Below are 115,343 nucleotides of genomic sequence, written 5' to 3'. Positions count from 1 at the left end.
CGCGCAGCGGGCGCCCGGCCATCGCCTCGGAGATCACCAGCGCCGCCGCGACCGGCGTGCCGAACAGCGCCCCGATGGTGCCGGCCTCCGCCAGCACCGGCCAGAGCGAGTCCGGCGCCCGGGGCACCAGCTTCTGCCCGAGCCACATGGCGAGACCGACGTTGACCGCGATGATCGGGTTCTCCGGGCCGAGGCTCGGCCCGCCCGCCAGCATCAGCCCCACCGCGAGCACCAGCCCCGGCAGCACCCTCGGCGGCAGCACCGGCGCGTCCAGGCCGAGGGTGGCCGGGTCGGGCCCGGCGTGCCCGGGGACCTTCCACACCACCAGGCCGACCGCGACACCGGTGGCGAAGAGCATCACGAACATCCACAGCACCGAGTACCGGCCCACCCCCAGCGCGTCCGGGAGCGGTCCCCACAGCACGTGCTGGAGTTTCTCGGCCGCCGTGCTCACCCCGACGAAGACGAGGCTGGCCACGATCCCCACCGTCACGGAGGGCAGGATCAGCGGCAGCAGCGCACGCGCCGGGGCGGTGGGAGCGGTCGGAGGCGGCTGCCGCGCGGTGTCCTGGGCCACGGGCTCACCATAAGTGGACACAACCGACACAACATCCCGGACGGAATTCCCCTTGCACCTCACCCGGCGTGAGGAAGCAGCGTGTTACCGGGCGGCGCACCGGGCGCCGCCGACGACAAGGAGCGAGGAACGTTGAGCTTCTCCGTGGGACAGGTCGCGGGGTTCGCCGGGATCACGGTGCGCACCCTGCACCACTACGACGAGATCGGGCTGCTCGTGCCCAGCGAGCGCACGTACGCCGGGCACCGGCGCTACGCCGACGCCGACCTCGACCGGCTCCAGCAGATCCTGTTCTACCGCGAGCTCGGCTTCCCGCTCTACGAGGTCGCCGCCCTCCTCGACGATCCCGGCGCGGACCCCCGCGCCCACCTGCGCCGGCAGCACGAGCTGCTGACCGCCCGGATCGAGAGGCTGAGCCGGATGGCGGCGGCCGTGGAACACGCCATGGAGGCACGCACGATGGGCATCGACCTCACCCCCGAGGAACGCTTCGAGGTCTTCGGGGACCACGACCCCGACCAGTACGCCGAGGAGACCGAGCGCCGCTGGGGCAACACCGAGGCGTACGCCGAGTCCCGCCGCCGCACCGCCCGCTACACCAAGGCCGACTGGCAGCGGATGCGCGCCGAGTCCGACGACTGGAACGCCCGTTACGCCACCCTGGTGGCCGACGGCGTCCCGCCGGCCGACCCGGCGGCGATGGACCTCGCCGAGGAGCACCGCCGCCACATCGGCCGGTGGTTCTACGAATGTGCCTACCCGATGCACCGCTGTCTGGGTGAGATGTACGTCGCCGACGACCGCTTCACCGCGTACTACGACGCGCTCGGCCCCGGTGTCGCCGCCCACCTGAACGCGGCCATCGCCGCCAACGCCGACCGGCACGACGCGTAGGCACACCGGTCCTGGCTCACTCGCGGGCCAGGACCACCGCCGTGCCGTAGGCGCAGACCTCGGTGCCCAGGTCGGCCGCCTCGGTGACGTCGAAGCGGAAGGCGACCACGGCGTTGGCGCCACGCGCGCGTGCCTGTTCCACCAGGCGCTCCATGGCCTGGTTGCGGGTCTGCACCAGGGTCTTGGTGAGCCCCTTCAGCTCGCCGCCGACCATCGACTTCAGCCCGGCGCCGATCTGGCTGCCGAGGTGCCGCGACCGCACGGTGAGGCCGAAGACCTCGCCGAGCACCCGCTCCACCCGGCGTCCGGGCACGTCGTTCGCCGTCACCACCAGTACGTCCGGCTCGGGCCCCTGGCCGCCGCCGTAGTCGTCGAGTCCCATGACCCACAGCTTTGCCCCGCCCGCCGCACAGTGCATTCTGGGACGGCCGGTGGAACCTGGGCCGGCCGCGACGCGTTGATAGCTTTGGGCGGCCACACATGGACATCGCAGCCGCCGTAGCCGCCCTCTTCCCCCCTCAGGAGCCCGGACCCGTGATGACACTCGCCCTCGGCCCGAGCTGGCTCGATCCCGACCATCTGCTGAACACCTACAGCATCTGGGGTCTGCTGCTCATCGTCTTCGCCGAGTCCGGCCTGCTCATCGGCTTCTTCCTGCCGGGCGACTCGCTGCTGTTCACCGCCGGTCTGCTGATCACCTCCGGCGAGCTCGACTTCCCGCTGTGGGGCGCCATCGCGCTGATCTGCCTCGCCGCGATCCTGGGCGACCAGGCGGGCTACATGTTCGGCAAGAAGGTCGGCCCGTCCCTGTTCAACCGGCCCGACTCGCGCCTGTTCAAGCAGGAGAACGTCACCAAGGCGCACGAGTTCTTCGAGAAGTACGGCCCCAAGTCCCTGGTCCTGGCCCGCTTCGTGCCCATCGTGCGCACCTTCACGCCGATCATCGCGGGCGTCAGCGGCATGCGGTACCGCTCGTTCCTGACCTTCAACGTCATCGGCGGTGTGCTGTGGGGCGCCGGGGTGACGCTCCTCGGCTCCTGGCTCGGCAACATCGGCATCGTCAAGAACAACATCGAGGCGATGCTCATCCTCATCGTCCTCATCTCGGTGATCCCGATCGCCATCGAGTTCCTGCGGGCCCGCGGCAAGAACAAGCGCGCCGAGCGGCAGGCTCCCGAGCAGCCGCAGTACGAGCAGCCGCAGGCCCCGGTCATGGACGACTCCACGACCCAGCTCCGCCGCATCGAGCCCGACCAGCCCTACGAGGACCCCTACGGGCGCCGGTACGAGCAGCAGGCGGCCCCGCAGCAGCAGCCCCACTCCCCGCAGCACTGGCAGCAGGGCTACGGCAACCAGCCCCAGGGCGGCCAGGGATACCCCGGTCAGGGCCAGGGCCAGGGCGGCTACGGGCAGCAGCAGGACCCGTACTACGGACAGCAGCCCCAGCAGCAGCCGCAGTACGACGGCTACGGACGCCCCCAGCAGCCGCAGCAGCCGAACCAGCCCCAGCAGCCCTACCCCTACGGGTACGACCAGGGCGGCCACCGCCCCCAGTAGGGGCGGGACCCTAGAAGCCCCTGGTCCGCTTGGCCGCCCGGCGCTTGCCGGCGGAGCCGATCCGCAGGGTGAGCCGGGAGATCTCGGCACCCAGGTTCACCCCGATGGCGATGGCCATGGCCAGTGACACGGCCTTGGCCAGCGACACCAGCCCCTTGTCGACCTCGCTCTGCGCGATGGACAGCAGACCGAAGTACGTGGCCGAACCGGGCAGCAGCGGGCCGATAGCGGCCGTGGTGAACGGCAGTGCGGAGGCGAACTGATAGCGCGCCAGCAACTGCCCGAAGAGGCCCACCAGTCCGGCCGCCACCGCCGTGGACGCCACCGGCGAGATGTCCGCGGTGTAGCGCAGCGCGCCGTACACCGACCAGGCGACACCGCCGTTGAGCGTCACCCACAGCACGGTGGAGCGCTCCTGCTGGAGCAGCACCGCGAAGGTCAGCGACAGCACCATGGAAGCCAGGATCTGGATCACCGGGCGGGACGAGATGTTCAGCGCCGCGTCCGGGTTCAGCTCGCCGCCGACCTGCACCCCGAAGTACAGGACCGTCAGCACGCCGATCACGATGGCGACGAAGAAGTACATGACCTCCAGCAGCCGCGCGGCGGCGGTGATGTAGAAGCCCGTCAGCCCGTCCTGCACGCCCGCCACCAGCGCCCGGCCGGGCAGCAGCGCGAAGAGTCCACCGGTGATGACCGCGGACGCCTTCACGTCCACGTCCGCCAGCGCGAACGCCACGCCGATCGCGGCGGGCGGCATCGCGGCCACCGTGAACTGGTAGAACTCCGGCAGCCCGCGTCCGGCCAGCAGCCAGGCCAGCCGGTCGCCGAGCATCGCGCCCAGCGCCGCCGCGATGAACACGATCACGTCACCGCCGACCAGCACCGAGGCCGCGCCGGCCAGCCCTCCGCTGGCCAGGGTCAGCGCCCAGCCGGGGTAGGGGTGCCGGTTGCGCCGCATCTCCGCCAGCCGGCCGTACGCCTCCTCCAGGGAGAGGTGCGTCTCGGCGTCCGTGAGGTCGTCCACCAGCCGGAAGACCGCCGCCAGCCGGGTGTAGTCGGTGCCGCGCCTGCGGACCGTCCGGGACGCCGTCACCGGGTCCTCCACCAGGGAGGGCTGATAGGTGATCGACAGCAGCGTGAAGGTCACCGTCGGCTCGCAGCGGTCCAGCCCGTAGGACCGGCACACCGCGAACATCGCGGCCTCCACGTCCTCGGCGCCCTCGCCGCCCGCGAGCAGCAACTCGCCGATACGCAGGGTCAGGTCGAGCACGCGCGGGACCGCCGGGCCCTCGTCCTCGGAGCGCACCACCGGCTCCAGCGCCGGCCGCTCGGCCACCGGCATGCGCAGCATCGTGCGCATCCGGTCCTGCCAGGGCGCGTCCGTGATCAGCGTGATCATCGGGACGCCCGTCGCGGGGGTGAACGCGGCCGGCGCGTCCTTGACGCTGTACGTACGCGGCGTGTTGAACGCCGAGCCCTCCGGCTCGGCCTCCGCCTGCGCCGACTCCAGCCCCTTGGGCATGGCGAACTCGGACGTCGTCTCCGATTCGCCGCTCACCCTGGCGACCGCGAGTCCCTCCGGAATGGCGAACTCGGACGTGATCTCCGGGTCGAACGTGGCCCGCGCCTCGTCCGACCGGGGCTTGCGGTCCTCCGCCTCCGACACCTCGCACCGCTCCCTGAACGACACCTTCCGATTACGCCTCAGTATGCGCGTGAAAGCGCGAGCGGGCCGCACCGCCCCCACCGGGGCGGTACGGCCCGCTCGTCGCGGAACGGCAGGTCAGTGCCCGCCCTGCTCCTTCAGGCGCTTGTAAGAACGCTCGATCTCCGCCTCGGCCTCCTGGCGGCCCACCCAGTTGGCGCCCTCGACCGACTTGCCCGGCTCCAGGTCCTTGTAGACCTCGAAGAAGTGCTGGATCTCCAGGCGGTCGAACTCCGACACGTGGTGGATGTCGCGCAGGTGCTCCACGCGCGGGTCCGTCGACGGGACGCACAGCAGCTTGTCGTCGCCGCCGGCCTCGTCGGTCATGCGGAACATGCCGATCGCGCGGCAGCGGATCAGGCAGCCCGGGAACGTGGGCTCGTCAAGGATGACGAGCGCGTCCAGCGGGTCGCCGTCCTCGCCGAGCGTGTTCTCGACGAATCCGTAGTCGGTCGGGTAGGCGGTCGAGGTGAAGAGGCGACGGTCCAGGCGGATCCGACCGGTCTCGTGGTCCACCTCGTACTTGTTCCGCGAACCCTTCGGGATCTCGATCGTGACGTCGAACTCCACCGGTGGCTCCTCCATGATCAGCGCATAGTTCTGGTGATTAAGTGTCCCTCACGCAGGAGTGTGATCGCGAAAGGGGCTGGTGGTCGTGCCGGAGCTGGGACCTTTGCGGTCCGCGAGACCGCATGTGAAGCGGCTCACGGACGCCCTACGACCGAGTCTGGCGCACACGGCGTCCGTCGTGAAACCGCGTCTCGCCCGGTTGACGTCCGCCCTGCGTCCCGGACCCGGCCGGTCCGGTCCCAGGCCCGCTCGGACCTGGTACTTCACCGCCTCGGCGGCCACCGCCGGACTGGCACTGGCCGCCGGCGCAGTGGCCGTGGCCGGCCCCTTCGACGGCGCGGGTCAGCGTACGGCCGAGCGGGACCGCGCGGTCGCCCTCACGCTCGCACGTGGTGCAGATCACGACGGCGGCGGCACCGAGGCGGGCGGTCCCGACGCCGTACCGAGCGCCCCGCCCGTGCTGCGCGGGCTCGGCGGCGCCGCGGAGCCCGCGAAGTCCGGGAAGGTCCCGCCGAGCGGTATCGCGGGCGTCCTGGGCCCCCTGCTCGCCGACCCCGCCCTCGGTGAGGGCCAGGCCGCGGCCGTGGTGGACGTGGCCACCGGGAGTCGCCTGTACGGGACCCACTCCGACCAGGCGTTCACGCCCGCCTCCACCACGAAGATCGCCACCGCGGTGGCCGCGCTGTCCGCGCTCGGCCCCGACCACCGGCTCACCACCCGCACCGCGCTCGACCCCGACACCGGCGAACTGGTGCTGGTCGGCGGCGGCGACCCCACCCTCACCGCGCACAAGGCGAGCGGCGGCTGGGCGAGCCTGCGCACCCTGGCCGCCGGCACCGCCGCCGCGCTGAAGAAGCGGGGCGTCGAGAAGGTCACGCTGTCCTACGACACGACCCTGTACTCCGGCCCCTCGCAGCACCCCATCGGCGCCAACGACAACCTCGCCGAGGTCACCGCCCTCACCGCCGACGAGGGCCGCACCGACAACTCCAGCAGCGGGCCGGTGACCCGCGTGGCCGACCCGGCCGCCGAGGCCGCCCGCACCTTCGCGGGCCTGCTGAAGGAGGCGGGCATCACCGCCACCCCGCCCGGCCCCTCCAAGGCCACCGGGCGCGCGACGACCCTCGCGACCGTCTCCTCGCCCCCGCTGTCCGACGTGGTCGAGCGGATGCTGACCAACAGCGACAACGACATCGCCGAGGCGCTGGCCCGGCAGACCGCCCTGGCCTCCGGGCAGCCCGGCAGCTTCGCGGGCGGCGCCAAGGCGGTCGCCGCCCGGCTGACCAAGCTGGGGCTGCCGATGCGCGGCGCCTCCTTCCACGACGGCAGCGGGCTCGACCGGGACGACCGGCTCACCGCCGACCTCCTGACTTCCCTGCTCGCCACCGCCGCCGACCCCACCCGGCCCGGCCTGCGCCCCGTCCTCACCGGCCTGCCCGTCGGCGGGTTCACCGGCACCCTCGCCGAGCGCTACGCCGACGGCGGCGCGGCCGGTCTCATCCGCGCCAAGACCGGCACCCTGACCGGCGTCAACTCCCTGGCCGGCACGGTCGTCACCAAGGACGGCCGCCTCCTCACCTTCGCCTTCCTCACCTCAGGCACCACCGACCCCCAGTCCGCCCAGTCCGCCCTCGACCACACGGCCACCACCCTGGCCGACTGCGGCTGCGGCTAGCCGACCCCGCCAGCCCGGCTGCGTCTGCCTGCCCCGCCCGACGGACTGCCCCGACGGCGGGTGCTCACGTACGGTTGACGCATGACGAGCTTCGGTGGCACCGCTTCTCAGGGGATGGTCGACTGGAACCTCGCGGTGGCGACCGCGACGCGGCTCGTGCGGCCGGGGCCGGAGATCAGCCGGGACGAGGCCAGGGCGGTGGTGGCCGAGCTGCGCAGGCACGCCAAGGTCTCCGAGGAACACGTTCGCGCCTTCACCCGCATGGGGACCGAGGACGTCCACGACACCCCCGTACTGGTCGTCGACCGGCCCGGCTGGGTACGGGCCAACGTCGCCGGGTTCCGGGAGCTGCTGCGTCCCCTGCTCGACAAGATGCAGGAGCGGCGCGGCCCCGGCGCGGGCAACGCCGTCCTCGGTGCCGTCGGCGGCAAGGTGACCGGCGTGGAACTCGGCATGCTGCTGTCGTTCCTGTCCTCCCGTGTCCTCGGCCAGTACGAGACCTTCGCCCCCGCCGCCCCCGACCTGCCCGCGGGCAACGCGCCCGGTGGAGGCGGCCGGCTGCTGCTCGTCGCGCCGAACATCGTCCACGTGGAGCGCGAACTCGACGTGGACCCCCACGACTTCCGGCTCTGGGTGTGCCTGCACGAGGAGACCCACCGCACCCAGTTCACCGCCGTGCCCTGGCTCCGCGACCACCTGGAGGGCGAGATCCAGGCGTTCCTCGCGGAGACCGACGTCGACCCGATGACGTTCCTCGAACGCATCCGGGACGCCGCCCAGTCGCTCGCCGGGGGCCGTCCCGAGGGCGAGCAGGAGGACGGTGGACGCTCGCTGGTGGAGCTGGTGCAGAGCCCGGCCCAGCGGGAGATCCTCGGCCGCCTCACCGCCGTCATGTCCCTGCTGGAGGGGCACGCCGACTTCGTCATGGACGGCGTCGGCCCCGAGGTCGTGCCGAGCGTCGCCGAGATCCGCGAGAAGTTCCAGCAGCGCAGGGCCAAGGGCGCCTCCCGGCTCGACCTCGCGCTGCGCAAGCTCCTCGGGCTCGACGCCAAGCTGCGCCAGTACCGCGACGGCGAGCGCTTCGTGCGCGCGGTCGTCGACGAGGTCGGCATGGACGGCTTCAACCGGGTGTGGACCTCGCCCAACACCCTGCCCACCAAGGCCGAGATCTCCGACCCGGCCGGCTGGGTCGCGCGCGTGCACCGCACGACCGGACCCTGAACGCGGGCGGACGGCAGGGAAACGCCCCTCCAATCACCCGTCCGAGGGACCGTCAGCCATGCGTAGGCGTGCAATGCTCGGGGAAGGGCCCGCTTCTGTCACCATCGACGCACTCTGAGTGACCGGACTTCGGGCTCGTCCCCCGAAACTTCATGAAGGGAACCGGACATGGGTCCCCATCCCGCGGTCGCGGCGATACGCCTGGCGGTCCGCCGCGTCCTCCACGACATCGCCACCGGCCAGGCCGCCGAGCACGGCAGCACCGCGCACGGCAGCAGCGGCCACGGTGCCGTCGCCGTCGCCCACCGAACCGGCGGGCCGAGCGCCGCGCAGCGCCACCGGGGCCCCGCCCCCGCCACCGCGCCGCTCGTCCTCGTCGCCTGCTCCGGCGGCGCCGACTCCATGGCGCTCGCCTCCGCCCTCGCCTTCGAGGCCCCCCGCCTCGGCCTGCGCGCCGGCGGCATCACCGTCGACCACGGCCTCCAGCCCGGCTCCGCGCTGCGCGCCGAGGAGGTCGCCCTCAGACTGCGTGAACTCGGCCTCGCCCCCGTCGAGTCCGTCGCCGTCACCGTGGGCCGCGACGGCGGCCCCGAGGCGGCCGCCCGGGACGCCCGGTACGCCGCCCTGGACGCCGCCGCCGAACGCCACGGCGCCGCCGCCGTCCTGCTCGGCCACACCCGCGACGACCAGGCCGAGACCGTCCTGCTCGGCCTCGCCCGCGGCTCCGGCATCCGCTCCCTGTCCGGCATGGCCGCGGTCTCGGGGGCCGACGGCCGTTACCGGCGCCCCTTCCTCCACTTGGACCGGCAGACCGCCCGCAAGGCATGCCTGGTCCAGTCGCTGCCCGTCTGGGACGACCCGCACAACACCGACCCGGCCTACACCCGCTCCCGGCTGCGCCACGAGGGCCTGCCCGCGCTGGAGAAGGCGCTCGGCAAGGGCGTCGTGGAGGCGCTCGCCCGCACCGCGCAGCTCTCCCGGGACGACGCCGACGCCCTGGACGCCTGGGCCGGCCAGGCCGAGTCCTCCGTACGCGACGCCGAGGGCATGCTGGAGTGCGCCAAGCTCTACGCGCTGCCGCCCGCCGTGCGCCGCCGGGTGCTGCGCCGGGCCGCCATCGAGGCGGGCGCTCCGGCCGGTTCGCTCTTCGCCCGGCACATCGAGGAGATGGACCGCCTGATCACCGGCTGGCGCGGCCAGGGAGCCATCAATCTGCCGGGCAAGGTCGTCGCCCAGCGGCAGGGTGGCAGACTGGTGATTCGGCAAGGCTGAAATCCCGACCCCCGGAGCCCGACTCCGACGGGCCGGGCCTGCCGGTGGCCGCCGGCGCGGCCATACATGCGGGACGACCGAAAGTGATGCGGGTGGACGCGAAAGACATGGGTGCCGACCTCCAGCGGGTGCTCATCACCAAGGAAGAGATCGACGCGAAGCTGGCCGACCTGGCCGCGAAGATCGACGCGGAGTACGCGGGCAAGGACCTGCTGATCGTCGGTGTCCTCAAGGGCGCCGTCATGGTCATGGCGGACCTGGCGCGTGCGCTGTCCACCCCCGTCACCATGGACTGGATGGCCGTGTCCTCCTACGGCGCGGGCACCCAGTCCTCCGGTGTCGTCCGCATCCTCAAGGACCTCGACACCGACATCAAGGGCCGGCACGTCCTGATCGTCGAGGACATCATCGACTCCGGGCTGACCCTGTCCTGGCTGATCAACAACCTCGGCTCGCGTGAACCCGCCTCCCTGAAGGTGTGCACGCTGCTGCGCAAGCCGGACGCCGCCAAGGTCTCCATCGAAGTGGAGTGGGTCGGCTTCGACATCCCGAACGAGTTCGTGGTCGGCTACGGCCTGGACTACGCCGAGAAGTACCGGAACCTCCCGTTCGTCGGTACGCTCGCGCCCCACGTCTACGGCGGCTGACCCGAGCGGCGCACACCGCCGGGGAAGATCGGGAACCCCGGCGGGCTCCGTGACGTTGGAGCATTGGAAGACGGGCCGTGGTCCGTCCGGGCCGCCGAGTGCGGCTGCGGACGACGAGGCTGGGGTACCGTCAGAAGAACTGTCTTATCAAACTCACTATGGCAGGAGGGACGGGGCGTCACCGCTCCGTGTGGATGGACGTGAAGCGATACTTCCGTGGGCCGGTCATGTGGATCGTGCTGGCCGTCCTTGCCGTGGTCGTGTTGATGCAGGTCGTCGGCAATTCCGGCGGCTACAAGACGGTGGACACCGGCCAGGTCGTGGCGGCGATCAACGACAACAAGATCAAGTCGGCCAAGCTGACCACCGGTGACGAGCAGACCATCAAGGTCACGCTCAAGGACGGCGTCAAGGTCAAGGACAGCTCGAAGATCCAGGCGAGCTACATCGGCGACCAGGGCGTGGCACTGGCGCAGACCCTGCAGAACAAGTACCAGGACAAGCAGATCACCGAGGGATACACCGTCTCTCCCTCGAAGCAGAGCCCGTTCGTCGGCGTGCTGCTCACCCTGCTGCCCTTCGTCCTGATCGTGGTCGTGTTCCTGTTCCTGATGAACCAGATGCAGGGCGGTGGTTCGCGGGTCATGAACTTCGGCAAGTCCAAGGCGAAGCTCATCACCAAGGACACGCCGAAGACCACCTTCTCCGACGTCGCCGGCTGTGACGAGGCCGTCGAGGAGCTCCACGAGATCAAGGAGTTCCTCCAGGAGCCGGCCAAGTTCCAGGCCGTCGGCGCCAAGATCCCCAAGGGCGTGCTGCTGTACGGCCGCCCCGGTACCGGCAAGACCCTGCTCGCGCGTGCTGTCGCGGGCGAGGCCGGGGTGCCGTTCTACTCGATCTCCGGTTCCGACTTCGTCGAGATGTTCGTCGGTGTCGGTGCATCCCGCGTGCGTGACCTGTTCGAGCAGGCCAAGGCGAACGCCCCGGCGATCGTCTTCGTCGACGAGATCGACGCGGTCGGCCGGCACCGTGGTGCCGGGCTCGGCGGCGGTCACGACGAGCGCGAGCAGACCCTGAACCAGCTCCTGGTCGAGATGGACGGCTTCGACGTGAAGGGCGGCGTCATCCTGATCGCCGCCACGAACCGGCCCGACATCCTGGACCCGGCCCTGCTGCGTCCCGGTCGTTTCGACCGGCAGATCGCGGTCGACCCGCCGGACCTCCAGGGCCGCCTGGAGATCCTCAAGGTCCACCAGAAGGGCAAGCCGGTCGCGCCCGACGTCGACCTGGCCGCCGTCGCCCGCCGGACCCCCGGCATGACCGGCGCCGACCTGGCCAACGTGCTCAACGAGGCGGCGCTGCTCACCGCGCGCGGCGATCAGAAGCTGATCGACAACCACGCGCTGGACGAGGCGATCGACCGTGTGGTCGCGGGCCCGCAGAAGCGGACCCGGATCATGTCGGACAAGGAGAAGAAGATCACCGCGTACCACGAGGGCGGACACGCCCTGGTCGCGGCGGCCTCGCCGAACTCCGACCCCGTCCACAAGATCACCATCCTGTCGCGGGGCCGTGCCCTGGGCTACACGATGGTGCTCCCGGACGAGGACAAGTACTCGACCACGCGCAACGAGATGCTCGACCAGCTCGCCTACATGCTGGGCGGACGCGCCGCCGAGGAACTGGTCTTCCACGACCCGACCACCGGCGCCGCGAACGACATCGAGAAGGCCACCAACGTGGCCCGCGCGATGGTCACCCAGTACGGCATGACCGAGCGGCTCGGCGCCATCAAGTTCGGCGGCGACAACAGCGAGCCCTTCCTCGGCCGTGAGATGTCGCACCAGCGCGACTACTCGGAAGAGGTCGCCGGGCTGGTCGACGAAGAGGTCAAGAAGCTCATCGAGACCGCGCACAACGAGGCGTGGGAGATCCTGGTCGAGAACCGGGACGTGCTCGACAACCTGGTCCTGGCGCTCCTGGAGAAGGAGACCCTGGGCAAGGAGGAGATCGCCGAGATCTTCACGTCGATCCACAAGCGCCCGCCGCGTCCGGCCTGGACCGGCTCCTCGCGGCGTACGCCGTCCACCCGCCCGCCGGTGCTCTCCCCCCGGGAGCTGGCACTGACCAACGGTGCGAACGGCGCGACGCCCGCGATCAGCACGGTCAAGTCCACGACGACCGAGCACGGTCCGGTCCCGGAGCCGTCCCCCGAGGACCGCCCCGAGAGCTGACGCTCCCCGGCCACTGGCCGGAATGTATGCCGCGCCCCCCGGGTTCTAGCCTGGGGGGCGCGGCATTTCACCATGCCCGCGCGCTGGACGCACAGGAACGAGGCACCACATGACCGACCCCGTGACGCTGGCCGGAGACGGCACCATCGGCGAGTTCGACGAGAAACGCGCCGAGAACGCCGTCCGCGAGCTCTTGATAGCCGTCGGCGAAGACCCCGACCGCGAGGGCCTCCTGGAAACCCCGGCACGGGTGGCACGGGCGTACCGGGAGATCTTCTCCGGGCTCCGGCAGCGCGCGGAGGACGTGCTCACGACGACGTTCGACCTCGGGCACGACGAGATGGTCCTGGTGAAGGACATCGAGGTGTACAGCACCTGTGAGCACCATCTGGTCCCCTTCCGGGGCGTGGCGCACGTGGGCTACATCCCCTCGGTCTCGGGGAAGATCACGGGCCTGTCGAAGCTCGCCCGGCTGGTGGACGTGTACGCGCGCCGCCCGCAGGTGCAGGAGCGGCTCACCACGCAGATCGCGGACTCGCTGATGGAGATACTCGAGCCGCGCGGCGTGATCGTGGTGATCGAGTGCGAGCACATGTGCATGTCCATGCGTGGCATCCGCAAGCCGGGTGCGAAGACCATCACCTCGGCGGTGCGCGGTCAGCTCCGGGACGCCACGACCCGTAACGAGGCGATGAGCCTCATCATGGCGCGCTGACCGCGTCCCCTCGCCCTTTCCGCACCCCACTCGATCCGGCGGACCGGCGGCCCTCAGGCCGCCGGTTCCGTGCCGGTGGGTGGGGTGTCGTCGTCCTCGGGGAGGCGGCAGATGCGTTCGAGGAGGATGGCGGCCGCTATGACCGCGAAGCCGGCGAGGACGGAGAAGCCGGCGTAGATGGCCTGGTCGCGGCGGGCGGGGATGTCGAGGAGTTCCAGCAGGAGGACGCCGGTGCCGCCGTAGACGCCGCTGACCAGGGCGGCGACGAGCGCGCTGGCGTGGCCGAAGACCACCGCGCGGGCGGCCATCATCGGGTCGACGCCCTTGGCGTCGGGGCGGCGCTCACGCTGGGCCTTGAAGCGGGCGCGCAGGGAGAGCGCCGTGGCGAACAGGACCACGGCGATCAGCGCGAGCACGATGGGCGCGGCCACCGGTACGCCGGGCAGGGTGCCGAGCGAGTTCCAGAGGCGGGCGCCGGCCCAGGACAGGACTCCGGCGACGACGAACACGCCTGCCAGCACCCTGATGCGAAGCTGTTTCACGGTGTCCCTTCAGGTCCCCCCGGACCTGTCGGGCCCGTGGTCGTGTCGACCTTAACGACTACTCGGGCAGTCGGAGTTCCAGATCCGCGCGGGGCGCGACTCCCTCGCGGGTGACGGCGGACAGCAGACCGGCGACCGCGCCCTGGCCGGGCAGCTCGGCGGCGGGGTCCACGTCGTGCCACGGGGCGAGGACGAAGGCCCGCTGGTGGGCGCGCGGGTGGGGAAGGGTGAGCCGGGGGTCGGCGGAGGTGACGTCGGCGTAGGACACGATGTCGACGTCCAGGGTGCGCGGGCCCCACTGCTCGTCGCGGACCCGGTGGAACGCCTCCTCGACGGCCTGCGCCCGCTCCAGCAGGGAGGAGGGCGGCAGGGTGGTCTTCAGGACCACGACCGCGTTGAGGTACGAGGGCTGGCTGCCGGGCTCGACGCCCCACGGCTCGGTCTCGTACACCGGGGAGACGGCCTTGACGCGGACGCCCGGCGTGTCCTCCAGCGCGTCCACGGCGCCCTGGAGGGTCTCCAGGCGGTTGCCGAGGTTGGAGCCGAGGGAGAGGACGGCCCGCTGCGGGTTGTGCAGGGTGGAGTCGGCGTCGTCGACCTGCTGGACGACGGACGCGGGCACCGGCTGGACGGTCGGGTCGCTGTGACCCTTGCTGAAGGGGCGGGTCATGCTCGGCTCCGGAGAATGGTGACGGTCACGTCGTCGAAGGGGACGGTGATCGGGGCGTCCGGCTTGTGGACGCAGACCTCGATCTCCTGCACCCCCTCGTGCTTCAGACAGGTCTGCGCGATCCGCTCGGCGAGGGTCTCGATCAGGTTGACCGGTTCGCCCTCGACCACGGCCACGGCCTCCTCGGCCACGATGCCGTAGTGCACGGTCTTGGTGAGGTCGTCGTCGGCCGCGGCCGGGCGGGTGTCCAGACCCAGGACCAGGTCCACGATGAAGGTCTGGCCCTCCTCGCGTTCCTTGGGGAACACCCCGTGGTGCCCACGGGCCTTCAGGCCCCGCAGCGCGACACGATCCACGCGAATCACTCCTGCAATCGTCGGGAACGGCCGGTCGCTGCCGCGCTCGGGCGGCACACCGGCCCTGGACGAATCTACCTGCGCGCACGGACCCGGCCGGGCCACGGGGGTGTGGCCCGGCGCCGGTACCGGAAGGGTTCACCCGGTGTTCGCCCAGGTGTCTGCCCAGGGGGACCGGTCGTGCCGTCGGCTGGTAGCCGCACTTACCCCGGCGAAGGTGATTCCAACCACGTTCCGGAACCGTCCGGGCCGGGGCCCGGCTCAGGCGAGCGTGCCGTCGTCCGGGCCGACGCCCTCGTCGCCGTCCACCCCGCCCTCATCGTCTTCCTCGTCCTCCTCGGACGTCGCCAGGACCGGGGAGGCGTGGTGGGACCACAGCTTCCAGCCCTCGGGAGTGCGCCGGAACACATTGGTGGCGACGACGAGCTGCCCGACCAGCGGCCCCAGCTCCTCGCCCTCCTCGGGTGCGGGCCCGCCGCTGAGGATGTTCTCGGTGCAGCTCACGATCGCGGTGTTCCCGGTGACGGAGACATGCACGTCGGTGAGGAAGAACTGGATGTAGTCGGTGTTCGCCATGATCAGCGCGTACGACCTGAGCACCTCGCCCCGCCCGGTGAGCACCGGCCAGCCGGGGTGGACGCAGGAGACGACCCCGGTGTCGGCGGGGTCGTGGTACTCCTCGTCGACGCCCAGGTCGGAGGGGGCCAGCCAGAGCCCGGCCACCTCCTCGAAGTCGCCGCGCTCCATCGCCTCGTAGAAGGAGGTGTTGGCGGCGGACACCTCTTCGACATCGACGTCCGCGGCGCTCACCGGGCGCCCTCCACCGCGCGGGCCACGCGGACCGCGTCGGCCGTGGCACGGACCTCGTGGACGCGGACGGCCCAGGCACCGGCCTGGGCGGCGAGGGCGGAGACGGCGGCGGTGGCGGCGTCGCGTTCGCGGGCCGGCGGGGTGGTGCCCCCGGGGCCGGCCAGGACATGGCCGAGGAAGCGTTTGCGGGAGGCGGCGACCAGCAGGGGATGGCCCAGCGCGCGCAGCCGGTCGAGGTGGGCGAGGAGGGCGAGGTCGTGCTCCGCCTCCTTGGAGAAGCCGAGGCCGGGGTCGATGACGACGCGCTCCGGGGCGACGCCCGCCGCGAGGACGGCCTCCACGCGCGCGTGCAGCTCCTCGCAGACCTCGGTGACGACGTCCTCGTAGACGCCCCGGACATTGCCTCCCTCCAGGAGGCCGCGCCAGTGCATGACCACGAAGGGGGCGCCGGTCCGTGCGACCACGGGCAGCATCGCGGGGTCGGCGAGGCCGCCGCTGACGTCGTTGACGAGGACGGCGCCCGCCGCGAGCGCCTGCTCGGCGACGGCCGCGCGCATGGTGTCCACGGAGACCAGCACGCCCTCGGCGGCCAGTCCGCGCACGACGGGGACCACGCGGCGCAGCTCCTCGGCCTCGTCGACGCGGGTCGCGCCGGGCCGGGTGGACTCGCCGCCGACGTCGACCAGATCGGCGCCCTCGGCCGCGAGGTCGAGCCCGTGCTTGACGGCGGCCGTGGTGTCGAACCAGCGGCCGCCGTCGGAGAAGGAGTCGGGGGTGACGTTGACGACGCCCATGACCGCGCAGCGGTCCCACGTCGGAAGACCCGCCACTTCGCCGCGCCCGATGAGGTTCTTCATACGTTCAGCGTAGGCCCCGAGGTGCACGGCGAAGGTGCGCGGGTCGGTACGGAACGGCCCCTTCCGGACCGCCTCGGCAAGGCGGTCCGGGGCCTACGGGCCGGTCCGCGCGAGCTGCGCGGGATTGGTCCGGCCGGGTCAGGCGGCCCGTACGCCGTGCTCGTGCGAGCGGTGTGCGCAGGGCCGCGCGGCGGCGTTCCGGCGGCGCCGCAGGAAGCGGGGCAGCGGCAGCGCGAGGTCCACGAAGCCCTCCGCCTGCATCGCGGCGAAGCCGATGCGGGGCAGGTCGCCCGAGGCCCGGTAGACGACGAAGCGGGGCTCCCAGCGGGGCTGGAACTTGGCGTTGAACTTGTACAGCGACTCGATCTGGAACCAGCGGGAGAGGAACACCAGCAGCCCCCGCCAGGCCCGCAGCACCGGCCCGGCGCCGATCTTCTCGCCGCGCGCGAGGGCGGAGCGGAACATGGCGAAGTTGAGCGAGACCCGGGTGATGCCGAGCTTCGGCGCGGCCTGGAGGGCGGCGACGATGAGCAGCTCGTTCATGCCGGGGTCGGCCAGCCGGTCACGGCGCATCAGGTCCAGCGAGACGCCGTCCTCGCCCCACGGCACGAAGTGCAGGATCGCCTTCAGATCGCCGTACGGGCCGGGTGTGTCGTCCTGCTTGTGGGCGGTGGCGATCAGGCAGGCGCCGTCGGCGGGGTCGCCGATGCGGCCGAGGGCCATGGAGAAGCCGCGCTCGTTGTCGGTGCCCCGCCAGTCCTCGGCGGCCAGCCGCACGCGCTCCAGCTCGCCGTCGGAGAGGTCACGGACGCGCCGTACGCGGGTCTCGTAGCCGGCCCGCTCGATGCGCTTGACCATCTGGCGCACATTGCGCATCGCGCGTCCGGCGAGGGAGAAATCCGCCACGTCGACCACCGCCTCGTCGCCCAGCTCCAGGGCGTCCAGGCCGGTCTCACGGGTCCACACCTCGCCGCCCGTCTCCGAGCAGCCCATGACGGCGGGGGTCCAGGAGTGGGCCTTGGCCTCGTCCATGAAGCGCTCGATGGCGCCGGGCCACGCCTCCACGTCCCCGATGGGGTCGCCGCTGGCGAGCATCACACCGGAGACGACGCGGTAGGTGACGGCGGCCTTGCCGCTGGGGGAGAAGACGACGGCCTTGTCCCGGCGCAGCGCGAAGTGGCCGAGGGAGTCGCGGCGGCCGTGCCGGTCCAGCAGATCCCTGAGGCGCGCCTCGTCCTCCTCGGTGAGGCGGGCGGCGGGGTGTTCGGGCCGGAAGGCGAGGTAGCTGGTGGTGACGGCGGTGAGCCAGCCGAGGGCGCCGAGGGAGAAGGCGACCGTCCAGGAGGTGCTGCCCTGGTAGTCGACGGGGCCCTCGAAGCCGAACAGGCCGTAGACGACGTGGGTCAGCCGATCGGCCAGGCTCGGGTCGCCGAGGGTGCGCCCGGGGTGGACGCTGACGATGACCAGTCCGAGGACGAGGGAACCGGCGCTCATGAGGACGAAGTTGGCCAGGGCCCGCCAGCGGCTGCGCGGGTCGGGCAGCGCGCCGAACTCGGCGCGGTGGCGCAGCAGCGGCACCAGGAGCGCGAGGGAGATGAACACGCCGAGCAGCGAGTGCCGGTACAGGAACTCGGCGACCGCGCCGGCCGGCAGCAGCACGACGGCGGCCCGCCAGGCGCGCCGCTTGCGGCGTTTGAGCCCGTGCGCGAGCAGGAGCAGCAGCACGCCCGCACTGAGCGAGAGGGCCGCGGCGAACGGTCCGAAGGAGCCGGGCAGCGCCTCCGCGAGCGCGTGCATACGGCTGTGACGGAAGCGCGGGAACACGCCCGCGGCGATGTCGAGCAGGCCGACGAGGGCGCACGCCCGGCCGATCAGGGTGGGAACGGCCTCCGCACGCGGGCCGCGCAGTATGCGCCGCGCCCGGTTCGAACCCCGCGGAACCCCGCCTGACAATTCCCCATCTATCCTGACAGACATCGCATCCCGTAGCTCTGCGAGAGACCTTGAAACCCGGTGCCGATCGGGCATCCGGTGACATTGCGCCCTCTAGGACGGTGTCTTGGGGAGACAGGTTCCTCCCGCTCCGGAAAGTCGGGTCAAAGGTCAAGGAAAGCCTGGGGCAAGTCCGTGCTGCGACACGGGTGTCCGAGGCGGAAAGCGCAGGCAGGAACAGCCATGGGTCTCACGAGCAACTCACTTCTGGTGCTGGCGGTGGCGGTCGCCGTGGTGCTGTTCGGGGCCACGCTGTGGCTGTGGCCGCGCCTGGCCCGGCGGAGCTGGCCGGCCCTCGGCGGCCGGATCGGCCTGCTGCTCGCCACCCAGTTGGCGCTCATCTGCTCCCTCGGGGTGGCCGCCAACCAGAGCTTCGGTTTCTACGCGGGCTGGGACGACCTGCTCGGCCGGGAGACCGAACAGGGCGTCCTGGTCGACCAGTCGGCCACCACCACCGGCGCGGGCGGTCCGCTCCAGGTGGTCAGCATCAAGTCCCCGCCGGGCGACGACGGTTCGCGGGCCTCGGCGGTGGGCCAGGTCCAGAAGGTCGACATCGTCGGCCGGGTCTCCCGCATCGCCACCCCGGCCTACGTCTATCTGCCGCCGGAGTACTTCCAGCCCCGGTTCCGCACGCGGACGTTCCCGGTCTCGGTGGTGCTGACCGGCTACCCCGGCACCGCGCAGGCCCTCGTCACCAAGCTCAAGTACCCGGCCGTCGCCCGGGGTCTGGCCAAGGACGGGCGGGCACAGCCGATGATCCTGGTGATGATGCGGCCCACCGTGGCGCCCCCGCGCGACACCGAGTGCGTGGACATCCCGCAGGGCCCGCAGACCGAGACCTTCTTCGCCAAGGACCTCCCCGAGGCCGTCCTCGCCCACTACCGGGCCGGTGCCCGACCCGGAAGCTGGGGCATCATCGGCGACTCCACGGGCGGCTACTGCGCCCTGAAGCTCGCCATGCGCCACCCGGGCGTCTACGCGGCCGGCGCCGGCCTGTCGGCGTACTACACCGCGCCCGTCGACCCCACCACCGGCGACCTCTTCCACGGCGACCGCAGCCTGCGTGATCACGCCGATCTGCACTGGCTGCTCGCGCACGAACCGGCGCCCGACACCTCCCTGCTCGTCACCAGCAGCAAGGTCGGCGAACACAACTACCGGGACACGCTCAGGTTCGTGAAGGAGGTACGCGCCACCGGCCGGACCAGGATCTCCTCCATCATCCTGGAGAGCGGCGGCCACAACTTCAACACCTGGCGGCGCGAGGTCCCGCCCGCCCTCCAGTGGCTCAGCGGGCAGCTCAGCGACCGTTGAGCCAGGGGTGCTGAAACCCCGTGAAGCCCTTGCCGTGGCCGGATTTTTGGGCCTCGGGGGCCCACAGGGCGCCTACGCGCGGTAAGTTTCTGGCCATGCCACGTGGACGCCACCGCCATTCACCGCCTCTGCACCGGCTGTTGCCTCCCTCCGCGATCGCCGGTGTCGCCGTCGTCTGCGCGCTGGCTCCCTGGGTGTTCTCCTCCCTCGGGGTGGTGCGCGCCCTGGCCGGCGTCGCCGCGCTCACGGCGGTCGGCGGCGCGGTCGTGATGCGCCAGTGGGACGCACAGGCGGGCAAGCAGGTCGCCGAGCTGACCCGCGCCCGGGTCAGCGACGAATGGCGGTTCGACGAACGGGTCGCCGAGCTGGAGACCGACCTGGAGGAGTCGCGCGAGCTGCGCGCCAAGCTGGAGCGGCGCCTGCGGGCCAAGCGCGCCGAACTGGCAGGGCTGCGCAACGAACACGCCGCCCTGCTGCGCCGGTACGCCACCGCGGAGACCGAGCGCGCCAGCGCGCTGGAGGGGCGCCGGCTGCTGGAGATCGAGGCGGTCCCGGAATCCGGCACGCTCGCACTGCCGCCCGCGCCCAGCGCGCAGGACACGCCCGTGGCCGAGGCTCCGGCGCCCGCCGCCGTCCAGGGCTCGGAGCTGTACCTGAAGGCCGCGGTCGCGCTGGCGCGGCTGGAGCGGTCGGCGGAGGAGCCCGAGACCGATGCCGAGGCGGAATCCGGGGCGGAGGCCGAGGTGGAGGCCGTCGCCAAAGGAGATCCGGACAGTGCGGGTACCGAGGCCGACGCCGACGACCACGACGAGCACGCCGCCGCCGGCCGAGCCGAAGCGCCCGCCGAGGGTCTGGGACCCGTGGACGCCGAAGGCGAAGTGACCGAGGCGCACACCACCCCCGAGGACACGCCGGAGGAGGCGCAGGCGCACACCGCCGGTACGGCCGTGGTGCCCGCCCAGTCCACCGGGCAGCGTCCCGCCGGGCACTTCACGGTGCCGACCGCCGTCGCCGTCGTACCGGCCGCGCCGTCACGGCGTCCGCTGGTCGAGGGCGGGTTCGACTTCTTCGGCACCCAGAAGGACACCTCGGCGGCGATGGACGTGCGCAACGAGGACCTGGCCGACGTGGTCGGGCAGGAGGCCCTCGCGCTGCACAAGGCGGACGCCGGGGCCGCGTACAAGCCCGCCGGCACCTACGACGTGGGCCAGGTCATCGACCTCACCGCGCACGACGAGACTGAGCACATCGACGTGGAGGGGCTGCGCAGCGCGGCCTCCTGACCGCGCCGCCCGTTTCCGCCGTGCACGCGCGCGTGGGGGAGACTGGGACGCATGACTGCCACGGAGACCACGGTCGGGATCGGCGGTGCCGCCGAGAGCACCGACATGGTGCTCAACATCGGACCGCAGCACCCCTCCACACACGGCGTGCTCCGGCTGCGGCTGGTGCTGGACGGCGAGCGCATCCAGCGCGCCGAGCCGGTGATCGGCTACATGCACCGGGGCGCGGAGAAGCTGTTCGAGGCCCGTGACTACCGGCAGATCATCATGCTCGCCAACCGCCACGACTGGCTGTCGGCGTTCTCCAACGAGCTGGGCGTGGTCATCGCCGTCGAGCGGATGCTCGGCATGGAGGTGCCCGAGCGCGCGGTGTGGACCCGCACCCTGCTCGCCGAGCTGAACCGGGTGCTCAACCACCTGATGTTCCTCGGCTCCTATCCGCTGGAGCTGGGCGGGATCACCCCGGTCTTCTACGCGTTCCGGGAGCGGGAGGTGCTCCAGAACGTGATGGAGGAGGTCTCCGGCGGCCGCATGCACTACATGTTCAACCGGGTCGGCGGCCTCAAGGAGGACCTCACCGACGGCTGGACCGGCCGCGCGCGGGACGCGGTCGCCGCCGTCCGCTCCCGCATGGACGTCTTCGACGACCTGGTCCTCGGCAACGAGATCTTCCGGGGGCGCACCCGGGGCGTGGGGGCGCTCACCCCGCAGGCCGTGCACGCGTACGGCGTGAGCGGCCCCATCGCGCGCGCCTCGGGCGTCGACTTCGACCTGCGCCGCGACGAGCCGTACCTCGCCTACGGGGACCTCCAGGACACCCTGAAGGTCGTCACCCGGACCGAGGGGGACTGCCTGGCCCGCTTCGAGGTGCTGCTGGAGCAGACCCACAACGCGCTCGACCTCGCGGACGCCTGTCTGGACCGGCTCGCCGAACTGCCGCCCGGCCCGGTCAACCAGCGGCTGCCCAAGGTGCTGAAGGCGCCCGAGGGGCACACCTACGCCTGGACCGAGAACCCGCTCGGCATCAACGGCTACTACCTGGTCAGCAAGGGCGAGAAGACGCCGTACCGGCTGAAGCTGCGGTCGGCGTCGTACAACAACATCCAGGTGCTGGGGGAGCTGCTGCCGGGGACGCTGGTCTCCGACATGGTGGCGATCCTGGGGTCGCTGTTCTTCGTGGTGGGAGACATCGACAAGTAGCGCCGAGTAGCGCCGAGTAGCGCCAAGTAGCGCCGAGTAACTCAGAGGGGCGGCTCGGGCAGGCCGGCCGGCTGGAGGAGCCAGCCGAAGTCGCCGAGGCCCCGCGGTGCGGTGAGTTCGGCGGCGGCTCCGGCGCCCGCGAGGGCGCGTACGTAGGCGGCGGGGTCGGTGGTGGCCAGCGTGAGCGGGGGGCGTGCGCCGGTGACGTCCAGCGCGTGCAGGGCCTCGCGCTGGGTGAGCAGGCGCGGGGTGCCGTGGGCGCTTCCGGCCGCCGCGCAGGCGTCCAGGGCGACGTGCGCGGTGATGTCGCAGGTCCCGTCGGGCACCGGGGCCGTCTCCCGGCCCGCCCGGAACCCGGTGAGCGTGCCGTAGGGCGGGCGGGTGCCGAGGGTGTGGGCGTAGTCCACGGCCACCGCGAGCCCCCGCTCCACCCGGCCGACGGCCCGTGCCCAGGCCTGGTCCCTCGGCAGCCCGATCTCCGCCCGCAGTCCCTCCTCGGCGGCCAGCGGCCACCACCGGGCCAGCCATTCCGCCGCCGCGCCCGTCACCGGCTCCCCGAGCCGTTCGGTACCGTCCGGCGCGACCCGCACCAGCCGGGGCGCGCCCTTGCGGTCGATCTCGGCCACGTCCACGGGCACGTTGTCCAGCCACTCGTTGGCGAACAGCAGCCCGGTGACCTCCTCGGGCACCTCGGCCCGCCACTCGATCCGCCCGTCCAGTCCCTCGGGCCGGTCCGCGATCTCCACGGCGTACGCCCGCGTGCGCGCCGCCACCTCGTCGGGCAGCGCGGCCAGCACCCCTTGGGCCAACTCCCCGCGCCCGGCCCCCAGATCGACGAAGTCCAGCACCTCGGGCCGCCCCAGCGCCACGTCCACCCGGCACAGCAGCCGGGCCACGGCGGCGGCGAACAGCGGCGAGGCGTGCACGGAGGTACGGAAGTGCCCGGCGGGGCCCTCGGGGCGCCGGTAGAAGCCCTCGGGGCCGTACAGCGCCCGCTCGGTGGCGTCCCGCCAGCCCTGCTCCGATGTCTCCCGCACCGGGTCAGCCTAGGCGTACAGACGACCGGGGTATCCACCTTGCGGCGTACGTGTGCCGGACACGGATCGCCCCTTCGGCTGACCCGTGCGCGCACCGGGTTTCCCTACGCTGATGACGTGCAGCGCCTCTATGACTTCCTCCGCCGCCACCCCACGGGGGTCGACTGCTTCTGGGCCGTCGTCCTGCTCGGGCTCTCCGGCGTGAGCGTGGTGAACATGGACGGCACCCCGCACCACCACGGCTCCTTCGCCGCGGCCTGGACGATCTCCACCGTGCTGTGCGTCATCCTGGCCCTGCGCCGCCGGCTGCCGGAGCTGATGCTGGTCGCGGTGCTGGCCACCGGGCTGGCGCAGCTCATCCTGGACGTCGAGCCGCTCGTCGCCGACTTCACCATGCTGGTGATCGTCTACACGGTCGCCGCGACCGGCGCCCTGTGGGCCTCCAGGCTGGCGCTCGCCACCAGCCTGGTCGCGGCCTCGCTGGCGCAATTGCGCTGGCCGAACGATCAGGTCAGCGGGCTGGGGCAGATCGCGCTCGCGGTGTTCCAGACGGTGCCGTTCGCGCTGGCCTGGGTGCTCGGCGACTCCATGCGCACCCGCCGCGCCTACTTCGCCCAGCTCGAGGAGCGCGCCGCCCGGCTGGAGAAGGAGCGCGAGGCGCAGGCCAAGGTCGCCGTCGCCGCCGAACGCGCCCGGATCGCCCGCGAGCTGCACGACGTGGTCGCGCACAACGTCTCGGTGATGGTGGTGCAGGCCGACGGCGCCGCCTACGTCCTGGACGCCGCCCCCGACCAGGCCCGCCAGGCGCTGGAGACGATCTCCTCCACCGGCCGCCAGGCGCTGGCCGAGATGCGCCGCCTGCTGGGCGTGCTGCGCACCGGCGAGCACCAGGAGAGCGGGGAGTACGTCCCGCAGCCCGACGTGGAGCAGATCGACGACCTGATCGAGCAGTGCCGCGACTCCGGGCTGCCGGTGGACTTCAAGGTCGAGGGCACCCCGCGCCCGCTGCCCAGCGGGGTGGAGCTGACCGCGTACCGGATCGTGCAGGAGGCGCTCACCAACACCCGCAAGCACGGCGGGCCCGAGGCGGGCGCCAGCGTCCGGCTGGTGTACTTCGACGACGGGCTCGGTCTGCTGGTCGAGGACGACGGCAAGGGCGCACCGCACGAGCTGTACGAGGAGGGCGGCGCGGACGGCCAGGGACACGGCCTGATCGGCATGCGGGAGCGCGTCGGCATGGTCGGCGGCACCCTGGACGCCGGGCCGCGTCCCGGCGGAGGCTTCCGCATCAGCGCACTGCTCCCGCTGAAACCGGCGCACTGACACCTGTCACGAACGCGCCCGCACACCCGAAGAAGGACACGGAAGAGGACCCCGATGGCGATCCGCGTGATGCTCGTCGACGATCAGGTGCTGCTGCGCACCGGCTTCCGGATGGTGCTCGCCGCCCAGCCGGACATGGAGGTCGTCGCGGAGGCGGGCGACGGGGTGGAGGCGCTCCAGGTGCTGCGCACCACCCCCGTAGACGTGGTCCTGATGGACGTGCGCATGCCCAAGCTGGACGGGGTGGAGACCACCCGGCGCATCTGCTCCGAGCCCGAGCCGCCCAAGGTGCTCATCCTGACCACGTTCGACCTGGACGAGTACGCGTTCTCCGGGCTGAAGGCGGGCGCCTCCGGCTTCATGCTCAAGGACGTGCCGCCGGGCGAGCTGCTCAGCGCGATCCGCGCGGTGCACAGCGGGGACGCGGTCGTGGCGCCCTCCACCACGCGCCGGTTGCTCGACCGGTTCGCCCCGATGCTGCCCTCGGCCGTGAAGGAGCCCCGGCACGCGGAGCTGTCCCGGCTCACCGAGCGCGAGCGCGAGGTCATGGTGCTGGTCGCCCAGGGGCTCTCCAACGGGGAGATCGCCGCCCGGCTGGTCCTCTCCGAGGCCACGGTGAAGACCCATGTGGGCCGCATCCTCACCAAGCTGGGGCTGCGCGACCGCGTCCAGGTGGTCGTCCTCGCCTACGAGACCGGGCTGGTCCGAGCGGGCGGGCAGCCCTGAGGTTCAGCGCAGAACGCCCTCGATGAAGTCGCTGCCCAGCCGGGACACGGCGGCCAGGTCCAACTGGTGCTGGACGTACCGGCCCTGGCGGCAACTGGTGATCAGGCCGGCCTTCTTGAGCACGGCCAGGTGACGGGATATCTCGGGCGCGGACATGCCGTGCGCGTCGGCGAGTTCGCTGGTGCTGTGCGGGCTGCGGGCGAGGTGGCGGCACAGGCGCAGGCGCGCGGGGTGGGCGAGGGCCTCCATGCGGAGGGTGAGCTGCTCGACGGTGGGCGCCTGGGGGCGGGTGGCCTTGGCGGGATAGGTGATCACGGGCTGCCAGTTGTACCGGTGCAGCACCATCACATGCGGCCAGCCGAGGCTGGTCGGCACCAGGACGAGGCCGCCGTCACCGGTGGTGCCCCGGCCCACCAGGAGCTTGTCGATCGTGATGAGCCCGGCCTCCTCGTCCAGCGACACCGCCCCGGAGAGCGAGGAGAGGGCCTCGGCGGGGCCCTTGCGGCGCAGCAGCTCGGTCTTGTGCCGGGCGTCGGCGGCGAGCTGGGGCTGGAGCCGGGCCCAGGTGTCGGCGAAGAACGCCTCGTCGCAGTCGAGTACGAGCCGGCGGAACCAGGCGCGGACCGTCGGCGGGTCCTCCAGCAGGCGCCGGGCGAACCGCTCCTGGACGGTACCGCGCGCGGCGGCCAGGTCCAGGGCGCGGCGGCGCAGCTCCGGGTCGCCCAGCGGGCCGAGGCTCTGCCGGGAGTACTGGGAGTGGCAGGTGAACTCCAGCGCCGCGTCGACGAACTGCTCGTCCGTCAGCTTGTCCAGCAGGTCCAGTTCCTCGGCGAGCGTCCCGGCCGGCAGCCCGCGCCGGCCGGGGAGTCCGGCGAAGGGGGCGAACACGTCGGAGAACGTGGTGCGCCACAGGAAGTCCGCCTCGCAGAGCCGGTCGGCCAGGCACGGGTCCAGACGGCTGGACACGGCGGTCACCCAGCCCTGGAGATCCGGATGGTGACCGGGCTCGCTGAGCGCGTGCAGGGCCATCCCGAGCTCGGCCAGCGGTGAGGGCACCACGGAGATCCGCTCCGCGGGGAGCCCCTTGACGTCGATGGTCACGCTCATGTCCCCATGGTGCCCCCGGCCACTGACAACGCCCCCCGGATTGACGGCTGTCGTCAATCCGGGGGGCCTTCGGGGGCCGGTGCCTCAGCCCAGCCGTCCGGCGAAGTCCACGGCCGCGTCCCGTACATCGCGTGCCGTCCACCCCAGTCCTGCCGCGCGTACCCCGGTCTCCGTGAAGGAGAGGCCGGGGCCGCGGGAGTCCCAGGCGCCGGAGAACAGGAGGGTGCCGGTCTCCTCGGCCTGGCGAACCGCCGCCTCCGCGAGGACCTCGGGCTCGAACGGGAGCCAGACCTGGAAGTCGTGGGTGTGGGGCACCTCGGGGTGGACCCGCGCCCAGGGCAGTCCGGCCGCGGCGAACCCCTCGCGCAGCGCGGCGGCGACCACGCGCGCGTGACGGACGTACTCGGGGAGCCTCGGCAGCTCCCGGTCCAGGCCGGCGAGGGCCGACAGCGCGGTGGGGAACTGCTGGAAGACCATGCCCCCGTACCGGTGCCGCCAGGTGCGCGCCTCCTCGACGAGGCTCGCCGGGCCGGCGAGCGCGGCGCCGCCCAGGCCGCCGAGGGACTTGTAGAACGACACGTAGACGCTGTCGGCCAGGGCCGCGATCTCCTCCAGCGGGCGGCCGAAGTGCTCGGTGGCCTCCCAGAGGCGGGCGCCGTCGAAGTGCACCACCGCCTCGCGCTCCCGCGCGGCGTCGACCGCCCCGGTCAGCTCCTCCCAGGAGGGCAGCAGGAAGCCGGCGTCGCGCAGCGGGAGTTCCAGCATGAGCGCGCCGACGGGCTCGTCCAGACCGTGCACGTCGGCCGCCGTCACCGGGCGCGGCTCCTGGCTCACGGTGACCGGGCGCAACCCGCTGACCTGGCTGAACGCATGCCGTTCGTGCACCTCGGGGTGGGACAGGGCGTGCAGGGCGACGGCCGGGTTGCCGGTGCGCGCGGCCCAGCAGCGCAGGGCGACCTGCTGGGCCATGGTGCCGGTCGGGAAGAACACGGCGGCCTCGGTGCCGAGCAGTTCCGCGACCCGGCGCTCCAGGGCGGCGACCACGCCGTCGCCGTAGATGTCGGCGGGTTCGTCCAGGTCGTACACCTCGGGTGCCGCCTCGGTCAGCTCCGTCAGGCGTTCGCGGAGGGTGCCGCGCCAGCCGCCGCGCGACAGCACGCGCGGTGCGGTGCGTATCGCGGTCCGGCGCCGGTCCCGTATCGAAGGTCGCTGTTCGTCCTCGGTCGTGTCGCTCATGCGGGGGATCATGCCGGGCCGGGCCCCGGGCGGGTACCCGTTTTCCGGGTGGGCCGGTGCGGCGGCCCACAGCCTGTGGACAACCGGGGGCCGGTCGCCGGATAGCGTTAACATGACGAGAAATCGTCCGGTACCCAGAGCGGACTGGAACGGGAAGGCCACGGTCGCGTGAGTACACACCCTTCAGACACCCAGGACCGCCCCGCGCGGCTCACCGTCGGCGTCGTCGGCGCCGGACGCGTGGGCCCCGCCCTGGCCGCGTCCCTCCAGCTCGCCGGACACCGCCCGGTGGCCGTCTCCGGCGTCTCCGACGCCTCCCGCAGGCGCGCCGAGAAGATGCTGCCCGGCGTGCCCCTGGTGCCGCCCGCCGAGGTGCTCCAGCGCGCCGACCTGGTGCTGCTCACCGTCCCCGACGACGCCCTGCCGGGCCTGGTCACCGGCCTCGCCGAGACCGGCGCCGTCCGGCCCGGCCAGCTCCTCGTGCACACCTCGGGCCGGTACGGCGTCTCGGTGCTGGAGCCGGCCCTGCGCGCGGGCGCGCTGCCACTCGCGCTGCACCCGGCGATGACCTTCACCGGCAGCCCCGTCGACGTCCAGCGCCTCGCGGGCTGCTCCTTCGGCGTCACCGCGCCCGAGGAACTGCGGCTCGCGGCCGAGGCCCTGGTCATCGAGATGGGCGGCGAGCCGGAGTGGATCAGCGAGGAGAGCCGCCCGCTCTACCACGCGGCCCTCGCCCTGGGCTCCAACCACCTGATCACCCTGGTCGCCCAGTCCATGGAGCTGCTGCGCACGGCCGGGGTCGGCGCCCCCGACCGGATGCTCGGCCCGCTGCTCGGCGCCGCCCTGGACAACGCCCTGCGCTCCGGTGACGCGGCCCTCACCGGCCCCGTCGCGCGCGGGGACGCGGGCACGGTCGCCGCGCACATCGCCGAGCTGCGCGAGCACTCCCCGCAGACCGTCGCCGGCTATGTGGCGATGGCCCGCGCGACCGCCGACCGCGCCCTCGCCCACGGCCTGCTCAAGGCCGAGCTGGCCGAGGACCTGCTCGGCGTGCTCGCCGACCAGGAGACCGGCAGCGGCGGTGCCCCCGGCACCGGCACCGACGCGGACGACGACGAGAACGGCCCCGAGGGGAACGACCGATGACCACCGCCCTGCTGAGCACCGCCGACGAGCTGCACGCACGCGTGCGCCACGGCCGCCGCGCCGTCGTGATGACCATGGGCGCCCTGCACGAGGGCCACGCCACGCTGATCCGCACCGCCCGCGAGATCGCCGGGCCGGACGGCGAGGTCGTCGTCACCGTCTTCGTCAACCCGCTCCAGTTCGGCGCCGGCGAGGACCTCGACCGCTACCCGCGCACCCTGGACGCCGACCTCGCGCTGGCCGGACGCGCGGGCGCCGACGCCGTGTTCGCCCCGTCCGTGGAGGAGGTCTACCCCGGCGGGGAGCCCCAGGTGCGCATCACCGCGGGCCCCATGGGCGGAAGGCTGGAGGGTGCCACCCGCCCCGGCCACTTCGACGGCATGCTCACCGTCGTCGCCAAGCTGCTGCACCTCACCCGCCCCGACGTCGCCCTGTACGGGCAGAAGGACGCCCAGCAGTTGGCGCTCATCCGGCGCATGGTGCGTGACCTCAACTTCGGCGTCGAGATCGTCGGCGTACCCACGGTCCGCGAGGAGGACGGGCTCGCCCTGTCCAGCCGCAACCGCTACCTCGCCCCCGAGGAGCGCGCCACCGCCCTCACCCTGTCCCGCGCCCTGTTCGCCGGCCGCGACCGGCACGCGGCCCAGGAGGCCCTTCGCGCGCGGGCGCTGGAAGTGCCGTCCACGCACGCGCGTGCGGAGGCGCTGAGCGCCATAGGCGAGTCGAGGGCGGCCGCCGACGCGCACGCCGTGGCCACCGCCGCGCCCGGCGGCCCGGCAGCCGTCCGCGCGGCCGCCCGCCAGACCCTGGACGAGGCCGCCCGCTTCGACCCGCCGCTCGACCTGGACTACCTCGCCCTGGTCGACCCGGCCGACTTCACCGAGATCGCCGACGACTTCACCGGCGAGGCGGTCCTCGCCGTCGCCGCACGGGTCGGTTCGACCCGGCTGATCGACAACATCCCGCTCACCTTCGGCAGCCCTGGAGCCGCCCTGTGACCAGCACCGGCATACGACTGCACGCGCCCGCCCCCGGCTGGTCCATCCCGGCCGACGTGGTGGTGGTCGGCTCCGGCGTGGCCGGCCTGACCGCCGCGCTGCGCTGCGAGGCGGCCGGCCTGACGACGGTCGTCGTCACCAAGGCCCGCCTGGACGACGGCTCCACCCGCTGGGCCCAGGGCGGCATCGCGGCCGCCCTGGGCGACGGCGACACCCCCGGCCAGCACCTGGACGACACCCTGGTGGCGGGCGCGGGCGTGTGCGACGAGGACGCCGTGCGCCTCCTGGTCACCGAGGGCCCCGACGCCGTACGGCGGCTGATCGCCACCGGCGCGCGGTTCGACACCGACGACGCGGGCTCGATCCAGCTCACCCGCGAGGGCGGCCACCACCGGCGCCGCATCGCCCACGCGGGCGGGGACGCGACCGGCGCGGAGATCTCGCGCGCGCTGGTCGACGCCGTCCGCGCGCGGGGCCTGCGCACCATCGAGAACGCGCTCGTCCTGGACCTGCTCACCGACGCGGAAGGCCGCACCGCCGGGGTCACCCTGCACGTCATGGGCGAGGGCCAGCACGACGGCGTGGGCGCCGTGCACGCGCCCGCCGTGGTGCTCGCCACCGGCGGCATGGGCCAGGTGTTCTCCGCGACCACCAACCCCTCCGTCTCCACCGGCGACGGCGTGGCGCTGGCGCTGCGCGCGGGCGCCGAGGTCAGCGACCTGGAGTTCGTGCAGTTCCACCCGACCGTGCTCTTCCTCGGCCCCGACGCCGAGGGCCAGCAGCCGCTGGTCTCCGAGGCGGTGCGCGGCGAGGGCGCCCACCTGGTCGACGCCGACGGCACGCGCTTCATGGTCGGGCAGCACGAACTGGCCGAGCTGGCCCCGCGCGACATCGTCGCCAAGGGCATCACGCGGCGGATGCAGGAGCTGGGCGCCGAGCACATGTATCTCGACGGCAGGCACTTCGGCGCCGACATGTGGGAGCACCGCTTCCCGACCATCCTGGCCGCCTGCCGCGCCCACGGTATCGACCCGGTCACCGAGCCCATCCCGGTCGCCCCGGCCGCCCACTACGCCTCCGGCGGCGTCCGCACCGACGACCGGGGCCGTACGACGGTCCCCGGCCTGTACGCGTGCGGCGAGGTCGCCTGCACCGGCGTACACGGCGCCAACCGGCTCGCCTCCAACTCCCTGCTCGAAGGACTCGTCTACGCCGAGCGCCTCGCCGCCGACATCGCGGCCGAGCACACCGCGAACGGCCCGCACACGCGCGTGCCCGCCCCCGTCCCGCACCACGGCACGCCCGCGCACCCCCTGCTGGCCCCCGAGGACCGGCTCGCCGTGCAGCGGATCATGACCGAGGGCGCGGGCGTGCTGCGCTCGGCCGCCTCCCTCGAACGCGCCGCACAGCGCCTCGCGGAACTGCACACCCGCGCCAGCGACACCCTGGACGGCGAGGGCAAGACCGCCGAGCCCGGCGTCGACACCTGGGAGGCCACCAACCTCCTGGACGTGGCCCGCGTCCTGGTCGCCGCCGCCGCGCTGCGCGAGGAGACCCGCGGCTGCCACTGGCGCGAGGACCACGCCGACCGCGACGACCTCCACTGGCGCCGCCATCTGGTGGTGACCCTCCGCGCGGACCGTTCGCTGGCCGTACGCACCACCGAGAGCGCAGACTTCCCCCCTACCCGGTGACATCTCGGTCCACCGGGTGAACCCGCGTCCCCAGGAGCAGTGACGAACGTGAGCACCGACGACCTTCCCCTCGCCCCGACCGGCGGCTGCGGCGACGGCTGCGCCTGTGGCGCGGACGAGGAGGGCGAAGAGCAACTGGAGTGCGGCCTCGACCCCGCGCTGGCCGCGCTGCTGGCCGAGTCCGGGCTCGACCCCGTCGAGATCGAGGACATCGCCAACGTCACCGTCCAGGAGGACCTGGCCGGCGGCGTCGACGTGACCACCGTGGCGACCATCCCCGAGGACGCGGTGGCCACCGCCGACTTCGTCGCCCGCGAGGCCGGCGTGGTCGCGGGCCTGCGCGTCGCCGAGGCCGTGCTCTCCGTGGTCTGCGAGGACGAGTTCGAGGTCGAGCGGCACGTCGAGGACGGCGACCTGATCGAGGCCGGCCAGCGCCTGCTGTCGGTCACCACCCGCACCCGCGACCTGCTCACCGCCGAGCGCAGCGCCCTGAACATCCTGGGCCGCATGTCCGGCATCGCGTCCGCCACGCGCGCGTGGGCCGACGTGCTGGAGGGCAGCCGCACGCGCGTGCGCGACACCCGCAAGACCACCCCCGGCCTGCGCTCGCTGGAGAAGTACGCGGTGCGCTGCGGCGGCGGCGTCAACCACCGCATGTCGCTCTCCGACGCCGCCCTGGTCAAGGACAACCACGTCCTCGCCGCGGGCGGTGTGGCCGAGGCGTTCAAGGCCGTACGGGAGACCTTCCCGGACCTCCCCGTCGAGGTCGAGGTCGACACCCTGCACCAGCTCCACGAGGCCGTCGAGGCGGGCGCCGACCTGATCCTGCTGGACAACTTCACCCCCGGCGAGTGCGCCGAGGCCGTCACCCTCACGGCCGGCCGCGCCGAGCTGGAGGCGTCCGGGCGGCTCACCCTGGAGAACGCCCGCGCCTACGCCGACACCGGCGTGGACTTCCTGGCCGTCGGCGCCCTCACCCACTCCTCGCCGGTGCTCGACATCGGCCTGGACCTGCGCCCGGCGGAGTGACCCGGATGCTGCTCACGATCGACGTCGGCAACACCCACACCGTCCTCGGTCTCTTCGACGGCGAGGACATCGTCGAGCACTGGCGCGTGTCCACCGACCCGCGCCGCACGGCCGACGAGCTGGCGGTGCTGCTCCAGGGCCTGATGGGCACGCACCCGCTGCTCGGCGAGGAACTGGGCGACGGCATCCACGGCATCGCCATCTGCGCCACGGTGCCGTCGGTGCTGCACGAGCTGCGCGAGGTCACCCGCCGCTACTACGGCGACGTGCCCGCGGTGCTGGTCGAGCCCGGCGTCAAGACCGGGGTGCCGGTCCAGTTCGACAACCCCAAGGAGGTCGGCGCCGACCGCATCATCAACACGGTCGCCGCCAACGAGCTGTACGGCGGCCCGGCGATCGTGGTCGACTTCGGCACCGCGACCACCTTCGACGCGATCTCCGCGCGCGGGGAGTACGTCGGCGGGGTCATCGCCCCCGGCATCGAGATCTCGGTGGAGGCGCTCGGCGTCAAGGCCGCGCAGCTCCGCAAGATCGAGGTGGCCCGCCCGCGCAACGTGATCGGCAAGAGCACCGTCGAGGCCATGCAGTCGGGCATCGTCTACGGCTTCGCCGGCCAGGTGGACGGCGTGGTCGGCCGGATGGCACGCGAGCTGGCCGACGACCCCGACGACGTCACCGTGATCGCCACCGGCGGTCTGGCGCCGATGGTGCTGGGCGAGTCCTCGGTGATCGACGAGCACCAGCCCTGGCTCACCCTGATCGGCCTGCGACTGGTCTACGAGCGCAACGTGCCGCGCAGGTAGCCGGGCGCGCGTGGGACTCAGGGCCGGGCGGGGGAACCCTGGGTCCGACACGCGTTACAACACGTCCCATTCTGTAGCTTTTGTCCGATTAGCGGTAGCGTCGCCGCATGCCCACGCCATACGGAACTCGCGGCGGCATGGTGTTCGGCGCGGAGGAGCTGCGTGTGCTCCGCCGCGCCCTCGCCCTCGCCCTCCACCCCGGCACGGCCTGTGCCGAGGACGTGCAGGACTGCTTCCGCCTCGCCGAGTCGGTCGACGAGGCACTGGACGAAGCGGCTCGCCTGCGCGCCTTCCTCCTGGCCGACCTGGGCCGCTACCGAGCCGCCCTGCCCGGCACCGCGGCCGGCTACCTAGCCCTGCTCCAGGAGGCGCTCGGCGCCGGGCACCGGCCCGCCCCGGACGACCTCGCCGCGCTGCGCGCACTGCGCGGCAACCCGCTGGCCGCCGCCCTGCTGGCCCACTGTCAGGGCCTGGTCGGGCAAAGCGTCCGCGCCCGCTTCGCCACGGGCACGCCCACCGTCCCCGCGCCCGCCGCACCGCCCTCCCGCGCCCGTCTGCTGGCCCTCCCGGGCGGCGCGGAGGACTCCGGGCCCACCGGGGCCGACGAGTCCGGGGAAGCCCCTCAGAAGCCCGCGGAGGAGCCCGCCCGGCCCCCGGCCCCGCGCCCCGGCGAGGGCCCCGCCGCACCGGCCGCCCCCAAGCGCCCCGTCCCCACCCCCGGCGAGGTCTTCCCGCGCCGCAAACCGCAGTCGCCGCCCGCCGGCCAGGACCGCGCCCACCACCTCGCCGCGGGCTGACCTGGCCCTATGGGGCGGGGAGGACATAAGGCCCACCCCGCCCCGGCCCGGCCGCCCCGCGTGGCTACTCTGGAGCCATGGACTACGTCTCCGCGCTGGTGCCCCCCTTCGTCATGGCCGCCCTCTTCATCGGGGTGGTCCGGGTGATCGTCAAGACTCAGGGCGGGGCGGCCAAGGGCAAGGAGGACGCGGCCGTCGACGCCGCCCTCGCCCGCGCGGAGAACGCCCGCCAGGCCGCCCACGGCGACGCCTGAGCCACCCCCGCACCCCTTCCGCGCCATCTCAGGGCGCACGGCCTGTAGGCCGTGCGCCCTTTTTGTTCGCCTTCGCGGTGAACGCGCACGTCGGCACCGCTTCGGCGGGATCTCCCACTATTATTTGCTTTGTGCCTCGTCCCCTGGGAGATCTCGAAGACGCCGTCATGTCACGGGTGTGGAAGTGGAACCGCCCGGTGACCGTCCGGGAAGTCCTGGAAGACATCCAGCAGGAACGCTCGATCGCGTACACCACCGTCATGACGGTTTTGGACAATCTCCATCAGAAGGGCTGGGTCCGCCGTGAGGCGGAAGGGCGTGCCTATCGATATGAGGCCGTCTCCACCAGAGCCGCCTACGCGGCCGCGCTCATGAACGACGCCTGGTCGCAGAGCGACAACCCGGCCGCCGCTCTCGTCGCGTTCTTCGGGATGATGAGCGAGGAACAGCGCCAGGCCCTCAGCGACGCCATCCGTATCGTCCAAGGGCCGCAAACGCGCGAGAACCCCGGTTCGGCGGAGGAGACCGGCGGGCGATAGCGTCCGCTCATGTCAGCGAAGAGCCCCGAAGTCTCCGCGAATGCCGTCACCGTCCGGCGTGCCCGGACCAGCGATGTTCCCGCTGTCCGCCGACTCCTCGACGCCTACTCGCGTGACCGCATCCTGCTCGACAAAGCCACGGTCACCCTTTACGAGGACATCCAGGAGTTCTGGGTCGCGGAACGCGACGACAACGCCGAGGTCGTCGGCTGTGGCGCCTTGCACGTCATGTGGGAAGACCTCGCGGAAGTCCGCACTCTCGCGGTGAACCCCGCCCTCAAGGGCGCCGGAGTGGGCCACCGGCTGCTGGGGAAGTTGCTCGACACCGCGCGCCGGCTCGGCGTTCGCCGGGTTTTCTGTCTGACCTTCGAAGTCGACTTCTTCACCAAGCACGGCTTCGTGGAGATCGGTGAGACACCGGTCGACCCCGATGTGTACGCGGAGCTGTTGCGCTCCTATGACGAGGGCGTCGCGGAGTTCCTCGGTCTCGAACGAGTGAAACCCAACACCTTGGGCAACAGCCGGATGCTTCTGCATCTGTGATCGCCAATGCCCCGGTTCCCTATGTCCGAAACGCGCACGTTTCCGGACGCGAGAGGGCGTGGGGCCTCTCCCCGAGGGTTTGTGTTTTTCCGGCAAAAGCGGTTTGCTTTCCGGCGTACTGCTGCACTGCATATAACAGGGGCGGCTAAACGGCGTACGCTGCGGACCTCCCCGCCCTCACGTTTTCGATGAAAGGAAATCCCGTGGCACAGAAGGTTCAGGTCCTTCTTGTCGACGACCTCGACGGCGGCGAGGCTGACGAGACCGTGACGTTCGCGTTGGACGGCAAGACGTACGAGATCGACCTCACGACCGCCAATGCGGACAAGCTGCGCGGCCTTCTCGACGCGTATGTGAAGGGCGGCCGGCGTACCGGTGGCCGTTCCTCCGGTGGCCGCGGCAAGGCCCGCGCCGCTTCCGGTGGCAACCAGGACACCGCGGCCATCCGCGCCTGGGCCAAGGAGAACGGCTACGACGTGAACGACCGCGGCCGCGTTCCCGCGTCCATCCGCGAGGCCTACGAGAAGGCCAACGGCTGATCACGCCCCCGCGAACGGGGCCCGGCGCCCCGCCGCAGCCGGACCCGATGGCACTGCGCCGCCACGGTGTCCACCAGCCGTACGAGGTCGGGGGCACCCTTGACGCCCTCGAAGGACGGCAGCGCGGGCAGCGCCGCCTCCATATCGCGCCCCGGCTCGGGGGGCCGCAGCCATACGGCGGCCCCCTGCAAGGCCCCGACGCCCGGCCGCGGTACCGCCGCGCCCACGGCCCGCACGGGCTGCGCGGGCGCCTCCGTCAGGCCCCCGGCGCCCAGCGCCCGCAGGTCCAGCGCCAGCGCCCCCCACTCCAGCCAGTCGAGCAGCCCCGGCAGCTCCTCCGCGCTGCCCGCGGCCACCAGCAGCCGCATCCGGCCGCCCATGAGGACCACCGGGGACTCCGGCGCCAGATGCCTGAGCGCCACCGCCCCCGCCTCGGCCGGGACGTCCAGCACGTCGAAGCGCACTCCCGTCACCAGCCGCAGCGGCGTCCCCGGCGCCGTCGCCCAGCCCAGCACGCGTTCGTACCAGTGCCGGGCCGCCGCCTCGGGGGGCGGGCCGAGCGGACGCCTCGGGCGCGGGAAGGGCGGCGCGGACGACGCCGGGGAGGATGCCGGGGGAATTGAGCCAGCCATGCCAGGTGCAACCGCCGAAGCACCCCAAGAGTTACGCTGAGCGTCCGGACGGTCACGTTGTGTGCGCCGAGGGGGAGCGCAGGGGCGCACCCGGAGTCGTGAGGTTGTTCGCCCATAGCGGAGGGAAAGGGTGCGCGCGGCATGGACCGCCCGTCACCGCGGGTAAGACATGCCTAGTGGGAGGGGGCGACACGCAGGAAAGGCCGTCTCACGTTCGCCATCGGCGGAACGGCGAGTGGGGTAACTGCCTGGCCTGCGGGAACATCGTCTCGCACCATCGAGTTGGAGCAGATGTCGGCGTTCGGGGTCAGGAGGCCATCGACGGTGTCGGCAGTTGGAATGAGCGGTCCCCGCTTGCGGGACTAAGCTGCGGAAGGACAGGGAGGGGAAGTTCCCCCCACTGCCTGACCGCTCTGAGGAGCGATTAACGATGTTCGAGAGGTTCACCGACCGCGCGCGGCGGGTTGTCGTCCTGGCTCAGGAAGAAGCCCGGATGCTCAACCACAACTACATCGGCACCGAGCACATCCTCCTGGGTCTCATCCACGAGGGTGAAGGTGTCGCCGCTAAGGCCCTGGAGAGCCTCGGCATTTCGCTTGAGGCGGTCCGTCAGCAGGTGGAGGAGATCATCGGTCAGGGCCAGCAGGCCCCGTCCGGCCACATCCCCTTCACCCCCCGTGCCAAGAAGGTCCTGGAGCTTTCGCTCCGCGAGGCCCTTCAGCTCGGCCACAACTACATCGGCACCGAGCACATCCTGCTCGGCCTGATCCGTGAGGGCGAGGGCGTCGCCGCCCAGGTCCTGGTCAAGCTGGGCGCAGACCTCAACCGGGTGCGCCAGCAGGTCATCCAGTTGCTCTCCGGTTACCAGGGCAAGGAGACCGCGGCCGCAGGCGGCCCGGCCGAGGGCACCCCCTCGACCTCCCTCGTCCTGGACCAGTTCGGCCGGAACCTCACCCAGGCCGCTCGTGAAACCAAGCTCGACCCGGTCATCGGGCGCGAGAAGGAGATCGAGCGGGTCATGCAGGTGCTGTCCCGCCGTACGAAGAACAACCCGGTGCTGATCGGTGAGCCCGGCGTCGGCAAGACCGCCGTCGTCGAGGGCCTCGCCCAGGCCATCGTCAAGGGTGAGGTGCCCGAGACCCTCAAGGACAAGCACCTCTACACCCTGGACCTCGGTGCCCTGGTGGCCGGCTCCCGTTACCGCGGTGACTTCGAGGAGCGCCTGAAGAAGGTGCTCAAGGAGATCCGCACCCGCGGCGACATCATCCTGTTCATCGACGAGCTGCACACGCTGGTCGGTGCGGGCGCCGCCGAGGGCGCGATCGACGCCGCCTCCATCCTCAAGCCGATGCTGGCCCGCGGTGAGCTCCAGACCATCGGTGCCACCACGCTGGACGAGTACCGCAAGCACCTGGAGAAGGACGCGGCCCTCGAGCGCCGCTTCCAGCCGATCCAGGTCGCGGAGCCGTCGCTGCCGCACACGATCGAGATCCTCAAGGGCCTGCGCGACCGGTACGAGGCGCACCACCGCGTCTCCATCACCGACGAGGCGCTGGTCCAGGCCGCCACCCTGGCCGACCGGTACATCTCGGACCGCTTCCTGCCGGACAAGGCGATCGACCTGATCGACGAGGCCGGTTCCCGGATGCGCATCCGCCGGATGACCGCGCCGCCGGACCTCCGCGAGTTCGACGAGAAGATCGCCGGTGTCCGCCGGGACAAGGAGTCCGCGATCGACTCGCAGGACTTCGAGAAGGCCGCCTCCCTGCGCGACAAGGAGAAGCAGCTCCTTGCCGCCAAGGCCAAGCGGGAGAAGGAGTGGAAGGCCGGCGACATGGACGTCGTCGCCGAGGTCGACGGCGAGCTGATCGCCGAGGTCCTCGCCACGGCCACGGGCATCCCGGTCTTCAAGCTGACCGAGGAGGAGTCCAGCCGCCTGCTCCGCATGGAGGAGGAGCTGCACAAGCGGGTCATCGGCCAGGTCGACGCCGTCAAGGCGCTGTCCAAGGCGATCCGCCGTACCCGTGCCGGCCTGAAGGACCCGAAGCGTCCCGGTGGCTCGTTCATCTTCGCCGGTCCGTCCGGTGTCGGTAAGACCGAGCTGTCCAAGGCGCTCGCCGAGTTCCTCTTCGGTGACGAGGACGCGCTGATCTCCCTCGACATGTCGGAGTTCAGCGAGAAGCACACGGTCTCGCGGCTCTTCGGCTCGCCCCCCGGTTACGTGGGTTACGAGGAGGGTGGCCAGCTCACCGAGAAGGTGCGCCGCAAGCCGTTCTCCGTCGTCCTCTTCGACGAGGTCGAGAAGGCCCACCCGGACATCTTCAACTCGCTGCTGCAGATCCTGGAGGACGGTCGTCTGACCGACTCCCAGGGCCGGGTCGTGGACTTCAAGAACACGGTCATCATCATGACGACCAACCTCGGCACGCGGGACATCTCCAAGGGCTTCAACCTGGGCTTCGCCGCCTCCGGCGACACGAAGACCAACTACGAGCGCATGAAGAACAAGGTGTCGGACGAGCTGAAGCAGCACTTCCGTCCCGAGTTCCTCAACCGCGTCGACGACGTGGTCGTCTTCCCGCAGCTCACCCAGGCGGACATCCTCCGGATCGTCGACCTGATGGTCGGCAAGGTGGACGAGCGCCTCAAGGACCGGGACATGGGCCTCGAGCTCTCCCAGTCCGCCAAGGAGCTCCTCGCCAAGAAGGGTTACGACCCGGTGCTGGGTGCGCGTCCGCTGCGTCGCACGATCCAGCGCGAGGTCGAGGACACCCTCTCGGAGAAGATCCTCTTCGGCGAGCTGCGTCCCGGTCACATCGTGGTCGTCGACACGGAGGGCGAGGGCGAGAACCAGACCTTCACCTTCCGCGGCGAGGAAAAGGCCGCCCTCCCGGACGCCCCGCCGATCGAGCAGGCGGCGGGCGGCGGTCCGAACCTGAGCAAGGACGCGTAGCCCTCCGGGGGTTCGCGTAGGTCCGAAAGGGACCGGTGCCTTTGGGCGCCGGTCCCTTTCGGTGTTTTTCAGAGGGCGACGTCATGGGGCCGCGAGGTCGTTATCTCTCAAGGTCCGGGAAGTCCTGGTCATACGCACTCGTGTCCAGGACTGCTACCGGTCTCGCAAGGTCGTGAGGCGGTCTGGTCCGGAGACGCCGTCCAGACCGTGCAGATACAACTCGGTGAGCCCCAGATCGACCAGCGGGGAGAGGCCGGCCAACTCCGGACAAGCCGAAAGACTGACTTGATCGCGGGAGCCCTGGGTGGTGAGTGATCGCAGATCCTGAAGCAATGGATTCTTCGACAGACTGATCTTTCGTACCCCTTCCGGAAGCGCTCGGATGATGTCTGCCAGGCGGCGCGGACCCGCGAATGCCAGTCGAGGTCGCGGACCGAGCCGAGGAAGAGCACACAAGGTCTCGGGAGAGGACACCCTGACGAGAAAGTCCTGGGTGTCCATTTGAGCAAGCACTTCGTCGGCATATCCGGCTGGGTCGAAGCGGTCCCAGGCCGGCATCAGGTGGAATCGCACCCGGGACGAAGGATGGTCGACGTACCGCTTCGACAGCGGCACCGCCCGTGCGGATGACGTCGGACCACTGGTCGTCACACGCGTGCTCGGCCAACAAGCCGAAGTCGCCTGCCTCTACGGCGGCTCGCGCGCCCAGGTAGTTCTGGAAGGTGCGGTGGACGAAGTGGAGGGTGTCGGGGGCCGGGGTGAGCAACAGGCCGGTGCGGATGAGGAAATGGCGTAGTACGGCCGCCGCATCCCCCAGCGTCGACGCCGCCGGCACCGACGGCAGGCCCTCCGTGATGATGGATTCCGCGCGGTCCCATCGAGTTCGGTGCGGCCGTTGCGGATCAGCCAGTACGCCAGCCTTTGCAAAGCTGGAGTTGGGGTTCCTCGCTCAACTCCGGGACGGCCATGTCCCGTTCCCGGTCGCGGCGCGTGAGCAGCATGGAGAGGGCCGACTCGTACAACTCCTTGCGGCCGTGCGGGAGATAACCCCGGCGGTCACGGTGCAGCGCGCAGATCAGGCCGCACATCAGGGGGTTGGTGGCAAGGCGCCCCAAGTCCGGCTTCGTGCGGACCGCGTCGAGCAACTGGGCCCGGTACGCGGCCAGTACCCGGTACTCCCACCCGTCCGGCTGAGCCCCGTCGCGCGGGCAGCCGACGGCCGTCAGGAACCGTGCGGGGGACGGCAGTTGCTCTCGAAGTCGCGGTCCCGGGTATCGGGAGCTGCGGGTCCGGACCAGCAACTCCTCGACCCCGGCGACCGTACGGGCCTGCGCGCGGCTCTGTTCGACGACCGTCCGGCCACGAAGGTGGAGCGGCGGCTGAAGAAATCGAGGATCTGGCCGCAGGCCCACTCGGTGACCCGTCCAGGAACAGGCGGGCGTCGGCGGAGAGCCCGTCGGACTCCGGGGCGGCCCGCCCAGGTGCCGCTTCTCCCCGCCGAGGGAGACCCGGCCGCTCAGCCGCACGGGCTTCGGGACCAGCCCGGCGCCGGGGCCGTCCGCCGGGAACACCTTCTTCAGCAGCGAGGCGAGCAGCCCGGAGGCCACCTTGCCGCCGATGGCCGTCGGCTCCATCCGTCACCCCCGTCGTCGGGATGGAGCCTAGCCAGGAAATTCGGGTCAGGTCAGGACAACTGCCCGTCGTAGTCCGGGAGTTTGAACGTCCTCTCCGCGTGCCCGCCGCTCAGGTCCGACGCGCTGTTGCCGATGTTGGCGATGATCGTGTAGCCCTGGCGTTCGATGTCGGCCCGCTGGGCGGTCTTGTAGGCGGCGACGTCCTTGAAGAGGTCGGCGAGACCGCGTACGCGGAGGTCGGTGACGCGGTAGCCGTCGTGTTCGAGGTTGTAGGACGTGGGCCAGTGCAGGATGCCGGGGCGCGCGGTGACGAAGATGAGGGCGACGCCGTGGTCCTGGGCGTACTGGGCGACCTTCAGGACCGGGCGGTTGGCGGGCTGCGGGTACTGGAAGCCGAAGTCGGTCTCCAGGGTGGTGTTGTCCACGTCCAGGACGATGGCCTGCTTCTCGGTGGCGCCGGCGGCCGCGCGGCTTTGGATGTAGGGGAGGGCCTCGTCCATCACCCGCCCGCAGTCCTGCTGCCAGGTGGCGTAGTCGACGGCGGCGGCGGTGGCCGGGGTGGCGGCCTCGGCGGGGGTGGCGAGCGCGGTGAGCGCGGCGGTGGAGACGGCGACGGCGGCGGTCCGGCGCGCCCAGGGGCGTCTGGTCATGAAGGGGGTCCTCTCGCGTCCGTACGGTGCAGTGCATGCTCTGCGGAGCGGGTGGCGCGAGGGGAACCGTAGGGTTACCGGACGGTAGGTTGCTAGAGGCGCGCGTCACATTTATGGAGTCCCGGACTCGGCCCGCCGGTGACATGCCGCACAGGCGAAATGTCCGGTACTAGCCGGGATAGTGGTATTGCAAACCGGTACAAACCCTGACGTACACATCGAAACCCTGAGTGATACCGGCAGGCCGTACCGCCTGGTGGCTCCGGGTTGCCTGGCCTGTCAAGAGATGACCGATTTCGGATACTTCTACTACCTCATGCCGTAGATGGGCCCTTTGAACCCGGATGGGGTGAGGGGTTACCAATGTGGAGTCCCGCCCGGCACACGGTGAAACATCCGTACGCCGGGTGGCTCTCTGTCTCCGAGTTCACGAGGTATCGATGTTCAAGCGTTCCACGTCTGTCCGTACGTCCGCGCTCCGCACTCGCGTGGCCGTCCTGGCCGCCGGTGTCGGCGCCGCGGCCGTGCTGGGTGGCGGGGTTGCCAGCGCCGCCTCCGCCTCCGCGACCTCCTGGGTCGACCCGGTGAAGAAGTACACCCTCTCCGCCAGCTTCGACCAGGGCGGCAGCCACTGGGCGCACAAGCACAGCGGTCAGGACTTCGCGGTGCCCACCGGCACCGAGGTCCTCGCGGCCCACGGCGGCACCGTCGTCAAGGCCGGCCCCAACGGCGCCGGTGACGGCCCCGCGTACGGCAACGCCATCGTCATCAAGCACGGCAACGGTCTGTACTCGCAGTACGCCCACCTGTCCCGTGTCGACGTCAAGATCGGCCAGGTCGTCAAGACCGGCCAGCACATAGCCAAGTCGGGCAGCACCGGTAACTCCACCGGCCCGCACCTGCACTTCGAGATCCGTAACACGCCGAACTACGGCTCGGCCGTCAACCCGGTCACCTTCCTGCGGTCCCACGGCGTCCACGTCTGAGCCCTGGGCCACCGCCCCCCGGCCCTCACGGGCCACCGCCGGTAGTCCGGACCATGGATGTCCGGACTACTGCCTGCCGCGGGCGCCCTCGTGCGCCTGCGTCACCAGATCCACGGCGACTTCGAGAACCGCTTCGCGCTTCTTCTCGGGGTCGCCTTCCAGGTCCGCCATCACGAACATGCCGGCGTGCAGCGTGAAGAGCGCGCTGATCGAGCGGACCTGGTCCACCAGCTCGGCCTCGGGATCGATGATGATGTCCCTGAGGCCCTTCATGCGTTCCTTGAACGTGTCCCCGATGCGCAGTTCCCGCACCGTCGCCTGGTTCTCCTGCATGAACCGGAAGAGCGGCTGCGCCCCGGCCAGCGCCGCGCTGTAGCGCCGTACGATCTCCTGCTTGGTCTGAAGGGTGTGCGGCTGGCTGCGGCCCCACTCGATCAGGTCCTCGATCGGCTGCGTCAGATCCGCGAAGAGACTGACGATGATCTCTTCCTTGGTCTTGAAGTGGTAGTAGAGAGCCGCCTTGGTGACATCGAGGTGCTCCGCGATCTCGCGCAGGGAGGTCTTCTCGTACCCCTGCTCCGCGAAGAGTTCGAGCGCGACGTCCTGGATGCGCTGGCGGGTGTTCCCGCGGCGCTGCTGCTTGGTGCCGTCCATGGTGTCGCCCATCCTCGTACTCCCCCCGCTCCCGCGGAAACTTACTTGACGCCCGGCTAGTAGCAGGCTACCTTCCAGCATAGTGAACTAGCCGGGCGGCAAGTAAGTAGCAGCCGCCAGGGGGAGTGGGAGAAATGGCGGACACGCAGACGGCCAACGCGGGCCAGGCGGAGCCCGAGCAGCAGGAGAAGCAGCCGAAGAGCGTACGAGTGGTCCTGCTCGCGCTCATGATCGCCATGATGCTGGCGATGCTGGACAACATGATCGTGGGCACCGCGATGCCCACCATCGTGGGCGACCTGGGCGGGCTCGAGCACCTGTCCTGGGTCGTGACGGGGTACACCCTCGCCACCGCGGCCTCGACCCCCGTCTGGGGCAAGATCGGTGACATGTACGGGCGCAAGGGCGCCTTCCTCGGCTCGATCGTGATCTTCCTGATCGGCTCCGCGCTGAGCGGCATGGCCCAGGGCATGGGCGAGCTGATCGCGTTCCGGGCCGTCCAGGGTCTGGGCGCCGGTGGTCTGATGGTCGGCGTCATGGCGATCATCGGCGACCTGATCCCGCCGCGTGAGCGGGGCAAGTACCAGGGCATGATGGCCGGCGTCATGGCGCTGGCGATGATCGGCGGCCCGCTGGTCGGTGGCACCATCACCGACAACTGGGGCTGGCGCTGGACCTTCTACATCAACCTGCCGCTCGGCGCGTTCGCGCTGGCGCTGGTCTCGGCCGTGCTGCACCTGCCGAAGAAGCGGGCCAAGGCGGGCATCGACTACCTCGGCGTGGTCCTGCTGACCGTCGGTATCACCGCGATCGTGCTGGTCACCACGTGGGGCGGCACCGAGTACGCCTGGACCTCCGCGCGGATCATGGAGCTGACCGCCCTCGGTGTGGTCTCGCTGGTCGGGTTCGTGTTCTGGCAGACCAAGGCCGCCGAGCCGGTGCTGCCGCTGCACATCTTCAAGAGCCTCAACTTCACCCTGATGTCCCTCATCGGCTTCGTCACCGGCTTCGTGATGTTCGGCGCGACGCTCTTCCTGCCGCTGTACCAGCAGGCCGTGCAGGGCGCCTCCGCCACCAACTCCGGGCTGCTGCTCCTGCCGATGCTCGGCGCGATGCTGGTGACCTCGATGGTCGCGGGCCGGGTCACCACGAACAGCGGACGCTACAAGGTCTTCCCGGTCGTCGGTGGTGTGCTGATGATCATCGGGCTGTACCTGATGTCCACGATGGACACGGACACCACCCGGCTGACCTCCGGGATCTACATGGCCGTGGTCGGCGCGGGCATGGGCTGCCTGATGCAGGTGACCATGCTGGTCGCGCAGAACAGCGTGGAGATGAAGGACATGGGCGTCGCGTCCTCCTCCGCCACCCTGTTCCGTACCCTCGGCTCCTCGTTCGGCGTGGCCGTCATGGGCGCGCTGTTCAACAACCGGGTACAGGACGTGATGACCGAGCGCGCCGGTGCGCTGGGCAAGGGCATCACCGAGAAGTCCGCTCAGCTCGACGCGGCCAGCCTGGCCAAGCTGCCGGTCGCGGCGCGGGAGGCGTACCAGCACGCGGTGTCCGCGGGCACGCACTCCGCGTTCCTCCTCGGCTCCGTCATCGCCGTCGTGGTCCTGGTCGCGGCCGTCTTCGTCAAGGAGGTCCCGCTGCGCGGCGGCCCCCAGAAGCCGTCGACCGAGCCCACGGACGCGATTCCGGCGCCGGCGATCGAAGCGGTCTGACCGACCACTGAAAAGGCCCCCCGACCACCGGTCGGGGGGCCTTTCGGCGTTCAGCTCCGCAGGGTCGGCGGCACCGTGTAGCTGCCCGTCGCCGTCGGGGCGTGTTCCGGGAGCCAGAGGACGGCCACCGCGCCCTCGCCGTGGGGGCGGATGTTGCGGAAGGTGAGGCGGGCGCCGAGGACGCGGGCCTGGCCGGCGGCGATGGTGAGGCCGAGGCCGTGGCCCTGGCCGGCGCGGTCCTCGCTGCCGGTACGGAAACGCAGCGGGCCCTCCGCGAGGAGTGCCTCGGGGAAGCCGGGGCCGTGGTCGCGTATCCGGATCACCCGGCCCTCGACGGTCACCTCGATGGGCGGCTCACCGTGCCGGGCGGCGTTGGTCAGCAGGTTGAGCAGCACCCGCTCCAGCCGGCGCGGGTCGGTGGTGACCTCGGACTCGTGCACCACCCGTACCGCGATGTCCGGGTCCTTCGCCGCCACGCGCCGGGCGACGAACTCGCCCAGCATGATGTCCTGCAGCTCGGCCCGCTCCGAGGCCCCGTCCAGCCGGGCCACCTCCAGCACGTCCTCCACCAGGGTGCGCATGGCCTTGGCCCGGTCCAGCACCAGCTCCGTGGGCCGGCCGGGCGGCAGCAGCTCGGCGGCCGTGAGCAGCCCGGTCACCGGGGTACGCAGCTCGTGCGCGATGTCGGCCGTGACCCGCCGCTCCGCCTCCAGCCGCTGGCGCAGCGCGTCCGCCATGGCGTCCACCGCGCGGGCCAGGTCGTCGGCCTCGTCCCGGACCACCCCGCCGATGGCCTCCCGTACCCGTACGTCGGTCTCGCCGGTCGCCAGCCGGTTCGCGGCGGCCGCGGCCTTGCGCAGGCGCCGGGAGAGCTGGCCGCCGATCACCACGCCGAGCGCGCTGCCGCCGAGGACCACCGCGATGGAGCCGATGAGGAGCGCCTGGTCGAGGTCGGCCAGCACGTCCGCCGACTTGTCCGGGAAGGCGCCGTGCAGCGAGAGCACATGCCCGTTCTTGACCGGCACCGCGGCCCAGATGTCCGGCTCGCCGCTGCCCGTGTCGCTGACATAACTGGCCCGGCGCCCCTCCTCCACCTTGGCCCGCAGCTCGGCCGGGAGGGCAGGATCGTCGATCTTGATGCTGGGGAAGTTGGGCCGCCCGGCGAGTTCGTAGTTGCGCTGGGCGAGCTGGACCCGCTGGTTGGCCAGGTCACGGGCGTTGTCCAGCATGGAGACCCGGGCCGCGTTGTGCACGACCAGGCTCAGCGCGATGGCCACCAGCCCCGCGACCAGCGCGATGGCCGCGCTCAGCTTCCATCGCAGACCGGTGCGCAGGCCGACGCCCGCCACCCGCCGCACCGGACGTCCGAAGAGACTCCGCATGACCGCCATCAGCCCCGCAGCTTGTAGCCGAAGCCGCGGACCGTCTCGATCCGGTCCTGGCCGATCTTCTGCCGCAGCCGCTGCACATGGACGTCGACCACGCGGGTGTCCCCGCCCCAGCCGTAGTCCCAGACCCGCTCCAGCAGCTTGTCGCGGGAGAGCACGGTGCCCGGCGCGCCGGAGAACTCCAGCAGCAGCCGCATCTCGGTCGGGGTGAGCGCCACCGGCTGCCCGGCCCGCCGCACCTCCATGCCCTCGGTGTCCACCTCCAGCTCGCCGAAGGTCAGCACCCCGTCGCTGTCCGCCGGGCCGTCCGCCCCGGCACCGGACGGAAGCCCGGCGTGCCCGAAGCGGCGCAGCACCGCCCGGATGCGGGCGACCAGCACCGCGCCGTCGAACGGCTTGGTCACGTAGTCGTCGGCGCCCGCCTCCAGGCCCAGCACCACGTCGATGGAGTCCGCCCGCGCCGACAGCATGATCACCGGCACCGTCGACTCGTCCCGGATGCGGCGGCACAGGCTGACCCCGTCCAGCCCCGGCACCATCACGTCCAGCAGTGCGATGTCGGGCCGGTCGGCGCGGAACGCCTCCAAACCCGACAGTCCGTCGGGCATGGCGGTGACCGCGAAGCCGTCCCGCTCCAGGGCGAGCTGGGTGGCCTCACGGATGACGTCGTCGTCCTCGACGAACAGGACGTGGGTGTGCTCTGGCATCCGGTGCTCTCAGTCCTCGTGGGTCCTCGTGGTCGGGGCGTGCGTCAGTCGCCGGGCACGGGGCTCGGGTCGTGGCCCACCGCCCCGCTGTAGTCCGTGTGCACGGGCTTGCCCGGCACGAACCGGCCCGCCTTCCACGTATAGGGGACGACGTCCTCGCCGGAGGGGCTGGAGATGGGGTCCCCCCTGCTGTACACCTGCTTGGTCACGGTCAGCGCGCCCTGGTCGATCTCCGCGTAGACCGGCGACTCCTCGGTCTTGAACACGTTCCGGTACGAGCCCCCGCTCTCCCGGTACACATACGCGCCGATCCCCACCGCGTCGGCGCAGGTCAGCACGTTGACCACGACGTCGGAGCGGTCCGAGTCGGTCAGGTCGCCGTAGGAGACGTCGACGGGGTAGTCGTCGCCGCTGCCGCACGGCTTCAGCTCGTGCTTGACGGCCGCCGAGACCGCCGGGTCCCGCTTGAGCATGCTCACCGCGTCCACGCGGTGGTAGCCGGCCGCCGGGCTGGGGGAGGGGGAGGCGGGTGCCGCGCCGGCGACGGCGGAGGCGTGCGCCGGGCCCTCGTCCCGGGCCCCGGTGCCACCGGCGCCGCAGGCGGTCGCGGAAAGTCCGACGGCGGCGATCCCGGCCACCGCCAGGATCACCGCACGTACGCCTCGGACACGTCTGGGCCCCCTGTTCAGGCCGCGCAACGCTCCCGCTCCTCACGCTCCAGCGCGCGTGCATCCAGATCGCGGGCCTCCAGCTCCTCGCGGAGCCGGGCGAGCGCCCGGTGCAGCGTGCTCTTGACCGTGCCCGCGGACATGCCGAGGGCCGCGGCCGTCTCTTCCGTGGACATCTGCTCCCAGTGTCGCAGCACCACGACACTTCGCTGCTTGGGAGCGAGCACCTTCAGGATGTCCATCAGCAGGGCGCGGTCGGCGTACTGCTCGGTGGAGTCCGAGACGGGTCCCTCCGGGAGCTGCTCGGTCGGGACCTCCTCCAGCTTGCGCGCCCGCCACCACTCCGTACGGGTGTTGATCATGACGCGGCGCAGATAGGCGTCGGCCAGCCGCTTGTCGGCGATGCCGTCCCAGCGCCCGTACGTGCGGGCCAGCGCGGTCTGGAGCAGGTCCTGCGCGTCCACCGGGTCCGGCACCAGGCGGCGGGCACTGCGCAGCAGCGCGTCCTGCCGGGTCCGTACGTACTCCTCGAACTCGAGCACCTCGCCCTGCGCCATGACCCGACCGCCTTCCGTGTTCCCCGTCGCCCCGGCTGACGCCGGGGCCTTCTTCCGCAGGCCCGGTGGTCCGCCGGGCACGGAACGAAGCTACGGAGCGGTTGTCACGGGGTTGTCCGAGGAAGCCTGCGGCCGGCACTCGGCTGTCCGTCGGTTGTGTAACAGCCGTGAGCTCGGGGTAAGGAATGCGCCCGTCATGTCCCGTTATGGCCTGGTTCGTTGGCCGGGCCGGGCCGTGGCGGGCGGCCCGGGTGCTGTGGCCTTCCTGTGGGTCAGCCGAGCGGCAGCCGGTACATCCCGCCCGGCAGCGGCTCCACCAGACCGTCCGTGACGAGCCCGTCGAGCGCGCGTGCCCGCTGCACCGGCTCGTGCCACACCCGGTCCAGCGCCGTCTGCGGCACCGGCACGTGCGCGTCGCGCAGTACCGCGAGCAGCTTCCCGCGCACCTGACGGTCGGTGCCCGCGTATGTCTGCCCGCGCCGGGGCGGACCCTCGTGCTCCGGCTTGCCCGCGAGCCGCCAGGCGCACTGCGCGGCGATCGGGCAGCGGTGGCACTCCTCGTTCTTCGCCGTGCACACCAGTGCGCCCAGCTCCATGGACGCCGCCGCCCAGCGCGCGGCCGTGCCGTCCTCCTCGGGGAGCAGCTCACGGGCGAGCCTGCGCTCGGCGGCCGTGGTGGCGTTCGGCGGGTAGCGGACCCCGGTCACCGCACGCGCGAAGACCCGGCGCACATTGGTGTCCAGCACCGGGTGCCGCTGCCCGTAGGCGAAGGAGGCCACGGCGGCGGCGGTGTACTCCCCGATGCCGGGCAGCGCCAGCAGTTGGGCGTGGTCGGTGGGTACGTCCCCGCCGTGCCGCTCCGTTATGGCGACGGCCGCGCCGTGCAGCCGGAGCGCGCGGCGCGGGTAGCCGAGCCGGCCCCAGGCGCGCACCGCCTCGCCCGGCGGCTCCTTGGCCAGATCGGCCGGGCGGGGCCAGCGGGCGAGCCACTGCTCGTAGACCGGCAGTACCCGGCTGACCGGGGTCTGCTGGAGCATGAACTCACTGACCATCACGCCCCACGGCCCCGCTTCCGGGCGGCGCCAGGGGAGGTCGCGGGCGTGGGAGTCGAACCAGTCGATCACGGGGGCGTGAAGCTTCTCTGTCATGGCCTTCCGATCCTGCCACGCCGCACGCGGACCGCGTGGGTCACTGCCCGCGCACGGAGCGTCGCGCTCGGCACAAGATGCCGGTGCGCGAGGGAAGTTACCGGGATGATGATCCGGAAAAGTTGATGAGAGGGCGGCGGGGGACGCGAGTCGAGGGCATGATCTCTCGTACAGTTTCCGCGTGGGATCTCTGCGCAATCCGGTCGGGCCGCTTCCCTCCTCCATCTACTGGCGACGGAGGGTCGTCATCGTGTCCGTGGTCGCCCTGGTGGCGCTCGTGGTCACCTGGATCGTCGTGTCGGGCGGCGGGGGAGGCAAGAACGGCGCGGGCGGCCCCGACGGCAAGAATCCCGCGTCCACGATCACGCCGGGCCCCACGTCCTCCGGTCCCGCGATCAGCCAACACCCCGGCGGACGCGACGAGTCGGGCGGTGGCGGCTCCGGTGACGGCGGTTCGGGAGACGGTGCCTCGGGCGCCGGCTCCGGCTCGGACGGCTCCGGTGACGGCGGCGACTCCGGCTCGGGTACGGGCGGTTCGGGCTCGGCGTCGGGCACGGGCGGCGGCAGCGTCGGCGCGGGCGACGCGCTGGCCGCGTCCTCCCCGCTCCCGGTCTGCGCCCCCGGCAAGGTCACGGTGAGCCTGCGCAGCAAGCACAACTCCTTCTCGCCCGACGAGACCCCCACCTTCGAACTCACCGTCCGCAACAGCTCGTCCGGCGACTGCAAGGTCGACCTCGGCCCCGAGCACACGGTGCTGGCGATCACCCCGGCCGACGGCGACGACCCCTACTGGGCCTCCGACGACTGCCCCGAGGGCGCCAAGAGCCTGATCTTCCGCGTCCCGGCCGACGAGAGCATCACCTACACCGTGAAGTGGGACCGCCACCCGAGCGCCGCCAAGTGCGCCACCCCACCGGCAGGCAAGGCCAAGCCGGGCACCTACCTGCTGGAGGCGAAGGCATCGGGCTTCGCCAAGACCCAGACGTCGTTCGTCCTGTCGGCGGACTAGAGGTAGCGGCGGCGCCAGGCAGGCAGTCGTGCCCTGGGCCGGGGGCGCGGTGGCGTCTGCGCCGGGCACACTGTGTGCTCTCAGGGGCGCGGGGAACTACGCGACCAGCCACAGCCGGCCCGCACCCGAGAACTAGACGTACCGCTCCAGAATCGAGGACTCCGCCAGCCGCGAGAGCCCCTCCCGCACGCTGCGAGCCCGAGCCTCCCCCACGCCGTCGACGGCCTGAAGATCATCCACGCTGGCGGCGAGCAACTTCTGCAGACCACCGAAGTGCTCCACCAGCCGGTCGATGATCGCACCGGGCAACCGGGGAACCTTCGCCAGCAACCGGAACCCGCGGGGGGAGACCGCCGAGTCCAGCGACTCGGGAGACGCGGTGTACCCCATGCCCCGCGCCACCGTGCCCAGTTCGAGCAGTTCCGCATGGCTCAGCGCGTCCAGCTCGAACAGCGCCTCCTCCACCGTGCGCGAGCGCTTCGCCGTCGGCTCGGGCACGTAGTCCCGGACGACCAGCTCACGGTCCGGCTCGACCCCGGCGATCAGCTCCTCCAACTGGAGCGCCAGCAGACGGCCGTCCGTACCCAGCTCGACCACGTACTCCGCGATCTCGGTGGCGATGCGCCGGACCATCTCCAGGCGCTGCGCGACCGCGGAGACGTCCCGGACCGTCACGAGGTCCTCGATCTCCAGCGCGGACAGCGTGCCCGCGACCTCGTCCAGGCGGAGCTTGTACCGCTCCAGCGTGGCCAGCGCCTGGTTGGCGCGGGACAGGATCGCCGCCGAGTCCTCCAGGACCCGGCGCTGCCCGTCGACGTACAGCGCGATCAGCCGCATCGACTGGGACACCGAGACCACGGGGAAGCCGACCTGCTTGGAGACGCGGTCGGCGGTGCGGTGCCGGGTGCCGGTCTCCTCGGTGGGGATCGTGGGGTCCGGGACGAGCTGGACACCGGCGCGCAGGATCTTCGACAGGTCCGAGGAGAGGACGATGCCGCCGTCCAGCTTGCACAGCTCGCGCAGCCGGGTCGCGGTGAACTCCACGTCCAGCACGAAACCGCCGGTGCACATCGCCTCGACCGTCTTGTCCCAGCCCAGCAGGATCAGTCCGCCGGTGTTGCCGCGCAGGACCCGCTCCAGACCGTCGCGCAGGGGCGTGCCCGGGGCAACGGCGCTCAGCGAGGCGCGCATCAGGCCATCGGCACCGGCACTCCCACCGGACTTTCCGGGAGCTGCTGCCCGGTCGTTGGCTGCCACTGCACTCCTCCGGTCGCAGGTTCTGACGCGCTTCCGTCATGGCACGCGTTTCGCACGGACGGGCGAGACCTGCGCAAAGTCTACCGGCGGTCCTCCGTCTCCCGCGGGGCCTCTCGGCGACGGGAGCGGGGCAGCACCCGCAGCGCGTCGCCCATGTCGGCGACCTCGACGACCTTCATCCCGGCCGGGACCTTGCCCGGATCGCCCGGTACGAGCGCGTGCGTGAAGCCCAGCCGGGCCGCCTCGGCGAGCCTGCGCTGCACGCCTGTGACGCGTCTGACCTCGCCCGCGAGACCCACCTCACCGATGGCGACCAGGTTCTTCGGCAACGGGGTGTCGCTGGCCGCCGAGGCGAGCGCCAGCGCGATGGCCAGGTCGGCGGCGGGCTCGGACAGCTTCACCCCGCCGACGGTCGCGGAGTAGATGTCCCGCTTGCCGAGCGCGCTGATCCGGCCGCGCTGTTCCAGCACCGCCAGCATCATCGAGACGCGGGAGGTCTCCAGGCCGGAGGTGGTGCGGCGGGGGGAGGGGATCTGGGACTCCACGGTGAGGGCCTGCACCTCGGCCACCAGCGGGCGGCGCCCCTCCAGGGTCACGGTCAGACAGGTGCCGGGCACCGGCTCGGCGCGCCGGGTCAGGAAGAGGCCGCTGGGGTCGGCGAGGCCGATGATGCCCTCGTCGTGCAGCTCGAAGCAGCCGACCTCGTCCGTCGCCCCGTACCGGTTCTTCACGCCGCGGACCAGGCGGAGGCGCGCGTGCCGGTCGCCCTCGAAGCTCAGGACGACGTCCACCAGGTGCTCCAGCAGGCGGGGGCCCGCGATCGCGCCGTCCTTGGTGACATGGCCCACCAGCAGGGTGGACATGCCGCGCTCCTTGGAGGCGCGGATCAGGGCGCCGGCCACCTCGCGGACCTGGGCCATGCCGCCGGGGGCGCCGTCGATCTCGGGGGAGGCGACCGTCTGCACCGAGTCCAGGATCAGCAGGGAGGGCTTGACCGCGTCCAAGTGGCCCAGAACGGCGGCCAGATCGGTCTCGGCGGCGAGATAGAGGTGGTCGTGCAGGGCGCCGATGCGGTCGGCGCGCATCCGGACCTGGCTCGCCGACTCCTCGCCGGTCACGTAGAGGGTCTTGTGCTCCTCGCTCGCCGACTTGGCCGCCACGTCGAGCAACAGCGTGGACTTGCCGACGCCCGGCTCGCCCGCGAGCAGCACCACCGCGCCGGGCACGAGTCCGCCGCCCAGCACCCGGTCCAGCTCGGTGACGCCGGTGGTGCGGGCGGTGGCCTGGCGGCCGTCGACCTGGCCGATGGGCAGGGCGGAGCTGGTGACGCGGCCCGGCGCCGTCGTACGGACCGCGGGCGCGCCGTACTCCTCGACCGTGCCCCACGCCTGGCACTCGGGGCAGCGGCCGAGCCACTTGGCCGTCTGCCAGCCGCACTCGGTGCAGCGGTAGGACGGACGCTCCTTGGCGGACTTGGTACGGGTGGCCATGCGGAAACCGTAGCCCCCGCCACCGACAACGCCCGCCGCCCGCCCTTCGACGGCGCGCGCTCGGGGGCGCACGCCGGGGTATCGGGGCGCACGCGGAGCGGATCGTTCCGGATGCCGTCCACCGGGTTCGCGCCCGCTCCCCGGCGGCCGGTGTCCCCTTATGAGGGATCGTTTCACCCGTACGGATTAAAAGTGCTCAAGGTGCAAGAAGGGGCACACCGCCGACGCCTACGGTCGCACAGGTGATGAGCAGCACTCCGGAGACAACGACCCGCACCACCGGCGCACACCGGGCGCAACGGGCGCACCGGGAGGCGCGCGACCGATCCGCGGCGCGGAACATCGCCCAGCGGGCGTCGTCGCGCCATGAGGCGTATCTGGACGGCCTGTTCACCTACTGCCTGTCGGTGCTGTGCGACCACGACGCGGCCACCGCCGCCCTGAGCGAGGTCCTCGTCATCGCCGAACGGCGCGGCCGGCGCGACCCGCAGGCCCCCGGCGACCGCCGTGCCTGGCTGTACGCCCTGGCCCGCTGGGCCTGTCTGCGCGGCCTCGCCCAGGCCCGCCGCAAACGCCAGGCCACCCACGCGGCCGGCCGCCCCGGCCCCGGCACCCCGGCGCCCGAACCCGCGCCGCCCGCCGAGGTGCAGGAGCTGCGCCGCCGCGAACTCGCCCTGCTGGCCTGGCCCGAGGCAGCCGGGACCACGCCCGAGCAGCGCGAGGCGCTGGAGCTGGCCGTCCGGCACAAGCTCGCCGCCCCCGAGGTCGCCGCCGTACTCGGCCTGGAGCCCGCCGCCGCCCGCGAACTGCTGGCCTCGGCCGCCTGCGAGGTCGAGCGCACCAGCGCCGCCCTCGCCGTGGTGGAGACCGGGGGCTGCCCGAGCGTGGCCCACCTCACCGGCGACAGCCAGTTGATGCTGAGCGCGGCCCTGCGCCGCGAGCTGGTCCGGCACGTCGACGACTGTCCGCGCTGCCGCCGCACCGCCGAGCGCGCCGTCCCCGGCCGCTGGCCCGGCGCCGCGGTCACCCCCGCCGAGCTGCCCGTCCTCCCGGCGCCACGCGCCGCCCTGCACACCGCGCTCGCGCACCCGCCGCGCGCCCGGTCCGCCGCCGGCCCGCGCTTCAACCGGCGCGGCTTCCCGATGGACCCCAAGGACCGAGCGGCCCGCCGCGACAAACTCCGCGCGCGTGCCGTCACCACGACCGTGGTCGCCACCGTGGTCGCCGCCCCCGTGCTCGCCCTGTGGGCCGCCTACCGGGGCGCGCCCACGCTCGGCGGCGACGACAGCCCCGGCGCATCCCGCGAGGCGGACGGCCCCGCCGCGCTCGGCGGTGACCCGGCGGGCGGCTACCAGAACGCGGGCAACGCCAGCGTGAAGCCCGGCACCCGGCCCACCGAGAAGGGCAAGTCGGACGTGTCCGTGGAGGTCGTCAGCGTCAACGGCGCCGGGGACAAGGGCGCCGGGCGGCTCGCGGTCGCCGCCGCCCACCACGGCGACACCACGCTGATCACCCTCAGCGCCTCCGGTGACGCCTCGGTGCGCTGGTCCGCGACCACCTCCGCGCCCTGGCTCTACCTGAGCCGGTCCGCCGGCACCCTCGACCCCGGCGACTCGGTCACGGTCAAGGTGTACGTCGACCATCTGCGCGAACCCTCGGGTCACTGGCGCGCCCGCGTGGCCGTCGCCCCGGCCGGCGCCGTCGTCACCATCGACGGGTACGGCCCGGCCCCCACGCCCTCGCGCCCACAGCCCGGCTCCCCGCGCCCGGACCCGACGACGCCGACCGCGCCGCCCTCGTCCACCCCGCCCAGCCAGTCCCCGCCGCCGTCCAGCACCTCCCCGAGCCCGGACCCCGAGCCATCCGATCCGTCGCCGTCCGACCCGCCGGAGTCGTCCCCGCCGCCGAGCGACGACGAGGACACCCCGAGTCCGACGGACAGCTAGGCCGGGTCCGCCGGGTGCGGGGCCACCAGCGGCAACTGGGACGCCAGCCGCTGTTCGCACAGCTCGACCAGACGGTCGTAGCCCGCCTTGCCCATCAGCTCGGTCAGCTCGGCCCGGTAGGAGACGTAGACCGGCTCGCCCGCGCCGTGCGCCGAGGTGGCCGAGGTGCACCACCAGTGCAGGTCGTGGCCGCCGGGACCCCAGCCGCGCCGGTCGTACTCGCCGATGGACACCTGGAGGACGCGGGTGTCGTCGGGGCGGTCGATCCAGTCGTAGGTGCGCCGGATCGGCAACTGCCAGCACACGTCCGGCTTGGTCTCCAGCGGCTCCCGGCCCTCCTTGAGCGCCAGGATGTGCAGCGAGCAGCCCGCGCCGCCCTCGAAACCGGGCCGGTTCTGGAAGATGCACGAGCCCTCGAAGGGACGCGTCTGCCGCGAGCCCTCCTCGTCCTCCGAGACCCAGCCGCCCCGCAGCCCCTCGTCGTGGTGCTGCCAGATGTCCGGGGTGAGCCGGGCCACGTGCTCGGCGACCCGCTTCTCGTCGTCCTCGTCGGAGAAGTGCGCGCCCAGCGTGCAGCAGCCGTCGGCCGCGCGGCCCGCCTGGATGCCCTGGCAGCCCTGGCCGAAGATGCAGGTCCAGCGGGAGGTCAGCCAGGTCAGGTCGCAGCGGAAGACCTGCTCGGCGTCGGCGGGGTCGGGGAACTCCACCCACGCGCGCGCGAAATCGAGGCCCTTCTCGTCGTTCTTGGGGGCCTTGGCGGCTTTGCGCGGCTTGTCAGGCTTGTTGACCTTTGCCTTTTTCGTCTTTGGCACCCGTCCAGGGTAAGTCGCATCAGGGCCGTCCGGGCACCGCGCACCGGGGTTCTGGCAGTAGCGTTTCGCGCATGAGACTCGGTGTCCTGGACGTGGGCTCGAACACGGTGCATCTGCTGGTGGTGGACGCCCACCCCGGCGCCCGCCCGCTGCCCGCCCACTCCCACAAGGCCGACCTGCGGCTCGCCCAACTCCTCGACGACAGCGGCGCGATCGGCGACGAGGGCATCGAAAGCCTCGTCGCCGTCGTACGGGACGCCCTCCAGGCCGCCGAGGACAAGGGCGTCGAGGACCTGCTGCCGTTCGCCACCTCCGCCGTGCGCGAGGCCCGCAACGCCGACGACGTCCTCGCGCGCGTCGCCGACGAGACCGGCGTCCGCCTCCAGGTGCTCAGCGGCGCCGAGGAGGCCCGGCTCACCTTCCTCGCCGTCCGCCGCTGGTTCGGCTGGTCCGCCGGGAAGCTGCTCGTCCTCGACATCGGCGGCGGCTCGCTGGAGATCGCCTACGGCATCGACGAGGAACCGGACGCGGCCGCCTCCCTGCCGCTCGGCGCCGGCCGCCTCACCGCGGGCTGGCTGCGCCAGGACCCGCCGACGACGGACGAGGTGCGCGCCCTGCGCCGCCACGCGCGCGCGGAGATAGCCCGCACCGTCGGCGAGTTCAGCCGCTTCGGCGCCCCCGACCATGTCGTCGCCACCTCCAAGACCTTCAAGCAGCTCGCCCGGATCGCGGGCGCCGCCCGCGACGCCGAGGGCCTCTATGTACAGCGCGAACTGAAGCGGGAGTCACTGGAGGCATGGGTGCCCCGGCTCGCCGCGATGTCCGCCCAGCAGCGCGCCGAGCTGCCCGGTGTCTCCGAGGGCCGGGCCGGGCAGATCCTCGCCGGTGCGCTGGTGGCCGAGGGCGCGATGGACCTGTTCGGCGTGGAGAGCCTGGAGATCTGCCCGTGGGCGCTGCGCGAGGGTGTCATCCTGCGCCGCCTGGACCACATGGGACCGGTGTGAGCGCATCCTTCGATGGCGAAGCTCACACCGGCCCGGAGACACCCCTCGTCCCCGGTGCCCCACCCCGTAAGGTGTGTCCGTGGCTGAACCAAGGGACGTAAGGGTCGCCCTGTCGACGGCCTCGGTCTACCCGGAGTCGACGGCGACGGCCTTCGAGATCGCCGCGCGCCTCGGCTACGACGGCGTCGAGGTCATGGTGTGGACCGACCCCGTCAGCCAGGACATCGAGGCGCTGCGCCGCCTCTCCGACCACCACGGCGTACCGATCCTGGCCGTGCACGCGCCCTGCCTGCTGATCACCCAGCGGGTCTGGTCCACCGACCCCTGGACCAAGCTGCGCCGCGCCCGGTCGGCCGCCGAGAAGCTGGGCGCCTCCACCGTCGTCGTCCACCCGCCCTTCCGCTGGCAGCGGCAGTACGCCCGCGAGTTCGTCGACGGCATCTGGCGCATGGCCGACGAGACCGACGTGCGGTTCGCCGTCGAGAACATGTACCCCTGGCGCTACCGCGACCGCGAACTGCTCGCCTACGCCCCCGAGTGGGACGTCACCAAGGACGACTACCGGCACTTCACGATCGACCTCAGCCACACCGCAACCGCCCGCACCGACACCCTCGGCATGATCGACCGCATGGGCGACCGGCTCGGCCACGTCCACCTCGCCGACGGCCGGGGCTCCGCCAAGGACGAGCACCTGGTGCCCGGCCGCGGCAACCAGCCCTGCGCCGAACTGCTGGACCGCCTCACCCGCACCGGCTTCGACGGCCATGTCGTCATCGAGGTCAACACCCGCCGGGCCATGTCCAGCGCCGAACGCGAGGCCGACCTCGCCGAGGCCCTCGCCTTCACCCGCCGCCACCTCGCGGCCGGCGCCCGGGTGACCCGGCCGTGAGCGAGCCCACCGCGCGGCGCCGGGGCCGGCCCCCGCGCGCCGCGTCCGGCGACACCCGCGACCGCATCCTCGGCGCCGCCCGCGAGGAGTTCTCCGAACGCGGCTACGAGAAGACCTCCGTACGCGGCATCGCCAAGGCCGCCGGGGTCGACTCCGCGCTGGTCCACCACTACTTCGGCACCAAGGAGCAGGTCTTCGAGGCCGCCGTCTCGGTCGCCTTCGCGCCCGCCCTCGCCGCGCCGGACGCCATCGCCGAGGGCCCGCTGGACACCGTGGGGGAGCGGCTGACCCGGTTCGTGCTGGGGGTGTGGGAGAACCCCGCCACCCGTACGCCGCTGCTGGCCATCGTCCGCTCCGCAGTCAACAACGACACCGCCGCCGCCGTCTTCCGCCGCCTGATCGCCGCCCAGCTCCTGCGCCGCATCGCCGGGCGCCTGGACGTGCCGGACGCCGAGCTGCGCGTCGAGCTGGCCGCCGCGCAACTGGTCGGCACGGCCCTGCTGCGCTACGTGATCAAGGTGGAGCCGCTGGCCTCGGCCGACCTGGAGCGGATCGTGGCCCGGCTGGCACCGGTGGTGCAGGGGCATCTCACGGGGGAGTGAGCCGGGGGCACGGCTGGAGTGCGGCGAGGGGCACGGCGGGAGTACGGCGGGAGTGCGGCGAGGGGCACGGCGGGAGTGCGGCGAGGGGCGCGGCGGAGCCCGGCCGCCAAGATGTCCGTCCCGCATTCCGGACACTTCGTCCCGCCCCGTGGATGACCGGCGTACGCTCGGCATCAGTCAGAAGTCTCTCTGACCCGACTTCTCACGAAGGAGCGAGCGACGATGCCCGAGCTGAGGTCCCGCACAGTCACCCACGGCCGCAACATGGCGGGCGCCCGCGCCCTTATGCGTGCCTCGGGTGTACCCGGTGCGGACATCGGCCGCAAGCCCGTCATCGCGGTGGCCAACTCCTTCACCGAGTTCGTGCCGGGCCACACCCACCTCCAGCCGGTCGGCCGCATCGTCAGCGAGGCGATCACGGCCGCGGGCGGCATCCCGCGCGAGTTCAACACCATCGCCGTGGACGACGGCATCGCCATGGGCCACGGCGGCATGCTCTACTCCCTGCCCTCCCGCGACCTGATCGCGGATTCGGTGGAGTACATGGTGGAGGCCCACTGCGCCGACGCCCTGGTCTGCATCTCCAACTGCGACAAGATCACGCCGGGCATGCTGATGGCCGCGCTGCGCCTGAACATCCCGACCGTGTTCGTCTCCGGCGGGCCCATGGAGTCCGGCCGCGCCACCCTGGTCGACGGCACCGTGCGCACGCTGGACCTGGTCGACGCGATCTCCGACGCGGTCAACGACAAGATCTCCGACGAGGACATCCTCCGCATCGAGGAGAACGCCTGCCCGACCTGCGGTAGCTGTTCCGGCATGTTCACCGCCAACTCGATGAACTGCCTCACCGAGGCCATCGGCCTCTCCCTGCCCGGCAACGGCTCGGTCCTCGCCACCCACACCGCCCGCCGCGCCCTCTACGAGGACGCCGCCCGCACGGTCATGGACATCACCCGCCGTTACTACGAGCAGGACGACGAGACCGTCCTGCCCCGCTCCATCGCCTCCTTCGCGGCCTTCGAGAACGCGATGGCGCTCGACATCGCCATGGGCGGCTCCACCAACACGATCCTGCACCTGCTGGCCGCCGCCCAGGAGGCGGGCGTCCCCTTCGGCCTCCCCGAGATCGACGCCGTCTCCCGCCGTGTGCCGTGCCTGGCCAAGGTCGCGCCCAACGTGGCGAAGGACCGCACGTACTACATGGAGGACGTGCACCGCGCCGGCGGCATCCCCGCCCTCCTCGGCGAACTGCACCGCGCGGGGCTCCTCAACGAGGACGTGCACTCCGTCCACAGCCCGTCCCTCGCCGACTGGCTGAAGACCTGGGACGTGCGGGGCGGCTCCCCGTCCGCCGAGGCCGTCGAGCTGTGGCACGCGGCCCCCGGCTGCGTCCGCTCCGCCGAAGCCTTCTCCCAGTCCGAGCGCTGGGACTCCCTCGACGAGGACGCCGAGGGCGGCTGCATCCGCTCCGCCGAGCACGCCTACTCCAAGGACGGCGGCCTCGCCGTCCTCAAGGGCAACCTCGCCGTGGACGGCTGCGTGGTGAAGACCGCGGGCGTCGACGAGTCGGTGTGGACCTTCGAGGGGCCCGCCGTGGTCTGCGAGTCCCAGGAGGAGGCGGTCCAGCGCATCCTGACCCAGGAGGTCAAGGACGGCGACGTGGTCGTCATCCGCTACGAGGGCCCCAAGGGCGGCCCCGGTATGCAGGAGATGCTCTACCCGACCTCGTACCTCAAGGGCCGCGGCCTCGGGAAGACCTGCGCCCTGATCACCGACGGCCGCTTCTCCGGCGGCACCTCGGGCCTCTCCATCGGCCACGCCTCCCCTGAGGCGGCCTCCGGCGGCACCATCGCCCTGGTCCAGGACGGCGACCGCATCCGCATCGACATCCCGGGCCGCACCATCGAACTCCTGGTGGACGACGCCGAACTCGCCCGCCGCGAAGCCGAGTTGAACGGGGTCTACGCCCCCGCCAACCGCACCCGCAAGGTCTCCGCCGCCCTGCGCGCCTACGCGGCCATGGCCACCAGCGCCGACAAGGGCGCCGTCCGCGACGTCTCCCTCCTGGGCTGACCCCGTCGGGCCTTTCGGCGGCCGGTGCGCTCAGCGCTCACCAGGCCGCCGGATCACCCGCGTTCACCGCGAACACCGACCCGTCCGGCGCCCCCGCGTACACATGGCCCAACGCCAGCACCGGAGTCGGTAGCCCCGCCGTCACCCGGTCCGCCCGGGCGCCGAGCCGGGGACGGGTCTGGCCCGCGAGGGTGCCCCGGCGGGCGTCCACCGCGAGCAGTCGGCCGTCGGCGGCCGAGAAGTACACCCGCCGCCCGTCCGTCACCGGCGCCGAACCCCGGCTCACCGTCGTCTCCAGGTGCCACAACGGCTTGCCGGCGGCCATGTCCACCGCGTCCAGGCCCCCGTTGGCCGCGAGCAGGTACAGCACCCCGTCCCGCACGGTTCCCTGCGCGTCCGGCCGCGGCCCCAGCAGCGGAACCCGCCGCATGGAGCCCGACTTCACCTCGTAGCGCGCCAGCCCCCTGGTGTCCCCGTACACCGGATCGTCGTCGAGGAAGTACACGAACCCGCCCTCGGCGCCCACCGGTTCGACCATCCCGGACATCCGCTCGCTCCATCGCACCGCTCCGGACGCCGGGTCGAACGCCGTGACCCGCGTGCTCCGCCCGTCCGCCGAGGCCACCGTCGCGTACCCGTCGCTCCCGGCGCCGAAGGCGTCGACACGCGGCCGGGTCCCGTCCGGCAACGGCAGCCGCCACTTCTCCTTTCCCGACCCGCTCTCCGCCCCCATGACCACCCCGTCCGCACGGGTCGTCACCAATGTGTCCCCGATGTACCGCGTCCCGGTGTCCCCGGTCAGCTCCCGCTCTTCACGCGTACGCCCCGTGCCCGGATCGAGGGCCGTCAGACGCCCGCTCTGGTTCCGCAGCCGCAGCGACCCGCCCGACAGCACCGGCGGATCACTCCACAACGCCCCCGCGAACGCCCGCCGCCACACCACGGAACCCTTCACGGGGTCCAGCGCGAAGACCGCCCCGTCCGCCGTGCACAGCAACCTGCCCGCGCCGAGCACGCACCGGGGCGCACCGGGCACCCCGGCCACCGGGTCGGACCGCCACCCGTCGAACCGGGCCGCCGTCACCGCCGGAGCCGCCTGCGGCCGCGCCCCCCGCCCGTGCCCGGCCCACTGCACCGAGGCCGCCACCCCGCCGACGGCCAGCACCGCAGCGGTCGCCGCCAGCACCGCCCGCCCTCGCCACCGACGCCGCTTCGGCGGGGCCGACTCGGGCGCGACACCGGGCTCCTCCTGCTCCTCCTCCCGTGGAGCGGACTCGCCCCCGTCCGCCGTCCCCTCCCGCTGCGCCGGTATGAAGGCCTGCGTGTCGTACGACGCCGCGACCGAACGCAGCGCCAGCATCAGTTCGTCCGGCGTCGGCCGGTCCTCCGGCTCCTTGGCCAGACACCGCCGCACCAGCGGCGCGAGCCCCTGCGGCACCCCGGCCAGCTCCGGCTCGTCGTGCACCACCTGGTACGCCACGACATACGGGCTGTCCGAGTCGAACGGCCCCCGCCCGGTCGCCGCGTGCACGATCACCGACCCGAGCGCGAACACGTCCGCCGCCGGTCCCACCTCCCGAGGCCGCCGGAACTGCTCCGGCGCCATGAACGGCGGCGTACCGATCAACTTCCCGGTCTCGGTGCGCAGTTCGCTGTCCTTCGGCCGGGAGATCCCGAAGTCGATCACCTTCGGGCCGTCCTCGGCCAGCAGCACGTTCCCCGGCTTGAGATCCCGGTGCACCACACCGACCCGGTGGATGTCCCTCAGCGCCTCGGCGAGCCCGGCCATCAGCCGCCGCACCTGCGCGGGCTCCATGGGACCGTTCCGCTTCACCTCCTGCGACAACGTCGGCCCGGGAATGAACAGCGTCGCCATCCACGGCCGCGCCGCCTCCGGGTCCGCGTCCACCACCGGCGCGGTGAACGCACCGCTCACCCGCCGCGCGGCCGCCACCTCCTGCCGGAACCGCCCCCTGAACTCCGGGTCCCGCGCGAACTCCGCGTGCACCACCTTCACCGCCACCCGCATTCCGGAGGCGCTGCGGGCCAGATGGACCACGCCCATTCCGCCGGAACCGAGCCGCGATTCCAGCCGGTAGTGGCCGGCGTACTCCGGAAGTTCCGCTTCCGCGCCGGCTCCGGTGCTGTGCCGTGGCGCCATGGACCACCCCCGTGCTCATCGGCCGCGCGCGCGACGCAAGGAGCCTATTCGATTGCCCGTACGACACCGAGGCGGCTTGCTAACCTCCGCCTGCGAGTCGCGGCGCAGCCGTGGCCCGCCCGCCCGTCCGGCACCCGTGCGTGGGGCCCGGTGAGCGGCGTCACCACCCCGTGGCCGTCACGGGGTGTCACGGGGGAGGTATCTCATGTCCGACGACCACGCGCCCACGATCCTGGCCGAACCGACGGCGGCCACCGCCACGGCCACCGCGCCCCGCTTCCCGACCGCACCGGGCGCCACCCTGAACGTCCGCAGCGGCCCCGGCACCGGATACGGCATCGTCCGCACGCTGCCCGCCGGCTCCAGCGTCACCATCTACTGCCAGACGCCCGGCACCACCGTGACCGGCCCGTACGGCACCTCGAAAATCTGGGACAACATCGGCTCCGGCGAGTACGTGTCCGACGCCTATGTGCACACCGGCAGCGACGGCTACGTGACCGGCCGCTGCGGCTGACGCCCCGCCCCGGAGCCCGCCGGCCGACGGAGCCATAATCGACGCGTGAGCGACGAGACCGGCACCAACGCCACCCCGGCGGGCTCCACGGGCGGCCCCCGCCCCGAACCCCTCCGCTTCTTCGGCACGACCTGGGTGGACCACACCCGCGGCTACGCGGTCCGCCGCGCCGCCGTCGCCATCGGCGCCCTCGCCGCGGCCGCCGTCTCCTGCCTGATCCTGCGCCTCGCCTACCAGGGCCTCCAGATCGCCGGTACCGGTTCCTTCGTGACCGTCCTGGTCATCGTGATGTTCGCGGTGTGCAGCGCGCTCGCCTTCCGCACCACCTGGGACAACTTCGGCCGCCGCCCCGACCCCGAGCGCCAGGCCCGCCTGCGCGGCCTGCTCGCCGTCGGCTTCGTCGGCACCCTCCTCGCCTGGTCCGCCCGCTCCCTCACCGAGGCGCCCGGCGAGAAACTGCACCGCACCGAGTACGACACGGCCCGCGCCGAGTACGAGCGCAGCCAGTCCCGGCGCACGGGCAACCCCGCGAAGGCCCGCAAGAAGCGCCGAGCCTGACCCCGGCGGCACCGGGGCGACCAGCTCGAAACCACTGTCCCCACCGGCCCCACTCTGAGCACCATGGGCGGCATGACCGCACCAGAGGCCCCCACCGCCGGCGCCCGCGCCCACTCCTTCAACGCGGCCGCCGCGCAGTACGCCGAGAACCGCCCCTCCTATCCGCCCGCGCTCTTCGACACCATCGAGGAACTCACCGGGCGCCCCCTGACCGGAGCCCGAGCCGTGGACGTGGGCGCGGGCACCGGCATCGCCAGCGAGCTGCTGCACCAGCGGGGGGCCGACGTGCTCGCCGTCGAGCCGGGCGCGGGCATGGCCGCCGAGTTCCGCCGCCGGAACCCGCACCTCCCGTTGGTCCGGGGGAGCGGCGACGCCCTTCCCGTGGCCGACGCCCAGGCCGACCTCGTCACCTACGCCCAGGCATGGCACTGGACCGACCCGGCTCGCTCGGTGCCGGAGGCGCTGCGCGTGCTGCGGCCGGGCGGCGCGCTCGCGTTGTGGTGGAACACCGACGCCACGGACGTCGACTGGATCGCCGCGGCCGCCACGCGCGCCGCCCGCTTCCTCGGTCTGCCCGTGCACACCGAGCAGCGCAAGGCCGCCGACCGCGTCGTCACCGCCGATCCCAGCGGCCGACTCGCCTTCACCCGGCGCTCGGTCCGCTGGAGCCGTCACGTGCCGCTCGACACCCACCTGGCCAACATCGGCAGTCATTCCGCTTTCCTCCTCGCCCCCGAGGCCGCCCGCACCGAATTCTTCGATGCCGAGCGCGCCCACCTGATCAAGGTCTTCCCCGACGGCCTGGTCGAGGAGACGTACGAGGTGGTTCTGCTCGTCGCCACCACCCCGGAACCCCCGATCCGCCCCTGACCAGCCCCGGAGCCGACCCCGACCCATCCCTGAGCCGAAACCGCCCGACCCTGACACGGCCCCTTGACGGCACCTCGGCTCGGGCACATTATTCATCACGTGATGAATAATGTGCCCGAGTCACCCCAGCCGACGGCACCCGACGCCGTCCGCGCCGCCGGCCTCACCGTCGTACGCGGCACCCGTACCGTCCTCCACGACCTCCGCTTCACCGTCCCCCGAGGCCGGATCACCGGCCTGCTCGGCCCCTCCGGCTGCGGCAAGTCCACGCTGATCCGCTCCATCACCGGCACCCAGGCCAAGGTCACCGGCACCCTCGACGTCCTCGGCAGTCCCGCCGGCCACCCCACCCTGCGCAGCCGCATTGGCTACGTCACCCAGGCCCCCTCGGTTTACGACGACCTCACCGTCGAGCAGAACCTCGACTACTTCGCCGCGATCCTTGACCCGGGCCGCGCCGCCGCCGACCGTCGCCGGGAACACGTCACCCGCGCCATCGCCGACGTCGACCTCACCACCCACGCCGACGCTCTCGCCGGCAACCTCTCCGGCGGTCAGCGCAGCCGCGTCTCCCTCGCCGTAGCCCTCCTCGGCACCCCCGACCTGCTCGTCCTCGACGAACCGACCGTCGGCCTCGACCCCGTACTCCGCCGCGACCTCTGGAACCTCTTCCACGAACTCGCCGACCGCGGCACCACCCTCCTCGTCTCCTCCCACGTCATGGACGAGGCCGAGCGCTGCCACCGCCTCCTCCTCATGCGCGAAGGACACGTTCTCGCCGACGACACCCCCGAGAACCTGCGCACCCGCACCGCCACCGACACCGTGGAGGCCGCCTTCCTGCGCCTCGTCGACGAAGCGGACGACCGCACCAAGGAGCCGACCCGATGAGCACCATCACCCCGGCCGCGTTCAGCCCGGCCCGCACCACCGCCACCGCGGCCCGCGTCCTGCGCCAGCTCCGCCACGACCCCAGGACCATCGCCCTGATGCTCCTCGTCCCCTGCCTGATGCTGGTCCTGCTGCGCTACGTCTTCGACGCCAGCCCGCGCACCTTCGACAACATCGGCGCCTCACTGCTCGGCATCTTCCCGCTGATCACGATGTTCCTGGTGACCTCCATCGCCACCCTGCGCGAACGCACCTCGGGCACCCTCGAACGTCTCCTCGCGATGCCCCTCGGCAAGGCCGACCTCATCGCCGGCTACGCGTTCGCCTTCGGCACCGTGGCCGTCGTCCAGTCAGCCCTCGCCACCGGCCTCGCCGTCTGGCTCCTCGGCCTGGACGTCACCGGCTCACCCTGGCTGCTCCTGCTGGTCGCCCTCCTGGACGCCCTGCTCGGCACCGCCCTCGGCCTTTTCGTCTCGGCCTTCGCCGCCTCGGAGTTCCAGGTGGTCCAGTTCATGCCAGCGGTGATCTTCCCCCAACTCCTCCTGTGCGGCCTCTTCACGCCCCGCGCGGACATGCACCCCCTGTTGGAGGCCGTTTCCGACGTCCTGCCCATGTCCTACGCCGTCGACGGCATGAACGAGGTCCTCCACCACACCGACCTGACCTCGGCCTTCGTCCGGGACGTACTGATCGTCGCCGGAAGCGCGCTCCTGGTACTCGCCCTCGGCGCGGCCACCCTGCGCCGCCGCACCGACTGAGGCCACGTCCGCCCACCGGACAAACGCCCCACCCGCCGTGTCCCCGGTGCGAGGATGAACCGCATGAGCCAGAAAGTCGCAGTCCTCGGCACCGGCAAGATCGGCGAAGCCCTGCTCAGCGGAATGATCCGGGGCGGCTGGGCGCCCGCCGACCTCCTGGTCACCGCCCGCCGCCCGGAACGCGCCGAGGAGCTCCGTACCCGCCATGGAGTCACCCCGGTCAGCAACACCGAGGCCGCCAAGAGCGCCGACACCCTGATCCTCACGGTCAAGCCGCAGGACATGGGCGCCCTGCTGGACGAGCTCGCCCCCCATGTCCCCGCCGACCGCCTGATCATCAGCGGCGCCGCGGGCATCCCCACCTCGTTCTTCGAGGAGCGGCTCGCCGAGGGCACCCCGGTCGTCCGGGTCATGACGAACACCCCGGCCCTGGTGGACGAGGCCATGTCCGTCATCTCGCCGGGCAGCCACGCCACCGAGGAGCACGTGGCCACCGCCGAGGAGATCTTCGGCGCCGTGGGCCAGACCCTCCGCGTCCCCGAGAGCCAGCAGGACGCCTGCACCGCGCTCTCCGGTTCGGGCCCGGCGTACTTCTTCTATCTGGTCGAGGCCATGACGGACGCCGGCATCCTGCTCGGCCTGCCCCGCGACAAGGCCCACGAGCTGATCGTGCAGTCCGCGATCGGCGCCGCGACGATGCTCCGCGACAGCGGCGAGCACCCGGTCAAGCTCCGCGAGAACGTCACCTCGCCGGCCGGTACGACCATCAACGCCATCCGCGAGCTGGAGAACCACGGGGTACGGGCCGCCCTCATCGCGGCCCTGGAAGCGGCCCGCGACCGCAGCCGCGAGCTGGCCTCCGGCAAGAAGGACTGACCCCGGCCAGATCTTTGCGGAGGGGGGTTGACACCCCCTCCCTGGATGCGTAATGTACTCCGAGCTGTCCGACGTGAGCGCCGACTCCGGTCGGTCCCCGGACAGTCATCTCGCAAGGCCCACTACTCATCGGCACTCCGTTGCCGCATGCCCGTGTGCGCATTTGCGAAATGAGGAATCCGTGTTCGAAAGGACGCAGCCCCCGATTAGCTCGGGAGCCGGGAATCCGCTAAAGTCTCACTCGTCGGAACGGCCCAGCGGGCCGGAAAGACAACCCCTTCTGACTGGGAATCAGACGCCGAAAGGATCTGATAGAGTCGGAACCGCCGGAAAGGGAAACGCGAAAGCGAAGAACTGGAAAGCACCGAGGAAATCGGATCGGAAAAAGATCTGATAGAGTCGGAAACACCGAAGGGAAGCCCGGAGGAAAGCCCGAGAGGGTGAGTACAAAGGAAGCGACCGTTCCTTGAGAACTCAACAGCGTGCCAAAAATCAACGCCAGATATGTTGATAACCCCGTCTCCGGTCACTGACTGGGACGAGGTTCCTTTGAAAAAACACAGCGAGGACGCTGTGAACCATCGGACTATTCCTCCGATGGTTCCGCTCTCGTGTGTGTGCACCGGATTACCGGTAAACATTCACGGAGAGTTTGATCCTGGCTCAGGACGAACGCTGGCGGCGTGCTTAACACATGCAAGTCGAACGATGAACCACTTCGGTGGGGATTAGTGGCGAACGGGTGAGTAACACGTGGGCAATCTGCCCTTCACTCTGGGACAAGCCCTGGAAACGGGGTCTAATACCGGATAACACTGCGGATCGCATGGTCTGCGGTTAAAAGCTCCGGCGGTGAAGGATGAGCCCGCGGCCTATCAGCTTGTTGGTGAGGTAATGGCTCACCAAGGCGACGACGGGTAGCCGGCCTGAGAGGGCGACCGGCCACACTGGGACTGAGACACGGCCCAGACTCCTACGGGAGGCAGCAGTGGGGAATATTGCACAATGGGCGAAAGCCTGATGCAGCGACGCCGCGTGAGGGATGACGGCCTTCGGGTTGTAAACCTCTTTCAGCAGGGAAGAAGCGAAAGTGACGGTACCTGCAGAAGAAGCGCCGGCTAACTACGTGCCAGCAGCCGCGGTAATACGTAGGGCGCAAGCGTTGTCCGGAATTATTGGGCGTAAAGAGCTCGTAGGCGGCTTGTCACGTCGATTGTGAAAGCCCGAGGCTTAACCTCGGGTCTGCAGTCGATACGGGCTAGCTAGAGTGTGGTAGGGGAGATCGGAATTCCTGGTGTAGCGGTGAAATGCGCAGATATCAGGAGGAACACCGGTGGCGAAGGCGGATCTCTGGGCCATTACTGACGCTGAGGAGCGAAAGCGTGGGGAGCGAACAGGATTAGATACCCTGGTAGTCCACGCCGTAAACGGTGGGAACTAGGTGTTGGCGACATTCCACGTCGTCGGTGCCGCAGCTAACGCATTAAGTTCCCCGCCTGGGGAGTACGGCCGCAAGGCTAAAACTCAAAGGAATTGACGGGGGCCCGCACAAGCAGCGGAGCATGTGGCTTAATTCGACGCAACGCGAAGAACCTTACCAAGGCTTGACATACACCGGAAAGCATCAGAGATGGTGCCCCCCTTGTGGTCGGTGTACAGGTGGTGCATGGCTGTCGTCAGCTCGTGTCGTGAGATGTTGGGTTAAGTCCCGCAACGAGCGCAACCCTTGTTCTGTGTTGCCAGCATGCCCTTCGGGGTGATGGGGACTCACAGGAGACTGCCGGGGTCAACTCGGAGGAAGGTGGGGACGACGTCAAGTCATCATGCCCCTTATGTCTTGGGCTGCACACGTGCTACAATGGCAGGTACAATGAGCTGCGAAACCGTGAGGTAGAGCGAATCTCAAAAAGCCTGTCTCAGTTCGGATTGGGGTCTGCAACTCGACCCCATGAAGTCGGAGTTGCTAGTAATCGCAGATCAGCATTGCTGCGGTGAATACGTTCCCGGGCCTTGTACACACCGCCCGTCACGTCACGAAAGTCGGTAACACCCGAAGCCGGTGGCCCAACCCCTTGTGGGAGGGAGCTGTCGAAGGTGGGACTGGCGATTGGGACGAAGTCGTAACAAGGTAGCCGTACCGGAAGGTGCGGCTGGATCACCTCCTTTCTAAGGAGCACTTCTTACCGAGTTCGCTCGGTCAGAGGCCAGTACATCGGCGAATGTTCGATGCTGGTTGCTCATGGGTGGAACGTTGATTATTCGGCACACTCACTGCTTTTCTCCTAGTACTGCTTCGGCGTGGAACGGATGAGGGTGGGGAGAGTGTCGGGCACGCTGTTGGGTGTCTGAGGGAATGGTTTTCCTCAGTCGCCGGCCCCAGTGCACTCGGACCGTAAGGGTTCGGGGTGATGGGTGGCTGGTCGTTGTTTGAGAACTGCACAGTGGACGCGAGCATCTGTGGCCAAGTTTTTAAGGGCGCACGGTGGATGCCTTGGCACCAGGAACCGATGAAGGACGTGGGAGGCCACGATAGTCCCCGGGGAGCCGTCAACCAGGCTTTGATCCGGGGGTTTCCGAATGGGGAAACCCGGCAGTCGTCATGGGCTGTCACCCGCTGCTGAACACATAGGCAGTGTGGAGGGAACGAGGGGAAGTGAAACATCTCAGTACCCTCAGGAAGAGAAAACAACCGTGATTCCGGGAGTAGTGGCGAGCGAAACCGGATGAGGCCAAACCGTATACGTGTGAGACCCGGCAGGGGTTGCGTGTGCGGGGTTGTGGGATCTCTCTTCTGTCGTCTGCCGGCGACAGGACGAGTCAGAAACCGTTGATGTAGGCGAAGGACATGCGAAAGGTCCGGCGTAGAGGGTAAGACCCCCGTAGTCGAAACATCAGCGGCTCGTTTGAGAGACACCCAAGTAGCACGGGGCCCGAGAAATCCCGTGTGAATCTGGCGGGACCACCCGCTAAGCCTAAATATTCCCTGGTGACCGATAGCGGATAGTACCGTGAGGGAATGGTGAAAAGTACCGCGGGAGCGGAGTGAAATAGTACCTGAAACCGTGTGCCTACAAGCCGTGGGAGCGTCGGATATGTGCTTGCACATATCTCGTGACTGCGTGCCTTTTGAAGAATGAGCCTGCGAGTTTGCGGTGTGTTGCGAGGTTAACCCGTGTGGGGAAGCCGTAGCGAAAGCGAGTCCGAATAGGGCGATTCAGTAGCGCGCTCAAGACCCGAAGCGGAGTGATCTAGCCATGGGCAGGTTGAAGCGGAGGTAAGACTTCGTGGAGGACCGAACCCACCAGGGTTGAAAACCTGGGGGATGACCTGTGGTTAGGGGTGAAAGGCCAATCAAACTCCGTGATAGCTGGTTCTCCCCGAAATGCATTTAGGTGCAGCGTCGTGTGTTTCTTGCCGGAGGTAGAGCACTGGATAGGCGATGGGCCCTACCGGGTTACTGACCTTAGCCAAACTCCGAATGCCGGTAAGTGAGAGCACGGCAGTGAGACTGTGGGGGATAAGCTCCATGGTCGAGAGGGAAACAGCCCAGAGCATCGACTAAGGCCCCTAAGCGTACGCTAAGTGGGAAAGGATGTGGAGTCGCAGAGACAACCAGGAGGTTGGCTTAGAAGCAGCCACCCTTGAAAGAGTGCGTAATAGCTCACTGGTCTAGTGATTCCGCGCCGACAATGTAGCGGGGCTCAAGCGTACCGCCGAAGTCGTGTCATTGCAGCGTATAGCCCCAACGGGTGCTGTGATGGGTAGGGGAGCGTCGTGTGCCGGGTGAAGCAGCCGCGGAAGCGAGTTGTGGACGGTTCACGAGTGAGAATGCAGGCATGAGTAGCGATACAAACGTGAGAAACGTTTGCGCCGATTGACTAAGGGTTCCTGGGTCAAGCTGATCTGCCCAGGGTAAGTCGGGACCTAAGGCGAGGCCGACAGGCGTAGTCGATGGATAACCGGTTGATATTCCGGTACCCGCTGTGAAGCGTCAAACATCGAGCATCGTGATGCTAAGGCCGTGAAGCCGTTCCGGACCCTTCGGGGAATGGAAAGTGGTGGAGCCGCCGGCCCAAGCGGTTAGTAGGTGAGTGATGGGGTGACGCAGGAAGGTAGTCCAGCCCAGGCGGTGGTTGTCCTGGGGTAAGGGTGTAGCCCGAGTGGTAGGCAAATCCGCCACTCATCAAGGGTGAGACCTGATGCCGAGCCGATTGTGGTGAAGTGGATGATCCTATGCTGTCGAGAAAAGCCTCTAGCGAGTTTCATGGCGGCCCGTACCCTAAACCGACTCAGGTGGTCAGGTAGAGAATACCGAGGCGTTCGGGTGAACTATGGTTAAGGAACTCGGCAAAATGCCCCCGTAACTTCGGGAGAAGGGGGGCCATCACTGGTGATCCGTTTTACACGGTGAGCTGGGGGTGGCCGCAGAGACCAGCGAGAAGCGACTGTTTACTAAAAACACAGGTCCGTGCGAAGCCGTAAGGCGATGTATACGGACTGACGCCTGCCCGGTGCTGGAACGTTAAGGGGACCGGTTAGTCACAATTCGTTGTGGCGAAGCTGAGAACTTAAGCGCCAGTAAACGGCGGTGGTAACTATAACCATCCTAAGGTAGCGAAATTCCTTGTCGGGTAAGTTCCGACCTGCACGAATGGCGTAACGACTTCTCGACTGTCTCAACCATAGGCCCGGTGAAATTGCACTACGAGTAAAGATGCTCGTTTCGCGCAGCAGGACGGAAAGACCCCGGGACCTTTACTACAGTTTGATATTGGTGTTCGGTTCGGCTTGTGTAGGATAGCTGGGAGACTGTGAAGCATGCACGCCAGTGTGTGTGGAGTCGTCGTTGAAATACCAGTCTGGTCGTGCTGGATGTCTAACCTGGGTCCGTGATCCGGATCAGGGACAGTGTCTGATGGGTAGTTTAACTGGGGCGGTTGCCTCCTAAAGAGTAACGGAGGCGCCCAAAGGTTCCCTCAGCCTGGTTGGCAATCAGGTGTTGAGTGTAAGTGCACAAGGGAGCTTGACTGTGAGACCGACGGGTCGAGCAGGGACGAAAGTCGGGACTAGTGATCCGGCGGTGGCTTGTGGAAGCGCCGTCGCTCAACGGATAAAAGGTACCCCGGGGATAACAGGCTGATCTTCCCCAAGAGTCCATATCGACGGGATGGTTTGGCACCTCGATGTCGGCTCGTCGCATCCTGGGGCTGGAGTCGGTCCCAAGGGTTGGGCTGTTCGCCCATTAAAGCGGTACGCGAGCTGGGTTTAGAACGTCGTGAGACAGTTCGGTCCCTATCCGCTGTGCGCGTAGGAATATTGAGAAGGGCTGTCCCTAGTACGAGAGGACCGGGACGGACGAACCTCTGGTGTGCCAGTTGTCCTGCCAAGGGCATGGCTGGTTGGCTACGTTCGGGAGGGATAACCGCTGAAAGCATCTAAGCGGGAAGCCTGCTTCGAGATGAGTATTCCCACCTCCTTGAGAGGGTAAGGCTCCCAGTAGACGACTGGGTTGATAGGCCAGATATGGAAGCCTGGTAACGGGTGGAGTTGACTGGTACTAATAGGCCGAGGGCTTGTCCTCAGTTGCTCGCGTCCACTGTGTTGGTTCTGAAACCACGAACAGCCTCATGTGCCACACATGACGGTTTGAAAAGTTTCATAGTGTTTCGGTGGTCATAGCGTGAGGGAAACGCCCGGTTACATTCCGAACCCGGAAGCTAAGCCTCACAGCGCCGATGGTACTGCAGGGGGGACCCTGTGGGAGAGTAGGACGCCGCCGAACTAATTTTATGGGAAACCCCCGCACCTTTTGGTGCGGGGGTTTTCTGCGTTCAGGGTCCTTTCGAGCAGGGTCATTTAGGGTCGGGGATATGCGCTATGACCTCATCCTCTTCGACAACGACGGCGTCCTGGTGGACAGCGAGCCCATCTCCAACCGGCATCTCGCCGCCTACCTCACCGAGTTGGGGCACCCGACGACCTACGGGGAGTCCCTCCGGGACTACATGGGCGCCGCCATGCACCGGGTGCACGACCTGGTGCTGGAGCGGACGGGGGAGCGGCTGCCCGCGGACTTCGACGATGTCTTCCACGCGCGGGTGTTCGCGGCCTTCGAGGAGGAGCTGCGGCCCGTGGCCGGCGTCGAAGGGGTGCTGGAGAAGCTGACCGCTGACGGGGTGCCGTACTGCGTGGCCTCTTCCGGGAGTCATGAGCGGATTCGGGTCGGGCACCGGGTGACCGGGCTGGACCGGTGGTTCGACGACGACCGTATTTTCAGCTCGCAGGACGTCGGCCGGGGCAAGCCCGCTCCCGATCTGTTCCTGTACGCGGCCGAGCGGATGGGAGTCGCCCCCGAGCGGTGCCTCGTCGTGGAGGACTCGCCGCTGGGCGTACAGGCGGCCGTGGCGGCCGGGATGGACGTGTACGGGTTCACCGCGATGACCCCGCCGGAGAAGCTCGCCGGGGCGACTCAACTGTTCTCCAGCATGGGCGAGTTGGCTGACCTGCTGGTGTGACCGTGGCCATCGGGCGGACCTGACGGATGTCATGCCGACCTCTGGACGTTCGTTTCTGTCGGCGGGACCCCCTCGGCCGCGAAGCTGAGGGCATGACGAAGAACACGGGGAACCAGGACCAGGACACGAAGCGCCAGGACCAGCAGCGCCGGCCGAGCGCGCTGGAGAACTTCAAGCCGCTGCTCATCGACGTGGCGCTGCCGCTCGGCTCGTACTACGTCTTCAGGGAAGCCTTCGGGATGAGCACCTTCGCCGCGCTCGCCTGGAGCAGTGTCGGGCCCGCGCTGCGGACCGTGTGGAGCCTGGTGCGGGAGCGGTCGGCCAATGGGCTCGCGTCGCTCATCCTGACCGTGAACGTGGTCGGGCTGGCGCTCAGCTTCGTCTCCGGGGACCCGCGGCTGATGCTCGCCAAGGACGGGGCGGTCAGCAGCACGGTCGCCCTCGGCATCCTGGTCTCCGTGGCGCTCGGGCGGCCGATGATGACCGAGGGGATGAAGCCGTTCCTGGTGAAGGGGGACTCCGCCAGGGAGGGTGCCTGGCAGCGGCTCACCTCCGGGACCGCAGCCGGGTCCGCCGACTTCCGGGGCAGGGAGCGGGCGTTCTCGCTCGTGTGGGGGGTGGCGCTGCTCATCGAGTGCGTGGCGCGTGTGGTGGGGGCGTACACCGTTCCCGTCGACACCATGGTGTGGCTCGGTGGGGTGCTGATGGCCGTGGTGATGGTGGTGACCTTCGTGGTCAGCGGCGCGGTCGCGGCCGGACCGATGGAGCGGCTGCTGAGCGAGGAGGCCACCGCTGAGCCCGCAGAGCCCACCGAGCCGGTCCAGGCCGGCCGCACGAAGCTCGCCGCCGCAGCCTGACTCGAGCCCGACCGGCCGAAGATGAGCGCAACTCATCTTTGGCCGGATCTGTTCAGCGCACCGCCCGGGGCCCTACGCTCGCCGCCATGACTGACGTGCTGCGGCGGGGCAGGGCCTCGCTGGCGTTCGGTTTCTTCGTGCAGGGCGTCGCCTTCGCGCTGCTGGTGACGCGCATCCCGGCCATGCAGGAGCGGTACGGGGTGTCCGACGCTCTGCTGCCGGTGTTCCTTGCGGCCGTACCGATCCTGGCCGGGGTCGGGAGCGTGACGACCGAGCGGCTGGTGCGCCGGGTGCGGCCCAGTCGGCTGCTGCGCTGGTCCCAGCCGGTGGTGCTGCTGGCGCTGCTCGGTGTCGGTGCCGGGGATCAAGTGGCCGAGCTGGCAGTGGTGCTGGGGGTGTTCGGGCTGTCCGTGGGGATGCTGGACGCCTCCATGAACATGCTCGGGGTGAGCCTTCAGCGGGCGTACGGGCGCAGCATCATGCTGAGCTTCCACGCGGCGTACAGCCTGGGCGGCATTCTCGGGGCCTCGCTCGCCTGGGTGGGCGCGCACGAGGAGTTGACGCTGTGGATGTCGTATCTCCCGGTCGTGGTCGTGCTGTTGCCGGCGGTGCTGGTGGGGAGTCGTTGGTACGTCGACGGCGAGGGGGCGCAGGAGGAGACGGGCGAGGCCAAGGGCGTCGCCTTCCGGTTGCTGTTGCCGCTGTGTCTGGTGATGACGTTCGCGTACATCGGGGACTCGACGGTCTCCAACTGGAGCGCCAAGTACGTGAAGGACGTGCTGGGCGGGTCGGAGCAGTTGGCGACCGTTCCCTACAACGTGTACATGGTGACGACGCTGGTGGGGCGGGCCGTCGGCGATCTCGGGGTGCGGCGGTTCGGGGCCGTGGCAGTGGTGCGGCTGGGGGCGCTGGTGGCGGCCTGCGGGTTCGTGGTGGTGGCGGTGGCGCCGGGGGCCTGGGTGGGGATGCTCGGGTTCACCCTGCTGGGGATCGGGCTGTGCGTGCTGGTGCCGCAGACGTTCGCGGCGGCGGGGCGGTTGTTCCCGGGGGCGTCGGACGCGGCGGTGGCACGGCTCAACATCTTCAACTACGTCGGTTTCCTGGTCGGTTCGCCGTTGGTCGGGGCGCTCGGGGACGCCTGGAGCTACCGGGGCGCGATGCTCGTACCGATGGCACTCGTGCTGGTGACGACGGTGTACGCCCGGTCGTTCGCGTCCGGGGGCGACCGATACGGTGGCGGGCATGAGCGGCCGCGCACAGTTGATGTGGGACGAGGCAGTAACGGGCTATGACTTCGGCCCGGACCATCCGATGGCTCCGGTGCGGCTGGAGCTGACCCGGAAGCTGGTGGCGGCCCTCGGCCTGGACCGGGAGCTGGAGATCGTCGCGGCCAAGCCGGCCGGGGAGTCGACGCTGCGGCTGGTGCACCGGGAGGACTACATCGACGCGGTGCGGGCCGCGTCGGCGGACCCGAGTGTGGCGGACGGGTCGTACGGGCTGGGGACGGTCGACGATCCGGCGTTCGCCGGTATGCACGAGGTGTCCGCGCTGATCGCCGGGCAGTCGGTGGCGGCGGCCGAGGCGGTGTGGCGGGGGGACGCGGACCACGCGGTGAACTTCGCGGGCGGGCTGCACCACGCGATGCCGGGCGGGGCGTCCGGGTTCTGTGTGTACAACGACGCGGCGCTGGCCATCGCCCGGCTGCTGGAGCTGGGCGTGGAGCGGGTCGCCTATGTGGACGTGGACGTGCATCACGGGGACGGGGTGCAGGCGGCGTTCTGGGAGGACCCCAGGGTGCTGACGGTCTCGCTGCACGAGCATCCCCGGACGCTGTTCCCGGCGACCGGGTGGCCGCAGGAGACGGGTGCCGGTGCGGGGGAGGGGGCGGCGGTGAACGTGGCGCTGCCCGCCGGGACCGGGGACGCCGGCTGGCTGCGGGCGTTCCACGCGGTGGTGCCGGAGCTGCTGGCGGAGTTCCGGCCGCAGGTGCTGGTGTCGCAGCACGGGGCGGACACGCACTTCGAGGACCCACTCGCGCATCTCGCGGTCTCGCTGGACGCGCAGCGGGCGGTGCAGGTGGCCTGCCACGAGCTGGCGCACACCTACGCGGACGGCAGGTGGCTGGCGCTGGGCGGCGGCGGGTACGCGGTGGTCGACGTGGTGCCGAGGTCGTGGACGCATCTCGTGGGCATCGCGGCCGGGCGGGAGATCGCGCCGGAGACGGTGATCCCCGAGGGCTGGCGGCAGGAAGTGTACGCGCGGACCCGGCAGCTGGGGCCGCAGCGGATGACGGACGGCCGCTGGCCGGTGAGTTGGGCAGCCTGGGAGTCGGGGTACGACCCGGCCGACCGGCTCGACCAGGCGGTACTGGCCACCCGGCGCTCGGCGTTCCCGCTGCGCGGTCTGCTGGCGTGAAAGTCACCGCCGGGCGCGGCGAGTAATCGTTACGCCAACCGTGCGGTCTTTGCCCGTTCCGCCTCCGGGCGCCCGCCCGATGGGCCACGATCGCACCCGTGTTGGACACCGGTGCCCTGCGCGCGCACCTGCTCGCCGCCCGTCTCGCCGGTGAGGTCGCCACCGCGCGGGAGGACAGCCTCCGCAACTACCGGCTGTTCGCCGCGCGCGACCCCCGCGCGCTGATCGGGATCGATCCCGAACGGTCCTGGGGGCAGCGGGAACTGCTCGGTCTGATGGCGGACCGGTGCGGGGTCTCGGCCGATCCGCTGCATACTTCGGGCCGGGACGTGATCGACCCGGAGCGGACGCTGGCCGCGCTGGACGCCTTCGCGCTGGTGATCGCCGGCGCGGCCCGGCGGGGAGTGCCGGTGCTGTTCGGCACCGGGCACCCGCGGCAGCTCCTGGGGTTCTACGCCGCGCTCGCGGACGCGGTGTCGGCGGCGGGATGTGAGATTCTCACCCCCGCGCAGGGTCGCTGTGTCGACATATTGACCCGGTTCGGTCTACGCACGCACCACCTCGACTACGTACGAGGGGTTGCCCTGGTGCGGGAACCGGCGAGCGGGCGCCGGGGTGGTGAGCCGGGTGCGCACAGCCATTCCCCGCTCCCGGTTCGGCTCGCGCTGGCGGCCGCGGCGGAGTCCGGCGGGCCCCTGCCCGGACTGGTGGTCGGAGATCACGGATGGGTCTGCGGTGCAGGTCAGTTGGGGTTCGAGGCGATCGGCCTGGCCGACTCCGACGACCCCGCGCCCTTCGTCGGGGAGGCCGAGGGAACGGTGTCCGTCGTCGTTCCGCTTGACGACGCCGTACGGTCTGGTCACTACCGCCCGCTCACCCGCTACGTACTCAAACGAGCGTGTCTGTCACAGTAGGCCGCCGATGGGGACACCTCTTCCCCATTCGCATCACCCGCCCCTAGTCTGGGGAGTGAGCACGCAACGACGAAGAGTCACCGGAAGGGGAAGCCGGTGGCCGTCGAGTGCGGAAGGTTCAGGTGTGTCATGGCTGGTGCAGGCGAGAGGCCGTTGAACGAGGTCCAGTTCCTCACCGTGGCGGAAGTCGCCTCGGTGATGCGAGTGTCGAAGATGACCGTGTACCGCTTGGTGCACAGCGGTCATCTGCCCGCGATCCGGGTGGGGCGGTCCTTCCGTGTCCCCGAGCAAGCGGTTCACGAGTACCTGCGGGAGAGCTACGTGGGGGTGGAAACGGCCTGACGGCGGTCCGGAAGATCCCGGAACAAGCCCTCGATTACGACCACGGCGCTCGGGCGGGTAGGCTGACCCCTCGTAGGTCGTATGGGCCCATGGCGCCCAGCAACCGAGTCATGAGAAGTGAGCGAGGGTAGTCGTGGGCTCTGTTATCAAGAAGCGGCGTAAGCGGATGGCCAAGAAGAAGCACCGCAAGCTGCTCAAGCGCACGCGCGTTCAGCGCCGCAACAAGAAGTAAGCGGCACCGCGCGAAGACGCGTACCCGGTGGCCCCCCGTCCGACAAGGACGGGGGGCCACCGGCATGTCCGGGTCACTGTCACCTCCCGGTGACAGTGACCCGATAGGTTGGCCGCACACGGGGAACGCGGACGAGGACGCGGTCCTCGTGCGCGCTCCCGCGAGGTCGGAAGAGAGGCGCTGGTCTTGGGAAAGGTCGTGCTCGTCACCGGAGCCGCCCGGCAGCTCGGCGGCCGGTTCGTGCGGCGCGTCCAGCGGGACCCGGAGATCGACCGGGTGATCGCCCTGGACGCCGTACCGCCCGCGCACGACCTCGGCGGGGCGGAGTTCATCCAGGCCGACCTCCGGCAGCCGACCGTCGCCCGCGTGCTCGCGGAGACCGGCGCCGACACGGTCGTCCACCTGGACGTGACCGGCACCGCGCTCGGCGGGGGCAGCCGGGCCACGGTCAAGGAGACCAATGTCATCGGCACCATGCAGTTGCTCGGTGCGTGCCAGAAGTCGCCCGCGGTCAAGCGGCTGGTGGTGAAGTCCAGCACCAACGTCTACGGCTCCGCCCCGCGCGATCCGGCCGTCTTCACCGAGACCACCCCCGCCAAGTCGCTGCCCAGCGGCGGCTTCGCCAAGGACGCCGTCGAGGTCGAGGGGTACGTGCGCGGGTTCGCCCGGCGCCGCCCCGATGTCGCGGTGTGCGTGCTGCGGTTCGCCAACATCCTCGGCCCCACCCCGGACACCCCGCTCGCCTCCTACTTCGCGCTGCCCGTGCTGCCGACCGTGCTGGGCTACGACCCCCGGCTGCAGTTCGTGCACGAGGACGACGTGATCGAGGTGCTGCGGATCGCCTCGCACGAGCCGCGCCGGGGCACCCTCAACAGCGGCACCTTCAACATCGCGGGCGACGGTGTGCTGCTGCTCTCGCAATGCTCTCGGCGGCTCGGCCGGCCCACCGTGCCGCTGCTGCTGCCCGCGGTCACCTGGGCGGGGTCGCTGGTGCGTACGCTCGGTATGACGGACTTCTCACCCGAGCAGATCCGGCTGCTCACCCACGGCCGGGTGGTCGACACCGGCCAGATGCGCGACACCCTCGGGTTCGCGCCCACGTACACGACGGCGGAGGCGTTCGCGGACTTCGCGCGCGGACAGGGTCCCGGGCTGCTGCCGCCCGAGACGCTCGCGGAGGCCGTCGACCGGGTCGCCGTGCTGACCGCCGGGAGCGGCGCCCGTGTCCCGCAGCCCGGCGCCAACTGAGGAGAGCGGCAACGATGGCGGACGCCAAGGTCATTCCGTTCGACGACGACCGGTCCCGCGGGGGCGCGGGGCAGCGGCCGCAGCGCCGCCGGAGCACGGGCGGCCGGCCCGGCGCGGTCCAGCCGCTGCCCACCAGAAGTGGCGCGCGCGACGGGGAACCCCCGGCCGAGGAGGAGCAGCCGCGCATCCGCGCGGAGGCCGACGCCCTCGAGCAGCGGGTCGCACGCGGCCTCGCCTTCCTGCGCCGCCGGCTCACCGGGGACTACGAGGTCGACGACTTCGGGTACGACGAGGAGCTGACCGACCAGGTCCTGATGTCCCTGCTGCGCCCGGTGTACGAGAAGTACTTCCGGGTCGAGGTGAAGGGCGTCGAGAACATCCCGGCCGAGGGCGGGGCGCTGATCGTCGCCAACCACTCCGGGACGCTGCCGCTGGACGGGCTGATGATGCAGGTCGCCGTGCACGACCGGCATCCGGCCGGCCGGCATCTGCGGCTGCTCGCGGCCGACCTGGTGTTCGTGCTGCCGGTCGTCAACGAGCTGGCCCGCAAGCTCGGCCACACCCTCGCCTGCGCCGAGGACGCCGAACGGCTGCTGGGCCAGGGCGAGCTGGTCGGGGTGATGCCGGAGGGGTTCAAGGGGATCGGCAAGCCGTTCGGGGAGCGGTACAAGCTCCAGCGGTTCGGTCGGGGCGGGTTCGTCTCCACCGCGCTGCGGCAGGGGGCGCCGATCATCCCGTGCTCGATCGTCGGCGCCGAGGAGATCTACCCGATGATCGGCAACGCCAAGACGCTGGCGCGGCTGCTGGGTTTCCCGTACTTCCCGCTGACGCCGACCTTTCCCTGGCTCGGCCCGCTCGGGGCGATCCCGCTGCCGACGAAGTGGACCATCCAGTTCGGCGAGCCGATCCCCACGGACGGGTATCCGCCGGAGGCGGCCGAGGACCCGATGCTGATGTTCAACCTCACCGACCAGGTTCGCGAGCAGATCCAGCACACGCTGTACAAGCTGCTGGTGCAGCGACGTTCGGTGTTCTTCTGAATTCCGGCTGCAGATACGAGAACGGGGCGCCCCTGCTCGGATAGGGGCGCCCCGCTCTCGTACGCGCTACTGCTACTCGGCGTCCTTGCTGTCGATGCCCAGCCCGGGCAGGAGGCCCGGCAGGAGCGGCGGCAGGGTGACGTCCGGCTTGCCCGACGGGTTGGACGACTTGCCCGCGGACGGCGAACCGCCCTCGGGGCCGCCGGTCTTCGGCGGGTCCAGCAGACCGCCGGTGCTGCCACCGAGCAGTCCGTCGCCGCTGTCGCCGGTGGCGGAGCCGCTGGGGGTGCCGGGGCTGCTGTCCCGGTCCTTGCCCGCCGACGGGGTGCCACCGGCGCTCGGGGAACCGGACCGATGGCTGCCGGCGGAGCCGGACGGGGCCACGCCGGGACGCTCGCCGCTGTGACCGTCGTCGCCCTTGGTGCCGGGCGGCTTGGGCAGCAGCGACTCCAGCGGGGCTACCTCCTGGTCTATGGCGTCGAAGACCGACGAGACCTCGTCCTTCACATCGCCGAGTTGGACCGGGAGCCGGTCGCTCAGCGTGCTCCACACCTCGCGGTGCGAGCGGGAGAAGGCGGAGAGGGCCTGGATCGGGCCGAGGGAGTCGGGGTCCGCCTCGTAGGCCGCGTGGAGCAGGCGGTGGCCCTCGGTGACGTCGTTGCGCATGCCGGAGAGGGTGCGGCGGATCTCGCCGATGGACTCGTGGTCCAGCTGGCCGCTCCGGTCGCGCTCCATCAGCCTGCGGGCCTCGTTGAGCCGGGTGGAGGCGTGGTCCAGGTAGGCCTGGCCGCGCTCCCCGTCGCCCTCGCTGAGGTAGTTGAGCTGGAAGTCCTCGATGCCGCGCTTCAGTCCGTACAGCGAATCGCCGGGCAGCGCCTCGGAGCTGGCGGCGGCCACTCCGCCGAAGGCACCGGCGGCCACGCCCACGCTGAGGCCGCCCGCGGTGAGCCCCTTGGCCAGCCGGGACCTGGGGCGCAGCTTGCTCAGCGGGCTCGCCCGGTGCGCGCCCCGGCCGGGGGAACGCTGCTCGGGCACCGACGCCGGAGCCGCTCCGCCCAGGGTGCCCTCCTGGAGCATGGCCTCCATCGCGGCCACCAACTGGGCCCGCTGGACGACCTTGACCTCCGGGTCGAGCTGGGGCCTGGGCAGCTCACCGAGACCTTCCGCCAGGGCCAGCAGCTCGCCCTGTCCGGATCTGTCCTCGGCGGGCGGTGGTCCCGCCCGGTGCGCGTGCTCGGCCGCCGTGTCCCGGTCGGACTGCTCCTCCAGGGCCTGGGCGAAGGCGTTCGCCCGCCGGTGCGCCGATACGTTCGCAATCACTGGCGGCACCTCCTCTCGTCATGACGGTCGACTCCCCAGGGGGTCTCCTGAGGGTTGCACGCCCATGGCCACATCCACCCGATCGAGGGATCAAGTGGGCCAGGACGTGACCACAGGGAGCCTGTATCCCGCACAACGAGCGGCTCGGCACTTGGGTTACGGACGAGGGGCCGCCGGATCGCAAAACCAACTCACTTTCACCAAGGGTGAGTTGGGTGTCGCTCTGTGTCGCGGGGCGCCCGGCCTCAGCGGGCGTCTTCCGGGAGGAGCCGGGCGAGCGTGCGCACGGCCCGGTACTGGAGGGTCTTGATGGCGCCCTCGTTCTTGCCCATCACCCGCGCGGTCTCGGCGACCGACAGGCCCTGGAGGAAGCGGAGCGTCACGCACTCCTGTTGCTGGGGGTTGAGCCGGCGCACCGCGTCCAGCAGCGCGGCGTTGGAGAGCGACTCCAGGACGGAGTCCTCGGGGGAGCGCGCGACCTCGTTGGCGTCGAGCATCTCGCCGGTGGTGACCTCCAGCCGGAACCGGCTGGACTTGAAGTGGTCGGCGACCAGGTTGCGGGCGATCGTCACCAGCCAGGCGCCGAAGTCACGGCCCTGCCAGGTGAAGGTGCCGATCCGGCGCAGGGCGCGCAGAAAGGTCTCGCTCGTCAGGTCCTCGGCAGTGGCCTTGCCGCCGACCCGGTAGTAGATGTACCGGTACACGGTGTCGCTGTACTGGTCGTAGAGGCGTCCGAACGCGTCCGCCTCACCTGCCTGGGCACGTTCGACCAGGTCCATCATGCGGGCGCTGTCACTGTCCGCGGCCGGCCGGCGGGCGGCGGGCGCGCCCGTGGAGCGGGCTCGTCTGCCGACGGCCGCGCCGCGTTCGGCCAGTGCGTAGCACGGACCGAGGGGCGCGGCGCCGGCGCCGGCGAAGGCGGGGACGGTGTGCGCGGTGGGGACGAGGCCGCGCAGCGTGTCTTTGACCGTTGCGACAGTTGCGCGCAGCGTAGCCAGGCCCGAGGCGTCAACCCCGACGTGTGGGTACACGGGACTCCCAGAGGCAGAGCTTCCATCACGTGCAGTGCGGGACCTTTCACCCGTCGTAGCGACGGAGGGGTACCGGTATGCGTCTGAGGAGAATAACGCTTCGTGTAGACCCTGCTACACCCAGTTGCTCAAATCGTCGATTAGGTCGCCTGTGTTAGCGATTGTCGACGCTTCAAGTTGCTGAATCTGATCACTCGTTGATCGAAACTGGGCTGATTTCTGTGAAAGCTGAGGCGTGTTCGAAGTCCAGATGCATACTTCGGGCGCGCGGGAGCCGTGGCCGGATCAGCGGCGGCGGCGGCTCAGGGCGATCGCCGCGGCCGTGCCGCCCGCCACCGCGCCGACCCCGGCGGCCGCCGGGATGCCGACCTTGGCGGCCTTGCGGCCGGTGCGGTAGTCCCGCAGTCGCCAGTCCTTGTCGCGGGCGTGCCGGCGCAGCTTGGTGTCCGGGTTGATCGCGTAGGGGTGGCCGACCAGGGAGAGCATCGGGATGTCGTTGTGGCTGTCGCTGTACGCGGCGCAACGCGAGAGGTCCAGGCCCTCGGCGGCGGCCAGCGCCCGTACCGCCTCCGCCTTGGCCGGGCCGTGCAGCGGCTCGCCGACCAGGCGGCCGGTGTAGACGCCGTCGACGGACTCCGCGACCGTGCCGAGCGCGCCGGTGAGGCCGAGGCGGCGGGCGATGACCTGGGCGATCTCCACCGGGGCCGCGGTCACCAGCCAGACCTTCTGGCCCGCGTCCAGGTGGGCCTGGGCGAGCGCGCGGGTGCCGGGCCAGATGCGATCGGCCATGTACTCGTCGTAGATCTCCTCGCCGATCGTCTCCAGCTCGGCCACGCGGTGGCCCTTGACGATGGAGAGCGCCGAGTCGCGGGCCTCCTGCATGTGCTCGGGGTCCTCGACCCCGGCCAGCCGGAACCACGCCTGCTGCCAGGCGAACCGGGCGAGTTCGCGGGTCTCGAAGAAGTTCCGCTTGTACAGACCGCGCCCGAAGTGGAACAGCGCGGCGCCCTGCATCACGGTGTTGTCGAGGTCGAAGAAGGCGGCGGCCCGGTCGTCGCCGAGCACGGGGAACTCCGGTTCCCGCTCGGCGCCCGCGGGTTCCGGGTGTTCCTGCGAGGACTTGCGGGCGGCCTCCGCGGAAGCCTCGCCTGCCAACACGCTCCGCGCCGTGGCGGAGCGCCTACGGGGGGTGAGCCATCCAAGAGCGGCCATGGCGTGAGCATAGCCAGTTGGTTCGGCGGTTCCGGAGCCGAGAGGTTCGGAGTCTGTGAACTCCGGGCGTACGTACCGCGGCGGGCAAGGGTGAAGGCGGGGGCGCGGGGCGGGACAATGACCCGTATGAGTCCCCTCTTCCGGCGCAAGGCCGCCCCCCAGGAGCGGCTGGTCACCCTGATCCGCAAGCCCGGCTGTCATCTGTGCGACGACGCGCAGGCCGTGATCGAGAAGGTCTGCGGCGAACTCGGCGTGCCCTGGGAGGGCCGGGACATCACCGAGGACCGCGCGCTGCACGACCAGTACTGGGAGCAGATCCCGGTCGTCCTCGTCGACGGCGAGCAGCACACCTTCTGGCGGGTGGACGAAGGACGGCTGCGCCGCGCGCTGACCGGGTGACGGACGGCGCCGGAGGGGTCTCAGGGGCACGAAACGCGGCAAGTGTGTAGTTTTGCCCCCAGGTAGGGCCCCGCAACGGGCATGCGTGACCCCGGTCACGTTGGCCGGGCAAATCGGACACCATCTTTGTGCACACGTTCACAAAGACATAGCCTTCTTGTCGACGGGGCGGTCCGGGGAAGCATGACCGCTCACAGCCCCGCTCTACCCGCAGGAGCACCGTGGCAACTGGCCGAACTCACCGACCGGCGACCCGCAGCCGAGGGATTCCCGAGGCCACCGTCGCCCGGCTTCCGCTGTACCTCCGAGCGCTGACGGCCCTGTCGGAGCGCTCGGTCCCCACGGTCTCCTCCGAGGAACTGGCCGCGGCGGCGGGCGTCAACTCCGCCAAGCTGCGCAAGGACTTCTCCTACCTGGGCTCCTACGGCACCCGCGGGGTCGGGTACGACGTGGAGTACCTCGTCTACCAGATCTCCCGTGAGCTGGGCCTCACCCAGGACTGGCCCGTCGTCATCGTCGGTATCGGAAACCTCGGCGCGGCCCTCGCCAACTACGGTGGCTTCGCCTCGCGCGGCTTCCGGGTCGCGGCGCTGATAGACGCCGACCCCGCGATGGCCGGCAAGCCGGTCGCGGGCATCCCGGTGCGGCACACCGACGAACTCGAGCGGATCATCGAGGACAACGGCGTCTCCATCGGCGTCATCGCCACCCCCGCCGGTGCCGCCCAGCAGGTCTGCGACCGGCTCGTGGCCGCCGGGGTGACCTCCATCCTGAACTTCGCGCCCACCGTGCTGACCGTCCCGGACGGTGTCGACGTGCGCAAGGTCGACCTCTCCATCGAGCTGCAGATCCTCGCCTTCCACGAGCAGCGCAAGGCCGGCGAGGAGACCGCGGCCGGCGACGGCGCCGTACCCGCCAAGCGCGCGAGCGCCGCCGGCCAGGGACCCGACGGGGACGTGCCCGCCGTGATGCCGGCATGAGCCTCCTCGTCGTAGGGCTGAGCCACCGCAGTGCCCCCGTGAGCGTGCTGGAGCGGGCCGCGCTGAACGCGGACGCCCAGGTCAAGCTGCTCCAGGACACCGTCGCCGCCGACCCGGCCACCGAGGCCGCGGTGCTCGCCACCTGCAACCGCATCGAGCTGTACGCCGACGTCGACAAGTTCCACGCCGGTGTCGCCGAGCTCTCCACGCTGCTCGCCCAGCACAGCGGGGTGGGCCTGGAGGAGCTGACGCCGTTCCTCTACGTCCACTACGAGGACCGGGCCGTCCACCACCTGTTCTCGGTGGCCTGCGGGCTGGACTCCATGGTCGTCGGCGAGGGCCAGATCCTCGGCCAGATCAAGGACGCCCTCGCCCGCGCCCAGGACCTGCACACCGCCGGACGGCTGCTGAACGACCTCTTCCAGCAGGCCCTGCGGGTCGGCAAGCGCGCCCACTCCGAGACCGGCATCGACCGCGCCGGGCAGTCCCTGGTCACCTTCGGCCTGGAGCAGCTCGCCGCGGGCACCGACGTGCCGGGCTGGGCGCGGGGCCGTACCGCGCTGGTCATCGGCGCCGGGTCGATGTCCTCGCTGGCCGCCGCCACGCTGGCGCGGGCCGGGGTCGGCGAGATCGTCGTCGCCAACCGCACCTTCGAGCGCGCCGAGCGGCTCGTGCAGATCCTCGCCGACGCCGAGGGCGCCACCGCCCGCGCGGTGCGGATGGACGCCGTGGCGGCGGAACTTACACGTGCCGACGTGGTCGTCTCCTGTACCGGCGCGACCGGTCTGGTGCTCACGGCGGACTCCGTCGCCGAAGCCGTCGCCGGTCGCACCGGGGAACCGGCGGCCGACGTGAGCGCCGAGGCTCCGGGCGGGACCGCCGAGCTGCCGCCGACCAGTGTCGGCACCGACGAGAACTGCCCGCTGGACCTGGCCTCCGTACAGGGCACGCCCGGCTTCTCCGTGCACGGCGAGGCCGCCGTCGCCGGGATGGACGCGGCCACCCTGGAGCAGCACGCCGCCTGGGTCGGGGAGGGTACCTCCCTGCGGGAGCAGGGCCGCGAGCACGACGCGGGCGGCCGGTTCACCCCCGACGCCGACGCCGAGCTGATCGCCGCGCTCGCCGAGGCCGTCGCCGGCGCCGGCCGCGTCCCCGAGTACCGCAGGCCCGAACCGGTCGCCGAGATCCCGCGCCCGGCCCCGGCCGTCTTCCTCCTCGACCTCGCCATGCCCCGCGACATCGACGCGGCCGTGCACCGGCTGGCCGGGGTGCGCCTGGTGGACATCGAGTCGCTGGCCGAGGCGTCCGCCGACGCCCCGATGGCGTCCGACGTGGACCAGGTTCGGCGTATCGTCTCCGACGAGGTCGCGGCGTTCGGCGCGGCACAGCGGGCGGCGCACATCACCCCCACCGTGGTCGCGCTGCGCACCATGGCCGCCGATGTCGTCGCCGCCGAGATCGCGCGGCTCGACGGGCGCCTGCCCGGCCTGGACGCACGCCAGCGCGGCGAGATCCGGCAGACCGTGCACCGGGTCGTGGACAAGCTGCTGCACGCGCCGACCGTACGGGTCAAGCAGCTCGCGGCCGAGCCCGGAGGCACCGGGTACGCGGACGCGCTGCGGACCCTGTTCGACCTCGACCCGGAGACGGTCGCCGCCGTCTCGCGGGCCGTGGACAACACAGACGAGAAGGACCGACCGGCATGACTGACAGAGCACTGCGACTGGGGACGAGGCGAAGCAAGCTCGCCATGGCCCAGTCCGGGCAGGTGGCGGACGCCGTGAGCCGGGTGACCGGCCGGCCCGTCGAGCTGGTCGAGATCACCACGTACGGCGACGTCTCCCGGGAGGCGCTGGCGCAGATCGGCGGCACCGGCGTGTTCGTCACGGCGCTGCGGGACGCGCTGGTGCGCGGCGAGGTGGACTTCGCGGTTCATTCGCTCAAGGACCTGCCCACCACGCAGCCCGAGGAACTCGCGCTGGCCGCCGTGCCGGTGCGGGAGGACCCGCGGGACGTGATCGTCGCCCGCGACGCGCTGAAGTTCACCGACCTGCCGCGCGGCGCGCGCATCGGCACCGGCTCGCCGCGCCGCATGGCCCAGCTCAACGCGTACGCGCGGACCCACGGGCTGGACATCGAGACGGTGGCGATCCGCGGCAACGTGGACACCCGCATCGGGTACGTCCACGAGGGACGGCTGGACGCCGTCGTGCTCGCGGCCGCCGGACTCAACCGGATCGGCCGGATCGACGAGGTGACCGACTTCCTGTCGGTCGACACGGTCCTGCCCGCCCCCGGCCAGGGGGCCCTGGCGATCGAGTGCGCGGCATCCGACGCGGACCTCGTCGCGGCCCTCGGCGAACTCGACGACCCGCACACGCGGGCCGCCGTCACCGCCGAACGGTCACTGCTCGCCGCGCTTGAGGCCGGTTGCAGCGCCCCTGTGGGTGCGCTGGCCGACCTCTTGACCGGCGGGCCTGTTGTCAAGGAAATGCGCCTGCGCGGCGTCGTCGGCACGACCGACGGCTCGCGGATGGTGCAGCAGTCCACCACCGGTTCCGTGCCCCTGACGCACGACGGGGCGATGGCACTCGGGCGCGAACTCGCCGCCGAGATGCTCGCCCAGGGCGCGGCCGGTCTGATGGGGGAGCGAGCACATTGAGCCCCACCGCCTTTCCCGCCGGTCCCGAGCACGGGCACGTCACCTTCCTGGGTGCCGGACCCGGAGATCCGGGACTGCTGACTCTGCGCGCCGTGGAGGCGCTGTCCCACGCGGACGTCCTGGTCGCCGAGCACGAGGTGCTCGACCTGATCCGGACGCACGCCCGGCAGGGCGTCTCCGTCGTGCCGACGGAGGCGGTCTCCTCCCCGGACGCGCTCCCGGGCGCACCGCAGCTCACGGTCGTTGACGGGGCGTCAACTCCCGCTGTGGCCCCGGCCGCTGCCCAGGATGCGGCTCATCTTGTCATGGAGGCCGCACGGGGCGGCAGGCGGGTGGTCCGTGCGGTCGCCGGTGATCCGGGACTGGACACCGACGCCGCCGAGGAGATGCTTGCCTGCGCCGCGGCCGGGGTGCCCTTCGAGGTCGTCCCCGGTGTCGCGGCCGCGACCGGCGTGCCCGCGTACGCCGGTGTCCCGCTGCGCGACGCGCACGGCGCCGACGTGCGGTTCGTGGACGCGCGTACCGCCTCCGACCGGTGCTGGACGGAGGTGGGTGCCTCGGACGGCACGGTGGTCGTCTCCACCTCGCTGGACTCCGTCGCGGCGGCCGCCGCCGAGCTGGTGTCGGCGGGCCGCAAGCCGGACACCCCGCTCATCGTCACGGTCGCCGGTACGACGACCCGCCAGCGCACCTGGACGGCGACGCTGGGCACGATCGCGCAGACGCTGAAGCAGGCCAAGGTGCTGCCGTCCCCGGACGGCGGTCGCCCGGTCATAGCCGTGGTCGGCGAGCGGTCCGCCGCCGCCCGCCGCGACCAGCTCTCGTGGTTCGAGACCAAGCCGCTGTTCGGCTGGAAGGTCCTCGTGCCGCGCACGAAGGAGCAGGCCGCCTCGCTCTCCGACCAGCTCCGTTCCTACGGCGCGGTGCCGCACGAGGTCCCGACGATCGCCGTCGAGCCGCCGCGCACCCCGCAGCAGATGGAGCGCGCGGTCAAGGGCCTGGTCACAGGCCGCTACGAGTGGATCGCGTTCACCTCGGTCAACGCGGTCAAGGCGGTCCGGGAGAAGTTCGAGGAGTACGGGCTCGACGCGCGTGCCTTCGCGGGCATCAAGGTGGCCGCGGTGGGCGAGCAGACCGCCAACGCGCTGATCGCCTTCGGTGTGAAGCCGGACCTGGTGCCGAGCGGTGAGCAGTCGGCCGCGGGCCTGCTGGAGGACTGGCCGCCGTACGACCCGGTCTTCGACCCGATCGACCGTGTCTTCCTGCCGCGCGCCGACATCGCCACCGAGACCCTGGTGGCCGGGCTGATCGAGCTGGGCTGGGAGGTGGACGACGTCACCGCGTACCGCACGGTCCGCGCGTCGCCGCCGCCGCAGGAGACCCGTGAGGCGATCAAGGGCGGCGGTTTCGACGCCGTGCTCTTCACCTCGTCCTCCACGGTCCGCAACCTGGTCGGCATCGCGGGCAAGCCGCACAACGTGACGGTCATCGCCTGCATCGGCCCCGCGACCGCCAAGACGGCCGAGGAGCACGGGCTGCGGGTCGACGTCATGGCCCCGGAGCCCTCCGTCCACAAGCTGGCCGAGGCACTGGCCGCGTTCGGCATGAAGCGCCGCACGTCCGCGCTGGAGGCGGGCGACCCGGTGACCCGGCCCAGTGAGCGGCGGCCGGGGGCGCGCAGGCGTCGTACGACGACCTGAGGCCCTCGACGGCATGAGCGGGGCGTCCCTTCACGGGGGCGCCCCGCTCCGCTTGTTCACGGACGACCCCACTGGTGACCGGCTCTTGGTGTCCAGCCTCGCCGGTTGTCTCAAATCCCTTGCCACTGCCGTGTGTTCATGTCATCCTGCAAGGCTTTGCGCATGGCATGACGACCAGAGAGCTGGGGGAAAGCATGGTGACGGCGGCAGCTGGGAGCCCGTCCGGTGGGGACGCCGATCAGGTCGCGCGATTGGCGGCGGGCTCAGCCAACTTCGGGCATCTGCTTCAGCATGAGCCGCTGTTGGTGACGCTGGGGTGTGCGGCGGAGTCGTACGTCCACACCGATCCGCACGCGGCCATGGTGAAGACTCGCCTCTACGGCGAGATCATGGCGCGGCATCTCGTGACCCTGCTCGGGATCACCGTGCCCGGTAACAAGCAGGTCGACCGGATCAACGCCCTGACCAGGGCAGACGTCCTCGTACCGCAGGTGCGTGCCTGGTTCGAGGCGATCCGTACGACGGGCAACCGAGCGGTCCACGAGTACTACGCCAACGTCCGTGAGGCACTCCAGTCCGTGGAGATGTGCTTCCGCCTCGGCGACTGGCTGCACCGCTCCCTCGACCAGTCCGACACGGCTCACAGGGTCTTCCTGGCGCCCGCCCCGTCCGAGGCCGCCCCTGCGCCCGCGACCGTCGCCGACCAGCAGGAGCTGGACAAGCTTCGCACCGAGCTCGGCGCCTACCGCCGTCGGCTGGAGGAGGCCCGCCTTCGCTACGACGGCAAGCACAGCCGCCTGGAGCGGGAGCAGGCGGCGCGCGCGCAGGCCGAGGCGGAACTGGCCCGTGCCGAGAAGGAGCGGGCCGCTCTGCGTGATCTGGTCGCCGAACTGAGCGACAAGATCACCGAACTGACGGCTCCGGCCGTGGAGTCCCGTACGGTCGCCCGCCCGCTGGACGGTGCCTCGCAGCGTGACGAGTTCATCGCCCATGCCCAGAAGGCCGCCAAGCCTCCCATGAGCGAGGCGCAGGTCCGTACGGAGCTTGACCGCATTCTCGAGAAGGCGGGCTGGGCCGTCCAGGACGACAGCGCGAAGAACCTGTACGCAGGCCAGGGCGTCGCCGTCCGGGAAGTCTCCACCGCCGTCGGCCGCGCCGACTACCTCCTCTACGTCGACCAGCGCCTGGTCGGCGTCATAGAGGCCAAGCGGGAAGGCGCCGACCTGGAGGCCGCCATGCAGCAGGCCGCCCGCTACGCCACCGGCCTCACCCGCAGCCAGCAGCTCAGCGCTTGGCGCGCCAGCCTGCCCTTCCGGTACGTCGCCGACGGCAACACGGTCCGTTTCCACAACGACCTCGACCCGTCCCCGCGTACTCGTGAGGTCTTCGCGGTGCACCGCCCGGACACGATCGCCCGCTGGGTCGAGGAGGCCGAGGCGGACCCCACGGCGCCGACCCTGCGGGCCCGGATGCGGCGCCTTCCGCAGACCTTCCTCGACTCGAAGGACCTGCGTCCGGCGCAGGAGAAGGCGATCAACGGCCTGGAGCTCTCCCTGGCCAAGGACGACCCGCGCGCCCTGATCCAGATGGCGACCGGCGCCGGCAAGACGTACACGGTGGTCAGCGAGAGCTACCGGCTGCTCAAGCACGCGAACGCCAAGCGCATCCTCTTCCTCGTCGACCGGAACAACCTCGGCACCCAGGCCGCCACCGAGTTCGAGAACTTCGACACCCCGGACGACGGCCGCAAGTTCACGGAGCTGTACGTCGTGCAGCGCATGGCGGGGGACACCGTCCTTGGCTCCGCGCATGTCGTGGTGTCCACCGTGCAGCGGCTGTGGCTCGCGCTGACGGGCCAGGCGGTGCCGAGCGCGGACGACGAGAACGAGGCTCTCGACCGCTACGACCTCGTCGACGAGCCGGTGGCGGTCGGCTACAACCCGGCCCTGCCGCCGGAGTCCTTCGACCTGATCGTGGTCGACGAGTGCCACCGCTCCATCTACGGCAAGTGGCGCGCGGTCCTGGAGTACTTCGACGCGCACCTGGTCGGCCTGACCGCCACCCCGGTCGCCCAGACCTTCGGCTTCTTCTTCCAGAACCTGGTCAGCGAGTACCCGTACGAGCAGGCGGTCGCCGACGGCGTGAACGTCGACTTCGACGTCTTCCGTATCCGTACGGAGCTGGGAGAGAAGGGCGGCACCATCCCGGCGGAGACGGTCGTCCCGATGCGCGAGCGCAAGACCCGGCGGGAGCGGTACCAGGAGCTGGAGGAGGACCTGGAGTGGAAGGCGACCCAGCTGGGCCGCCAGGTCATCAGCAAGGGCCAGTTGAAGCTCGTCATCGAGACCTTCCGCAAGCACCTGTTCACGGACATCTTCCCGCCGGTGGGGGAAGGGGATGCCCAGCGGACGCGTACCCACGTGCCGAAGACGCTGATCTTCGCGGTGGACGACAACCACGCCGACGAGATCGTCCAGATGGTCCGGCAGGTCTTCGGCGAGAGCGACGACTTCTGCAGGAAGATCACGCACGCCGCGAAGAAGCCCGCCGAACTGATCAAGGCGTTCCGCAACAGCCCCGAGCTGCGGATCGCGGTGACCGTCGACATGATCGCCACCGGGACCGACATCCCGCCGCTGGAGTGCGTGTTCTTCCTGCGGGACGTGAAGAGCTGGGCCTACTTCGAGCAGATGAAGGGGCGTGGCTCCCGGACCGTGGACGCGGCGGAGTTCCAGGCGGTGACGCCCGACGCCGAGGTCAAGGAGCGGTTCGTGATCGTCGACGCGGTCGGTGTCACTGACTCGCCCCGCGTGGACGCGCGCCCGCTGAGCCGGATCTCCGAGCGGAAGATCCCGCTGGAGCGGTTGATGGCCAAGACGGCGGGTCTGGCGATGACCGAGGACGAGGTCGCCACGCTGGCGGGTCGTCTGGCTCGTCTGGACCAGCAGCTCAAGCCTGAGGAGCGAGAGGAGATCGAGGAACTCGCCGGCCAGCCGCTTCGGAAGATCGTCGGCGGTCTGGTCCAGTCCGTCGACCCCGACCAGCAGGAGCGGGCCCGGCGCATCGGCGGCCAGGAGCAGGTGCGGCAGGACATGCTGAACGCCCTGAAGCCGATCGCCTCGAACCGCGAGCTGCGGGACCGGCTGATGGCCATGCGCCGCGCGCACGACATCGTCATCGACGAGGTGAGCGTGGACGAGGTGAAGGAGGCGCGCGGCATCACGGCGGACGAGCTGGCGATGCGGCGGGTGACCTCGTGGAAGCAGTACATCAAGGACCACCAGGACGAGATCGCCGCGTTCAACCTCGCGTTCAGCGAGCGGCGGGAGCCGAAGGAGGTCTACCGGCGGCTGCGGGACCTCGCCCGCAAGATCGAGCGTCCCCCGTTCCAGTGGACTCCGGCTCGGCTGTACGACGCGTATGTACAGCTCGGCAAGGCGACCCGGCATCCGCGGGGCGCGGCTGGTGTCGTCGACCTGATCGGGCTGCTGCGCTTCGAGTTGGGGCTGGACCAGGAGGTACGGCCTTACCGGGCGCTGGTGGAGGAACGGTACGCCGCGTGGCGGGCCCGGCAGGAGCAGGCGGGGGCCGTGTTCACGGCGGACCAGGTGTGGTGGCTGGACCGGATGGTCGACGTGATCGCCACGGATGCGGCCATCGAACCCGAGCATTTGAAGGACGTACCCTTCATTGAGCGTGGAGGCGTGGACGGGTTCCTTCGGGAGTTCGGGGCTGATCGCGGGGCTGAGATCTTGAGTGAGCTGGGACGGGAGTTGGGCGCGTGATCGAGGGCGGTATTCCTTCGGAGTTGCCGGAGGGGTGGGTCCGGGTTCGGCTGGATGAGGTCGCCGAGGTGCGGCTTGGTCGACAGCGATCGCCCAAGAATCACTCCGGTACCCAGATGAGGCCGTATCTGCGGGCTGCGAATGTGGGCTGGAATGGACTTAAGCTCGACGACGTGAAGGAAATGAACTTCACGGACGACGAGGTTGCCATCTACAGGCTGAAAAAGGGAGACATCGTACTGAGCGAGGCGTCTGGTAGCGCCTCCGAGGTCGGTAAGCCCGCCATCTGGAACGATGAAATCTCTGACTGCTGTCTTCAGAACACGCTGATCCGGGTTCGGAGTTATGGCGTAGACCCTCATTACTTGCTGTACTTCCTGCGTAGCGAAGCCATTCGAGGAGCCTTCGTCGAACACTCGCGTGGTGTAGGTATCCACCACATTGGATCCGCGAGGCTTGCTGCTTGGCAGGTGCCCGTGCCGCCGGTGGAGGAGCAACGACGCATCGTTGCCGCGATCGAAGAGCAACTGTCGCGGCTCGAGGCCGGGGACCGATCCGTCGCTGATGCGCTTAGGAAGACTGCTCAGTACAGCGTCTTGGTCGCACAGAAGTTGTTGCAGCTTGAGCAGCCTGCGTCATCCTGGCCCATTGTCCGCATCGGAGATATCGCCAAGGTTGGAAGTGGATCGACGCCGCTACGGTCTCGCCAGGAGTATTACGAGGGAGGTGACATCCCTTGGGTGACAAGTAGCCTTGTGAACGAATCCTATGTCGACGGTGTGAGTCAATACATCACTAAAAAAGCGCTGGAGGAGACTTCGCTCCGTCTGCTTCCGCCAGGGACTCTGCTCGTGGCTATGTATGGGGAGGGGAAGACCAGGGGGAAGTGCACCGAGCTACGCATCTGGGCTACCACCAACCAAGCTTGTGCAAGCATCGCTCTGAAACCTGAGTTCGAAAGTCGTAGACCCTGGGTCAAAGCGGCGCTCCAGGCGAAGTACGAAGAAAACCGGAAACTCTCTTCTGGTGGCGTGCAAAAGAATCTCAACCTCAGTGTCATTCGGGCTATCGAGATTCCAATTCCGCCATTGGATGAGCAAGATCGTATTCTGTGTGAGCTTGATGAACAGTCGAGAGCCGCACTTCGGCTTCAGGATGAGGCCAAGCTCGTGATGCAGCGCTCTGCCACACTTCGGCATGCGCTGCTCACTCAGGCCTTCGCTGGACGGCTTGTTAGACAAGGCCCGGCCGACGAACCTGCCGACGCCCTGCTTGCTCGTATCCGTACCGAGCGGGAGGCCGCCGGAGCGGCGAGTTCTGGGCGCCGGAGCCCGCGCCGGGCGCCTGTCCAACGGAAGCGCACGCCAGATACTGCCGATGTAAACGACACGCCTCCGCCACTCCTGAGCGACGGCCTGGCCCTCGCCACCGCCACCCAGCCCACCCTCGACCTGGAGATCCCCTCGTGACCACGACCGAGGCCCGTCGGCTTGTCGACAAGCTCTGGAGTTACTGCCACGTCCTGCGCGACGACGGTGTCTCCACCATCGACTACGTTGAGCAGTTGACGCTTCTCGTGTTCCTGAAGATGGCGCACGAGGCGCAGAGTCGGCCCCCGATGTTCCGCGAGCAGATCATGCCCGAGGGTTCGGTCTGGGAGAACCGTGGCTGGCAGGAGCTGCTGAAGAACGACGGCGCCGCGCTCGAGGCCGCGTACACCCAACTCCTCGAAGATCTCGGAAACCAGCTCAAGGGCACCACGTTCCACCTGATCTTCAACGGGGCGAGGAACCGCATCCACGACCCTGCCAAGCTCAAGCGCCTGGTCAAGGACCTGATCGACAAGGAGAACTGGTCCGGTCAGAAGACCGATATCAAGGGCGACGCCTACGAGGAACTGCTTGCCCGTGGTGCGGAGGACGTCAAGTCGGGTGCGGGGCAGTACTTCACGCCCCGCCCGCTGATCCAGGCCATCGTCGACTGCGTCCGCCCGACTCCGGAAGACTGGATCACCGACCCCGCCTGCGGCACCGGAGGCTTCCTGCTCGCCGCCGCCGAGTACATCCTCCACGAGTACGGCAACCAGCTCACCCCTGAGCAGCGCAAGCACCTCAGTGGCGGCGGCATCTCGGGCACCGAGCTGGTCAGGAACACCGCGCGTCTCGCTGCGATGAACCTCTTCCTGCACGGCATCGGGCAGCCGACCGGAAGCGCACTGGTGCACACCACCGACGCCCTCGCCGCCCCGCCCACCCAGCGCGCGACCCTGATCCTGGCCAACCCGCCCTTCGGCAAGAAGTCGTCCATCACCGTCTACGGCGAAGACGGTTCCGCCGCCCGTGAGGCGATCGCCTACGAGCGACGTGACTTCTGGGTCACCACGACCAACAAGCAGCTCAACTTCGTGCAGCACATCGCCTCTCTGCTGGAGATCGACGGTCGCGCGGCAGTCGTCGTACCGGACAACGTGCTCTTCGAAGGCGGTGCGGGCGAGACCATCCGCCGGCGCCTGCTCAAGGAGTACGACGTCCACACGATGCTGCGGCTGCCCACCGGCATCTTCTACGCGGGCGGCGTCAAGGCCAACGTGCTGTTCTTCGAGCGCAAGCGGGCCCGGCCCAACCAGCCGTGGACCGAGAAGCTGTGGGTCTACGACTTCCGTACGGCCCAGCACTTCACCCTCAAGCAGAACCCCCTCACCCGGGCGTCTCTTGAGGACTTCGTCCAGTGCTACCGGCCCGACGAGGACCGCTCCAAGCGCGTGGAGACGGAACGTTTCAAGGCGTACACCTACGACGAGCTGATCGCCCGCGACAAGGCCAACCTCGACATCACCTGGCTCCGCGACCCGAGCCTCGACGACGCGGACAACCTGCCCGCGCCCGAAGTGCTGGCCGCCGAAATCGTTGAGGATCTCCAGGCCGCGCTGGAGGAGTTCGCCGCGATCGCTGAGACGCTTCAGCAGGCCCGTGGTGAGCGTCCGGCAGCGGAGGAAGCCTCGGACGAGGGCTGACAGGCGCTCCTGAGGTCCGCGTCGGTCAACTCGGGCGCGGGCCTCAGGCGTTCGCCATGTCAGCGTGGGGAGATGTACGGCAGGAACGTGGCCCAGGCCGCGGGGGTGAGGGCAAGGCGGAGGCCGTCTGGGTTCTTGGAGTCGCGGATGTGGATGGTGGCCGGGGTGGCGGCGATTTCCACGCAGTCGGGGCCGTCCGCAGTGCTGTAGCTGCTCTTTATCCACCGCGTTTCGGTGTCGGGCGTCTCGATGAGGGTCACGTCTCTCCCAGCGCTTTCTCGATGAGCGTCATCGACTCCTGCGGGCTGAGTGCCTGCGCCCGGATGACTCCGTAGCGGATGTCGAGGACCGTCGTTTCCTTGGGGTCGGTCATCACTCGGCTGCTGAGAGGCGCTTCGCTGAAGGCCACCGTAGTGCCGTTTCTCAGCTTGAGGAGGCGGAACGAACCATCCGTTCCCGAGTTCTCCTCACAGCCGAGGGGCAGGATCTGGAGGTCCACGTTGCGCCTTCTCCCCATCTCCAGCAAGTGTTCGAGCTGGTGTCGCATCACCATCTTGCCTCCGATGGGCCTGCGAAGTGTCGACTCGCACTGGACGAAACTGAAGGCTGGGCAGCCCACTTGGGCGTCCAGGATCTCCTGGCGTGCCAGCCGGGCGGTGACGCGCCGCCCTACTTCGTCCTCGCTGAAAGCGGGCCGACGGCTACTGAACACCGCCCGCGCGTACTCCTCCGTCTGCAACAGCCCGTGAATCACCGAGTTGTTGTACGCGCCCAGCTCGACCGCCTCCGCCTCCAGGCGTTTCAAGTCTCGCACCTTCTTCGGGTACCGGGCCTCCGCCACGTCCCGCTGCATGGCGGCGACGCGGCCACCCGCTTCCAGTACCCGGTCGGCCACGTCCAGGTACTCCGGGCGCGGAATGCGCCGTCCCTGCTCCACGGAGGAGACGAGGTCCTCCCCGTAACCGATGGCCGTGGAGAAGTCGGCCCGGGTGAGGCCGGCCGCCTCGCGCCACAGCTTCAACTGACGGCCGACCGCCCGGATGACCGCACCGGACTCGTCGTCCTCCAGCTCCGCGTCCCAGTTCCTCACGCTCGCCGTCCCTTCGTGCACTCCCTGTGCCCCAACAGGGCTTTTTCACAAGGTCGCAGGAGTGAACACGCTGTGTGACGTGATTCGGTGAAATCGCCTTGACGGTCGGCCCACCGGCGCCAGGGAGTCCGTAGGGCGGTCGGGTGGGAGCCGGGGGCACGGGACGTAAAAAGACCAAAGAACCCGGGGAAAGAAACCTACCTACCAGGCCAAACCTCGCGTGGATCACCCGGTTGGGTGAAACGGGCCGGAAGGGCTGGCGTGGCGTGGTCGTGGGCGTGCAGGCTCGCCCCGAGGCGCTGACGTGCCTGCCTTGACAACCCCACACATGCTTCGGCCCCCGCCGGGACGGCAATCCCAGTGCGAGGGCCTGACCAACGAGGAAGACAGAGCCCTTCCCCATGGCTGAGAAGAAGCCTAACCCTGCCCCGCGCCGGATTCATGAGGTTCGGCGTACCGACACCCCGTCCGGTGTCACCCACGTACGGGCCCACCAGCCGGACCGGTTCACGGTCGTCGGCAACCACCTCCTCCAGCACCCCGCGCTGTCGCTGACCGCCATCGGGCTGGCCGCGCACATCCTGTCGCTGCCCGAGGGCGCCCCCGTCGACATCCGCAGTCTCGCCGAGCGCTTTCCCGAGGGGCGCGACCGGATCGCCTTCGCCCTGCGGGAGCTGGAGGCGCACGGGTATCTCCGGCGGGTGCGGGAGCGTACGGAGAGCGGGCGTATCGCCACCCGCACCTACGCTCACCACCTTCCGGTCCACGTACCCGCCGTACCCGGTCCTGCCGCGGCGCCCCGAGCGCGCAGGCCGGTACCCCGGCCCTCGCGGGATGCCCAGGCCGAGCCGCAGGAGGACGACCGGCGCGCGGGCCGGGCGGAACCGGCGCCCCCGGCAGCACAGGTGTCCGAGGCAGCCGTCACGCCCGTCACGCCGCCCGCCGCCCCGGCACGAGCGGACCAACTCGAATCACCTGCCGACGACGCCGCACTCCACCCCCGCGACGACCGGGCCGCCACGCTCCTCGCGGGCCTGCGTCGCACCGACGCCCGGCTCACCCTGTCCCGCCGGGACGTGCACCGGCTCGCGCCCGCCGTCACCGCCTGGTTCGACGTCGGCGCGGGCGCCTCCACCGTGATCCACACATTGACGTCGGGCCTGCCCGCGGTCCTGGAGAGCCCGGCGGCGCTGATCGCCTACCGCCTGCGGAACCAGCTCCCGCCACCCCTGCCCGAGCCCACCGCGCCGCCCACCCATCCCGCGACGGCCCCCCACCCCATGTGGAACTGCGAGGGCTGCGACCGGGGATTCCGGGCGGCCGAGCCGGGGCTGTGCAGGGACTGCCGGTCCGGGTTCGCGGCAGGTCGGGCGGCCTGAGCTCGGTCGTCTCTTGAGCCTGGCCGCGGCGAGAGGGCGACTAAAAGGTGGTGGTGGGTCGGGTGATTCTGGCCGACTCGATGCCCCTTGACGTTCCATCAGGAAGACTGTTGAGCTGGCGAGGTCCGTCTCGTGGCTTGGGGGTGTGGGGTGTCCGGCTCTGATCTGCGCGCACTGTTCCGGTCCAACGATCGTGAACTGAAGGCCGTCGACTTCTTCGCCGACCGGCAGGGCGAGTGGGCGTCTGTGGCCGAAAGCCTGGTGCGCCACACCGAACGGGTGCGTGCTCCTGGGTTCGACGTCCAAGATCTGGAAGCCCCGCGCCGCAACGTCCTGGTCTTCTACGGCGTCGGCGGCATCGGGAAATCGACGCTGTCCCGTGGCGTGGCCGACCGGCTCGCGGACGGTATCAGCGGCAGGGAGGACTGGCCCCCGCTGCACCCAAGTGTGGGTCGCGTACTGCCCATACGTATCGACCTGTCCCGTGAGACAGGCGCGGACGTGGAGTCGCTGATGCTTGCCCTGCGGTTGGCGGTGGCGGATCTGGGCCACGCGATGCCCGCGTTCGACATCGCCTTCCAGCGTTACTGGCAGACCGTGCACCCGGGCGAGCCACTTGAGGAATACCTTCGGCACCGAACGTGGTTCAGCCGGCTGCCCGGCTCCAATGTGCTGCCTCAGCAGATGCAGTCGGTGCTCTCCGACGCCGCCCAGGCTGTGACCCTCCCCGGCACTGCAGGTGCCCTGGTGGGTGTCGGCCTGCGGGCACTCGTGGGGGCGCTGCGCGACCGACGTCATCGGGTGCGGACACTCGCCGGATGCCGGAGGCTGGCCGACCTGCTGGAGGCTGAGCCCAACCAGGACACGCTCAGCTACTTCGCCCACCTGCTCGCCTGGGATCTGGAACAACTCCCCGAGAAGCACCGTGTCACGCCGGTCGTCATGTTGGACACCTTCGAGGAGGCCGGTCACCGAGGACATCGGGACTTGGAGAAGCTGCTCCAGCGTGTTGTATGGCTGATGCCGAACGCGCTATTCGTCGTCACCGGCCGGAACCGGTTGCAGTGGGCCGATGCCACCCTGGAGGGACAACTCGACTGGGCCGGACCGGAGTACTGGCCGCAACTCGTCGGCGGCGCCCTTGAGGAGCCCCGGCAGCACACAGTCGGGTACCTGTCGGCCGAAGACTGTGAAATCTATCTGTGCGAGCGGCTGACCATCGGCGGGGAACCTCTGCTGGACGACCGCGCACGCCGATTCATCACCCGTAACTCCTACGGACTGCCGCTCTACCTCGACCTCGCCGTCATGCGGTTCCTGGACCTTTACCGCCGCAGCGGACGCGCCCCCGACGTGCACGAATTCAATCTCGACTTCCCCGCACTGGTCGCGCGCACGTTCCGGGATCTGGCGCCGGAGACACGACGGGTCTTACGTTCGGTGAGCCTGCTCGACTCCTTCTCGATCAGCTTGGCCACGACCGCCGCCGGCCTAGATCACGACGCGCCTGCGATGGATCTGGCCGAACGCCCGTTCGTTGATGCCGACCCGGCCGCTCCCTGGCCCTTCCGGCTTCACGACTTGATCCGTGGAACGGTCCGAGAAGCGGACTCCACCAGTGAGGACCGCTGGAGCGAGGCCGACTGGCAGCGGGCAGCCCTGCGCGCCTTCCAGGCCCTGGGCCTGGAGTCCGACCGGGACCGTACTCGGTTGGTCGCGTCCCTCCGCCAGGGACTGCGGTTGGCGAACGACTACCGCCTCGACCTCGGCTGGCTGGAAGATGCCGCCTTCCGTTACGTCGAGGACTTCATCTGGGAACCCCTCGGTACTGCGGGCACCGACATGAGCGACTTGGCCTCGATCACCACCCCGGCCCACGCGCTGTCGGTGACGCTGACCGCCGTCGCCGGCCGACAGCGCCGACACCGCAGCCTGACCGCCGAGACGCTGCGGCGGGTCCTTGCGTCCGGGCATCTCCCGGAGACACTGCGAGAGCTGCCGCAGTACTTTCTCGCCGAGTGCGACCGAGACCTGGGCAACTTCCAGGCGTCGCTATCCGGGATGCAGCAGGTCATCGACATCGGCGGCAGACTGGCAGCAACGGCCGCTCGTGGACAGGCCCACCTCGCCCGCCGAGTGGGGTGCTTCCCGCAGGTTCGTGATGCCGTCGCCACACTCGGAACCGAGGGGCGGCGCGATCGCGTACTGGGAGACCTGTGGTGGAGCCAGGGCTCCGTTGCCCTCGCGTGCGCCTCCTACGCCGCCAGCCGCGACGAGGCCCTGAGTACAGGGCAGTCCGGTGAGGCGGCACTCTCCCAGGCGTGTTTGTCCTTCGCCTCCGCCTTCCAGGACAGGCCCCGCGCCGCAGAGCAGATCGCTCGTGCGAAAGACCTGCTCGGACACGCGTCCATTCGCTGGGCAGAGATCCAAGTGGAGATCGCCGTGTTGGTCCGCGACGCCGGCATGGCGACCGATCTGCCGGAGCGCGCGGAGCAGGTAGCAGTGCTGGCACGGGAAGCGGGACTGACCTCCTCCGTCGCCTACGTGCATCTCGCCGCCTGCTTCCATGCCGCCGTCCTCGACTCCCCCGCGCTGTTGGAGGCTGCACGGGATCGGCTGGCTACGTCGGTGCGAGGCGAGGAATTCGCTTACCTGATGGAGCTCACCTACCTCATGAGAGGTGACCAGCGACCCAGTGAGCTGCCTGCCGCGCAATGGCTCGACGGTGTACAGCAGACCCAAGCCCGATGGGCGGCCCTTGTAGCCGATCGGCGGCGGGAAGCCGCAGCGAACAGAGGAGCGTAAACCCGGTGGCGAACTACACCACGCTCGACCAGATCGACGTGTCCGCACTGGCCGACGGATACGGCATCGAGCAGCCGAGGCTGACGGCCCTACCCGGCGGTGCCGCCAACTCGAGCTTCCGTGTCTGCAGCCCGAGCGGGGCCTATGTCCTCACGATCCTGGACAACCACGATGCCCGTAGTGCCCGGCGCCTGGCCGCACACACCCAGGCCCTGTTTCGTGCCGGCATCCCCACCATCGAGGTCATCCCCGCCCGCGATGGGTCGCTGACTGCCCCGCTGGGTGACTCCACTGTGATCCTGAAGAGGTGGGTGGACGGCGAGGTGATCGAGCCTTTGCCATTGGCGCTGCTCGCGGATGCCGGTCGTGCCCTGGCACAGCTCCACGCCATCGACCCGACTTCGGCCGGTCTCACGGACGTACCGGTCGGCACCCGGCGCCTCTCCGCGGCCCATCTCGACCACATCCCGCGCTTCGAGGACCGTGCCTTCGCCGACTGGCTGACCGCGAGGCTCGACCGCGTCCGTTCCGCAGAGGCCGGGACCCAGCGGACCCCCAGGATCACTCACGGCGACCTGTTCGCCGACAACCTGGTGATCAGCGGGGGCTCGCGGCTGACGATCCTGGACTGGGAGACCCTGTCCCTCGACGACCCGCTCCTGGATCTGGGCATGGCAGTCGTCGGCCTCGCCCAGGAGGACAACGCGCTCGTTCCCGCCCGGGCGCGAGCCCTGGTCGACGGCTACCGCTCCATCGCCACCCTGACCCGCGCTGACCTCACGGGGCTGCCGCTGGAGATCGAGCACGCCGCGTTGATCATCGCTTTCCACCGCTACTTCCGCCACAACGTCCGCTTCCCCGACCCGGACAAGCGGACCATCCACCGTGCCTTGATCCACTTCGTGGACTCGATCGACGGGCACGTGCTCGGTGCCTGACAGAGCGGCCGACAGGCCGACTGCGCGTCGGTAAAGGCACGGGATGAGCGGGCGTAGCGTAGAAGGCATGTCGAAGTACGGTTCCTTTCCCGGTGCGCGGCCGCGGCGGCTGCGGACCTCGCCCGTCATGCGTCGGATGGTCGCGGAGACGCGGCTGCATCCGGCCGACTTCATCCTTCCGGCGTTCGTCCGGGAGGGCGTGAGCGAGCCGGTGCCGATCGCCGCGATGCCCGGTGTCGTGCAGCACACCCGCGACAGCCTGAAGAAGGCCGCGCTGGAGGCCGCCGAGGCGGGCGTCTCCGGGATCATGCTCTTCGGGGTGCCGGAGGAGTCGAAGAAGGACGGGCTCGGCACGCCGGGCACCGACCCCGACGGCATCCTCCAGGTCGCCCTGCGCGACGTGCGCGCGGAGGTCGGCGACGACCTGCTGGTCATGGCCGACCTGTGCCTGGACGAGTTCACCGACCACGGCCACTGCGGGGTGCTGGACGCCGAGGGCCGCGTCGACAACGACGCCACGCTGGAGCGGTACGCCGAGATGGCGCAGGTCCAGGCCGACGCGGGCGCCCATGTGGTGGGCCCGAGCGGCATGATGGACGGCCAGATCGGGGTCGTCCGGGACGCGCTGGACCAGATCGGCCGGGAGGACGTGGCGGTTCTCGCGTACACCGCGAAGTACGCCTCCGCCTTCTTCGGGCCCTTCCGCGAGGCCGTCGGCTCCTCCCTCCAGGGCGACCGCAAGACCTACCAGCAGGACCCGGCGAACCTCCGCGAGTCCCTGCGCGAGCTGGAGCTGGACCTCGCCGAGGGCGCGGACATGGTCATGGTCAAGCCGGCCGGGCCGTACCTGGACATCCTGGCGCGGGTCGCCGACGCGGTGGACGTGCCGGTCGCCGCCTACCAGGTCTCCGGCGAGTACTCCATGATCGAGGCCGCCGCCCAGAAGGGCTGGATCGACCGTGACCGGGCCATCTTCGAGGCCCTGACCGGCATCAAGCGGGCCGGGGCGCGGAACATCCTCACGTACTGGGCGACCGAGGTGGCGCAGAAGCTGCGCTGAGGCTGCCGCAGAGTGGGCGGGGCCCGGTGGGCTCCGCCCAGGTCCGTCAGTCCTGCGGACGGTAGACGTCGCAGGAGCCCCAGCTCTTGTCCTCCTGCTTGCAGGTCAGCTCGCCGTCGGTGGTGAAGTCGGCGGTGGGGGAGTACTTGGGGCCGCCGTTCTTGAGGTCGGTGTCCCCGTCGGGGTTCTCCACCGCCAGGGCGAAGGCCTGGAAGTTGCCTGTCGTCATGTTGCGCGCGGAGCACAGGCCCAGGTTGCTGTACCAGACCTGCCCGGCGTCGATTCTGACCTTGGTCATCGAGTAGGGCCCCTGAGGGCACTCCGTAGCCATTCCGCCGCGCAGGTACTTGACCGAGACGTCGACGACCACTTGGCTGCTGCTGACGTTCTTCACCCTGACGCCGAACGCCGCATCGGTTCCGGTGATCTGGGAGCAGGCGCTCGCCACGAGGCCGGACCCTGACGGGGAGCTCCGCCATTCACCGCAGTAGAGGCGGTCGCGGGCGTACGGGGTGCTGGGAGTCGCTGCTTTCCGCGTCACCTTCGGCTTGGCCTCCACGGCGGGCGGCTTCTCGTCCCGGGCCTCGCTCACAATGGACGGACTGGGCTTCGCCGAGGGCGAGTTGGCCGACGGTGCGGGGGACGCGCCGGTGACCGCCGCGCTCTGCTGGGCCGCTCCGGCGAGCTGTCCCGCTCCGCCGCTGCCGGCGTTGGCGTGCACCACGAGGAACGTCAACGCGCCGACGGCGGCCAGCCCGACCACGGTCAGGCCGAGCTGGCGGCCGCCGAAGTGCATGTGCTTGGCCTGGTACGCGTTGCCGCCGACCTCAGAGGCGCCGGAGATCTCGTTGCTGGTGCGGTCGGACGAGGTTGGTGCTTCCACGGGTCAGTCGCCCCTGCCCATGAGGCCGCGGAAGGTGAAGCGTCCCTTGATGTTCTGCCCTTGGATGACGGACCCGTGGACGGTGCCGGAGACCTGGTTGCTGTGCACGAGCTGGGTCGTCGGCGCGGCGCCCCGGTTCGCCGCCTCCTTGAGCCAGTCGCGGAGATCGTCGGCGAAGGCGGGGTCGCTGTCGATGTACCGGTCCAGTGAGGCGATCAGCGGGGCGGGGTCCGTCGCCGCGCCGTCGAGCGTGGACAGCGCCTCCTCGTCGCGACGGAACCGGTGCCGGATCATGCCGAGCAGGACTTCGAGCGCCCTCGCCCCCACGGCGTCCAGCGCTCCCTGGCCGACGGCCGAGGCCACCGACTGCGCTAGTGACACATCCATACGATCCTCCAACCGTGCTGCGCTGCACGGCACTTGACCAGACGGGGAGTCAGATCATGGCAGAGGGGACGCCCTCTCCGCGACCGGGTGGCGGAGACGATGCCCGTGCCACGTGCCCCGCCGCAGAGGCACCCGCCGACGACGGCATACGGCAACGGCACCGCCCCCGCTGGGACGGTGCCGTTCGTGTGTGGGGCCGGGAGACGGCTACTTCTCCTCGCCGGCCTTCCGCTCCTGCGCGGCCGGGCCCTGGATCTCCAGGCGGCCGCCCGGCTGCTCGGCGTCGGACGGCCGGTTGCCGTTCTGGCCGCTGAGGTTGTTCCGGACCGAGTCCAGGATCGTCAGGCCCTGGGCGACCAGGCCGGCCGCTATCTCACCGAGGCCGTCGGCGCCGTTCAGTACGTTGACGTTCGCCCCCTTGAGGCCGCCCGCGGCCTCCTTCACGATCTGCGGGAGCTGGTCGATCAGCATCCGGTCCAGGGCGACCCGGTCGTGCGAGGCCGCCGCCTCGGCCTGGATCTTCATCCGCTCTGCGTCCGCGATGGCGAGCACCCGGACCCGCTCCGCCTCGGCCTCCGCGGGCTTCACGATCTCCGCGACCAACTGCTGCTGACGCAACTTCGCCTGCCGCAGCGCCAGTTCGGTCTGCGCGGCCAGCACCTCCTGCTGCGCGTGCGCCTGCGCCAGCGGACCGGCCTGGGCGGCCTCGGCCTGGGCGCGGTCCACCTGCGCCGAGTACTCCGCCTGCACCACCGCGGTCTGCCGGGCGTACTCCGCCTGCTTGCGGGCCGCGACCTGCTCCGCCTCGGCGGCGGCCTGATTGGCCTGGGCCTGGGCGATCTGGGCCTGCCGCCGGATGGCCGCCTTGTGCGGGGCGGACATCGCGTCGATGTAACCGGTGTTGCCGTCGTCGATCGACTGGATCTGGAGCGAGTCCACGATCAGGCCGATCTTCGCCATCTCCGTCTTCGAGGTGTCCAGCACCTCGGCCGCGAGCTTCTGCCGCTCGGTGACGATCTCCTCGACCGTCATGGAACCGATGATCGCGCGCAGGTGGCCGGCGAAGATCCGCCCGGTCAGCACCGACATCTGCTCCTGGTCGGAGAGGAAGCGCTGGCCGGCGTTGATGATGCTCTCCGGGTCGTTGCCGACCTTGAACGCGATCACGGCGCGGACGTGCAGGGCGATGCCCTGCTTGGTCACACAGGTCTCGGTGACCTCGGCCTCGCACATCGACAGCGTGAGGAAGCGGACCTTGCGGAACACGGGGAGCACGAACTTCCCGTGCCCCGTCACCACCCGGAACGGCGCGCCCCCCAGTCCCCGCCTGCCACCCGAGATCAGCATCGCCTCGTCGGGGGCGGGAACGCGGTAACCGAACATACTGCTCGTCTCCTCAGTCGACGCCGGCGGACATCCCGCCCAGCGTGTCCAATGGATCGCCCCACGCGATGACATCGACCTCACGCAGCCCCCGTGACTCGATCACGAGTACGGTCGCCCCGCGCGGCAGCGGCTCCTGCGACCAGGCGAGGAAGGTCTCGGAGCCGCCTCTGACCCGCACCAGGATCTCGCCGGGACCGGCGGAGCCGCGCGTGCCGATGAGCAGTTCCCCCGTGCAGCCGATCACGGCTTCGTCCTGTGCCATCGCCCGGCTGCCTCCCGTCGTTTCTGGTCCTCCGGTCCGACGATAGACCTGACGATGACGGGCGTACACCAAGGTTTTCTCTGCCTTTTGAAGGGAGCCGACATGAGAAACGGCCCGGTCCGCACAGGGGCGGGCCGAGCCGTTTCCTGTCGTACGGGTCAGAGCTTGCCGGGCGTCCGGATGCCCAGCAGCGCCATGCCCTCGTGCAGGGTGCGAGCCGTCAGGTCGACCAGGAAGAGGCGGTTCTCCACCTGGGCGGGGGAGTCGGCCTTCAGCACCGGGCACTGGTCGTAGAACGACGTCAGCAGCGAGGCGAGCTGGTAGAGGTAGGCGGCCATCTTGTGCGGCTCGCGGGCCGCGGCCACCTCCAGTACCGTCTCCGCGAACTGGTCCAGGTGCAGGCCCAGCGCGCGCTCCGCCGGGGCCAGCGCCAGCTCCGGGTGGGCGGCGGGGCGGGCCTCGCCGGCCTTGCGGAGGATGGACTGGATACGGGCGTACGCGTACTGGAGGTACACCGAGGTGTCGCCGTTGAGCGAGACCATCTGGTCCAGGTCGAACTTGTAGTCCCGTACGGCCGAGGTGGACAGATCGGCGTACTTCACGGCGCCGACGCCGACGTAGCGGCCGTTCTCGACGATCTCGTCCTCGGTCAGGCCCACCTTCTCGGCCTTCTCGCGGACCACGGCGGTGGCCCGCTCGACGGCCTCGTCCAGCAGGTTCTCCAGCTTGACCGTCTCGCCCTCACGGGTCTTGAACGGCTTGCCGTCCTTGCCGAGGACCGTGCCGAAGGCCAACTGGACCGCCGTCACGTCGTCGTTCAGCCAGCCCGCCCGGCGCGCGGTCTCGAAGACCATCCGGAAGTGCAGGGCCTGCCGGGCGTCCACCACGTACAGCAGGGTGGACGCCTTGAGGTTGAAGACGCGGTCGCGGATCGCGGAGAGGTCGGTGGCCGCGTAGCCGTAGCCGCCGTCGGACTTCTGGACGATCAGCGGGACGGGGTTGCCCTCCGGGCCCTTGATGTCGTCGAAGAACACGCACAGCGCGCCCTCGGAGCGGACCGCGACGCCGGACTCCTCCAGCATGCGGCAGGTCTCCGCGAGCATGTCGTTGTACCCGGACTCGCCGACGATGTCGGGGTCGCGGACCTCCATGTCCAGCTTGTCGAAGACGGAGAAGAAGTAGATCTTCGACTCGTCCACGAACTTCTGCCAGATGGCGAGGGTCTTCGGATCGCCCGCCTGGAGGTCGACCACCCGGCGCCGGGCGCGGGTCTTGAACTCCTCGTCGGAGTCGAACAGCTTGCGCGCGGTCTTGTAGAGGCGGTCCAGGTTGGACATCGCCTCCTCGCCGGACACCTCGGACTCCTTGTGGTCCAGCTCGTGCGGGTGCTCGTCCAGGTACTGGATGAGCATGCCGAACTGGGTGCCCCAGTCGCCGATGTGGTGCCGACGGACCACGTTCTCGCCGGTGAACTCCAGCAGCCGCACCATCGCGTCGCCGATGACCGCCGAGCGCAGGTGGCCGACGTGCATCTCCTTGGCCACGTTCGGCTGCGCGTAGTCGATCACCGTGGTGCCGGGGTGCGCGGCGTACGGCACTCCCAGGCGGCCGGTGTCGTCCGCGTACCGGGCGGCCAGGTTCTCGGTGATCGCCTTGTCCGCGACGGTGATGTTCAGGAAGCCGGGGCCGGAGACCTCGACGTCCGCGATCACGTCGCCGGTGGTGATCCCGGAGACGACCTGCGTGGCCAGCTCCCGCGGGTTGGCCTTGGCCTTCTTGGCGAGCGCGAGGATGCCGTTGGCCTGGTAGTCGGCCCGGTCACTTCGTCGCAGCAGCGGGTCCGCGTCCGCGGCCTCCGGCAGGGCGGCCGAGAGGGCGGAGGCGAGGTGCTGCTGGACGGAGTCGCGGAGGGACGTGACCGAGGCCATAGGTAAGGGTGCCGTTCTCCTCGTGGGAATGGATGGTCCCGGCCAGTATCCCATGGGGGGTAAAGCCGTTTTTTCGCGTGCCGGGGTGTCTGGGATTATGAAGGGGCCGGCGGGCGAGCGACCGTCGGACCACAACGCTGCAACCCGAAGGACGTGCCGATCGTGGCTCAGAGCGCCGAGACCACCGACTGGGTCTCCCGTTTCGCGGATGACGTCATCCAGGAGTCGGAGCGTCGGGCTCCGGGCAAACCGGTCGTCGTCGCCTCCGGGCTCTCCCCGTCCGGCCCGATCCACCTGGGCAACCTGCGCGAGGTCATGACCCCGCACCTGGTCGCCGACGAGATCCGGCGGCGCGGGCACCAGGTCCGGCACCTGATCTCCTGGGACGACTACGACCGCTACCGCAAGGTCCCGGCCGGGATCGCGGGCGTCGACGAGTCCTGGGCCGAGCACATCGGCAAGCCGCTGACCTCGGTCCCGGCGCCGGAGGGCTCCTCGTACCCGAACTGGGCCGAGCACTTCAAGGCCGCCATGGTCGAGGCGCTCGCCGAGCTGGGTGTGGAGTTCGACGGGATCAGCCAGACCGCGCAGTACACCTCCGGCGTCTACCGCGAGCAGATCCTGCACGCGATGAAGCACCGCGGGGACATCGACGCGATCCTCGCCCAGTACCGCACCAAGAAGGCGCCGGGCAAGAAGCCGCAGCAGAAGGCGGTCGACGAGGCCGAGCTGGAGGCCGAGGAGGGCTCCGGCGCGGCCGCCGAGGACGACGGCAGCTCCGGCTCCGCCGGGTACTTCCCGTACAAGCCGTACTGCGGCGAGTGCGGCAAGGACCTCACCACCGTCACCTCCTACGACGACGACACCACCGAGCTGGCCTACACCTGCACCGCCTGCGGCTTCGGTGAGACGGTCCGGCTGAGCGAGTTCAACCGGGGCAAGCTGGTCTGGAAGGTCGACTGGCCGATGCGCTGGGCCTACGAGGGCGTGATCTTCGAGCCCTCCGGCGTCGACCATTCCTCGCCGGGCTCCTCCTTCCAGGTCGGCGGCCAGATCGTCGGGATCTTCGACGGCGAGCAGCCCATCGGCCCGATGTACGCCTTCGTCGGCATCTCCGGCATGGCCAAGATGTCGTCCTCGCGCGGCGGGGTGCCCACGCCGGCCGACGCGCTGAAGATCATGGAGCCCCAGCTCCTGCGCTGGCTGTACGCCCGCCGCCGCCCCAACCAGTCCTTCAAGATCGCCTTCGACCAGGAGATCCAGCGGCTCTACGACGAGTGGGACAAGCTCGCCGCCAAGGTCGCCGAGGGCTCCGCGCTCCCCGGTGACGTCGCCGCGTACACCCGCGCCGTCGGCACCGCCGCCGGTGAGCTGCCGAAGACCGCGCACCCGCTGCCGTACCGCACGCTCGCCTCGGTCGCGGACATCACCGCCGGACACCAGGACCAGGCGCTGCGCATCCTCTCCGAGCTGGACCCGGCGAACCCGATCACCGACCTCGCCGACGCCCGCCCCCGGTACGACAAGGCCGAGGCGTGGATCAACACCTACGTCCCCGCCGACCAGCGCACCATCGTGCGCGAGGAGCCGGACGCCGAGCTGCTGAAGTCGCTGGACGACGAGGCCCGCCAGTCCCTGCGCCTGCTGCTCGACGGGCTCGCGGACAACTGGTCCCTGGACGGCCTCACCCACCTCGTCTACGGCGTCCCGAAGGTACGCGCCGGCTTCTCCGCCGACGCCACGCCCAAGGAGCTGCCGCCGGAGATCAAGACGGCCCAGCGGACCTTCTTCGCCCTGCTGTACCACCTGCTCGTCGGCCGGGACACCGGCCCGCGTCTGCCCACGCTGCTGCTTGCGGTCGGGCAGGACCGGGTGCGGGCCCTGCTCGGGGAGTAGGCCGCGCATACGAGGAGGGGGCGCCCGGTGTCGTACCGGGCGCCCCCTCCTCGCGTACGCGTTGATCAGGCGATGTGCTCCTCTTCCATCTGCGCCATGTGGCGCTGCTGGAAGCGCTCCGCCAGTGTCTTCGCGGCACCGGGGTCGAGGGTGATGCCGAAGGTGGCGTTTATGTTGTCGGCGAGCATGGGGCCCGTCGGGTAACTGCCGTCTATCGACTGGCGGAAGACCTGGTACAGGTCTTCCTCGTCCGGCTCGGCAGGCCCCCCGCCCTCGCCCAACTCGCGGGTGCGGTTCGGGCCGACGGGTATCGGGAAGCTGCCGGTCTCCTCCGGGGAGGGCTGCTGGAACCGCTCCGGGGGCTGCTCCTCGTACCAGTCCCCGTACTGCTCCTCGGGGAAGTACTGGGGGTCCGGGCCGGGGTCGAAGGCCGGGTCGTAGCCGCCGTGGTAGTCGATGTCACGCGGGGGCGTGTGGAACCACGGGCTGCTCTCGTCCTCCGCCTCCGGAGGGGGCGGCGGCTGCTCGGCCGGGGCGGGCTGGGCCTGTACGGGCGCGGCCTGAAGCGCGGCCGGGGCCGGCTGGGGGAGTCCTGGTGCCGGGGGCAGCAGTACGGGCTCGATGCCCGCCGCCGCGAGGCCCGCCGGGGCGGTCTCCGCGAGCGGGACGCCGTAGCGGGCCAGACGCAGCGGCATCAGGGACTCCACCGGAGCCTTGCGGCGCCAGGCGCGGCCGAAGCGGGAGCGCAGCCGGGCCTGGTAGACGAGACGTTCCTGCTCCAGCTTGATGACCTGCTCGTAGGAGCGCAGCTCCCACAGCTTCATCCGCCGCCACAGCAGGAAGGTGGGCAGCGGGGAGAGCATCCAGCGGGTGAGGCGGACGCCCTCCATGTGCTTGTCGGCGGTGATGTCCGCGATCCGGCCGACCGCGTGCCGCGCCGCCTCCACGGAGACCACGAACAGGATCGGGATCACCGCGTGCATGCCCGTGCCCAGCGGGTCGGGCCAGGCGGCGGCGCCGTTGAAGGCGATCGTCGCGGCCGTGAGCAGCCAGGCCGTCTGACGCAGCATCGGGAAGGGGATGCGCATCCAGGTCAGCAGCAGGTCGAGGGCGAGCAGTACGCAGATGCCCGCGTCGATGCCGACCGGGAACACGTACGAGAAGTTCCCGAACCCCTTCTTCAGGGCCAGCTCCCGGACGGCCGCGTACGAACCGGCGAAGCCGATACCGGCGATGACCAGCGCGCCGGTGACGACCACGCCGATCAGAACGCGGTGCATCCGAGTCAACTGCATTGGCGCGGCCACTCGTACTCCCCTCCCTTGCGTGTTGTTGCGCGCAACAGAGTGGCACAGGTGTGCGCCGAACGTGGTGTCGGTCAGCCCTTCTTGGGGGCGGCGGAGGACGCCGAGCCCTTGGGGGAGGGGGACTTGGAGGCGCCCTTGGAGGGGCTGGCGGAGGGGGAACTGCCTTCCGCGTCACGGCCGTTGGCACTGGCCACCGCGCTGACCGCCTCCTTGGCAGCCTTCTTGGCGTCCGCCGTGAGGTCGCCCGCGTCCGGGGTCTTGTCGCCCGCGAGACCGGCGCCGTTGTAGTCGAGGGTGATCACGACGTTCTCCACGCGCGCGACCACCGTCTGCTGCTTGAAGGCGCCTTCCTTCTTCTTCAGGTCGTAGTGCACCGCGGTCGCCTCGTCGCCGGTGCCGCCGAGCGCCTCCGTCTTGGTGTTCTTCGCGCCCGAGGCGGCCTTGGCGTCCTGGACCTGGCGCGTGTAGTACGTGTGCGCCTGGTCGTTGCCGCTGCCGCGGGAGGTGTCGGAGTCGAAGCGCAGCAGGGAGACGTTCAGCCAGCGGAACTGCGAGCCCTTGACGCCGTTGTTGTCCAGGCTGGTCCAGGAGCAGGAGGACCGGTTCGCGGTGTTGTCGCTGGAACCCTTCTTGCCGTCCGTGTCCGCCTCCGGCACCAGGTCGCCCAGCGTCTTCTTCGGCAGCACCTTGCACGGCTCGGGCAGCTTGCGGAACACCGACGCCTGCACGGTCGGGGAGGGCTTCGCCGAGGGCTGCTGGGAAGCGCTGCCGCCGGACGGCTTGGCGGAGGCGCCCGCCTTGCCCGGGGCGTCGCCGGAGTCCGAGGAACAGGCCGCGGTGATCAGTACCGCGGGAACGGCTGCCGCGCACACCAGGGCACGGCTCAGACGCGTGGCACGCGGTCCACGCTGGGCACGGTCGTCTCGCTGGGCTGCTCGCTGCATGGTTCCTTCACTCGTGACGCTCGGTGTTCATGCGGGTTCCTGCGGGGCCACCGTACGCGGTACGCGCGGCACGCGGTCGCCGGTCGAGCGCCTCGGGGGAGGGGGCCGGGGGCGGGCGAGGGGGCGTCAGCCGTCCAGCACGTCGGCCAGTTGAGAGGCCAGATCGCGTGCCCTGTCCTGCATTTCCTTGCTGTCCGGGACCGCGCCGACGGCCATCGGCTGCTCCTCGTAGTCGATGGTGACGACCACGTTGGACGTGCGGAACACCACAGTCACCGTCCGGGGTTCGGCGGTCGAACCGGACGAGTCGAGCTGGTCGTCCAGGTACGCCTCGTCACCGAGGTCGGGCAGCACGCGGGGCTGGAGGTCGGTGGACGCCGCGCTGCCGGAGCCGCCCGCGGCGGGGTCGGTGGAGGTGGCCGACGTGGGGCTGCCGGAGGGGTCCGCGGACGGGGAGGGGCTGCCGCTCGGGCTGGTGCTGGGGGAGGCGGGCGCGGAGAGCGAGGGCACGGGCAGGTCGGCGGCCTTGGCCATGCCCTGGAACAGCTTCTGCGCCTGGGTGTCGTCGCTGACCGCGCCGTCGTACGACACCACGCGCTCGAAGTCGACCGAGAGGCGGTCGGTGGCGAGGGTGGACTCCACCTTCCAACGGCAGCCCACCTTGCGGTCGGTGTCGTAGGTCAGCGCGGGCACGCCCCGGTACGCCTTGTCGCGCTGGTCGGGGTCGGTGAGCTGCTGGATGCCGGGGAGCAGGGTGCCGAGGGTGTCGTGGCCGACGGCGCCGCAGGGCTCGGGCAGGGTGCGGTACCGGCCGGGCTGGGCGGCGGCCGGGGCGGAGGCGGCGTCGCCGGGGTTGGCGTCGTCGGTGGGCGTGCCGCCGCCGGAGCCCGAGCTACAGCCTGCCAGCAGGGCCGCGAGGAGGGCGGCGGTGCCGGTGATGTACGCCTTCCGCTGCACGGTCGGGCTCCTTAGGACGGTGTGCGACCCGACGGCGGTGCCCGGTCGATGCTCCAGTGTCCCCGCTGGTTAATCGCTTGCCGAGGCGGGGCGCCTGCTGGACACAATGTGTATCGCACGCACCGCCGTGGTCGCCGGTCCCCTGTCCCATTTCACCGGCCCTGGCGCCGCTTTTGCGTTCTGCCGGTTCGGGTGACTTCCGTGAGCAATGACCCTTGTCCGGCGTATCAGTTGTCATGTCACCCATGGGGGATTGATCAGGTATGTCGTACGTGGAGATACCGGGCGCACGCGTCCCGGTGCGGATGTGGACCGACCCGGCCACCGTCGAGGACGGCGCGCTGCGCCAGCTCCAGAACGTGGCCACCCTGCCCTGGATCGAGGGCCTCGCCGTGATGCCGGACGTGCACTACGGCAAGGGCGCGACGGTCGGCTCGGTCATCGCCATGCGCGACGCGGTGTGCCCGGCGGCGGTGGGCGTCGACATCGGCTGCGGCATGTCCGCGGTCAAGACCTCCCTCACGGCGAACGACCTCCCCGGCGACCTCACCCGCCTCCGCTCCCGCATCGAGCAGGCCATCCCGGTCGGCCGCGGCATGCACACCACCGCCCTCGACCCCTCCCGCTTCCACGCCCTCCCCACCTCGGGCTGGGACACCTTCTGGTCCCGCTTCGACACGGTCGCGGAGCCGGTCCACTTCCGCCGGGAGCGGGCGGCGTTGCAGATGGGGACACTGGGCAGCGGCAACCACCTGATCGAATGCTGCACCGACACCGAGGGCGCGGTCTGGCTCATGCTGCACTCCGGCTCCCGCAACATCGGCAAGGAGCTCGCCGAGCACCACATCGGCGTCGCCCAGAAGCTCCCGCACAACCAGGGGCTGGTCGACCGTGACCTCGCGGTGTTCGTGTCGGACACCCCGCAGATGGCCGCGTACCGGAACGACCTGTACTGGGCGCAGGAGTACGCGAAGTACAACCGCACCCTGATGATGGCGCTCCTGAAGGACGTCATCCGCAAGGAGTTCAAGAAGGCGAAGCCGACCTTCGAGCCGGAGATCTCCTGCCACCACAACTACGTGGCGGAGGAGCGGTACGACGGCATGGACCTGCTCGTGACCCGTAAGGGCGCGATCCGGGCCGGCTCCGGGGAGTTCGGGATCATTCC

General features: G+C 70.7%; 100 protein-coding genes, 3 rRNA genes and 1 pseudogene (2 of these 104 only partly in view). 64 read left to right on the top strand and 40 right to left on the bottom strand.

Annotated elements, in window-relative coordinates:
• Positions 1-577, bottom strand: the 5' portion of a protein-coding gene (locus OG448_RS13565; RefSeq protein WP_405553838.1) for an ion channel protein. It extends 710 nt beyond the left edge of the window; 577 of the gene's 1,287 nt are visible here — the first part of the coding sequence; the start codon lies at positions 575-577; its stop codon lies off the left edge, out of view.
• A gap of 132 nt (positions 578-709) precedes the next feature.
• On the opposite strand from OG448_RS13565, the gene OG448_RS13560 reads away from it, so the two are divergent.
• The gene (locus OG448_RS13560; protein ID WP_405553836.1) at positions 710-1,471 is read left to right on the top strand and encodes a MerR family transcriptional regulator; all 762 of its coding nucleotides are present in this window, start codon (positions 710-712) and stop codon (positions 1,469-1,471) included.
• Positions 1,472-1,487: 16 nt separating this feature from the next.
• Here the strand turns inward: OG448_RS13560 and OG448_RS13555 are convergent, their stop codons facing one another.
• The gene (locus OG448_RS13555; protein WP_391297648.1) at positions 1,488-1,853 is read right to left on the bottom strand and encodes a heavy metal-binding domain-containing protein; all 366 of its coding nucleotides are present in this window, start codon (positions 1,851-1,853) and stop codon (positions 1,488-1,490) included.
• Between the two features lie 152 nt (positions 1,854-2,005).
• Between OG448_RS13555 and OG448_RS13550 the strand changes: the two genes are divergently transcribed.
• A complete protein-coding gene (locus tag OG448_RS13550) occupies positions 2,006-3,028 on the top strand; it encodes a DedA family protein (protein ID WP_405553834.1) in 1,023 nt (340 codons plus the stop codon).
• Between the two features lie 10 nt (positions 3,029-3,038).
• Here the strand turns inward: OG448_RS13550 and OG448_RS13545 are convergent, their stop codons facing one another.
• Both OG448_RS13545 and OG448_RS13540 read right to left on the bottom strand, forming a co-directional pair.
• On the bottom strand, positions 3,039-4,697 hold the full coding sequence (locus tag OG448_RS13545) for a threonine/serine exporter ThrE family protein (RefSeq protein ID WP_405553832.1): 1,659 nt from the start codon (positions 4,695-4,697) through the stop codon (positions 3,039-3,041).
• A 117-nt stretch (positions 4,698-4,814) separates the two neighbouring features.
• Positions 4,815-5,306 (bottom strand): inorganic diphosphatase, encoded by a 492-nt coding sequence (locus OG448_RS13540; protein WP_391297778.1) that lies wholly within the window; start codon positions 5,304-5,306, stop codon positions 4,815-4,817.
• A gap of 79 nt (positions 5,307-5,385) precedes the next feature.
• Between OG448_RS13540 and dacB the strand changes: the two genes are divergently transcribed.
• The 6 genes from dacB to folE all read left to right on the top strand — a co-directional run bounded on the left by dacB (position 5,386) and on the right by folE (position 13,070).
• The gene (gene dacB, locus OG448_RS13535; RefSeq protein ID WP_405553830.1) at positions 5,386-6,981 is read left to right on the top strand and encodes a D-alanyl-D-alanine carboxypeptidase/D-alanyl-D-alanine-endopeptidase; all 1,596 of its coding nucleotides are present in this window, start codon (positions 5,386-5,388) and stop codon (positions 6,979-6,981) included.
• 114 nt (positions 6,982-7,095) lie between these two features.
• Positions 7,096-8,202 (top strand): zinc-dependent metalloprotease, encoded by a 1,107-nt coding sequence (locus OG448_RS13530; protein ID WP_405558789.1) that lies wholly within the window; start codon positions 7,096-7,098, stop codon positions 8,200-8,202.
• Positions 8,203-8,370: 168 nt separating this feature from the next.
• Entirely contained in the window at positions 8,371-9,474 is a 1,104-nt protein-coding gene (gene tilS, locus OG448_RS13525; protein WP_405553828.1) for a tRNA lysidine(34) synthetase TilS, read from the top strand.
• A gap of 86 nt (positions 9,475-9,560) precedes the next feature.
• Positions 9,561-10,121 carry a hypoxanthine phosphoribosyltransferase gene (gene hpt / locus OG448_RS13520; protein ID WP_405553826.1) on the top strand — a complete coding sequence of 187 codons (561 nt, stop codon included), beginning with the start codon at positions 9,561-9,563 and terminating at the stop codon, positions 10,119-10,121.
• Between the two features lie 194 nt (positions 10,122-10,315).
• Entirely contained in the window at positions 10,316-12,355 is a 2,040-nt protein-coding gene (ftsH, locus tag OG448_RS13515; protein WP_405553824.1) for an ATP-dependent zinc metalloprotease FtsH, read from the top strand.
• A 109-nt stretch (positions 12,356-12,464) separates the two neighbouring features.
• On the top strand, positions 12,465-13,070 hold the full coding sequence (folE, locus tag OG448_RS13510) for a GTP cyclohydrolase I FolE (RefSeq protein ID WP_030811287.1): 606 nt from the start codon (positions 12,465-12,467) through the stop codon (positions 13,068-13,070).
• A gap of 53 nt (positions 13,071-13,123) precedes the next feature.
• On the opposite strand, the gene OG448_RS13505 is transcribed toward folE, so the two are convergent.
• The 6 genes from OG448_RS13505 to OG448_RS13480 form a co-directional block, all read right to left on the bottom strand.
• Positions 13,124-13,612 carry a DUF3180 domain-containing protein gene (locus OG448_RS13505; protein ID WP_161187141.1) on the bottom strand — a complete coding sequence of 163 codons (489 nt, stop codon included), beginning with the start codon at positions 13,610-13,612 and terminating at the stop codon, positions 13,124-13,126.
• Positions 13,613-13,670: 58 nt separating this feature from the next.
• A complete protein-coding gene (gene folK / locus OG448_RS13500) occupies positions 13,671-14,282 on the bottom strand; it encodes a 2-amino-4-hydroxy-6-hydroxymethyldihydropteridine diphosphokinase (RefSeq protein ID WP_030811279.1) in 612 nt (203 codons plus the stop codon).
• The gene (gene folB, locus OG448_RS13495) at positions 14,279-14,638 is read right to left on the bottom strand and encodes a dihydroneopterin aldolase (RefSeq protein WP_030811277.1); all 360 of its coding nucleotides are present in this window, start codon (positions 14,636-14,638) and stop codon (positions 14,279-14,281) included. The genes folK and folB overlap by 4 nt, the downstream gene beginning before the upstream one ends.
• A 261-nt stretch (positions 14,639-14,899) precedes the next feature.
• Positions 14,900-15,448, bottom strand: a complete 549-nt coding sequence (locus tag OG448_RS13490) for a nuclear transport factor 2 family protein (RefSeq protein WP_405553821.1) — start codon at positions 15,446-15,448, stop codon at positions 14,900-14,902.
• Entirely contained in the window at positions 15,445-16,305 is an 861-nt protein-coding gene (gene folP, locus OG448_RS13485) for a dihydropteroate synthase (protein ID WP_405553819.1), read from the bottom strand. Before folP ends, OG448_RS13490 begins: the two co-directional genes overlap by 4 nt.
• 138 nt (positions 16,306-16,443) lie before the next feature.
• Entirely contained in the window at positions 16,444-18,258 is a 1,815-nt protein-coding gene (locus OG448_RS13480) for a phosphatidylglycerol lysyltransferase domain-containing protein (RefSeq protein ID WP_405553818.1), read from the bottom strand.
• A 222-nt stretch (positions 18,259-18,480) separates the two neighbouring features.
• Between OG448_RS13480 and OG448_RS13475 the strand changes: the two genes are divergently transcribed.
• The 3 genes from OG448_RS13475 to OG448_RS13465 all read left to right on the top strand — a co-directional run bounded on the left by OG448_RS13475 (position 18,481) and on the right by OG448_RS13465 (position 22,094).
• Positions 18,481-19,611 carry an alpha/beta hydrolase gene (locus OG448_RS13475; RefSeq protein WP_405553816.1) on the top strand — a complete coding sequence of 377 codons (1,131 nt, stop codon included), beginning with the start codon at positions 18,481-18,483 and terminating at the stop codon, positions 19,609-19,611.
• Positions 19,612-19,706: 95 nt separating this feature from the next.
• Positions 19,707-20,894: a hypothetical protein gene (locus OG448_RS13470; RefSeq protein WP_405553814.1), complete on the top strand. Its 1,188-nt coding sequence runs from the start codon at positions 19,707-19,709 to the stop codon at positions 20,892-20,894.
• 51 nt (positions 20,895-20,945) lie between these two features.
• A complete protein-coding gene (locus tag OG448_RS13465; RefSeq protein ID WP_405553812.1) occupies positions 20,946-22,094 on the top strand; it encodes an NADH-quinone oxidoreductase subunit D in 1,149 nt (382 codons plus the stop codon).
• Between the two features lie 41 nt (positions 22,095-22,135).
• Here OG448_RS13465 and OG448_RS13460 read toward each other — a convergent pair whose 3' ends face one another.
• On the bottom strand, positions 22,136-23,131 hold the full coding sequence (locus OG448_RS13460; RefSeq protein ID WP_405553811.1) for an SAM-dependent methyltransferase: 996 nt from the start codon (positions 23,129-23,131) through the stop codon (positions 22,136-22,138).
• Between the two features lie 117 nt (positions 23,132-23,248).
• Here OG448_RS13460 and OG448_RS13455 point away from each other — a divergent pair, with 117 nt between their 5' ends.
• Both OG448_RS13455 and OG448_RS13450 read left to right on the top strand, forming a co-directional pair.
• Positions 23,249-24,454 carry a sensor histidine kinase gene (locus tag OG448_RS13455; protein ID WP_405553809.1) on the top strand — a complete coding sequence of 402 codons (1,206 nt, stop codon included), beginning with the start codon at positions 23,249-23,251 and terminating at the stop codon, positions 24,452-24,454.
• Between the two features lie 54 nt (positions 24,455-24,508).
• The gene (locus OG448_RS13450) at positions 24,509-25,180 is read left to right on the top strand and encodes a response regulator (protein ID WP_391297679.1); all 672 of its coding nucleotides are present in this window, start codon (positions 24,509-24,511) and stop codon (positions 25,178-25,180) included.
• A 3-nt stretch (positions 25,181-25,183) separates the two neighbouring features.
• Here OG448_RS13450 and OG448_RS13445 read toward each other — a convergent pair whose 3' ends face one another.
• Complete coding sequence (locus OG448_RS13445; protein WP_405553807.1) at positions 25,184-26,287, bottom strand: DUF5937 family protein; 1,104 nt, start codon at positions 26,285-26,287, stop codon at positions 25,184-25,186.
• Between the two features lie 84 nt (positions 26,288-26,371).
• On the bottom strand, positions 26,372-27,535 hold the full coding sequence (locus OG448_RS13440; protein WP_405553805.1) for a threonine aldolase family protein: 1,164 nt from the start codon (positions 27,533-27,535) through the stop codon (positions 26,372-26,374).
• Positions 27,536-27,691: 156 nt separating this feature from the next.
• Between OG448_RS13440 and OG448_RS13435 the strand changes: the two genes are divergently transcribed.
• From OG448_RS13435 to OG448_RS13390, 10 genes are all read left to right on the top strand, one after another.
• A complete protein-coding gene (locus OG448_RS13435) occupies positions 27,692-28,669 on the top strand; it encodes a Rossmann-like and DUF2520 domain-containing protein (RefSeq protein WP_405553803.1) in 978 nt (325 codons plus the stop codon).
• On the top strand, positions 28,666-29,667 hold the full coding sequence (gene panC / locus OG448_RS13430; protein ID WP_405553801.1) for a pantoate--beta-alanine ligase: 1,002 nt from the start codon (positions 28,666-28,668) through the stop codon (positions 29,665-29,667). Before OG448_RS13435 ends, panC begins: the two co-directional genes overlap by 4 nt.
• A complete protein-coding gene (locus tag OG448_RS13425; protein ID WP_405553799.1) occupies positions 29,664-31,361 on the top strand; it encodes an L-aspartate oxidase in 1,698 nt (565 codons plus the stop codon). Before panC ends, OG448_RS13425 begins: the two co-directional genes overlap by 4 nt.
• A gap of 48 nt (positions 31,362-31,409) precedes the next feature.
• On the top strand, positions 31,410-32,390 hold the full coding sequence (nadC, locus tag OG448_RS13420) for a carboxylating nicotinate-nucleotide diphosphorylase (protein WP_031182780.1): 981 nt from the start codon (positions 31,410-31,412) through the stop codon (positions 32,388-32,390).
• Positions 32,391-32,395: 5 nt separating this feature from the next.
• Positions 32,396-33,193 carry a type III pantothenate kinase gene (locus OG448_RS13415; protein ID WP_030811239.1) on the top strand — a complete coding sequence of 266 codons (798 nt, stop codon included), beginning with the start codon at positions 32,396-32,398 and terminating at the stop codon, positions 33,191-33,193.
• Between the two features lie 137 nt (positions 33,194-33,330).
• The gene (locus OG448_RS13410) at positions 33,331-33,990 is read left to right on the top strand and encodes a hypothetical protein (protein ID WP_405558787.1); all 660 of its coding nucleotides are present in this window, start codon (positions 33,331-33,333) and stop codon (positions 33,988-33,990) included.
• Positions 33,991-34,067: 77 nt separating this feature from the next.
• Positions 34,068-34,244 (top strand): hypothetical protein, encoded by a 177-nt coding sequence (locus OG448_RS13405; protein ID WP_030811235.1) that lies wholly within the window; start codon positions 34,068-34,070, stop codon positions 34,242-34,244.
• Positions 34,245-34,387: 143 nt separating this feature from the next.
• Complete coding sequence (locus OG448_RS13400) at positions 34,388-34,783, top strand: BlaI/MecI/CopY family transcriptional regulator (RefSeq protein ID WP_078858492.1); 396 nt, start codon at positions 34,388-34,390, stop codon at positions 34,781-34,783.
• A 9-nt stretch (positions 34,784-34,792) separates the two neighbouring features.
• Positions 34,793-35,326 carry an amino-acid N-acetyltransferase gene (locus OG448_RS13395; RefSeq protein ID WP_405553796.1) on the top strand — a complete coding sequence of 178 codons (534 nt, stop codon included), beginning with the start codon at positions 34,793-34,795 and terminating at the stop codon, positions 35,324-35,326.
• 203 nt (positions 35,327-35,529) lie between these two features.
• A complete protein-coding gene (locus tag OG448_RS13390; RefSeq protein ID WP_130338348.1) occupies positions 35,530-35,865 on the top strand; it encodes an Lsr2 family protein in 336 nt (111 codons plus the stop codon).
• Here OG448_RS13390 and OG448_RS13385 read toward each other — a convergent pair.
• A complete protein-coding gene (locus OG448_RS13385; protein ID WP_405553794.1) occupies positions 35,844-36,497 on the bottom strand; it encodes an SCO3374 family protein in 654 nt (217 codons plus the stop codon). The genes OG448_RS13390 and OG448_RS13385 overlap by 22 nt on opposite strands.
• A gap of 430 nt (positions 36,498-36,927) precedes the next feature.
• Here OG448_RS13385 and OG448_RS13380 point away from each other — a divergent pair, with 430 nt between their 5' ends.
• A complete protein-coding gene (locus OG448_RS13380) occupies positions 36,928-39,450 on the top strand; it encodes an ATP-dependent Clp protease ATP-binding subunit (RefSeq protein ID WP_405553792.1) in 2,523 nt (840 codons plus the stop codon).
• A 153-nt stretch (positions 39,451-39,603) separates the two neighbouring features.
• On the opposite strand, the gene OG448_RS13375 is transcribed toward OG448_RS13380, so the two are convergent.
• From OG448_RS13375 to OG448_RS13365, 3 genes and pseudogenes are all read right to left on the bottom strand, one after another.
• Positions 39,604-40,065: a hypothetical protein gene (locus tag OG448_RS13375; RefSeq protein WP_405559062.1), complete on the bottom strand. Its 462-nt coding sequence runs from the start codon at positions 40,063-40,065 to the stop codon at positions 39,604-39,606.
• 7 nt (positions 40,066-40,072) lie between these two features.
• Positions 40,073-40,613 (bottom strand): annotated as a pseudogene (locus tag OG448_RS13370) (NACHT domain-containing protein); the annotation flags it as partial.
• A 521-nt stretch (positions 40,614-41,134) separates the two neighbouring features.
• Positions 41,135-41,734: an HAD family acid phosphatase gene (locus OG448_RS13365; protein WP_405553790.1), complete on the bottom strand. Its 600-nt coding sequence runs from the start codon at positions 41,732-41,734 to the stop codon at positions 41,135-41,137.
• A gap of 440 nt (positions 41,735-42,174) precedes the next feature.
• Here OG448_RS13365 and OG448_RS13360 point away from each other — a divergent pair, with 440 nt between their 5' ends.
• Positions 42,175-42,720 (top strand): M23 family metallopeptidase, encoded by a 546-nt coding sequence (locus tag OG448_RS13360; protein WP_405553788.1) that lies wholly within the window; start codon positions 42,175-42,177, stop codon positions 42,718-42,720.
• A gap of 66 nt (positions 42,721-42,786) precedes the next feature.
• Here the strand turns inward: OG448_RS13360 and OG448_RS13355 are convergent, their stop codons facing one another.
• The gene (locus OG448_RS13355; protein WP_405553786.1) at positions 42,787-43,386 is read right to left on the bottom strand and encodes a TetR/AcrR family transcriptional regulator; all 600 of its coding nucleotides are present in this window, start codon (positions 43,384-43,386) and stop codon (positions 42,787-42,789) included.
• A gap of 122 nt (positions 43,387-43,508) precedes the next feature.
• Here OG448_RS13355 and OG448_RS13350 point away from each other — a divergent pair, with 122 nt between their 5' ends.
• Positions 43,509-45,101: an MDR family MFS transporter gene (locus tag OG448_RS13350; RefSeq protein ID WP_405553785.1), complete on the top strand. Its 1,593-nt coding sequence runs from the start codon at positions 43,509-43,511 to the stop codon at positions 45,099-45,101.
• Positions 45,102-45,151: 50 nt separating this feature from the next.
• On the opposite strand, the gene cseC is transcribed toward OG448_RS13350, so the two are convergent.
• The 5 genes from cseC to OG448_RS13325 all read right to left on the bottom strand — a co-directional run bounded on the left by cseC (position 45,152) and on the right by OG448_RS13325 (position 49,569).
• Positions 45,152-46,483, bottom strand: a complete 1,332-nt coding sequence (cseC, locus tag OG448_RS13345) for a two-component system sensor histidine kinase CseC (RefSeq protein ID WP_392212143.1) — start codon at positions 46,481-46,483, stop codon at positions 45,152-45,154.
• A gap of 8 nt (positions 46,484-46,491) precedes the next feature.
• Complete coding sequence (gene cseB / locus OG448_RS13340) at positions 46,492-47,196, bottom strand: two-component system response regulator CseB (protein WP_405553782.1); 705 nt, start codon at positions 47,194-47,196, stop codon at positions 46,492-46,494.
• Between the two features lie 44 nt (positions 47,197-47,240).
• Entirely contained in the window at positions 47,241-47,846 is a 606-nt protein-coding gene (locus OG448_RS13335; protein WP_405553780.1) for a hypothetical protein, read from the bottom strand.
• A gap of 35 nt (positions 47,847-47,881) precedes the next feature.
• Positions 47,882-48,421 (bottom strand): SigE family RNA polymerase sigma factor, encoded by a 540-nt coding sequence (locus OG448_RS13330; protein ID WP_405553779.1) that lies wholly within the window; start codon positions 48,419-48,421, stop codon positions 47,882-47,884.
• A gap of 272 nt (positions 48,422-48,693) precedes the next feature.
• Positions 48,694-49,569 (bottom strand): A/G-specific adenine glycosylase, encoded by an 876-nt coding sequence (locus tag OG448_RS13325; RefSeq protein WP_405553777.1) that lies wholly within the window; start codon positions 49,567-49,569, stop codon positions 48,694-48,696.
• 181 nt (positions 49,570-49,750) lie between these two features.
• Here OG448_RS13325 and OG448_RS13320 point away from each other — a divergent pair, with 181 nt between their 5' ends.
• A complete protein-coding gene (locus OG448_RS13320) occupies positions 49,751-50,578 on the top strand; it encodes a hypothetical protein (RefSeq protein ID WP_405553775.1) in 828 nt (275 codons plus the stop codon).
• 132 nt (positions 50,579-50,710) lie between these two features.
• On the opposite strand, the gene disA is transcribed toward OG448_RS13320, so the two are convergent.
• Positions 50,711-51,835 carry a DNA integrity scanning diadenylate cyclase DisA gene (gene disA, locus OG448_RS13315; protein WP_217465155.1) on the bottom strand — a complete coding sequence of 375 codons (1,125 nt, stop codon included), beginning with the start codon at positions 51,833-51,835 and terminating at the stop codon, positions 50,711-50,713.
• An 80-nt stretch (positions 51,836-51,915) separates the two neighbouring features.
• Entirely contained in the window at positions 51,916-53,325 is a 1,410-nt protein-coding gene (gene radA, locus OG448_RS13310; RefSeq protein ID WP_405553773.1) for a DNA repair protein RadA, read from the bottom strand.
• 242 nt (positions 53,326-53,567) lie between these two features.
• On the opposite strand from radA, the gene OG448_RS13305 reads away from it, so the two are divergent.
• Positions 53,568-55,271, top strand: a complete 1,704-nt coding sequence (locus OG448_RS13305) for a BACON domain-containing protein (protein ID WP_405553772.1) — start codon at positions 53,568-53,570, stop codon at positions 55,269-55,271.
• Here the strand turns inward: OG448_RS13305 and OG448_RS13300 are convergent.
• Positions 55,268-56,083 carry a hypothetical protein gene (locus OG448_RS13300; protein WP_405553770.1) on the bottom strand — a complete coding sequence of 272 codons (816 nt, stop codon included), beginning with the start codon at positions 56,081-56,083 and terminating at the stop codon, positions 55,268-55,270. The genes OG448_RS13305 and OG448_RS13300 overlap by 4 nt on opposite strands.
• Before the next feature lie 71 nt (positions 56,084-56,154).
• On the opposite strand from OG448_RS13300, the gene OG448_RS13295 reads away from it, so the two are divergent.
• The 4 genes from OG448_RS13295 (at position 56,155) to ilvD (ending at position 60,657) form a co-directional block, all read left to right on the top strand.
• Positions 56,155-57,087, top strand: coding sequence for a Ppx/GppA family phosphatase (locus OG448_RS13295; protein WP_405553768.1), 933 nt, complete (start codon positions 56,155-56,157; stop codon positions 57,085-57,087).
• 79 nt (positions 57,088-57,166) lie between these two features.
• The gene (locus OG448_RS13290) at positions 57,167-57,979 is read left to right on the top strand and encodes a sugar phosphate isomerase/epimerase family protein (protein WP_405553767.1); all 813 of its coding nucleotides are present in this window, start codon (positions 57,167-57,169) and stop codon (positions 57,977-57,979) included.
• Positions 57,976-58,581, top strand: a complete 606-nt coding sequence (locus OG448_RS13285) for a TetR family transcriptional regulator (RefSeq protein ID WP_405553765.1) — start codon at positions 57,976-57,978, stop codon at positions 58,579-58,581. The genes OG448_RS13290 and OG448_RS13285 overlap by 4 nt, the downstream gene beginning before the upstream one ends.
• Positions 58,582-58,803: 222 nt before the next feature.
• Positions 58,804-60,657, top strand: a complete 1,854-nt coding sequence (gene ilvD, locus OG448_RS13280) for a dihydroxy-acid dehydratase (RefSeq protein ID WP_405553763.1) — start codon at positions 58,804-58,806, stop codon at positions 60,655-60,657.
• A 37-nt stretch (positions 60,658-60,694) separates the two neighbouring features.
• On the opposite strand, the gene OG448_RS13275 is transcribed toward ilvD, so the two are convergent.
• Positions 60,695-62,818 carry a protein kinase domain-containing protein gene (locus tag OG448_RS13275; RefSeq protein ID WP_405553762.1) on the bottom strand — a complete coding sequence of 708 codons (2,124 nt, stop codon included), beginning with the start codon at positions 62,816-62,818 and terminating at the stop codon, positions 60,695-60,697.
• A gap of 205 nt (positions 62,819-63,023) precedes the next feature.
• On the opposite strand from OG448_RS13275, the gene OG448_RS13270 reads away from it, so the two are divergent.
• The 18 genes from OG448_RS13270 to OG448_RS13185 all read left to right on the top strand — a co-directional run bounded on the left by OG448_RS13270 (position 63,024) and on the right by OG448_RS13185 (position 80,851).
• The gene (locus tag OG448_RS13270; protein WP_405553760.1) at positions 63,024-63,335 is read left to right on the top strand and encodes an SH3 domain-containing protein; all 312 of its coding nucleotides are present in this window, start codon (positions 63,024-63,026) and stop codon (positions 63,333-63,335) included.
• 45 nt (positions 63,336-63,380) lie between these two features.
• Positions 63,381-63,893 carry an EamA/RhaT family transporter gene (locus OG448_RS13265; protein WP_405553758.1) on the top strand — a complete coding sequence of 171 codons (513 nt, stop codon included), beginning with the start codon at positions 63,381-63,383 and terminating at the stop codon, positions 63,891-63,893.
• Between the two features lie 72 nt (positions 63,894-63,965).
• A complete protein-coding gene (locus tag OG448_RS13260) occupies positions 63,966-64,763 on the top strand; it encodes a class I SAM-dependent methyltransferase (RefSeq protein ID WP_405553756.1) in 798 nt (265 codons plus the stop codon).
• A 102-nt stretch (positions 64,764-64,865) separates the two neighbouring features.
• Positions 64,866-65,654 carry an ABC transporter ATP-binding protein gene (locus OG448_RS13255; protein ID WP_405553754.1) on the top strand — a complete coding sequence of 263 codons (789 nt, stop codon included), beginning with the start codon at positions 64,866-64,868 and terminating at the stop codon, positions 65,652-65,654.
• Entirely contained in the window at positions 65,651-66,412 is a 762-nt protein-coding gene (locus tag OG448_RS13250) for an ABC transporter permease (protein ID WP_405553752.1), read from the top strand. Before OG448_RS13255 ends, OG448_RS13250 begins: the two co-directional genes overlap by 4 nt.
• Before the next feature lie 63 nt (positions 66,413-66,475).
• Positions 66,476-67,288, top strand: coding sequence for a pyrroline-5-carboxylate reductase (proC, locus tag OG448_RS13245; protein ID WP_405553751.1), 813 nt, complete (start codon positions 66,476-66,478; stop codon positions 67,286-67,288).
• Positions 67,289-67,928: 640 nt separating this feature from the next.
• Positions 67,929-69,454, top strand: a 16S ribosomal RNA gene (locus OG448_RS13240).
• A 293-nt stretch (positions 69,455-69,747) separates the two neighbouring features.
• A 23S ribosomal RNA gene (locus OG448_RS13235) occupies positions 69,748-72,869 on the top strand.
• A gap of 84 nt (positions 72,870-72,953) precedes the next feature.
• Positions 72,954-73,070, top strand: a 5S ribosomal RNA gene (gene rrf / locus OG448_RS13230).
• The 16S, 23S and 5S rRNA genes sit together here, the layout of an rRNA operon.
• A gap of 88 nt (positions 73,071-73,158) precedes the next feature.
• Complete coding sequence (locus OG448_RS13225; protein ID WP_405553749.1) at positions 73,159-73,803, top strand: HAD family hydrolase; 645 nt, start codon at positions 73,159-73,161, stop codon at positions 73,801-73,803.
• A 92-nt stretch (positions 73,804-73,895) separates the two neighbouring features.
• Complete coding sequence (locus OG448_RS13220; RefSeq protein WP_405553747.1) at positions 73,896-74,660, top strand: VC0807 family protein; 765 nt, start codon at positions 73,896-73,898, stop codon at positions 74,658-74,660.
• 38 nt (positions 74,661-74,698) lie between these two features.
• Positions 74,699-75,952, top strand: coding sequence for an MFS transporter (locus OG448_RS13215; RefSeq protein WP_405553745.1), 1,254 nt, complete (start codon positions 74,699-74,701; stop codon positions 75,950-75,952).
• On the top strand, positions 75,903-77,075 hold the full coding sequence (locus tag OG448_RS13210) for an acetoin utilization protein AcuC (RefSeq protein WP_405553744.1): 1,173 nt from the start codon (positions 75,903-75,905) through the stop codon (positions 77,073-77,075). Before OG448_RS13215 ends, OG448_RS13210 begins: the two co-directional genes overlap by 50 nt.
• Positions 77,076-77,173: 98 nt before the next feature.
• Positions 77,174-77,989, top strand: a complete 816-nt coding sequence (locus tag OG448_RS13205) for a phosphatase (protein ID WP_405553742.1) — start codon at positions 77,174-77,176, stop codon at positions 77,987-77,989.
• A 129-nt stretch (positions 77,990-78,118) separates the two neighbouring features.
• Positions 78,119-78,331, top strand: coding sequence for a helix-turn-helix domain-containing protein (locus tag OG448_RS13200; RefSeq protein WP_051781202.1), 213 nt, complete (start codon positions 78,119-78,121; stop codon positions 78,329-78,331).
• A gap of 133 nt (positions 78,332-78,464) precedes the next feature.
• Positions 78,465-78,563: a 30S ribosomal protein bS22 gene (locus tag OG448_RS13195; protein ID WP_003948845.1), complete on the top strand. Its 99-nt coding sequence runs from the start codon at positions 78,465-78,467 to the stop codon at positions 78,561-78,563.
• A gap of 186 nt (positions 78,564-78,749) precedes the next feature.
• A complete protein-coding gene (locus tag OG448_RS13190) occupies positions 78,750-79,811 on the top strand; it encodes an NAD-dependent epimerase/dehydratase family protein (protein ID WP_405553740.1) in 1,062 nt (353 codons plus the stop codon).
• A gap of 14 nt (positions 79,812-79,825) precedes the next feature.
• Positions 79,826-80,851, top strand: a complete 1,026-nt coding sequence (locus OG448_RS13185; protein ID WP_405553738.1) for a lysophospholipid acyltransferase family protein — start codon at positions 79,826-79,828, stop codon at positions 80,849-80,851.
• Positions 80,852-80,923: 72 nt separating this feature from the next.
• On the opposite strand, the gene OG448_RS13180 is transcribed toward OG448_RS13185, so the two are convergent.
• The 3 genes from OG448_RS13180 to OG448_RS13170 form a co-directional block, all read right to left on the bottom strand.
• A complete protein-coding gene (locus OG448_RS13180; protein ID WP_405553737.1) occupies positions 80,924-82,171 on the bottom strand; it encodes a DUF5667 domain-containing protein in 1,248 nt (415 codons plus the stop codon).
• Between the two features lie 245 nt (positions 82,172-82,416).
• Complete coding sequence (locus OG448_RS13175) at positions 82,417-83,202, bottom strand: ECF subfamily RNA polymerase sigma factor, BldN family (RefSeq protein WP_130331175.1); 786 nt, start codon at positions 83,200-83,202, stop codon at positions 82,417-82,419.
• A gap of 285 nt (positions 83,203-83,487) precedes the next feature.
• Positions 83,488-84,414 carry an HAD family hydrolase gene (locus OG448_RS13170; protein ID WP_405553735.1) on the bottom strand — a complete coding sequence of 309 codons (927 nt, stop codon included), beginning with the start codon at positions 84,412-84,414 and terminating at the stop codon, positions 83,488-83,490.
• 117 nt (positions 84,415-84,531) lie between these two features.
• Here OG448_RS13170 and OG448_RS13165 point away from each other — a divergent pair, with 117 nt between their 5' ends.
• The 8 genes from OG448_RS13165 (at position 84,532) to OG448_RS13130 (ending at position 96,953) form a co-directional block, all read left to right on the top strand.
• Entirely contained in the window at positions 84,532-84,813 is a 282-nt protein-coding gene (locus OG448_RS13165) for a glutaredoxin family protein (RefSeq protein WP_208621673.1), read from the top strand.
• A gap of 221 nt (positions 84,814-85,034) precedes the next feature.
• Positions 85,035-85,793, top strand: a complete 759-nt coding sequence (locus tag OG448_RS13160; protein ID WP_405553733.1) for a redox-sensing transcriptional repressor Rex — start codon at positions 85,035-85,037, stop codon at positions 85,791-85,793.
• Positions 85,790-87,499 carry a glutamyl-tRNA reductase gene (locus OG448_RS13155; RefSeq protein WP_405553731.1) on the top strand — a complete coding sequence of 570 codons (1,710 nt, stop codon included), beginning with the start codon at positions 85,790-85,792 and terminating at the stop codon, positions 87,497-87,499. Before OG448_RS13160 ends, OG448_RS13155 begins: the two co-directional genes overlap by 4 nt.
• On the top strand, positions 87,496-88,455 hold the full coding sequence (gene hemC, locus OG448_RS13150; protein ID WP_405553729.1) for a hydroxymethylbilane synthase: 960 nt from the start codon (positions 87,496-87,498) through the stop codon (positions 88,453-88,455). Before OG448_RS13155 ends, hemC begins: the two co-directional genes overlap by 4 nt.
• On the top strand, positions 88,452-90,155 hold the full coding sequence (locus tag OG448_RS13145) for a uroporphyrinogen-III synthase (RefSeq protein WP_405553727.1): 1,704 nt from the start codon (positions 88,452-88,454) through the stop codon (positions 90,153-90,155). The genes hemC and OG448_RS13145 overlap by 4 nt, the downstream gene beginning before the upstream one ends.
• 251 nt (positions 90,156-90,406) lie before the next feature.
• Positions 90,407-93,940: a DEAD/DEAH box helicase family protein gene (locus OG448_RS13140; protein ID WP_405553725.1), complete on the top strand. Its 3,534-nt coding sequence runs from the start codon at positions 90,407-90,409 to the stop codon at positions 93,938-93,940.
• Positions 93,937-95,409, top strand: coding sequence for a restriction endonuclease subunit S (locus OG448_RS13135; protein WP_405553723.1), 1,473 nt, complete (start codon positions 93,937-93,939; stop codon positions 95,407-95,409). Before OG448_RS13140 ends, OG448_RS13135 begins: the two co-directional genes overlap by 4 nt.
• Complete coding sequence (locus tag OG448_RS13130) at positions 95,406-96,953, top strand: N-6 DNA methylase (protein WP_405553721.1); 1,548 nt, start codon at positions 95,406-95,408, stop codon at positions 96,951-96,953. The genes OG448_RS13135 and OG448_RS13130 overlap by 4 nt, the downstream gene beginning before the upstream one ends.
• A gap of 59 nt (positions 96,954-97,012) precedes the next feature.
• Here the strand turns inward: OG448_RS13130 and OG448_RS13125 are convergent, their stop codons facing one another.
• Together OG448_RS13125 and OG448_RS13120 are read right to left on the bottom strand one after the other, a co-directional pair.
• Entirely contained in the window at positions 97,013-97,213 is a 201-nt protein-coding gene (locus OG448_RS13125; RefSeq protein ID WP_405553719.1) for a DUF397 domain-containing protein, read from the bottom strand.
• Complete coding sequence (locus OG448_RS13120) at positions 97,210-98,043, bottom strand: helix-turn-helix domain-containing protein (RefSeq protein ID WP_405553717.1); 834 nt, start codon at positions 98,041-98,043, stop codon at positions 97,210-97,212. The genes OG448_RS13125 and OG448_RS13120 overlap by 4 nt, the downstream gene beginning before the upstream one ends.
• Positions 98,044-98,444: 401 nt before the next feature.
• Between OG448_RS13120 and OG448_RS13115 the strand changes: the two genes are divergently transcribed.
• The 4 genes from OG448_RS13115 to hemB all read left to right on the top strand — a co-directional run bounded on the left by OG448_RS13115 (position 98,445) and on the right by hemB (position 104,225).
• A complete protein-coding gene (locus tag OG448_RS13115; protein ID WP_405553716.1) occupies positions 98,445-99,422 on the top strand; it encodes a helix-turn-helix domain-containing protein in 978 nt (325 codons plus the stop codon).
• Positions 99,423-99,572: 150 nt separating this feature from the next.
• Positions 99,573-102,227, top strand: coding sequence for an ATP/GTP-binding protein (locus tag OG448_RS13110; protein WP_405553714.1), 2,655 nt, complete (start codon positions 99,573-99,575; stop codon positions 102,225-102,227).
• Positions 102,228-102,232: 5 nt separating this feature from the next.
• Positions 102,233-103,165: a phosphotransferase gene (locus OG448_RS13105; protein WP_405553713.1), complete on the top strand. Its 933-nt coding sequence runs from the start codon at positions 102,233-102,235 to the stop codon at positions 103,163-103,165.
• 67 nt (positions 103,166-103,232) lie between these two features.
• Positions 103,233-104,225: a porphobilinogen synthase gene (gene hemB, locus OG448_RS13100; protein WP_405553711.1), complete on the top strand. Its 993-nt coding sequence runs from the start codon at positions 103,233-103,235 to the stop codon at positions 104,223-104,225.
• A gap of 46 nt (positions 104,226-104,271) precedes the next feature.
• On the opposite strand, the gene OG448_RS13095 is transcribed toward hemB, so the two are convergent.
• The 5 genes from OG448_RS13095 to argS all read right to left on the bottom strand — a co-directional run bounded on the left by OG448_RS13095 (position 104,272) and on the right by argS (position 109,071).
• Positions 104,272-105,108, bottom strand: coding sequence for a hypothetical protein (locus OG448_RS13095; RefSeq protein ID WP_405553709.1), 837 nt, complete (start codon positions 105,106-105,108; stop codon positions 104,272-104,274).
• Between the two features lie 3 nt (positions 105,109-105,111).
• Positions 105,112-105,495, bottom strand: coding sequence for a hypothetical protein (locus OG448_RS13090; protein WP_405553707.1), 384 nt, complete (start codon positions 105,493-105,495; stop codon positions 105,112-105,114).
• Between the two features lie 207 nt (positions 105,496-105,702).
• On the bottom strand, positions 105,703-106,878 hold the full coding sequence (locus tag OG448_RS13085; protein WP_405553706.1) for a flotillin family protein: 1,176 nt from the start codon (positions 106,876-106,878) through the stop codon (positions 105,703-105,705).
• 13 nt (positions 106,879-106,891) lie between these two features.
• Positions 106,892-107,143, bottom strand: coding sequence for a hypothetical protein (locus OG448_RS13080; RefSeq protein ID WP_135789291.1), 252 nt, complete (start codon positions 107,141-107,143; stop codon positions 106,892-106,894).
• Positions 107,144-107,301: 158 nt separating this feature from the next.
• Positions 107,302-109,071, bottom strand: coding sequence for an arginine--tRNA ligase (gene argS, locus OG448_RS13075; protein WP_405553704.1), 1,770 nt, complete (start codon positions 109,069-109,071; stop codon positions 107,302-107,304).
• Between the two features lie 153 nt (positions 109,072-109,224).
• Here argS and lysS point away from each other — a divergent pair, with 153 nt between their 5' ends.
• Positions 109,225-110,967 (top strand): lysine--tRNA ligase, encoded by a 1,743-nt coding sequence (lysS, locus tag OG448_RS13070; protein ID WP_391295550.1) that lies wholly within the window; start codon positions 109,225-109,227, stop codon positions 110,965-110,967.
• A gap of 65 nt (positions 110,968-111,032) precedes the next feature.
• Here lysS and OG448_RS13065 read toward each other — a convergent pair whose 3' ends face one another.
• From OG448_RS13065 to OG448_RS13055, 3 genes are all read right to left on the bottom strand, one after another.
• Positions 111,033-112,247 carry a DUF2637 domain-containing protein gene (locus OG448_RS13065; RefSeq protein WP_405553702.1) on the bottom strand — a complete coding sequence of 405 codons (1,215 nt, stop codon included), beginning with the start codon at positions 112,245-112,247 and terminating at the stop codon, positions 111,033-111,035.
• 98 nt (positions 112,248-112,345) lie between these two features.
• A complete protein-coding gene (locus OG448_RS13060) occupies positions 112,346-113,218 on the bottom strand; it encodes a DUF3558 family protein (RefSeq protein ID WP_405553701.1) in 873 nt (290 codons plus the stop codon).
• A gap of 126 nt (positions 113,219-113,344) precedes the next feature.
• Positions 113,345-114,175 carry a DUF3558 domain-containing protein gene (locus OG448_RS13055; RefSeq protein ID WP_405553699.1) on the bottom strand — a complete coding sequence of 277 codons (831 nt, stop codon included), beginning with the start codon at positions 114,173-114,175 and terminating at the stop codon, positions 113,345-113,347.
• Positions 114,176-114,438: 263 nt separating this feature from the next.
• Here OG448_RS13055 and OG448_RS13050 point away from each other — a divergent pair, with 263 nt between their 5' ends.
• Positions 114,439-115,343 carry the 5' portion of an RtcB family protein gene (locus OG448_RS13050; RefSeq protein ID WP_405553698.1) on the top strand. It continues 289 nt past the right edge of the window, so the window shows 905 of its 1,194 coding nt (coding positions 1-905); it begins with the start codon at positions 114,439-114,441; the stop codon falls past the right edge of the window.

The organism is Streptomyces sp. NBC_01171 (genome assembly GCF_045039805.1).
Taxonomy (GTDB): Bacteria; Actinomycetota; Actinomycetes; order Streptomycetales; family Streptomycetaceae; genus Streptomyces.
The sequence above is the reverse complement of the archived record's forward strand: the minus strand, read 5'-3'. Positions and strand labels throughout refer to the sequence as shown.

Bases quoted from the DNA above. Each gene is read 5' to 3' on its own strand.
- OG448_RS13270 (WP_405553760.1), top strand. From the start codon at position 63,024: ATGTCCGACGACCACGCGCCCACGATCCTGGCCGAACCGACGGCGGCC.
- OG448_RS13330 (WP_405553779.1), bottom strand. From the start codon at position 48,421: ATGGCGCAGGGCGAGGTGCTCGAGTTCGAGGAGTACGTACGGACCCGG.
- OG448_RS13255 (WP_405553754.1), top strand. From the start codon at position 64,866: ATGAATAATGTGCCCGAGTCACCCCAGCCGACGGCACCCGACGCCGTC.
- OG448_RS13185 (WP_405553738.1), top strand. From the start codon at position 79,826: ATGGCGGACGCCAAGGTCATTCCGTTCGACGACGACCGGTCCCGCGGG.
- OG448_RS13450 (WP_391297679.1), top strand. From the start codon at position 24,509: ATGGCGATCCGCGTGATGCTCGTCGACGATCAGGTGCTGCTGCGCACC.
- OG448_RS13260 (WP_405553756.1), top strand. From the start codon at position 63,966: ATGACCGCACCAGAGGCCCCCACCGCCGGCGCCCGCGCCCACTCCTTC.
- OG448_RS13170 (WP_405553735.1), bottom strand. From the start codon at position 84,414: ATGGCCGCTCTTGGATGGCTCACCCCCCGTAGGCGCTCCGCCACGGCG.
- OG448_RS13200 (WP_051781202.1), top strand. From the start codon at position 78,119: ATGGCTGGTGCAGGCGAGAGGCCGTTGAACGAGGTCCAGTTCCTCACC.
- OG448_RS13165 (WP_208621673.1), top strand. From the start codon at position 84,532: ATGACCCGTATGAGTCCCCTCTTCCGGCGCAAGGCCGCCCCCCAGGAG.
- cseC (WP_392212143.1), bottom strand. From the start codon at position 46,483: ATGCGGAGTCTCTTCGGACGTCCGGTGCGGCGGGTGGCGGGCGTCGGC.
- OG448_RS13530 (WP_405558789.1), top strand. From the start codon at position 7,096: ATGGTCGACTGGAACCTCGCGGTGGCGACCGCGACGCGGCTCGTGCGG.
- OG448_RS13475 (WP_405553816.1), top strand. From the start codon at position 18,481: ATGGGTCTCACGAGCAACTCACTTCTGGTGCTGGCGGTGGCGGTCGCC.
- ilvD (WP_405553763.1), top strand. From the start codon at position 58,804: ATGCCCGAGCTGAGGTCCCGCACAGTCACCCACGGCCGCAACATGGCG.
- proC (WP_405553751.1), top strand. From the start codon at position 66,476: ATGAGCCAGAAAGTCGCAGTCCTCGGCACCGGCAAGATCGGCGAAGCC.
- OG448_RS13225 (WP_405553749.1), top strand. From the start codon at position 73,159: ATGCGCTATGACCTCATCCTCTTCGACAACGACGGCGTCCTGGTGGAC.
- OG448_RS13395 (WP_405553796.1), top strand. From the start codon at position 34,793: ATGTCAGCGAAGAGCCCCGAAGTCTCCGCGAATGCCGTCACCGTCCGG.
- OG448_RS13445 (WP_405553807.1), bottom strand. From the start codon at position 26,287: ATGAGCGTGACCATCGACGTCAAGGGGCTCCCCGCGGAGCGGATCTCC.
- OG448_RS13465 (WP_405553812.1), top strand. From the start codon at position 20,946: ATGACTGCCACGGAGACCACGGTCGGGATCGGCGGTGCCGCCGAGAGC.
- OG448_RS13065 (WP_405553702.1), bottom strand. From the start codon at position 112,247: ATGCACCGCGTTCTGATCGGCGTGGTCGTCACCGGCGCGCTGGTCATC.
- OG448_RS13275 (WP_405553762.1), bottom strand. From the start codon at position 62,818: ATGGCGCCACGGCACAGCACCGGAGCCGGCGCGGAAGCGGAACTTCCG.
- OG448_RS13380 (WP_405553792.1), top strand. From the start codon at position 36,928: ATGTTCGAGAGGTTCACCGACCGCGCGCGGCGGGTTGTCGTCCTGGCT.
- OG448_RS13325 (WP_405553777.1), bottom strand. From the start codon at position 49,569: ATGACAGAGAAGCTTCACGCCCCCGTGATCGACTGGTTCGACTCCCAC.
- tilS (WP_405553828.1), top strand. From the start codon at position 8,371: ATGGGTCCCCATCCCGCGGTCGCGGCGATACGCCTGGCGGTCCGCCGC.
- OG448_RS13555 (WP_391297648.1), bottom strand. From the start codon at position 1,853: ATGGGACTCGACGACTACGGCGGCGGCCAGGGGCCCGAGCCGGACGTA.
- OG448_RS13470 (WP_405553814.1), top strand. From the start codon at position 19,707: ATGCCACGTGGACGCCACCGCCATTCACCGCCTCTGCACCGGCTGTTG.
- OG448_RS13060 (WP_405553701.1), bottom strand. From the start codon at position 113,218: ATGCAGCGAGCAGCCCAGCGAGACGACCGTGCCCAGCGTGGACCGCGT.
- OG448_RS13080 (WP_135789291.1), bottom strand. From the start codon at position 107,143: ATGGCACAGGACGAAGCCGTGATCGGCTGCACGGGGGAACTGCTCATC.
- folP (WP_405553819.1), bottom strand. From the start codon at position 16,305: ATGAAGAACCTCATCGGGCGCGGCGAAGTGGCGGGTCTTCCGACGTGG.
- panC (WP_405553801.1), top strand. From the start codon at position 28,666: ATGACCACCGCCCTGCTGAGCACCGCCGACGAGCTGCACGCACGCGTG.
- OG448_RS13220 (WP_405553747.1), top strand. From the start codon at position 73,896: ATGACGAAGAACACGGGGAACCAGGACCAGGACACGAAGCGCCAGGAC.
- OG448_RS13360 (WP_405553788.1), top strand. From the start codon at position 42,175: ATGTTCAAGCGTTCCACGTCTGTCCGTACGTCCGCGCTCCGCACTCGC.
- OG448_RS13440 (WP_405553805.1), bottom strand. From the start codon at position 27,535: ATGATCCCCCGCATGAGCGACACGACCGAGGACGAACAGCGACCTTCG.
- hpt (WP_405553826.1), top strand. From the start codon at position 9,561: ATGCGGGTGGACGCGAAAGACATGGGTGCCGACCTCCAGCGGGTGCTC.
- OG448_RS13085 (WP_405553706.1), bottom strand. From the start codon at position 106,878: ATGTTCGGTTACCGCGTTCCCGCCCCCGACGAGGCGATGCTGATCTCG.
- hemC (WP_405553729.1), top strand. From the start codon at position 87,496: ATGACTGACAGAGCACTGCGACTGGGGACGAGGCGAAGCAAGCTCGCC.
- OG448_RS13385 (WP_405553794.1), bottom strand. From the start codon at position 36,497: ATGGCTGGCTCAATTCCCCCGGCATCCTCCCCGGCGTCGTCCGCGCCG.
- OG448_RS13350 (WP_405553785.1), top strand. From the start codon at position 43,509: ATGGCGGACACGCAGACGGCCAACGCGGGCCAGGCGGAGCCCGAGCAG.
- OG448_RS13415 (WP_030811239.1), top strand. From the start codon at position 32,396: ATGCTGCTCACGATCGACGTCGGCAACACCCACACCGTCCTCGGTCTC.
- OG448_RS13295 (WP_405553768.1), top strand. From the start codon at position 56,155: ATGAGACTCGGTGTCCTGGACGTGGGCTCGAACACGGTGCATCTGCTG.
- OG448_RS13155 (WP_405553731.1), top strand. From the start codon at position 85,790: ATGAGCCTCCTCGTCGTAGGGCTGAGCCACCGCAGTGCCCCCGTGAGC.
- OG448_RS13355 (WP_405553786.1), bottom strand. From the start codon at position 43,386: ATGGGCGACACCATGGACGGCACCAAGCAGCAGCGCCGCGGGAACACC.
- folE (WP_030811287.1), top strand. From the start codon at position 12,465: ATGACCGACCCCGTGACGCTGGCCGGAGACGGCACCATCGGCGAGTTC.
- OG448_RS13090 (WP_405553707.1), bottom strand. From the start codon at position 105,495: ATGGATGTGTCACTAGCGCAGTCGGTGGCCTCGGCCGTCGGCCAGGGA.
- OG448_RS13410 (WP_405558787.1), top strand. From the start codon at position 33,331: ATGGTGTTCGGCGCGGAGGAGCTGCGTGTGCTCCGCCGCGCCCTCGCC.
- ftsH (WP_405553824.1), top strand. From the start codon at position 10,316: ATGGACGTGAAGCGATACTTCCGTGGGCCGGTCATGTGGATCGTGCTG.
- radA (WP_405553773.1), bottom strand. From the start codon at position 53,325: ATGGCCACCCGTACCAAGTCCGCCAAGGAGCGTCCGTCCTACCGCTGC.
- OG448_RS13365 (WP_405553790.1), bottom strand. From the start codon at position 41,734: ATGACCAGACGCCCCTGGGCGCGCCGGACCGCCGCCGTCGCCGTCTCC.
- argS (WP_405553704.1), bottom strand. From the start codon at position 109,071: ATGGCCTCGGTCACGTCCCTCCGCGACTCCGTCCAGCAGCACCTCGCC.
- folK (WP_030811279.1), bottom strand. From the start codon at position 14,282: ATGACCCGCCCCTTCAGCAAGGGTCACAGCGACCCGACCGTCCAGCCG.
- OG448_RS13405 (WP_030811235.1), top strand. From the start codon at position 34,068: ATGGACTACGTCTCCGCGCTGGTGCCCCCCTTCGTCATGGCCGCCCTC.
- OG448_RS13210 (WP_405553744.1), top strand. From the start codon at position 75,903: ATGAGCGGCCGCGCACAGTTGATGTGGGACGAGGCAGTAACGGGCTAT.
- cseB (WP_405553782.1), bottom strand. From the start codon at position 47,196: ATGCCAGAGCACACCCACGTCCTGTTCGTCGAGGACGACGACGTCATC.
- hemB (WP_405553711.1), top strand. From the start codon at position 103,233: ATGTCGAAGTACGGTTCCTTTCCCGGTGCGCGGCCGCGGCGGCTGCGG.
- OG448_RS13115 (WP_405553716.1), top strand. From the start codon at position 98,445: ATGGCTGAGAAGAAGCCTAACCCTGCCCCGCGCCGGATTCATGAGGTT.
- OG448_RS13250 (WP_405553752.1), top strand. From the start codon at position 65,651: ATGAGCACCATCACCCCGGCCGCGTTCAGCCCGGCCCGCACCACCGCC.